Raw genomic sequence first — 115,343 nt, 5'->3', positions numbered from 1 at the left:
AAGCTCTGAAATTAGTATTGTCTGTAAAACCTATAATGTTTCCTTGTCCTATTTTTCCAATTTTAAAAGGAACTGATGTACTAATGCTATCTAAATTTTGTTTTGAAATATAACCACTTAATAATGGGTTTTTACTATACCGAATAGGGTTATTGTAGCTATTCTTATCTTCGTTTATGAATAGTGTAGAATTTCTAAATATCGCCAATTTATCATTTTTGTACCCAAAATTAATAGGATGGGAGCGATCTAATTCTGTTTCAAAAATTGCACCTCCTATAACTTGTGCACCTCTAAAATCTCTACGTTCTTCGTAGCTAATATTTTTTGCGATGAGTTTACTTTTCTTAAAGTTAATGGCCATTAACTTTTTAGAATTTAGCCATTTCAAAGTGTTTTTATAGGCTACTAAAGTCCCACCTTCTTTTATCCAAGATTGTAGTTTTCTGGTACTGTTTTCATCTAAACCAGAATTAGAATTTACCATTACAATTGTATTATAACGGCTTAAATCTGCACGATTAATGCTTTTAGTATCTAATTTTGTGGCTATAATATCATAACGTGTATCAAATAAATGCCATATTTCTCCAGCATCGTAAGATGTTATGCCGTCACCAACTAAAAGTGCAATTTTCGGTAATTCTAAAGAGCTAAAATTTCGACTTCCTAAATCGATACCTTCATTTAGGCCTGTAGAAACAATATCGATATTTATATGGCTTTCTTGTGCGGCTTCATTTAAGAAATTAAAGATTTCAGTACTGGTTAAATCTTGATTTTTTGCTGGAATCATAATCGTTCCGTAATCATAAGATTTGCCATTAGCTTTAAAACGTTTTAAGGCTACTTTGGCTCTTAAGCCTTTTTTTAAAATTGAATTTAAAAGCTTAGGCGAGTAATATTCGTGCCATTCAAATAAATAAGCGTATTCACTTTTAGACTTAACACCGCCGTTTATATGTACTAGATTGGTCACTTCATCTCCTGCATTGGCAGTTGTAGTTTCTGTATAGTCTAGATTGAAAGCTAAAGGAAATGTCCAAGCTGAAATATCATAAAACAAACTGTCTTGAAACGTGGTGCGTTTTTCAAACATGGCATTTATCAATCGTGTATTCTTTTGATTTTTTGGAACGACATAACTGTAACCCTTTTTATAATTTTTTCCATCTTTTGAAAAATCAGATTTTAAGTCGTGAAATCTAATATGATGACGTTTTAATATTTCAGCTAAATGATAGGTTTTTGCAGCATCTTTCTCGTCACCAAAAACAATGACGTTTTTGGCTTCTTTGGAGGCTTCTGCTCTGGCATTTTTGAAGAAGTTGTGTTGGTACTCTAAGATCTCTTTTCTCATACCATTTGCAGCGGCAAGGGTAGAAAAAGCAGCAGTATATTGATTTTTTATGGTAAAAGGAAAAGTTAATAAACCATTATCGCTTTCTTGGATATGTCCACGAGAACTCGCTTGTTCAAACAAAATTCCGATACCTCCATTGATATCTGGAAAGGTTGATCCCTTGCCGTAATAGAAGTCATCAAAACTTTCTTCAGAATAATATAAAGAGCCTATTTTATCTAAAGCTTTAGCGTGGTATGTTGCAATACCTTTTGTAAGATCTTGGTTTAATTGTGGTGTTAAAGGGTGGGTACGTGATGGAATGCCGGGTTGGAAGAAGAAACTAGAATTAGTACCCATTTCGTGATGATCCGTTAAAATGTTTGGCATCCAGTTGTGAAAGGTTTCTATACGCGCTCTCGATTCGGGAAGTTGTACAGGTAGCCAATCTCTATTCATATCAAACCAATAATGATTGGTACGAGATCCAGGCCAAACTTCGCTGTATTCTCTGTCGTTAGGGTCTGGATTTAGATTAATGTTTTTATTGGTATTTGCCCAATATGCAAAGCGTTGTAAACCATCAGGATTTAAAGATGGGTCAAGCAAAATGATTGTGTTTTTTAGTAAATCATCAATTTCTGTGCCTTCGGCAGCAGCTAAATAATAGGCAACCAATAATGCTGCGTTTGCGCCGCTTGGTTCATTACCATGAATTGAAAATCCCTGATACACAACAATTGGTCGGTTTTCTATATTTGCCGAATTGGATTCTGTTGCGTCAACATGGGCTGATTGAATAGCGTCTATGTTTTTGTGGTTTTCTAATGCTGTGATAGTCAATAGAAGTAGTGGTCTGCCTTCAAATGTTTTGCCTCTATCTTCAATTGTAATTCTATCAGAGGCCGTTGCTAAGGCTTTCATGTACTCAACGAGCTTATCGTGGGTAATGTGCCATTCCCCAACATTATGACCAATAACACTCTGTGGTGTCGGTATAGCCGGATTTAACTCTACATTCTGTGGTAAATAATAAGATAGTTCTGTTTGCGATTGTGAAAAAAGGGTAGTGGTTGCTAGAATTAGGAGTAGAAAGATACGTTGCATAGCAGGGAAGGTTGGTTAGAGTTTAAAAATAAAAAAAACCTTGACAATTATGTCAAGGTTTTTTTTATTTAACAGAAGCTGTTTTTAGATATCGTCGAAACTAATATCTGTGAAACTGTCTATGTTTTTTGTGTCTTCAGGTGTTTTTGCTTCTTGAGCTACAAAATCATCTTCGCGTTTAAAGTCTTTTTGGTGACGCTCGCTAATGACTTCCTGACCTTTTTCGTTAATGATATAATCTGTCATTTCAGATAAGATCTCTTTAAACTCCGTAAAATCTTCTTTATATAGGTAGATTTTATGTTTTTTATAATGAAAAGAACCATCGTCATTCGTGAATTTCTTACTCTCAGTAACCGTCAAATAATAATCACCAGCTTTTGTAGCTCTAACATCAAAGAAATAGGTTCTTCTTCCCGCACGTAACACTTTAGAATATATTTCTTCCTTATCCATCATTTCATAATCACTCATAACTCAATCTATTTTTTTAATTTCAATCCAAAAATCTAAAAAAAAACTTACCTAAACAACAAATAATTACATTTCTTTTTCAGAGAGTTGCTTGTTATATAATTCCTTGTAGTATCCATTTGTATTTATAAGGCTTTCGTGGTTTCCAGACTCTATCACTTTTCCTTCATCTAAAACAATAATACGGTCTGCATTCTTAGCTGAAGACACGCGATGGCTTACTATAATAGTCGTTTTATCCTTGGTGAGTTTTACAAGATTTTTAAGTATTTTCTCTTCGGTCTCCGTGTCTACCGCAGATAAGCAATCGTCAAATAACAAAATGTCGGGCTTTTTAATAATAGCTCTTGCAATAGAAACACGTTGTTTCTGCCCCCCAGATAAGGTAATGCCACGTTCACCTAAAACCGTATCATAACCTTTAGTAAAACCGACGATATTTTTATGAACTTTAGCATTTTGTGCAGCTTCAATGACATCCTCATCAGTGGCGTCTTCTTTTCCGAATTTAATGTTATTCTTTATCGTATCAGAAAACAAGAAGGCATCTTGCGGTACATAGCCAATGCTGTTTCTTAGGCTAAAAAGATTTAAATCAGAAATACGTGTATCATCAATTAAAATGGACCCTTTATCAATATCATATAGGCGACCAATAAGGTCTAAAATAGTAGATTTTCCTGAGCCTGTATTTCCAAGAATGGCTAAGGTTTCTCCTGATTTTAATGTGAAGCTTACATCTTTTAAAGCTTCGATATTAGTGTCCGGATACACAAACGATACATTTTTAAATTCTATGTCACCCTTAATTGGAGTTAATTCTTGTGCAGTGTTTTTAATATCGGGTTCGGTATCTAAAAATTCATTGATACGTTCTTGCGATGCTTCAGCTTGTTGAATTAAAGAGGTTACCCAACCAACAGTGGCTACAGGCCACGTTAATAAATTAACGTAAATAATAAATTCAGCAATAGTACCAATTTGTTCAATTTTTCCATCCATGTATTGCATTCCTCCGACATAAATAACAATAAGATTACTAATGCCTATTAATAAAATCATCATTGGAAAAAACAAGGCTTGGACTTTCGTTAGATTAATTTGTTTTTGACGGTTTTCTGCTGAAAGGTTTTCAAATTCTAGATTCGTTCTAGGCTCTATACCATACGATTTTATAACCGAAATGCCACTAAATGTTTCTTGCGAATAGGTAGAAAGTGTAGAAAGCGATTGCTGTACTATGGTACTTCGTTTATTAATTAATCGGCTTAACTTATATATCACAGCGGATAAAAAAGGTAAGGGTAATAAAGTGTATAATGTTAGCGTAGGTGACCTATCGATCATATAAATTATGGCAACAGCAAATAAAGTAATGGTGTTGATGGTATACATTATAGCGGGGCCAACATACATTCTTACTTTACCAACGTCTTCGCTGATACGATTCATTAAATCACCAGTTCGGTTAGACTTATAAAATTTTAAAGACAGCACTTGGTAATGCTGATAGATTTCATTTTTGAGGTCAAATTCTACATAACGCGACACATTTATAATGGTCTGACGCATTAAAAAAGTGAAAATTCCTGCTATAATAGCTGCCCCAATAAGATAGAAAACGTTAATCATTAACTCATGTCTAAAAATTTCTTCAGAAATTTTTCCATCTAATCGATCAGAAACAATATTAATTGATGCGCCAACTAACCGCGGTGTAAAAAGGGCAAAGATCTTGGCAACGATGGTAATAAGAATGCCTATAATTATGCGATACCTGTACTTGTAAAAATATTTATTAAGATGTTTTAGTGCCTTCATTCTATGACTTTAATGCTTCAAAAGTATTATGATAATCGCATTTAATAGTTAATGTTTTGCTAATCCTTTAATTATGATTTACTTTTGCATGCTGTTTTTAGAACATACTTAAACGCCCTTAAATTAACAAAAATGACTTCAGATATTATAACTGCAAAAGAATTAAAAAAAATGGATCCTGTTTTTGGACAACATTCTTTTGACGATCATGAGCAAATTGTATTTTGCAATGACAAAGATACTGGTTTAAAAGCTATAATTGGTATTCATAATACAGTTTTAGGCCCAGCATTAGGTGGTACTAGAATGTGGAACTACGCTAACGAGTGGGAAGCACTAAACGATGTATTGCGCTTATCTCGAGGCATGACATTTAAATCGGCGATTACTGGTTTAAATCTTGGTGGAGGTAAAGCCGTTATTATTGGCGATGCTAAAACACAAAAAACACCAGAATTGATGAAACGATTTGGTGAGTTTGTACATTCATTAAGTGGCCGTTATATTACAGCAGAAGATGTTGGAATGACTACAGAAGATATGGATACAGTGAGAGAAGTAACTCCTTATGTAACCGGAATTTCGGAAAGTAAGGGTGGAGCTGGTAATCCATCTCCTATCACTGCCTATGGTGTTTTTATGGGAATGAAAGCCGCTGCTAAGTTTAGATTTGGTTCAGATATCTTAGAAGATAAAAATGTATACGTACAAGGTATTGGTAATGTAGGTGAAGCGCTTGTTGAGCATTTGGTTAACGAAGGCGCCAATGTAACTATTGCAGATATCAGCCAAGAGCGATTAGAAGAAGTTCGCTCTAAATACGGAGTTACAATTTATGGAGGTAATGATATTTACAGTGAAGATATGGATATCTATGCGCCTTGTGCTTTAGGTGCGACGATAAATGATGATACTATTTATAAGTTGAAAGCTAAAGTAATTGCTGGAGCAGCAAATAATCAATTGGCAGAAGAGAAAAATCATGGGTTAATTTTGCAAGAACGCGGAATTGTGTATGCTCCAGATTTTTTAATCAATGCAGGTGGAATTATTAATGTATATGCAGAGTTAGAGAACTATGATAGACAAGAAATAATGCGTAAAACAGAGAATATTTATAATACTACGCTCGAAATTTTAGACAACGCTAAAGTGAATAATCTTACAACCCACAATGCCGCCTTAAATATTGCAAGAGAACGTATTGAAACTCGTAAGAGAGAAAACTTAAAATAGTCTCAATTATTTTCGGATATAAAAATTAAATAATAGTATTTTTGCAAGGTGAATCTTTAATAGGTTCACCTTTCTTAATAACCAATATAAAAGTGAGTTCTTACACATGCTAAACCGAAGACACATCAGAATTAAAGCTATGCAATCCATGTATGCTTTTAAAGGAACAGAAAGTGATGATTTAATAAAAGAACAGAAGTTTTTGTTATACAGTTTGGATAGTATGTATGATTTATACTTATCGCTTTTAGCACTGCTAACAGAACTGCATAAGAAGAGTAAGAATCATAACGATAAACTACAAGGCAAACTTTTAGGAACGGCAGCTGATAAAAATCCTGATTTAAAGTTTCAAGAAAATCAACTTTTACATCTTATTAGTAGTAATACTATGCTGCAAGACGCTATTGATAACAAAAAGTTGAATTTTTGGGATTTGGATTTTGAATACGTGGATATTCTTTTTAAAGCAATTTTAAAAAGTGACATTTATAAGAACTATACAGAAGATTCCGAACCCAGTTTTAAAAAGGATAAAAACTTTGTAATCGATGTTTTTACAGATATTATAGCACCAAACGAAAAACTTTACGATTTCTTTGAAGATAAGAAAATTACTTGGGTTGATGATTTGCCTGTGGTGAATACAGCCATGTTAAAAGTGTTGCGTAAGTTAAAACTGACGTCTCCTGAAACAGCCTTGTTGCCAAGTTTATACAAAGATGATGACGACAAAGAATTTGCAATTGAGTTATTTAAAAAGACCTTTTTAAATAGTTCTAAGTTTGCGGAAGAAATTAGTAAAAAAACAACCAATTGGGATTCTGAACGTTTAGCAAGTTTAGACGGTGTGTTGTTAAAAATGGCACTTTGCGAATTTCAAAAATTTCCTTCCATTCCTCATAAAGTTACTATTAACGAATATCTTGAAATTGCTAAAGAATATTCAACACCAAAGAGTAGTTTGTTTATTAATGGAATCTTAGATAAAATCGTTAAGGAATACCAAGCTGAAAATATGCATCCAAAGGCGGGAAGAGGTTTAATGTAAAAATCAACTGTTTTCTTTGATTTAAAATGGATTAAATTAGACATAAAACCATGTTTTAGGTCGTAAAATTAAGTTGAGTTGACATAATTTAGAAAGTGGTTTCTTACTAAAATATGTTAACAAGGACTTAAAAATTTTAATTCCTTAAAATAATCATTAACTTCGTAAACTGAAACAATTTTTAACAAAAAAATAGAATAATGAAAAAAGTAATTTTAGGACTTAGTGCATTATGCATGGTAGCATTCACATCTTGTAAGGATGACGCAGCAAGTAAAATTAAATCTGAAAATGTTGCTGTTGCTGCAGAAAGAGATGCTAATGCTGGTGATTTTGCTGTTTTAACTTTAGATAAAACAGAGCATGATTTTGGTACGATAGCTAACGGAACACCTGTTGAAACAATTTTTAAATACACAAACACTGGAAATTCTATGTTGGTTGTAAGTGATATTAAAAGTACTTGTGGATGTACTGTACCAACAAACTTTACTAGAGAAGTTCAGCCAGGTGAAACAGGTGAATTTACTGTAAAATTTAATGGTAAGGGTAATGGTAAAACAACAAAGTCTTTAACAATGGTGACTAATACTGAAAAAGGTCAACTACCAGTTAAGATTACTGCTTTCATCGAAAAAGATCCAAATGCACCTGCTGCTGCAACTAAATCATTAGCTCCAAAAGTTAATCCTTTAGCTACAGATAATGGAGCTGCTGCTGCTGCACCTAGAAAGTATTCTACGCAACCAGGTCACGAAGGACATAACCACGATTAATACTAATTATTACTGATATTTACTGAATGGACGCATTAGGATCATTTTTACCGTTTATCGCAATTTTTGCAGTGATGTATTTCTTTATGATTGCACCACAAATGAAACGTTCTAAACAAGAAAAAAAGTTTGCCAGCGAGTTATCACGAGGTACTCGTGTTATTACTAAAAGCGGTATGCACGGAAAAGTTGTAGAATTAAATGATAAAGATAACAGTTGTGTTATTGAAACATTAGCAGGAAAAATTAAATTTGACCGTTCTGCAATTTCTATGGAAATGAGTAATAAATTAAATGCTCCAGCTATTGTAAAATAAGCTGATTAGCATATAAAATATAAAAGACTGTTTATTTAAACAGTCTTTTTTTTTGTTTTAATTGTTACCAATAACTAATTACTAGCAATTCCGATATTTATCATGTAAGCCAATGTTGTGTTTAATCATAGGCTTTATTTTATCTAAACGCGCCTGTTTGGTGGCTGCTCTTTTAGCCTTAGCAATGTAATCACAATACTCACGTTGTTTCGATAGAGAGAGGGTTTTAAAATGAGTATTTAACCTAGCATCGAATTTTAAGGCTTCTTTTAATTCATTCGGAATGATTACAGTTTTTTTTATATGTTGTGGTTTTAATTCTCTCCCCAAACGCTGATTCTCTGTGGCCTCTTTTACGTAAGCTAATACTGCAGCTTCATTTATATCTGTTTTAGTTTCAAAACGCATTTGTCGCATCGCTTTGGTCTTTTCTCCTTGTGCATTGTATAGTAATTGATCCTCATCTTTTAAAAACACACCTTGATGAAACCAAATACAAAAATGTTGTTTAAAGGCTCCGATGCCTAAAACATTTTTACCATTAAGACAGTATGTTGGCATGCTCCATTTAATAGTCTCTTCTAATTCTGTGGAATTAATGATACGTCTCAAGACATTAAGTGCATCCGAAAATTGATGGTTAATCTCAATATATTCTTCTACTGAAATTGCTTTCTTCATTTTTGAGTAATTTAACTTCTAAAAAGACGTTTAATAAATCCTGTTTTACTTTTTTTTATACCCCAAATTAACTCTTTTGGATGGCGTTTTATGTCACTGTTAGGTCCGAACTTTCCCCATGCAAATCCTGTTTTATTTTTAGCATTTCTTAAATCTGCAATACACCAATCCTTACCTTCTAATTGTTTTAAAAACGGGTAGAAGGACGTATTAGCCTTCTCAAATTCGATTTTATCGCGTAACAGACTATTGTTTTTCCAAATATCATGGACTACATTATCAAGTATGTCATTGAGATAGTTCTGTGCTGGCGACGCATGAAATTCTAATAAACTACTTAAAAATCCATTTAAATTATCGGCATAGTGAACAAATACAGCAGGATCGTGGCAAGCGTAATATACATGACCTAGGGCGCCATCGTTCAACAAGTCTAAAACCCAATGGTTTCCGAATCCATCATGTCCCAAAGTTATAGAATTCGGGCACAATTCTGTAAATCCAAATTGGCCTATTGATGAGAAATCAATATCATCTAAACCATAATCTTCCCAACCACGTGTCTCCTTTAAAATTTCAATCAGTTCGTTGTCAATAGTATTATTAGGGAATAATGGCTTTAATTTTTCAATGGCTTCTGTTGTTAATCCTTCTTTAAAATCTAAAGTATAAGTTTCTCCATCCTCATCGGTAAAAGTTGATGACTTTAATTTTTTTATAATAGCTATAGTTTCCATGACGACGTTTTGCTTTTTAAATATCTATTATTATCTGCTGCGTAAAATCTTTTCCATTTTCCTTCCTTTTGCTAATTCATCAACCAATTTATCTAAATATCGCACTTCTTTAGTTAATTGAGTTTGGATGTCTTCAATTCGATAACCACAGATTACACCTTTAATGAGGTATGCATTTGAGTGTAGTTCTGCTTGCTGAAAGAAAGTTTTAAAAGTGACTTTGTCAGTAATGAGTTCTTTAAGTTTAGCGTCATTAAAGCCGGTTAGCCATGTAATGACTTGGTGTAACTTCGCTTTTGTTCTGCCTTTATCTTCTACTTTAGTTATATAATGTGGATAAACAGATGAGAAGGTCATTACAGCAATGCGCTCGTCATGTTTAGTGGTTGTTATACTCATAATATCGGATTTAATGAAGAAAAGAAAACAAGCCGTAAATGAAGTTAAATCGAATTACGAAGGAAAAAAGGCTTTCATTACTTATTTTTTTAATACGAGTTCAGCTTTATTAACTTTTAAGGTTGGATTATCAGAGGATTTCAATATCGCTTTGAAAGTATAATTGCCTGTTTCTTTAATTGTTATGTGCCTCATTTTTCCAGAAAAACTCCAAGACGTTTTATTCCCTATTGTTTTTCTAAGTTCCATAAGTGTTGGATTTGTTTTTAAAGCATCTAATTTTAGTCCTCCTATGTTTATAGAATCTTTCCAAATTTCAATGGTATACATAAGTGCAACATCATTTTCATATACGACATCTGTCTCTGTCCAAAATGAAATTTTATCACTTTTTTTAAGGCTAAGAGCGGCTTCTTGGAGGTGAAGTTCACTATTACTAGTCTTATTTATTTTAAGTCTAGCTACTTCTTCACCTAATAGTTGGTCACAACTGAATAATAGAGTACTAAAACAGATGAGTAATGTTATTTTTTTCATGAAGTAAGAAAGTATTAAACTAAAAAAGTTAGTAGTAAACTTAATAAAAAATTAAGTTAATACTACTAACTAATATATAAGATTAAAGTGGAGACTATTTTTTAGTAGCCGTTAATTCAGCAATTTTACAAATCACTTCAACAGCTTTTTGCATACTTTCTACAGGCACATATTCGTAACGCCCATGAAAATTATGACCACCTGCAAAAATATTAGGACAAGGTAAACCCATGTAAGAGAGTTGAGAACCATCTGTTCCCCCGCGTATCGCTTTAATTAATGGAGTGACACCTACAGCTTTCATCGCTTCCTCTGCAATATCTACAATATGCATAACGGGTTCTACTTTTTCTTTCATGTTGAAGTATTGATCTTTTATTTCGATCTTAAAAACTTCACTTTCGTATTTAGTGTTTAAATCAAAGACCACTTTTTCTAATAAAGCTTTTCGAGCTTCAAACTTATCTTTGTCATGATCTCTAATAATATACTCGAGCGTTGTTTCTTCAACATCTCCTTCTATATTATGTAAATGGAAAAACCCTTCGTAACCTTCTGTACATTCGGGTGTTTCTAATCGTGGTAAAACAGTAATAAACTCAGAAGCATAATACATTGAATTTACCATTTTACCTTTGGCATAACCAGGGTGCACAATTTTACCTTTTACTTTAATTTTCGCTCCTGCGGCATTAAAATTTTCGTATTCTAGTTCTCCAACTTGGCTACCATCCATAGTATAAGCCCAGTCTGCACCAAATTTCTCGACATCAAATTTATGAGCTCCTCTACCAATTTCTTCATCTGGGGTAAAACCAATTCGTATTTTACCATGTTTAATTTCAGGATGGTTAATTAGATATTCCATTGCCGTAACAATTTCTGTAATACCCGCTTTATCATCTGCACCTAAAAGTGTTGTACCATCGGTTGTTATTAAGGTTTGACCTTTGTAAAGTAATAAGTCATCAAAATAATCTGGAGACAAAATAATATTCTCTTCAGCATTAAGAACGATATCTTTTCCATCATAATCATTAATAATTTGAGGTTTCACATTTGCACCTGTAAAATCTGGTGAGGTATCAAAATGCGATACAAATCCTATAACAGGTACATGGTGATTAACATTACTTGGTAAGGTTGCCATGATGTATGCATTCTCGTCAATAGATACATCACTTAAGCCAATTGTTTTTAATTCTTCAACCAATTTGTTGGCCAAGTCCCATTGTTTTTTGGTGCTTGGAGTGGTTTCAGAATTGGGATCAGATTCTGTGTCTATTGTAACGTAACTTATAAAACGATCTATGATATGCTGCATAAAATTATTTGTATTTAAATATTAAAGTTTAAAAGTAATAACAGGAAGTTTAGAGTGGTTAACCACATCTTCAGAAATACTACCACCAAAGAAGTGACTTAGCCCTTTTCTACCATGAGTAATCATAGCGATCGCATCTGCTTGTTGTTTTTGTGCAAAATTTGAGACACCATCTTCTACGTTATGATCTGAAATACGCGCAATAGTAACATCACCTTCGTTTAATTTAGCACGTTTTAAAAATATTGAAATTTTCTCGTCAATTTCATTAGTGCTTAAAAATGCTAGATTTGGAGAGTTTATATGTAGTAAGGTCGTTTTTTTACCTAATTCTAATAAAAGTTCAAGCGCCTTTTTAACAGCAGGAACACTTTCTTCTGAAAAATCTGTAGCTAATACAATATGTTCATAATTAACGGATTTAGGTTTAGATTTTACAACTAATACAGGTGTATTACTGTAGCGTACTACTTTTTCGGTGTTAGAACCAGTAAAAACTCCATCGTGATCGCTGTGTCCCCTAGAGCCCATAACGACTAAGTCTGCTCTAACATCAGTGGCAACTTCGGCAACTTCTTTTAATACTTTGTGATATTTTACCATTGGAGTCACTTCAAGCCCATCGAGATAAGGTTGGTCTAAAAATGTTTCAAACTTTTTGTTAGCTACCATTAGCATAAATGCATTTTCCTCACCTCTTTCAGAGCTAGAAGCAGAGAAAATAGACTCAGACATTTCTAACATATGCATAACAATTAATTCTGAATTATGTTGTTTTGCTAACGCAGCACCAGTTTCTAATGCATATTCTGAATATTTTGAAAAGTCGACAGGAACAATAATTTTTTTCATGATAATTTGATTTTGATTAGTATTTCAAAGTTACATAAATTAGAAAGTATTAATTATGATAAATGATAGTTTTTGAAAAAATTAATACTTCCTTTTTAAGGAATAGATGCTTATTTTTGCAACGCAAAATCGTTCTCATGTACAAAGCTTTAGTTAGACCCATTTTATTTCTTTTCGATCCAGAAAAAGTGCATTATTTTACCTTTTCATTAATTCGGAATTTATCTAAAATACCAGGAGTTAAAAGTCTTTTTAAAACCATGTATGTTGTAGAAGACAAACAATTAGAGCGTGAATTGTTTGGTTTAAAATTTAAGAATCCTGTAGGTCTAGCCGCAGGTTTTGATAAAAATGCAGTTTTATATAATGAATTGGCCAATTTTGGATTCGGTTTTATTGAAATAGGAACTGTAACGCCTAAAGCACAAGAAGGAAATCCTAAAAAACGCTTATTCAGACTAAAAGATGATAAAGGTATTATTAACCGCATGGGTTTTAATAATGACGGTTTGCAAGCCGCTATTTCGCAATTAAAGAAAAATAAAGGGCAACTGATTGTCGGTGGAAATATTGGTAAAAACACTCAAACACTTCCCGAAAATTATACTACAGATTATCTCGATTGTTTTAATGCATTGCATCCTTATGTTGATTATTTTGTGCTTAACGTCAGTTGTCCAAATGTAGGAAGCCATGCTAAACTAAACGATAAAGATTATTTATTAGAACTGATTTCTACAGTACAAAAAGCTAATGCTATATTTAGTAAGCAGAAACCAATCTTACTAAAAATTGCACCAGATTTAAACGCTATGCAATTGGATGAAATTATAGAATTAATTGCAGAAACTAATCTCGATGGTGTTATTGCAAGTAATACGTCTATTGACAGAACAGGTTTAAAAGCGAGTGATGCACGACTTAATGAAATTGGAAATGGTGGTCTGAGCGGACAACCAATAAAGGATAAGTCGACTAAAGTCATTCAGTATTTAGCTGAGAAAAGTAACAAGTCTTTTCCTATTATAGGAGTCGGAGGTATTCATTCTGCAGAAGATGCTTTAGAAAAAATAGCAGTTGGTGCAGATTTGGTGCAGGTGTATACCGGTTTTATCTATGAAGGGCCTTCTCTGATAAAACGCATTAATAAATTGATATTGAGTAATCAATAATTTTGAATTTCGAAATTCTTACCGCATTTATAGGAGCCACAATGGCTTTGGCATTCGCTCCTGGACCAGATAATATTTATGTCTTGGTACAAAGTATTAGTAATGGTAAAACTTACGGAATGGCAACTGTTTGCGGTTTAATATCCGGTTGTATAATTCACACCACTTTATTAGCCTTTGGTGTTTCTGCTATCATAGCAGCAAACGAAAATCTATTTTTTGGAATTAAACTTTTAGGAGCAATTTACCTTTTATATCTCGCTTACAAAGTGTTTCAATCAGATGCTAGCCTTAATTTTAATGCTGAACATGTGCCGAAGAAAAGTCTAAAACAGCTCTTTGTTCAAGGTTTTTTTATGAATGTTCTTAACCCAAAAGTGACCATTTTCTTTTTAGCTTTTTTTCCAGGATTCTTATTTAGTGACACTATGAGTACGTTGTGGCAGTTTTATATTTTAGGTGCACTTTTTATGTTGGTGTCGTTGGTTGTTTTTTCTTCTATAGCTTTATTGGCTGGACAAATTAAAGCCTACACATTAAATCATAAAAACTCGGGCTTAGTTTTAAAATGGCTTCAGATTGTGGTTTTCATTGGGATTGCAGTTTTTATTTTGATTTAGAAGAATCATTTGTGCTAATTATTATCATCTTCAAATGTATCTTCGAGTTTAATTTCAATTTCAATTAATGTATATTTGAACCAATGAATAAAGCGGTTAAAATAATAGAATGTCCTAGAGATGCTATGCAAGGCATTAAGGATTTTATTCCTACTGAAAAGAAGGTGCAATACATTCAGTCGTTGCTTCGCGTCGGTTTTGATACTATTGATTTTGGTAGTTTTGTGTCTCCAAAAGCGATTCCGCAAATGGTAGATACGGCAGAAGTTTTAGCGCAACTAGATTTAAGTAAAACCAAAAGTAAATTACTTGCTATTATTGCCAATACTAGAGGCGCAAGTGAGGCCTCAGTTCATAAAGAAATAGATTATTTAGGATTTCCGTTTTCAATCTCTGAAAATTTTCAAATGCGGAATACGCATAAAACGATTGCGCAATCGGTGGTGACGCTTTCTGAAATTTTAGAAATTGCTGATAAGAATCATAAAGAAGTTGTTGTTTATATTTCAATGGGATTTGGAAATCCATATGGAGACCCATGGAATGTAGATATTGTAGGAGAGTGGACAGAACGCCTTTCTAAAATGGGTGTCAATATATTATCATTAAGTGATACCATTGGAAGTTCTGATCCTGAGAATATTTCTTACTTATTCTCAAATTTAATTCCAGCGTATTCAAATATTGAGTTTGGTGCACATTTGCACACTACACCAACCACGTGGTTCGAAAAGGTGGATGCAGCTTATAAAGCGGGTTGTCATAGGTTTGATGGAGCTATACAAGGCTTTGGTGGTTGTCCAATGGCAAAAGATGATCTTACAGGTAATATGCCAACTGAAAAAATGTTGTCTTATTTTACACAAAAAAAGGCTCATGACTTAAGTGCTATGAGCTTTGAGAGTGCTTATAATGAGGCGACTAAAATTTTTAGTACTTACCATTAACAAGAAAGTCCTAACAGATTATATTAGGACTTTTATTGAACTTAAAAAATGCAGATACTAGTTAAGAATTAATTTCTTAGAAACACTCTGATTTCCTGATGTTAATTGTAAAAGGTAAATTCCGCTTTCTAAAGTGGTTAAATCTATAGCCTTTTTGAAAATTTTAGAAGTGTAAGTTAAATTGGTTTCAAATACTTTTTGACCTAAGGAAGAAAAGATGGAAACCGTATATGCTGTATTACTTAGTTGGCTTTCATCATAAACTAAATTAACTATCTTTTCAGTTGTAGGATTTGGGTAAATGCGTAATTTATTATTAAAGGAAAAATCGTCAATACTCAAACTTTCTTGTTGGTTAGTATATACTTTTGTTATAGCATTACTGTGACTATCAAGGCCACTTAAAACAAAGTCTAGATCTCCATCATTATCATAATCTGACCAATCAGCAGCGCTAACGTATGTTCCATAAATTCCTATTTCAGCATTTGTATCTTCTGTGAAAATACCATTTGTATTTTTATAAAATTTAGCATAGGTAATGGTATTGGCATCTGCACCAGATAGAAAAATATCTAAATCACCATCATTATCATAATCAGCAAAATTTGAAGTTCCCCAATATAATTGTTTTAAAGAAACATTTGTAACTTCAGAAAAGTTTCCGCTGCCATCATTGTTATATAAGACTGTGTAAGGGGTGAAGGAAGCATTAAATCCAGATATTAAAATATCTATATCATTGTCATTATCATAATCGGCTGCACTAGTAGTAGAAAAATATACATCTGTTAATGGATCAGTTGTACTTTCTGTAAAATTGGCAGCACCATCATTTAAGTATAGCTTTGTTTCAGGTACATAACTGTTACTGAAACCTGTGAGTAATACATCCACATGTCCATCATTGTTAGCATCAAATGTTGAAATACTGCTATATGTACTTCCAAAAAAAGGTACTATGGCTTCTATAAAATTTCCATCTTCATTTTGTATAAATAGCTTAGCGATGTAACTATAATCTTCGGCAGATCCGGTAACAATAACATCAATTAAGCCATCATTATTTAAATCTTCCGTTTTAATTTTCCCATTAGTTGTACTAGGAATAGATAAATTTTGGCTAGTATATGATCCATTTCCATCACTTATGTATAATTTGCAAGATGCGTCATTATTAGAATCGTAACCATTAATTAAAAAATCTTGTATTCCATCGTTATTATAATCTAATTTTCCTATTGATGAAAAATAAGAAGGGGCAATAGGTAGTTGTAATAAACCTAAATTTTCGGTTTCAAAAGAGTACATTGCGGAATACGGACTGTAATTAGCGTCATATCCTGAAATCAATAATTGGTCGTTTCCGTTCAGGTTGTTATCAATCCACTTTACATCTCCATAGAGAATTCCTGTTAAACTTATCTCAGTATTCTCTGTGAATTGCTGAGAAGTGGTGTATTGGTTATTTAATAGGATGCAAATAGTTAAAAGTAATATTTTCTTCATAATATATTAATTTAATTCTTTATTTAGACTAAATAAAAATAACAAAATAAGCTTTAAAAAATCCATCTCCTTAGAGATGGACTTTAAAGTAAAAATTAAAAATTTCTAAATTTTTAGATTAGTTATCACTTTCTAATAACTCATACTGAAATTGAGGATATCCTCGTTCTCCCGTTTCACTTTCTACAGCTGTGAATCTAAGTTTGTAATAGTTGTTATCACTATCTTTTACTACGTAGTATGTATTTTCTTTAACTGAAGTTTCTCCAGTCATAAAATCAACACTTCTCCATCCACTGCCTACAACTGCGCGATCGTTATATATTAAATTATTTTCATTGATATCTGCTAAAGAAAAATCTGAATAAATTGGAGTAGTATCACCTTCAACGGTTATTTGATATAAGCCTACACCACCAAGGGTGTTATGTAGCGTATAATCAGAGTAGGTTAAGCCTGCAGCTAAAGTACCTTGTAAACCATAAAAAGAGAAGACTCCTCCAAAATCGATGTCCCATTCTGAAGATTCTGGTTCTGCACTAACAACTTGTTCATCAGTTAAACTCACAGTGGTAAGATTGTAACTGTTATCTTTTGTTACAGTGATTTCAGAATAGTCAACTGTGTTGTTTAGTTCGGCATATTGAATGGTGTAGCTATTTCCATTTGTTAATACTCTAACTTTCATAAAACCTCTAGAGTCTCCTGTGGTGTTTATAGTACCGTTATTTGCCGTAGGGATATCGTTACCTAAATTAACAATGAAAACATTGTTGTCGGTATCTGTAGTAGAGATATCTCCGAATGCAGTACCTGATAATCCCCCTTCTTTATTATCTGTAAAAGAAATACCTGCGTCTAAATCACCATATTGATAATAACCAACAGGCAATCCTTCTATTAATTCTGCAACAGTATTTACAGTAACAGTGGTTGGAGTAAAGGTTTGATCTAATGCGTTTAAAGTTAATGGGGCAGATAAAGCTGAACTTTCAGTGACTGTAGTGATGTCATTGATGCCAACTAACTCTGCAGCAGAGACTAATAATGCGCTATTGAGATAGACTCTATTCTCAGAACCATTATATACTGCGATTTCCCAAGAATCACGGCGAACGGGGGTTTGGTTACCAGTACTTAAATCGACGTAAACGCGGTTTGCTTGATTGAATCCACCTACTTCTAGGTCAATAATACCACCAGATGATGGAGGTGTAGTGATGGTTATAGTGTCATCGTCATTACTGCAACCTGTTAATACGCTAGCAGTTACAAATAGCATAAGTGTAAAAAATCTGTTTATCATAATTGATTGTGTTATAAATTTAAATTATAGGATATTTTTAAAAAATAGGATCGGCCATTACCGATTAATCTTGAGGATGTTGTAGCAGTAGAATGTGCTCCCGCAGAAGTTCCTGTATCTATGCTGACAACATCAAGTAAGTTTCTTACGCCTAATGTTGCGCTTATTTTGGGGGATATTTCCGTTCTTAGCGAAGCATTTAACCATGTAAAGGCATCAGTTTCTCCAATGTATAATTCACCGTTTGCATCTGTAAATACTCCTTGGGTTTTACCCGTGTATTTAAGTTGCGTAGAAAAGGTAGTTTTCCATTTTGCTATTTCATAAGCTAATGACGTTTGCAAATTTAAGCTCCACAAATAATCAGAATTAGTATCTAAATCCTCACTAATTGCGTTTGTAATACCTGTGTAAGTGGCACCAAGGCCGATATTCCAGTTTTTATAGATAAAACTATTGTCTAAAGTAAAACCTAGTCGTTTGCTATAGTCTATATTACCTTGAGTGAAAAGAATCCTTCCATCTTCATCTTCGGTCGTAATGCTAGTAATAGCATCTTTTAAATCAATATAGAAGAAGTTAAAGCTAGGGGTTAAATAGCCCTCTTCGGAAATTCTGTAATTGTCTTTCAGGTTTACAAATAAAGAAATACCATCTTCTGGTTGTAAATCTTGATTACCTCTAACATTGTGATTAGAATCTACAAAGTAGAAGAACAGTTCTTCAAAATTTGGTGCTCTGTATGCAGAGCCTATAACAGCTTTTAATTTTAACTTTTCTGTAAAGTCGTAGGTTGAGGATAAAGACCAAATCAGCTGATTCTTAAATTGTGTACTATGTGTAAATCTGGTGCCTGGATTTATAGATAATTTGTTTGATGGTTGAATTAGCGCAATACCAAATAATTCATAGTTAGTTATTGTATTTTCTATAACATCACTAGAATAATTTCCTGTAGCAACGGCATCAAAACCAGATTGATTGGTAAATTCATAGCCTAACTGAAGATCAAAAACATTAGATTTAGGTATAATATTGCTTACAAACGCTTTAGAATATAGCACGTCACTAGACTGACTTACGGCATCCGTTTCTATGGATTGTGTGCGCTGGTCTAAAATATTATAGACTAACTCTTGGTAGTTACGTTTTTGCGTTTGATATGAAAATGAGAAATTATATTTAGTAGCGCCTGTTAAAGGACCTGAAACATTTAAGTTACTTACCCATCTATTTGTTTCATAATTTTCGTCTAACGCAGTAGGGTTCAGTGCTCCGTTTTGAAACCTTCCATTAACGATTCTGTTATAGATATCGAGATTTTCATTAAAAAATTGAAGCTTATAAAAGACGTTGTGTTTACCTAAATCTAAGTTTAAATTTGTAGATACGGTTAATTGTTCTTTAGGATTCCATTCAGAACCTCGTAAACTATCATTTATAACCGTATTATTTTGAATGTTTACATAATTCTGACCTTTAAAATCATTAAAAAAACCTGCAAAATCATTTCTAGAAGCACCAAAAGCATAGGATAATTTGTCGTTAACCTGATTGGTAACTCTAAAATTTTGAATATGCCTACCTTTATCAAAAAGCTCAAATTCGTTGCCTACAGTTTCTTCTTGTAGAGATAGTTGAAGTGCCCAACCATTTTCTTTTAAGCCTCTTTTTGTGATGATATTGATTACACCAGCAACAGAGTTGTCACCATATAAAACCCCCATAGAACCTTCTACAATTTCTACACGTTCTACGTCATCTATATTTATTTGGCTAATATCAATATTGTTTCCAAGTCCATTATCACTTACTATAGGAATACCATCAACCAAAATCTTTACATATTGGCCGTCTAAACCAAACATACTCACAGTAGAACGGCCATTTGATGCATCTGGGCTAACTGTAATATTTAAGTTGTTAAATAAAACATCTGCTAAGTTATTACCAGCTACATTTTCGATGTCTGCTCTTTTAATTGTTCCTACCGTGAATAACTTTTTGCTTACAGACATTACATTACTTTCTCCAATCACAACAACTTTTTTTAGTTGTTCTATTTTGGTGCTATCAAGTGTAGTTTCTCTTTTTTGAGCAAATGACCACGAAAAGAAAAAAAGATAAAAATAAATTAGATTTTTATTTTTAATTAGACTCATTCTATATAAATTTGTGGCAAATATATAATCTTATTTTAATTCATTCTAAATAAGAATAAGTTTTTTTGAATTTTTTTTAAACACTAATTACAAACCGTATAAAAATGAAAAGAGTAGAAGTTTTAGCCATTATTTTAGCATTTACTATATATAATAGTAGTAATGCACAAAACAAAAAGGCACAAGATCAAGAAGCCATTAAAGAGATGTGCGGTTGTTTTGAAGTTACTTTTAATTTTACAGAGACGTTTAATTATAGCAATGATTCACTTTATAGACCTTCTGAAACTAAGGTGGATAAAGGTTTAGAATACGCTTTTGCTATTGAAGATGATGCTGATAAAATATCAATTCAACATTTATTACAAGTAGGTCGACCAGATAGTCCATATATAGTAAAGCATTGGAGACAAGATTGGTTGTTTCAAAACCAAGATTTCTATATGTATAATGGCGATAATAATTGGACATATGAAAAAAAATCTAAGGATGATGTAAAAGGGCAATGGACTCAGAAAGTATTTCAGGTCGATGACAGTCCACGTTACGAAGGTTCTGGAACTTGGGTTCATGTAGATGGAAAAGACTATTGGGAAAATACAACAACAGCTCCGTTACCAAGACGAGAGTACACTAAGCGTAGTGATTACAACATCACTTTAAGAGGTAACCGCCATGAAATTACTAACTTTGGCTGGGTACATGACCAAGACAATGAAAAAGTAGTACGTGTAGCAGGTTCTGAAGATGTAATTTTAGCTAAAGAAAAAGGCTATAACACCTATAAAAGAGTTGATGAAAGCAGATGTCAGGCTTCAATAGATTGGTGGAAAGTACAACACGATAAGTGGGCTTCAGTAAGAGCGAAGTGGGCTGATATTTATGGAAGAAACAAAGATTTAACTCTTGAAGAAAAAGTTGATAATAAAGTATTATTCAAATACTTATTAGATGATGAAATCACTGCAGAAAAAGAAATTAATAGTATTATTGAATCTTTTGTAAAATAAGATTAAAAACAAACATTTATATATGAAAACAATTAAGACCGTAGTAGTATTACTTCTTGTCATATTGGCATTGCCTGCTTTTGCCCAGAAGAAAAGTAAGAAGAACGAAAACATCTTTTTAAATCGTGATTATTGGGGAACAAAACCAAGTGTAGAAACGGTTAAAGCAAAGATAAAAGAAGGGAATAATCCATCAGAATCAAACGGAGCTAGTTTTGATGCTGTTGTTTTCGCAACGTTACAAGACACACCATTAGAAACTATTAAATTTCTTTTAGCTCAAAAAGGTAATGATGTAAATAAACTGACGCACGATGGTAGAACATACATTTTTTGGGCAGCATATCAAGGTAACGACGAATTAGTTAATTACCTTTTAAAAACAGGAGCTAAAACAGATATCACTGATGACAAAGGAAACTCTATCATTAATTTTGCAGCTTCAGCAGGGCAACAAAACACTAAAGTTTATGACCTTATTTTAGATAAAGGAGTAAACTTAAAAACGGACTTAACGCCAGATGGTGCAAATGCTTTACTATTAGCTGCACCAAGTGATAAGGATTTTAAACTTGTATCTTATTTTCAATCTAAAGGATTAAATATTAAAAGTGTTGATAAAAATGGAGACGGAATATTTAATTATACAACGAAAACCGGTCATTTAGAAGCTTTAAAATCTCTTGTTAAAAAAGGATTAATAGGTACAGATCAGGCTTTTATTTTTGCAGCTAATGGTGCAAGAAGATCATCTAATGGAATAGAGGTTTATGAGTATTTAGAAAGTATTGGTTTAAATCCAAATACAACCAATAAAGAAGGTATTACACCATTACATATCTTAGCGTCAAGAAGTAAGGATGTAAAAATAATTAAATATTTACTTGAAAAAGGATTAGATGTTAACCAAGAAGATCACAAAGGAAATACACCTTTTATGAATGCCGCTTCAGGTAATAATTTAGAAGTTGTAAAGGTATTGGCTTCAAGTTTAAAAGATATAAACGATACAAATAAAAAAGGGCAAACGGCTTTAAGTTTGGCTGTTACTGGCAACGATGTAGATGTTGTAACGTTCTTAATTGAGAATAAAGCGAAAACAACTTTATTAGATACAGACGGAAATAACTTAGCATACTATCTAATTGATTGTTACTCAGAAAGAAACAAAAAGCAATTTTACAGTAAAAAAGAGTTCTTGAATAAGAGTAAAGTAGATTTAACTGCTACTCAAAAAAATGGAAACACATGGTTTCATTTAGCTGCCGAAAAAAATAGTATGGAGTTATTAAAAATAGCTTTAGATATGAAACAAGATATCAATGCTAAAAACAATGAGGGAAATACAGCATTACACTTAGCGGCTCTAAAAGCTAAAGATGACAGTGTTTTAAAATTTCTATTAAAAAATGGTGCTAAGAAAGATGATGTAACAGATTTTGAAGAGTCTGCTTACGACTTAGCTAAAGAGAACGAGTTATTAGCTAAGAATAATGTCTCAGTTGAATTTTTAAAGTAATATAATTTTAAATATGAAAAATATAAAACTTGTAATTTTAGTATTTACTGTAGCTTTTGGCTTGGTATCTTTTAATACCTTATCTGAATCTTCAAAGTATAAATGTATGATTCAAATGACCAATTATACAGGTGAAGGCGCCTATATTGTCATTTCATTATTAAATCCTGAAGGTGAATATGTAGAAACCCTAAATGTTATTGGAGACGATGATGAATGGTATAATACCATTGAGTCTTGGTGGGATTTTTACGGTAAAAAGCGAAATGATATTGATGCGATTACTGGAGCAACGGTAAGTGGAGGTCAGCGTACTATAAATGTTATTGAAATAGATAACGATAAATTAGACAAAGGCTATAAACTTAGGTTTGAATCTGCAGTTGAAGACCAAGAGTATTACGAAAGTGATGTTGAAATAGAGTTAACTTCTGAAAGTGTGAAATCTAAAGTTGAAGGCAAAGGATTTATCCGTTATATACGTATGATGCCTCAATAAAAGCAATGCAAATGACCCTTTCTATTTGGAGATTTAGTCACCTTATGTTGGCTTTGGTGTCTTCTCTTTTTATTGTTTTAGCTTCCGTAACTGGTACTATTTTGGCTTTCGAGCCTATTTCTAATCAGTTGGAATCTTATCAAATTAATGAGGACACAACTTTAGCCACAACGATAGAAAGTTTAACTAATAGTTATGACGAAATTATTACCATCTCAACGGATGAAAATGATTTTGTCATAGCGTCGGTTATTACAAAGGAAGGTGATAGTGAAACCTTTTACATCAACCCAGAAACAGGGGAGAAGTTAGGTGAGCTTATTGAAAAATCACCACTTTTTAAGTTTACCACTAATTTACACCGTTCTTTATTTCTAAAATCTACAGGGCGTTTTATTGTAGGTTTGGTGTCCTTCTTTTTAATCTTAATGGCTATTACAGGTTTGGTATTAATAGCCAAAAGACAAGGAGGGATTCGTCGGTTTTTCTCTAAAATAGTTAACGAGAATTTTGAACAATATTATCATGTAGAATTAGGACGTTGGTTTCTAATTCCTGTGATCATTGTCGCATTTACAGGTGTCTATTTATCATTAGAAAAGTTTTCTCTTTTACCAGAATCAAATATTACGCATACTTATCCTGAAGATGTATCTGAGGATATTGATAAAATACCATTTTCAGATTTCGAAGTTTTTAAGTCTACACCAATTTCGGAGGTTAAAAATTTAGAATTTCCTTTTTCAGAAGATGTAGAAGATTACTTTTTTATCACATTAAAAGATAAAGAACTTTTAGTCAATCAGGTTTCTGGCGAAATTGTAAGCGAACAGCGGTATCCTTTGGTTCATATGTTATCGCAATGGAGTTTGTTTCTGCATACAGGCCAAGGCACTATTTTATGGTCTATTGTTTTAGCATTGGTTGGTGTTGTTTTGTTATTCTTTATTTATTCTGGTTTTGCTATGACTTTAAAACGTAGAAAGTCAGCAGTAAAAATTAAGAATAAATTTAAAAAAGAAGACGCAGAATATATTATTCTTGTAGGTTCAGAAACAGGAAGTACATTTCGTTTTGCAACCTTATTTTACAAAGCTTTATTAGCGGAAGGAAAGAAAGCTTATATCACCGAATTAAATCAGTATGCTACATATCATAAAGCTAAAGAGCTCATCATTTTTACAGCAACTTATGGCGAAGGAGATGCGCCAATAAATGCGACTAAATTTGAAAAGTTACTGAGAACAATTCAAAATTCTACGTTAGATTATTCTGTAGTAGGTTTTGGTTCTTTGTTATATCCTGAATATTGTAAATACGCAGAAGAAGTAGATGATTTGCTAAATGCACATCCAAATTTTAATCAAAAATTAGAATTAGTAAAAATCAATAATCAATCTTTTGAAGCCTTTAAAAATTGGGTTTTGCAATGGAATACCGTTTCTAATCAAAATCTAATTATCACACAGCCAACCGAGAAATTAAATTCAAAATATACACGAACGTTTAAAGTGGTAAAACGAACGGAGTTAAATATAGATGATACTTTCTTGTTGCAGTTAAGGCCATTAAAGAAGATTAAATTTCAGTCGGGTGATTTACTAGCATTTAAGCCTAATGAAGATGAAGCTGCCAGAGAATATTCAATTGCCAAAGTAGAAGGAGATATTCTTTTGAGTATTAAAAAACATGACAAAGGACTGTGTTCTACCTATTTCAGCACATTAAATACCTCTGATACTATTACAGCAACGATAAGTGAAAATAAAGAATTTCATTTACCAGCTAAAACAAAAGATGTCATTTTAATAGCCAACGGAACTGGTCTTGCACCATTTCTGGGGATGATTCACGACAATAAAAAACAGAAAAATATACACTTGTTTTGGGGAGGACGAACCAAGACATCTTTAGAGTTGTATGCTGGTTTATTAGAAGAAGCAAAAAAGCAAGATAAACTAAACCAATTGCAAACAGCATTTTCTCAAGAACAAGCAGAGAAAATTTACGTTCAAGATCTTTTAATTCAAAATAAAGAATTTATTGCAAAGCACTTTCAGCAAAATGGAGTAGTCATGATTTGTGGGGCTATAGCCATGCAGAGTCGTGTTTTAGAAGTCTTAAATAATATTACCACAGAACAACTCAACAAACCATTAAGTGCGTTTGAAAGTAACGGGCAAATTAAAATGGATTGTTATTAAAAAAGAGAACTTATGTGTCATAATATAAAAGTTTTATCAAAAGTTAGTAATGGTGAATTGTCTATATGTAAAGGCTGTAATATTTATCATTTAGAATTTAATAATATCTACTTTGAATTCACAGAAGAACAATACCATCGATTTAAAACTTATTTATTAGCCATAGAAGAAGATTATTGGGAAGAGATGTATGCTGATGCAAAAGTGAAACGAAAAATTCCTATTCCATCTATTCAAGAGAATTTGGTTTTAATGTTTAATAAGCAAGAAATACTAGAGCTTAAAGCACTTTTTTGTCATAGAGGTAGTGTTTATGAAAATGAAATAACCTTAATTGATATTGATTATACTTTTATTTTGAACTAATAAGGTGTCAATTTTCATGCTAACTACAAGAGAATTTGTGCTTAACAATAAAATAATATTCAAAACCTCATATAAGCGTACTTGGTTGATATTAAATCCTTACCTTTGTGCGCAATTATATCTTAATTGCCATGACAGCACACGAAAATAAAATTGTTGGAGAAGGTCTTACTTACGATGACGTACTCTTAGTTCCAGCATTCTCAGAAATACTTCCTAGAGAAGTTAGTATCAAAACAAAATTCACACGAAACATTACCATTAACATTCCTGTTATTTCAGCAGCAATGGATACGGTTACCGAAAGTAAAATGGCAATTGCCATGGCGCAAGAAGGTGGAATAGGCGTGTTACATAAAAACATGACTATTGCACAGCAAGCCGATAAGGTGAGACGTGTAAAACGTGCAGAAAGCGGAATGATTATCGATCCTGTAACATTACCAATGACGGCAACTGTTTTTGATGCGAAATCAAATATGGCTGAGCATAGTATTGGAGGAATTCCTATTGTAGATGAAGATGGAAAATTAAAAGGAATTGTTACTAATAGAGATTTACGTTTTGAACACGAAGGAACAAAACCAATTATTGAAGTAATGACCAAAGAAAATTTGGTAACTGCTGCTGTTGGTACGTCTTTAAAAGATGCAGAACAAATTCTACAACAAAACAAGATTGAAAAATTATTGATTGTTGATGATAATTTTAATCTAAAAGGACTTATTACTTTTAGAGATATTACTAAAGTAACTCAAAAACCAAATGCGAATAAAGATTCTTTTGGTAGATTAAGAGTTGCTGCTGCAATTGGTGTTACAGCAGATGCAGTAGAAAGAGCTTCGGCTTTAGTAGCTGCAGGCGTAGATGCTGTAATTATAGATACGGCTCACGGACACACTAAAGGTGTGGTTTCTGTATTGAAAGACATTAAAAAGAAGTTTCCTAAGCTCGATGTTATTGTTGGAAATATAGCAACAGGTGCTGCTGCTAAATATTTAGTAGAAGCTGGAGCAGATGCTGTAAAAGTAGGAATTGGTCCAGGTTCAATCTGTACAACAAGAGTTGTTGCAGGTGTTGGTTTTCCTCAGTTTTCAGCGGTTTTAGAAGTTGCTGCAGCGATAAAAGGTTCTGGAGTTCCTGTCATTGCAGATGGTGGTATTCGATATACGGGTGATATACCTAAAGCGATAGCTGCTGGTGCAGATACAGTAATGTTAGGATCTCTTTTAGCAGGAACAAAAGAAAGTCCGGGAGAAACTATTATATACGAAGGAAGAAAATTCAAATCTTACAGAGGGATGGGTTCTGTTGAAGCCATGAAGCAAGGTAGTAAGGATCGTTATTTTCAAGATGTAGAAGACGATATTAAAAAATTAGTACCGGAAGGAATTGTTGGTCGTGTGCCTTATAAAGGTGAATTGGTTGAAAGTATTCATCAATTTATTGGAGGCCTTAGAGCAGGAATGGGCTATTGTGGTGCTAAAGATATCGAGACGTTGAAAGAAACCGGACGTTTTGTAAAAATTACAAGTTCAGGGATTAATGAAAGTCACCCTCATGATGTAACGATTACGAATGAGTCGCCTAATTATTCAAGATAACCAAATTCCTACGAAGGCAGGAATCTTAATATAAAATTAAAAAACAGCACTTTGAAAAAGGTGCTGTTTTTTTATTACTAACGTTTATTTAAATGGAATTAAATTTAGTTTTGAACGTGTTTTTGATGGTAAGTCTCTATTAGTTTTAATGCCGATTTGTGTGCTCTCCCAGTAGCTTTTTCATAATCAGAGTTCACATCATTAGCACCATTTTTAATGCCTTCGTAAATTCCGGCGATGATAGTTCCTAGAAACTCACCAAGCTCAGCTATTCTATCGGCTTTATAAGCTTTTACAGAAACAGCATTATAGACTAATTTTGTGTCGTAAACCTGATTAATAAAGTCTGCAAGTTGCTTTTGCGTAATCGCTTCACCGACTAAATTATAGATGTTACCATTATGTTTTTCTTCTAATAACATTTTAGCATAGGCAAGTCCCAATTCTTCACGACTCGTATACGTACATTTTCCTTGATCTGCACAATTTCTTATCTCTCCGTCTTTTATATAGGTATCTAAATATTCTAAATCGGGTTCAATATATATGCCGTTTCTACCAATAACCCATTGTAAACCGGAATTACGGATGTCTTCTTCCGTCTGACGATTACTTTGCACCACAGGACTAAAAGCATTGTTTTCTTCAGCACCCACAATACTCGTATAGACTATTTTTTGAATGCCGTTTTGTTTGGCTGCTTCAATGACATTTCGGTGTTGTTGTATTCTTTTCTGTGGCTCATCCATGCCAGAAACTAACAATACAGTGTCTATTCCTTTTAAAGCGGCATTGAAACCTTCACGACTATTGTAATCTCCTTTTCTGACTTCTACACCCAAGTGTTCTGCTTTTTCTGTGGTTCTTGCTATGGCTATAACATTTTCTTTTTTAGTGGCTTTTAAAAGTGCTTTTACAATGGCAGATCCTAAATGTCCGCTTGCTGATGTTACTGCTATTTTCATAATTAATGGTTTATGCATGTTTCGATTTTAAAGCCTCTAACTCTTTTTCAAGTTGTTCTGCTTTTGTTTTAAACTTTTCAAGCGCTTTCTTCATTTGGCCAACTTTTTTTAAAGCCTCTTCATCTTGTACTGCTTGATAGGTGGTTTCTCCTTCTTTTTCTTTTATTTTAGAATAACTGCCACATGTAGGGCATTTTGCAATGTCGCTCATAATATTTATTTATTACAAAGTTCTGAAAAGTACTAAAGTGGCAAAAGGTAAATTATCTGTTAAAAATGGTAAATGTGAAACCTAAATCTAAAGTGTAGATTTAAATTCCTTAGGCGAGAGACCTGTATGTTTTTTGAAAAACTTGGTAAAATTAGTGACTTCATCGAATCCGTTTTCATAAGCGACTTCTTTAAGACTTATAGTGCTACTAAAGATTACACGCTTAATTTCTAAGATGACGTAGTTATCAATAAAATGCTTTGCTGAATTTAATGTGGTTACTCTAACTATGGTGTTGAGATGTTTTGTAGATATATTTAGTAGTTGAGCGTAATCTTTGACGTTCCGTGTTTTTATATAATGTTCTTCTACCAAATTCTTGAAATTGATAAAAACACTATGGTGTGTTTTATTGAACGTTTCATCTGAGACTTTATGAGCTTCACGCTCTAATTTTAATAAAAATAGCTCTAATATTTTAGCAATTATTTCCTTTTCGGCGTAAGTGTATTTGCTTTGAATTTCTTCAGTTATCCGTGCTAAAAAAAAGTCGGTTAAAGTGCTGTTTTCAACTAATGGATCAGAGATATGATAGTTGTATAAATGCGAAATAAATCCGACCGAAGATTTTGAGAAATATTTTAAAATAAAATCCTCTGTAAATACGACGAGATACCCATCGTATTGAAAATGATCTTGAAAAGCATGAACCTGACCTTTCGCAATTTTAAGTACAGAGCCTTTTTGGATGTTGTAAGTCTTTAAATCGATTTTATGTTCACCTTTGCCTTCTGTGACAATCAATAAGGCAAAAAAGGAAATTCGGTGCGGCTGATATGGATTGTGATTAGGATCTTTTTTAATTCTTGAGAATAATTCGTCTAATGAAATACATTCAATATCCGTAGCTCCTTCGCTACTTTTAAAAGCTACATTTGGGAAATGATTCAATGATGACTTGATTTATAAATTTTGAATAAAAATAACAATTAATATGTATTATGTTGAGATGTATGGAAAAGTCAATTTTTAATTAGTTTTATAAAAAAAAACAGCATCAAAATGATGCTGTTTTTTTATAACTGTTATTTTAAGGATCCTTAAGCCTTATTCGCTTTTACAGGACATCCTATAGCTTTTGTGAAATTAGGGCTTGGTTTTTTACCTTTTTCTAAAGCCTCAATAGCATCTTTAACGTAGTTTACTTTGACGTTTTCTGGTGATTTTGAATTGTCATCAATAGTACCAATGTACTGTACTTTACGCTCAGCATCCAATAAAAAGACATGTGGAGTTCTTACGGCACCATATTGTGGATATATTTTTTGCCCTTCATCAACTAAGTAAGGAAATGTAAATCCTTTGTCTTCTGAACGTTTTTGCATTGCTGCGTAACCTTCTTTTTCGTTTTCAGGACTGTTAGGGTTAATCGCAATTACAGGATATCCTTTTGGTGCATATTCATTGTTTAATGCAATTAAACGGTCTTCATATAACACTGAAAATGGACACTCATTACAGGTAAAGGTTACGATATAACCTTTTGCATTTTCAATACTAGCTAACGATACCATAGAACCATCAACATTTTTTAAATTAAAATCAGTCGCAACATCACCAATCGCGTAGCCACCAATTTCTTCTAATTTTTTAGTTTGTTCTGGTAGACCTCCCTTTGGTGGTCCTTTGCGGTCACCTCCATGTGGTGGTCCTTTTCTATCACCATCATGAGGAGGACGTTCACCTTTATGCTTTTGGTTTTCAGCGGTGGCATCTCCTGTTTTATTTTCTTCATTTTTACAAGATACAAGTACACTTGCAGATAAGCCGATGATGGCTATTAGGACACTGATTCTTTTCATGATTTTCTAATTAAGTTTTTTTATTTGGTTTTCTAAGTCTTCTAAATTTTCAAAAGAGCGTTCATAAAATAAACGTTTGTTTTTGTTAAACATAATTGTAAATGGGATTGCACCAGACCAGTTAGGATCTATTTTATCTATCCACGCGTTAGCATCCGCATCATCCAATAGTACAACTTTTTGGGTTATGTTTTTTTTCTTTAAGAAAGGTTTAAGTTTTGTCTCAATATCTTTTGGGAAATCTAAGCTTACCAAAATTACTTCTACATCTGGGTATTTTACGGCAAATTCTTCAATATACGGTAGCTCTTTAACACAAGGAGCACACCACATCGCCCAAAAATTAACGAGATAAGTTTTATCGGATTTTGTGTAAATTAGAGGTTCAAATTCATTAAAATCGTAAACAGGAATGTCTTGATTCACATTCTTCTTAGCCTCAGATGTAACGGTTTTTTCTGTGCTTGTATTATTGCAACTTGTTAAAGTAATAAGCGCAAAAATGATACACAGTGTTGATTTGAGTGGATTTATGTTTGTGTTCAAAATAATGGTTTGTATTAGCTTTGGTTAGACTAAAGGATGTACTAAAGGTTTAATTAGATTTTGTTTTTTCTAATTAGACCAAACCGCATAACCTTCGCGTCGCAATTCTAAGGTAATTTGTGCTTCTGCTTTTAATGCTTCGGCTCTAGTGAAAAATGGATCGATATGATTAAAGAGACTCGGACGTAAATAGGTGCCATATTTCTCAACAATATTTGAAGATATTTTATAACCCTTTTTGTTACGATGCCCTGTTTTGTGCTGAAGAAAACGTTCTTTTGGAGTTTTACTCGTCATACCAACATACAAACATTGCAAAACACCATTAAATTGTGGATTTGCATTTCTAAACTTCGCGTTTTCAGTAAACACACGTTTTGATAATTCTATGACGTAAATGGTATAAAGCGTTTTTGCCATGAAATAAATACGTATTCAGATCTACAGTGTACTTGCTATTAGTAAACTTTGTAATAATGCAATAATTCTGCAGTGTCATTTGGTAAATAAGCTTTTCAAACACAATGAAACCTTAGGCCTTCTATTAACCTTTTAGATACCATATGGTCCTCTATAGTTTTTACATTTTGGTCTCTGATATTTTTTAGCCATTGTTAGAGTATTAAACAACACTAAAATAAAAAAAGCATCCCTAATTTCACTAGAATTAATATGTAATCATAAGGTTTCTTTAGGTCTGTAGATGGTTAAAGGTGTAATGATGCTATATTTTAAAATCCTCCTTAGTTAAATTAGTATTGAACTGTATGTCTGACCAATTTACCATTATCCATGGATTTTCATCGACTTCTGCATTCCAATTAGAGCGTTTATATTTACGTTTTGTAGGCATTAATAAACCGTCGATTTTCTCGTATTCCAAAAGCATTAAACTTGGAGTCTCCATCTTTCCAAAGTCAGCAACAGTAAAAAGAAATTGATCAACTACGTTAGTGTCTTGGTTAATATACAATTGATAAATATCTGTAGGTTTATCATTATCTAAATCGAAACTCACCTTTACAACATCATAGTTTTTGTTATCTATGGTGGTTTCCTCTATAAATTCATAGTTAAGTCCTGGATCTAACATTTTTTGAAACATGGTAAACCAATAAAAATTAGTAGGTCTATTAAAAGCCACACGTTTTAAGTAAGCGTCGTCATTTAGGGTATCACCCTTATGTTTTAACCAATAACCTTTCCCATCATAACCTTGTTCTATTGTGCCTTTGAGATTGGCTAATGTTCTTTCATGTGTCGTATATGCTCCGTATGATAATTCACCATCAAAAATATATTTCTCAGTAGAGCTATCTGTTTTTCCATCTGGAGTTTGATAGGTGTAAGTATAAACAACATCTTTAAGTTCCTTAAGATTATTGTAGTTACCGACTTTCTCAACCATATTAAAAACTAATTCATGCCCTTTATTAATAAATTCTGGCGTAGCCTCTTCTTTTTTAGTCGTTTCAAGAGTGTTTGAGTTTAAAGGTTTATCATTTTTACAAGATGCTAAAAGGCCAATAAATAAGATGTGAATTGCAAATTTAAATTTCATGTTATAATTGTTTTATTGTATAAATTATTAGTGTAATAAATAGGATTTTAAGGCATCATAATTTCCAATCGGAATTGATACCTTTTCTTCATCCATTATGGCTGCTATTTGCGGAGGCAACTCTATACTTTTTCTTATAACGTCTTCGACAACATCTAAGAATTTTGTTGGATGCGCTGTTTCTAAAAACACCACATGCGCATCATGTTCTTTTAAGTACTCTTTTGCACCTAAATAACCAACAGCACCGTGTGGATCTGCAATATAATTAAAGTCGTTATACAATTCTAAAAGTGCAGCTTTAGTATCGTCATCAGTATAGCTATACGATGATAAATTAGCTTTTAGTGTATCAAAGTCATTATTATGTAATTCTTGAATTCTTATAAAATTACTCGGATTTCCAACATCCATGGCATTACTAATGGTTTGTACTGATGGTTTTGGATTATAGGTTTCAGAAATCATATAATTAACAACCGTATCATTAGCATTATTAGCAGCTATAAAATGTTTAATTGGTAAGCCTAGTTTTTGAGCCACCATACCAGCACATATATTACCAAAATTACCACTTGGAACTGAAAACGCAAGTTCTTTTCCTTTTGATTTGAGCTGTTTATACGTAAACATAAAATAGAAAAGTTGTGGTAACCAACGCGCAATGTTAATGGAGTTGGCTGACGTCAGTTGCATTTTACTCGTTAATTCAGTATCCATAAAGGCTTGTTTTACCATGTCTTGACAATCATCAAAAACACCATCAACCTCTAAGGCAGTAATATTCTTGCCAAGTGTTGTTAACTGTTTTTCTTGAATATCACTTACTTTACCACTCGGATAAAGAATGACCACATTGACACCTTTAACACCTAAAAAGCCATTAGCAACGGCACCACCTGTATCACCAGAAGTGGCAACCAAAACAGTAACATCTTTAGTGTTAGTTTTATTGAAATAACCTAAACAACGCGCCATAAAACGAGCGCCAACATCTTTAAATGCCATGGTTGGACCATGAAACAGTTCGAGAGTTGAAATATTTTCATTAATTTTAATTACTGGAAAATCGAAGTTTAACGTCTCTTCAATAATAGTTTTTAAAACATCCTCAGGAATTTCAGGAACAATGAACTGTTTTATCGCTTCGAATGCTATTTCTGTATTCGATTTATCTTCAATAGTTTCAAAAAATGAAGGCGCTAATGGAGTAATAGACTCAGGAAAATATAACCCTTTATCTGGTGCTAATCCTCTTACAACAGCATCTTCGAAGGTTGTGTTAGGAGCTTTTTTGTTTAGTGAATAGTAATTCATTTTGTTTTATTCTAAATTATTAAACGCTTCATTTAAGTAGACTTTTTAGAGAGAATTCTTTGTGAATCTTCGTGTCTTTTTTGTGAAGCTTCGTGTTATAACTTTTAGTATTAAGTCTTCGGAATAATTTTTAAACTACTCGAATTCCTTCAGTATTTATTTTAGAAACGTAAGTTTCAAATTGGATACCTGATGTTGCATATACGTTTCGTATAGCTTTTTCGACATTTTTAGCTGTAGCTTCACTTTTACTCAACATAAAAATTGAAGGTCCAGAGCCCGAAATCGCGCATCCCAAAGCACCTGCTTGTAATGCAGCATTTTTAACGGCATCAAAATGAGGGATTAATTGCTTACGATAAGGTTCAATCACCACATCGTGCAACGCATCTTTAATTAAATCGTAATCTGATGTATGTAAAGCATGTACTAAGCTACCCACATTTGCCCATTGTGCAATTGCATTACTCAAAGAAATCTCTTTAGGTAAAATGGCTCGAGACTCAGAGGTTTTAATTTCAATCTGTGGATGAATTAACGTCGCAAATAAATCGGGAGGAGTCGGTAGCTTTAATATTTGTAAAGGCGAGGCGCTTTTAACTAATGTAAATCCGCCAAAAATAGCAGGAGCTAAATTATCGGCATGTTCACATTTACTAGCTAAAGCTTCACCTTTCATAGCGTAATAAGTGAGTTTGGTTTTGTCTAATGGTCTGCCTAATAGTTCGTTCATGCCAAAAACACTTCCTGCAGCACTAGCAGAACTGCTTCCAATACCACTTCCTGGTTTAATGTTTTTATAAATTTCTATTTCAAATCCACAATCAGGTTGTAAAGCTTTATACATCGCTAAAGCTGAAACTCCTGCCACATTTTTTTCTGCTTCAAACGGTAAATCGTAGCCTTCAATTTTAGTGATTTTAATGCCTTTTTCGTCTGTTTTTCTAATTACCATTTCGTCACCAATGGTATCTAAACAAAAGCCTAAAACATCGAATCCACAGGCTACATTAGCTACCGTTGCAGGTGAAAATATTTTGATTTCGTTACTCATATCTAATTATTAGCAATTCTTATGATATCGGCAAATAGACCCGAGGCTGTAACATCAGCACCTGCACCTGCACCTTTAATAATTAAAGGTTGCTCAGGATAGCGTTGTGTGTAAAACATGACGATATTATCTTTTCCTTTAAGGTTATAAAACGGATGACCTTCAGGTATTTCTTGAAGTCCAACCTTGGCTTTACCGTCATTAAATTCTGCTACAAATTTTAGTTGGCAGTTATTGTCTTGTGCTGATTTAAACAGTCCTTGGTAGTAGGCTTCATCGTTAATTAAGGTTTTGAAAAAGTCATCAACACTATTAGAATTAGAAGCATTTTCAGTTAAGAAACTATCGGTTTCAAGTTGTGATAGTTCAATAGCATGTCCACTTTCACGCGCTAGAATTAAAATCTTACGAGCCACATCAATACCGCTAAGATCTATTCTAGGATCTGGTTCTGTATAGCCTTCTTCTTGTGCTTGTTTTACCACATCGTAAAATGTTGTTTCAGCATTAAAATTGTTAAAGATGAAATTAAGACTACCTGATAATACAGCTTGAATGGTGTTTATTTTATCTCCAGAAGTTATTAAATTAGTTAAGGTGTCTAATACAGGTAACCCTGCACCAACATTGGTTTCAAATAAAAATGATGCATTGTACTGTCGCGATAACGTTTTTAATTCATTGTAATATTCTATTTTACCTGAGCAAGCTATTTTATTACAAGCGACAACAGAAATACTCTGTTTTAGATACTCACTATAAATATTAGCAACCGCTTCATTAGCAGTAATATCTACAAATACAGAGTTTCTTAAATTTAAGTGCCTTGCATGCTCAAAAAAGCCATCTAAACTTGCTTTTTCACCCGTTTCGAGTTCTTGTTTCCAATTTTTTAAATTGATGCCTTCGTCGTTAACCACCATGGTTCTAGAATTAGATAAACCAGCAATTCTTAAGCTGATTTTAAAATTCTCTTTTAAATAGGCTTTTTGCTGTTTTATTTGCTCTATTAGCCGTTCTCCAACATTACCAACACCAGTAATAAAAAGGTTAATTTGTTTAGTTTTAATTTCAAAAAACTGCTCATGTAAACTGTTTAAGGCTTTCTTTACATCGTTTTTATGAATCACAGCTGAAATATTACGTTCAGAAGCTCCTTGTGCAATAGCTCTGATGTTTACGTTGTTTTTACCAAGGGTACTAAACATTTTTCCGCTTATACCCTGATGATTTTTCATTTTATCACCGATAACAGCAATGATAGATAAATTGGTTTCTAAAACAATAGGATCAATTTTTTGAAGTGCTATTTCATATTCAAAAACGGTATCTATAGCTATCTTGGCACGTTGCGCATCAAGATCTGATATTCCGAAACAAATGGTATGTTCTGAGGACGATTGGGTAATTAAAATAATATTAATTTTCTCTTGTGCTAATGTTTCAAACAAGCGTTTACTAAAACCAGGGACACCAACCATACCATTACCCTGTAAGGTAAGTAAAGCTACATTTTCAATATTGCTAATTCCTTTTACAGGCGAATTACCATTTGGAGTTATATTTTCAGTAATAGTTGTGCCAATAGCCTCTGGATCTAATGTATTTTTAATCACAATCGGAATCTTCTTTTTAAGGACAGGCATTACTGTTGGTGGATATAAAACTTTGGCACCGAAGTGTGATAACTCTACAGCTTCTTGGTACGACAATTCTACAATAGGTGAGGCTTGTTTTACTAATTTAGGATTCGTTGTAAACATACCACTAACGTCTGTCCAGATTTGCAATTCATCTGCATCCATAGCTGCGGCAATAATAGCAGCTGTATAATCGGAGCCACCACGACCTAAAGTCGTTATTTCACCATTGATAGAGTTTGAAACAAAACCAGGAAGTAAAACAATAGCACTAGCGTTTGAATTAAAAAAGGTCTGAATATTAGTATTTGTAATATCAAAATATACCGTAGCGTTATTAAAATTAGAATCCGTAACGATGAGTTCTTGAGAGTTCTTTAATGCTGCGTCTATTGCTCTAGATTTTAAGGTATGATAAATAATGGTCGATGATAGTTTTTCTCCAAAACTTAATAATTTATCCTTGGTTTTTGGAGATAATTCATTGATGAGATAAATACCATCTAATAGACTTTTTAAATCACTTAATTTTTCTGTAATTAAGTCGTGCAAATCATCTTGCTGTTTTTGTATTGATTTACTGTTATCAGGATTTGCAAATAAACCTTCAATTACAGCATTATGAATAGACCAAATGGTATCATATTTATGTTTGTAGTCTAGATTTTTGCTGCAAGCCAAGTTACCTGCTTCTAATAATTTATCGGTAATGCCACCAACGGCAGAAACAACAACAGCAATATTGGTTGTTTCAGATTGTTGATCTAAAATTGAAATGACTTTATTTATGTTTTCGGCTGAACCTACTGAGGTTCCACCAAATTTGAGAACTTTCATAATTTTATATAATTTAAGAGAATAAAATGTCTAAATAGACAAAAAGGGACGGAGAGCATATTATAAATTACCCCAAAGGGTAATAATCGTTGAAATAAAAAACATAAATACACACATAGAATGTGAATTGGAAATTATTGATATGTTATTTTTTTTCTTCATTACATCTCAAATGTATTATTTTTATGACAATAAAAAAACAATTCGTTTCTTTTTAAGGATTTGTTAAAAATAGGGCTTCTAATTATTAAAAATGAAACGAAACTCGCTGTTTGCAAACGCTTTTAAAATGGTACGAGTGCTTTTTATAAATAAATTTTCAAGCGAAAGGAAAATTAAATTCTGCATATGATATGCAACATCAATAAAACAACACTAATAATAACATGAAATTATTTTCGAAAGAACAAATTTACGAAGGAGATAAATTAACCACAGACCGCCAAAACATTTCTTCTACAGATTTAATGGAGCGCGCCGGAACACAAATATTTAATTGGATGCACATGCGAATGCAAGGAGCACAAGTACCAATTCATGTGTTTTGTGGTATTGGAAACAATGGAGGTGATGGTTTGGTATTGGCAAGGCATTTAATTACTCATGGTTATAACGTATTAACGTACATAGTGAATTGCAGTGACAAGCGCTCTAAGGATTTTTTAATTAATTATGACCGGATTAAATCCGTTTCTAAAAAATGGCCAACGATGTTGAGTTGCAAAGAAGACTTTACTGAAATTAAAATCGGTGTAGATGATATTATTGTTGACGCTATTTTTGGTATTGGACTAAACCGCGCACCAAATGCTTGGGTAAGTTCATTATTTCAAAAATTTAAAGCTTCTAAGGCATTTACTTTGTCTATTGATATGCCATCGGGATTATATGCAGATAAAGCTGTAGAAGATGTCAATGCTGTGGTTTTTGCGAACTACACATTAAGTTTTCAATCTCCTAAATTGGTGTTCTTTTTGCCTGAAACGGAACATTATATAGGACAATGGGAGGCTTTAGACATAGGAATAGATCGCGATTATTTAATGCAAACCGAAACCGAGGTTGAGTTGATTTCAAAACATGAAGTCCTGCCTATATATAAGCCTAGAAATAAATTTGCACATAAAGGTGATTTTGGACATGTCTTAATTTTAGGAGGAAGCTACGGCAAAATAGGTGCAGTTAATTTAGCAAGTAGAGCCGCTTTAAGTGCTGGTGCAGGTTTGGTAACAGCGTATATTCCTAAGTGCGGATATCATAGTTTACAAACAGCTATACCAGAAGTTATGGTAGTTACTGATGATTCTGAAACTCATATCTCAAATATTAATTTCGAATTAAAACCAAACATAATTGGTGTTGGAGTAGGACTTGGTACTTCTGAGGAAACGGCAAAAACACTTGAAGCATTTTTAAAGACAAATAAAACGCCGTTAGTTATTGATGCAGATGGATTGAATCTATTGTCCCAACATAAAACGCTTTTAAAATTATTACCTAAACAATCTATTTTAACCCCACACCCTAAGGAATTAGAACGCTTAGTAGGGAAGTGGTCTAATGATTTTGAAAAATTAGAAAAAGTTAAAGCATTTACTGAAGAATATGATATAATCGTTTTAATTAAAGGAGCGCATTCCATCACAGTAAATAAAAAGAAATTGTACATAAATACCACAGGGAATCCAGGTATGGCAACCGCGGGAAGTGGAGATGTCTTAACCGGAATCATTTCAGGTTTAGTTGCTCAAGGTTATACTATTTTGGACGCAACTATTTTTGGTGTGTATTTACATGGAAAATCTGCTGATATTTCCTTAGAAGATTATGGTTACCAAAGTTTAATAGCAAGTCATATTATTGAAACTATTGGTGAGGCTTACATCGATTTATTTAAGCAACCAGAACCACCACAACAGGAGGGACAAAAAGAAAAATAGAAATATAAAAAAGCCTGTCTAATTAATATTAAACAGGCTTTTAATACATGAATTAGAACTTAGATATTCAACTCATTAAATAAATCTATCAAAGCGGAACTAGACGGTCTTGGAGCGTCTGCATTTACAATATTTCCATTAGGATCTATCAATAAAAACCTTGGAATACCGTTAACCTTATAGTCTTGAATGAACTGCGATCTAAAACCATCATCTGCTATTAATTGCATGCCAGTCAATTCTTTATCATTAACCATTTTTTTCCAGCCTTTGTATGCTTCATCAGCATCACCTTTGTATCCACGACCTTCATCAACAGAAATACTTACAAATTCTATATTCTTTCCTTCGTACTGTTTTTCTACTTTTTTAAGAGCAGGTATTTCTATGATACAAGGCCCACACCAAGTTGCCCATAAATCGATATAAACATATTTACCCTTTAAATCTGAAAGAGATGTTTTTCCTCCAGCATAATTTTCATAATTATCAAAAGCAGGAGACGCCGATCCTTTAGGAAACGCATTGAGTGTTGCTTGTTTACTGCTCATAAATTTAGAAAGTTGTTGAACTGTCATGTCTATGTTTTTGTCCATAATAGCAACATGCGAAGAGTCTACATCCGTATATTTAACTTTTAAACCATCGTATGCAGATTTATAATCATTAATAGCTTCTTCAACTTTTTCCATATCACTAGAACCCACTAAATCTTCAGTAAAATACGTTTTAGATATTAAAAAAGATTGAACAGAAAAGTTATTTAAATCTGATGCATCTCCTGTAAACACCATAGAATCAATGAATGATTCATAATCTGTTTCAAAAGATGATGTGTTGTCATTTTCTAGATAAATTTGTCCATATTGTTTTCCATGTTGAAAGTTGTAATCACCAGCGACAACTTTTAAAGTATCTTTAAATGTCCCATCTTCATTAAGGGTAATAATTTTTTCGAAATCTCGTCCTTTGAAAACTTTAAGTGTTTTACTTTCATCAGGGTTTGTTATCTTTCCGGAAAGGGTAACATAATCTTTTGGTTCTCCTTTACATGCAAATATCGTTGCAGCTATACATAGTAATAATAATCGTTTCATAACTCGGTTTTTTGTTCAGAAGCAAAAATAAACATTAATAAATTAATTCTTCATCCTAATGAATTATTAACAAACTCTTGTAGAATCCAATAATATTCCCAAATTTTGAGAACTCAAAAATCACTCCTAATGGATAACTATCATATCATTTCTTCTGACGCTTTAGATATTGTAACGATTTACAATATTTTTTATGAAAATAAAAAGTTAAAACTATCAGAAGCCTCGGCTAATAATATACAGAAATGTAAGACCTATTTAGACGAAAAATTGGCTAACGAAAAAAAACCAATGTATGGTATTAATACTGGATTTGGGTCTTTGTATAATGTAAAAATTTCAGATGCCGATTTAAGTCAATTACAAGAAAATTTAGTAATGTCTCATGCCTGTGGAACAGGTGATAGGGTTCCTGAATCTATAGTAAAGGTGATGTTGCTTTTAAAGATACAATCCCTTAGTTATGGACATAGTGGAGTGCAGTTAGCTACTGTAAATAGACTTATAGAATTTTTTAATAACGATATATTTCCATTTGTTTTTACCCAAGGTTCTTTAGGTGCTTCAGGTGATTTAGCTCCACTCGCACATTTGGCTTTACCTTTATTAGGGAAAGGAAAAGTTGTTCATAACGCAAAGGAGTACGATGCTGCAACTATTTTAGAAGAATTTAATTGGGAGCCTATTACTCTTGAAGCTAAGGAGGGCTTAGCATTATTAAATGGCACGCAGTTTATGAGTGCTTACGGTGTTTACTTACTGCTGATGTCTCATAAAACATCGTATTTAGCAGATATTATAGCTAGTATTTCGCTAGATGCTTTTGATGGTCGCTTAGATCCTTTTCATGATTTAGTGCATGCGGTAAGACCACATCCTGGACAACGAAAAGTAGCAAGACGTTTTAATGAGTTTCTAAAAGGGAGTGAATTAATCACAAGAGAAAAGGAGCACGTCCAAGATCCGTATTCATTTCGTTGTATTCCTCAAGTACATGGAGCAACAAAAGATACCTTAGATTTTGTAGAGAAGGTGATTTTAACTGAAATTAACTCAGTAACAGATAATCCTAATATTTTTCACGAAGAAGATTTAATTATTTCAGGTGGAAATTTTCACGGTCAACCTTTAGCCTTAGCATTAGATTATTTAAAGATTGCAATGGCAGAGATAGGAAATATTTCAGAACGTCGTGTCTTTCAACTCGTATCGGGCTTAAGGGGGTTACCAGCCTTTTTAGTAGATAACCCAGGACTTAATTCAGGGTTTATGATTCCGCAATATACAGCAGCTAGTATTGTAAGTGCTAATAAACAAATGGCAACTCCGGCGAGTGTAGATAGTATTGTATCTAGTAATGGCCAAGAAGATCATGTAAGTATGGGGGCTAATGCAGCCACACAAGCCTATACTTTAGTTAAAAATGTAGAACGTGTCATTGCAATTGAATTGATGAACGCCTCCCAAGCCTTAGAATTTAGAAGACCTTTAAAAACATCGCCTTTATTAGAATCATTCTTAGAGCAATACAGAAAAGTAGTGCCGTTTATAAAAGCAGATGAAGTATTACATGACTCAATTGAAGCTTCAATTCAATTTTTAAAAGATGTAGATATTGAGATTGAAGAATTATTTTTGAACCATTACGATTTAAAATAAATTAAAATGTGAGTAAGAGATATAACTAAGAGGTGTTATTAATTTGTTTTAGTGACCTTTAACGCCCAAGTTATAGCCTCTTCTATGTCTGAGAAAATCATGAGTGGCTTTTTGAAAAACATTTTTTCTATTTGGGCATTTAACTTTGCCTGATAATTATGAGATACTACTGCAAAGCCTATTAAATTTTCGATTTTTTCAGTCTTATAATAAATCTGTGGATCCACAGAATAAGAATGGATTCTGTGTGTAATATAAATGAAATTTTTGTTCCGGAAATATGTTTCACTGATATCAACTAAAACATCATTATAATTGGGTGAGATCGTTACGCCTTCTTTCATCACGGCCAATACGTAATTATCGTAAATAGATAACTCTCCAAAGTTAAAAGATAGTTTTTTGATCATATTTTTTTAACAGAAAACAACTTCTGATAAGATAAAAAAAAACTCCTTCACAAAGAAGGAGTTTAGAATATAATTTGTGACTAAATTTATGATTCAGTCGTTTTACTAGGTGATTTTATGCTAATACTTAATTCATCGGTTTTGCTATCTAAATCCATTGTTATAATATCACCTTCATGAATTTTAGAATTGATAATCTCTTCTGCAAGTGCATCTTCAACATATTTCTGAATAGCTCTATTAAGAGGTCTTGCACCATATTGTTTATCAAAGCCTTTTTCTGCAATATAACCTTTAGCCTTATCAGAAAGTTCCAGTTCATAACCTAGATCTTTAATTCTATCTATAAGCTTAGCCATTTCGATATCAATAATTTTACCAATATCCTCTTTCTCTAAAGCGTTAAATACAATAACGTCATCAATTCTATTTAAAAACTCAGGAGCAAATGCTTTCTTCAATGCATTTTCTATGACTGCTTTTGCATGGTCTGATTCTTGAGCAACTGCAGCTGCAGTGCCGAAACCAACTCCACTTCCAAAATCTTTTAATTTTCGGGCTCCAATATTAGATGTCATAATTATGATTGTGTTTCTAAAATCAATTTTACGACCTAAACTATCTGTTAGATACCCGTCATCTAAAACTTGCAATAGCATATTGAAAACGTCTGGATGTGCTTTTTCAATCTCATCTAAAAGTACTACCGCATATGGCTTACGTCTTATTTTTTCTGTTAACTGTCCACCTTCTTCGTAGCCTACGTATCCTGGAGGTGCACCAACTAAACGAGAAATAGCAAATTTCTCCATGTACTCACTCATGTCAATTCTAACAAGTGCATCGTCACTATCAAATAACTCGCGCGCTAGCACTTTTGCTAATTGTGTTTTACCAACACCAGTCTGCCCTAAAAAGATAAATGAACCAATTGGTTTATTTGGATCTTTTAATCCCGCTCTATTTCTCTGAATGGCTTTAACGACTTTAGAAACCGCTTGGTCTTGACCAATAACCTTTCCTTTTATTAATTCAGGTAATTTAGAGAGTTTATTGATTTCAGTTTGCGCAATTTTATTTACCGGAATACCTGTCATCATAGAAACGACATCAGCAACATTCTCTTCTGTAACAATTTCGCGATGCTGTTTAGTTTCTTCTTCCCATTTTTCTTGAGCAGTAGCTAATTCTTTTTCTAATCGTTTTTCATCATCTCTAAGTTTTGCAGCTTCTTCATATTTCTGTTTTTTAACGACGCTATTCTTAGTTTCCTTAACTTCTTCAAGTTTCTTTTCTAGTTCAAGAATCTGTTTTGGGACATCAATATTGGTGATATGAACACGAGAACCAGCCTCATCTAAAGCATCAATGGCTTTATCTGGCAAAAAGCGCTCCGTCATATAGCGGCTTGTTAATTTTACACAAGCTTCAATGGCTTCATCCGTATAATTAACATTGTGATGTTCTTCGTACTTACCTTTAATGTTGTTTAGAATTTCAATAGTTTCCTCAACAGAAGTTGGTTCAACAATGACTTTCTGAAAGCGACGTTCTAAAGCTCCATCTTTTTCAATGTATTGTCTATATTCATCTAATGTGGTTGCACCGATACATTGTATTTCTCCTCTTGCTAAAGCAGGTTTAAACATGTTAGAAGCATCTAAACTTCCAGTGGCTCCACCAGCACCAACGATAGTATGAATTTCATCTATAAATAGAATAATATCATCGTTTTTTTCAAGCTCGTTCATAACGGCTTTCATACGTTCTTCAAACTGACCTCTATATTTTGTGCCTGCAACTAAACTTGCCAAATCTAAAGTTACGACGCGCTTATTAAATAGGGTACGAGACACTTTGCGCTTTACAATTCGTAAAGCTAGGCCTTCGGCTATGGCAGATTTACCAACGCCAGGTTCACCTATTAATAGAGGGTTGTTTTTCTTTCTTCGACTTAAAATTTGAGATACACGTTGTATTTCTTTCTCTCTACCTACAACAGGATCTAATTTATCCTCTTCTGCAAGTACAGTTAAGTCTCTTCCAAAATTATCTAAAACAGGTGTTTTAGATTTTTTATTCGTTTTATTAGATTGTCCACTAAATGGATTCTGTTTTGTTTCTTCCTCTTCATTCATGTCATCATCAGAAAACGATTCTGCTTTGGGAGTGTCTAAATAATCATCTTCGCTAGTTATCATAGATTTAAATTCTTCTTTAACGTTATCATAATCTACTTTTAGCTTATTTAAAAGCTTTGTTGTAGGGTCATTTTCATTTCTTAAAATACACAATAGTAAATGTGCTGTATTTATAGAGGTACTTTGAAACAATTTAGCTTCTAAAAATGTTGTTTTTAAAGCGCGCTCTGCTTGCCTAGTGAGGTGTAGGTTCTTTTTTTCGTTAGATGTCGTTACGATATTAGGGTTGGCCGGACTCAATATCTCTACTTTACGTCTTAGGTGGTTTAAATCCACATCTAAGGCGCTTAAAATATCTATCGCTTTACCATTGCCATCTCTTAAAAGACCTAGCATTAAATGTTCGGTTCCAATAAAGTCATGACCTAAACGTAATGCCTCTTCTTTGCTGTAGGCAATAACATCTTTAACTCTTGGGGAAAAATTATCATCCATATTAAATTCCTTTCTGCTTTAAAAATAATAAAAACATATTGACTATAGGTCAAAAACTATACCTAAACCAAATGAATTTTAAAATGAGTCCTAAATAACTTGAATTAAATTGTACTTGAATGTATAATCATAATCTTAGAGTGTTTTTCTAAGAGTCTGTTTATTAATGAAATATGAGTGCAATAGTAACGAATTATCGGTGTCGCTTTAATACTTATTTGATGTTTATCAAATGTTAGAAACGAAGAGAGTAAAAAAGCATTTTAAATCAAAGGAAAATAAGAGATACTTATTAACGAAAAAGATATCACATATTGTTAATAAAAATTCCCAAAAACATGTTTAATTTTGGCTATAAACAGTAGTATTTTGGTTATATTAGCACGTTATTGAAATTCACAAAAAACTAATTAATTTTATATATGGCAGAAGGAGAAAAACTCATTCCAATTAACATTGAAGATGAAATGAAATCGGCTTACATTGATTATTCAATGTCGGTCATTGTGTCACGTGCGTTACCAGATGTAAGAGATGGTTTAAAACCAGTTCATAGACGTGTGCTTTATGGCATGCATGAGTTAGGTATTAGAGCAAATAGTGCACATAAAAAATCAGCAAGAATAGTTGGTGAAGTTTTAGGTAAGTATCACCCACATGGAGATACCTCGGTTTATGATGCGATGGTACGTATGGCTCAGGAATGGAGTTTGCGTTATATGTTAGTTGATGGGCAAGGTAACTTTGGTTCTGTTGATGGTGATAGTCCTGCAGCAATGCGTTATACAGAGGCTAGAATGCGTAAGATATCTGAAGATATGTTAGCAGATATCGATAAAGAAACTGTAGATCATAAATTAAACTTTGATGATACTTTAGAAGAACCAACGGTTCTTCCTACACGTATCCCTGGACTTTTAGTAAATGGTGCATCTGGTATTGCCGTTGGTATGGCTACCAATATGCCACCACATAACTTAACTGAAGTAGTAGATGGTACTATAGCTTATATCGAAAACAATGATATTGAAATTGATGAGTTAATGCAACACATTAAAGCACCAGATTTTCCAACAGGTGGAACAATTTATGGTTATGATGGTGTTAAAGAAGCTTTCCATACAGGTCGCGGACGTATTGTAATGCGAGGAAAAGCTATAATCGAAGAAGTACAAGGTAGAGAATGTATTATTGTATCTGAGATTCCTTACCAAGTTAACAAGGCAGACATGATTAAAAAGACTGCTGATTTAGTTAATGAAAAGAAAATGGAGGGTATTGCTTCTATCCGTGATGAATCGGATAGAAATGGTATGCGTATCGTTTATGTTTTAAAGCGCGATGCAATTCCAAATATCGTTCTGAATAAATTATATAAGTATTCAGCATTACAGACCTCTTTTAGTGTCAATAATATAGCACTAGTTAAGGGGCGTCCGCAATTATTGAATTTAAAAGAATTAATTCATTATTTCGTAGAGCACAGACATGAAGTTGTTGTTAGACGTACCACTTATGAATTGCGTAAAGCAGAAGAGCGTGCACATATCTTAGAAGGTTTAATTATAGCTTCAGATAATATTGATGAAGTCATTAAAATTATTCGTGCATCATCTAATGCAGAAGAAGCGCGTAATAGTTTAATTGAACGCTTTAAATTATCTGAAATACAAGCCAAAGCTATTGTAGAAATGCGTTTGCGTCAGTTAACAGGCTTAGAACAAGATAAATTACGTTCTGAGTATGATGACATCATGAAAACAATTATTGACCTTAAAGATATCTTAGACAGAAAAGAACGTCGTATGGATATTATTAAAGGAGAGCTAGAAGTTGTAAGAGATAAATATGGTGATGAGCGTCGTTCTATTATAGAGTATGCAGGTGGCGACTTGAGTATCGAAGACATGATACCAGATGCACAAGTGGTAATTACGATTTCTCATGCAGGTTATATTAAGCGTACATCGCTTACAGAATATAAAACTCAGCATAGAGGCGGGGTTGGACAAAAAGCATCAACAACTCGTAATGAAGATTTCTTAGAGCATCTATTTGTAGGTACAAACCACCAATATATGTTATTCTTTACACAGAAAGGAAAATGTTTCTGGATGCGTGTTTATGAAATTCCAGAAGGATCAAAAACATCTAAAGGTAGAGCAATTCAGAATTTAATAAATATTGAGCAAGATGATAAAGTGATGGCTTTTATCTGTACTCAGGATTTAAAAGATGAAGCCTATATTAATAGCCACTATGTCATTATGGCAACTAAACAAGGTCAGGTTAAGAAAACTTCTTTAGAACAATATTCTAGACCAAGATCTAATGGTATTAATGCGATAACGATTAAGGAAGATGATGTTTTATTAGAAGCAAAATTAACTACAGGTGAGAGCCAAGTGATGTTAGCCTTAAAATCTGGTAAAGCTATTCGTTTTGAAGAAGCGAAAACAAGACCAATGGGTAGAAATGCTTCTGGAGTTCGTGGTATTCGTCTTCAAGATGAAAAGACAGATGAAGTAATAGGTATGATTGCTGTAGACGATATGGAAAGCAATATTCTTGTTGTTTCTGAAAATGGTTACGGAAAACGTTCTAGTTTAGAGGATTATAGAATTACTAACAGAGGAGGGAAAGGTGTGAAAACCATTTCTATTACTGAAAAAACAGGTAATTTAGTTTCTATAAAGAACGTAACCGATGAAGATGATTTAATGATTATCAATAAATCTGGAATTGCTATTAGAATGGCTGTAGCTGATTTACGAGTAATGGGTAGAGCAACGCAAGGTGTAAAACTGATTAACCTAAAAGGAAATGATTCTATTGCTGCCGTAGCTAAAGTGATGAAAGACGAAGAGGAAGATATCTTAATTGATGTAGATGCTGAGGTCTTGGATAACGAAGACGCTATTGACGATGGCACGGCTATTGATAATAATGACACAGAAAGCGAATAATTAATAAATAACAAAACGATTTAATACAAGATGAAAAAATTACTGACATTAGTGCTAGGTTTAGCAATTACGTCATTGTCTTTTGCACAAAAAAATGAGATAAAGGCGATAGAGAAAGCACTTAAAAATTCAAACTTTGCTGATGCTAAATCAGCAACTGCTTCAGCGGAAGCTTTAATAGGCAGCATGGATGACAAGTCTAAAGCTAAATTTTATTTGTTAAAGGCCAAAGCATTGTATGCAAATGGGAATGGTACTGATGACAATATCGATGAAGCGATAACAAGTTTAGGTAACTTGAAAGATTTAGAGTCTAAAATGGGAAAATTAAAATACACCCAAGAAGCTAATGAAATGACTACAGGGATGGTTAATACTTTTTTAACTAAAGCAAATAATGCCTTTACGAATAAACAGTACAAGGCTGCAGCTAAGGGTTTTGAAAAAGTTTATAGAATGTCCCCTAAAGATACCTTGTATCTTTATTATGCAGCTTCTTCTGCTGTAACGGAGCCAGATTATAAAACAGCTTTAGATTACTACGTTCAACTTAAAAATTTAGGATATAGTGGTGAGCAAATGAATTATTATGCTACTAACGTTGAAACAGGTGAGGAAGAAAACTTTGCTAATAAATCAGCAAGAAGTTTTTCTATAAAAGCGAAATTACACAAGGATCCAAGAGATGAAAAAAGTCCATCAAAAACGGCTGAAATTGTAAAGAATATTGCTTTAATATATGTTTCTCAAGGTGACAATGAAAAAGCACTAGGAGCTATGGCAGATGCTAGAAGTGAAAATCCTGAAGATATTGGATTATTATTATCTGAAGCTAATGTTTATCTCAAAATGGGAAATAAAGAGAAGTTCAGATCTTTAATGGAAGAAGCTACTGAAAAGGATCCTACGAACGCAGAATTACAATACAATTTAGGTGTGTTAGCAGCAGAAGGCGGTAATTCAGAGGCGGCTATAAAGTATTACGAAAAAGCTCTAGCTATTAATCCAAACTATGTTGATGCTTACAATAATTTAGCAGTAGTAATTTTAAATGGAGAGGCTGAAATAGTTGAGGAAATGAACAACTTAGGAACAAGTAAAGCTGATAACAAGAAGTATGATGAATTAAAAGAAAAGCGTACTCAAGTATATCAACAGGCTATTCCTTATTTAGAAAAAGCATTAGAATTGAAAGGTACTAATCTCGATGCGGCTAAAACGTTAATGAACATTTACAGTGCACTTGGTGAAACTGATAAATTTAAAGCGATGCGAACTAAAGTTGAGGAAATTGAAGCTTCAGCAAACGGTAATTAATAGTTACAGTAAAACATAAAAAAAGCGACTGAAAAGTCGCTTTTTTTTATACAATTTTTTTAATAACCCTTAGCTTATGGGTATGTGTTTTTTTATCAATATTATAGATACCACTATGATCTAAACGATCAATTCTAACCTTGCCATGGGCATGTATAATGTAATTGTCTTCCATTATAATACCAACATGCGTAATGTTACCTTCTGCGTTATCAAAAAAGGCTAAATCACCTGGCTCACTTTCTTCAATAAAACTTAGAGCTTCACCTTGTGTTGCTTGTTCAGATGCATCTCTAAAAAGTTTGTAACCATTGAGCTTATATACCATTTGAGTAAAACCAGAACAATCAATTCCAAAAGGCGTTTTTCCACCCCATAAGTAAGGAGCATTTAAGAATAGAAAAGAGGATTTTATAATGTTCTCTTTAGCGCTTTTTGACGTTAACGCACTTCCATCAAAATTGTGATTAAATAAAAGTAAACCGTTTAAATCAGATCCAACAGGAATAGGGTATAAATTATTAGAGGCATCTGTAACAAACTCAATTAAATCTTTGGATAAATAAATATCAGACTTATCTAAATCTATATAAGTAGATTCTTCAATTTCTATATATTGTTTATTATCTATCCAACCTTCGTATTTATCAAAGGCAAATCGAATACGACTCCATTGCTTACGCTGTTCTAGAACTTTAAAGTAATCACCATATAACGCCTGCGTTACCATTTCACTGGTATCGGTAGGTTCTAATCGTATTGGTACAATTCCAAGATTGCAAATGCCGTATTGCATAGGGTTTAGTTAAGCGCGTTCTATTACCATTGCAGATGCACCACCACCACCATTACAAATAGCAGCTGCACCTAATTTAGCATTGTTTTGGTGTAATACGTTGATTAACGTAACTAATATTCTAGCACCAGAGCATCCTAAGGGATGACCTAAAGAAACAGCACCACCATTAACATTTACGTTTTTATCATTTAATCCTAAGATTTTCATATTTGCTAAACCAACAATAGAAAACGCTTCGTTAAATTCAAAGAAATCAATAGCATCCAATTCTACATTTGCTTTTGCAAGTGCCTTTGGCAATGCTTTTGCAGGAGACGTTGTAAACCACTCTGGTTCTTGTGCAGCATCAGCATACCCTTTTATAATAGCAATAGGTTTTAAACCTAATTCTTCTGCTTTTTCTCTACTCATTAAAATTAATGCCGCAGCACCATCGTTAATCGTAGATGCATTTGCAGCAGTAACCGTTCCGTCTTTTGTAAATGCAGGGCGTAATGCAGGAATTTTATCCATTCTTACATTTGAGTATTCTTCATCTTTAGCGACTATAACAGGTTCTCCTCTTCGCTGTGGAACTTCAATAGAAATCACTTCATCATTAAATTTTCCATTCTCCCAAGCCGCTTTTGAGCGATTATAAGATTGAACAGCATAAGCATCCTGATCTTCTCTAGAGAATTCATATTCCGTAGCGCAGGCATCTGCGCAAACTCCCATAGCGTTATTGTCATACGCATCCACCAAACCATCTTTTTGCATGCCATCTTCTAATGTGGCAGGTCCGAATTTAGTGGCACTTCTCGCATGGTAATAATGAGGAATTAAACTCATGTTTTCCATACCTCCAGCGACAACAATATGAGCATCACCTAATTGTATGGCTTGTGCAGCTTGCATTACAGCTTTCATACCAGAAGCACAAACTTTATTGATGGTAGTACAAGGAACCGTATTTGGTAGGCCAGCATAAATAGCTGCTTGTCTCGCAGGAGCTTGCCCTGTACCAGCTTGAACAACATTACCCATAATGACTTCATCGACCATTTCAGGTTTCAAGTTTATTTTATCTAAAGCTCCTTTAATGGCAGCAGCTCCTAATCGTGGTGCTGGTACTGTAGATAGGCCACCTAAAAAACTTCCAATAGGTGTTCTTACTGCTGAAACGATAACGACGTCCTTATTCATTGTTATTATATTTGATGTTAATTGATGCGAAATTAAACATTTTTTGAGAGATTTGAGAATGTATTAATGATATTAGCCTTCTAAAATTCTAATATTTATTACATTTGATTGTATATGAATGTATTCTTCAATAAGTGGTATAAAAATCACGCTTTAGTCTATAAGATTTTGTTGTTCATTGTAACAACATTGTTTATAGTATATCTGTTTCCTAAAACAGGAAAGTTTAGATATTCATTTGAAAAAGGGAAGCCTTGGCAATCTGAAAATTTATACGCCCCATTTAATTTTGCTATTAAAAAGTCAAAAGCAGAAATTGATGCCGAGAAAAATGAAATTAAAGACAGAAGTCTTGTTTATTTTGAAATAAATAGAGAGGTTAAAGACGAGGTACTTTCTGATTATTTAGCAAGATTTAATCAGGTGTTTAAAGACTCTAGTAATTTTATTAGTGAAAATTCAGGCTTGTATAAAAAAGGAAGAACCATAATAAATAATCTTTACACTGTTGGAGTATTAGATTTAGATTACAGTTATGCAGATGATAGACCCGTAAAACTTGCAACAGCCAATAAAGTTGAAAAAGAAATTCAATATGGTAGCTTATTTGAGTTGAGTGATTTACGTACTCGAGTGGAGTCTGATATGGGTAATTCAACAGCTATCGATGTTAAAAAACGTATGATATCTGTTTTTTTCGATGTGATAAAACCTAATACTAAATTAAATAAAACGTTAACCGAAAAAGCCTTAGAAGAGGAGTTGTCTAGAATATCCCTGACAAGAGGTCGTGTAGAGAAAGATCAGCTTATTATTTCAAAAGGACAGGTGATTGAAGAAGCGCAATATGATATATTAAGTTCGCTTAAATCTGAATATGAATCTCAAGTATGGAATTCAACCAATTACAATTGGGTTCTTATCGCTTATACATTGTTAGTAGCTTTAGCGCTTCTAATGTTACTGTTGTTTCTTAGCAAGTACAGAAAAGAGGTTTTTTTAAACAATACTAAAGTTACATTTATATTTTTCAATATCGCGTTAATGATATTTTTAAGTACGTTAGTAATTAATTTTAACTCGCAATATATTTATGTCGTACCTCTGTGTATTCTACCATTGGTTTTAAAGGCTTTTTTCGATGCGCGATTGGGTTTGTTTACGCACGTACTAACAGTATTGCTTTTGGGTTTTGTTGTGCCCAATAGTTATGAGTATATGTTTCTTCAAATTATTGCAGGTATGGTTACTATATTAACCGTTTCAGAATTATACAAACGGGCTAATCTTTTTATATCTGTAGGACAAATAACGTTTATATATATCATAGCATACTTCGCTTTTTTTGTAATTCACGAAGGGCAACTAACAGGTTTAAAGTTTGAGATTTTCGGAATGTTTATCCTATCTGGTTTAGCAACACTATTTGTCCAACCTTTGATATATATATATGAAAAAATATTTGGATTAGTCTCTGATGTGTCTTTATTAGAGCTATCCGATACAAATACCAAACTCCTAAAAGAACTATCTAACAGGGCACCCGGAACATTTCATCATTCTTTAAACGTTGCCAACTTAGCAGAAGCATCAGCAAACGAGATAGGTGCAAATGCTATGTTAGTTAGAGTAGGAGCCTTGTATCATGATATTGGTAAGATGAATAACCCAACGTATTTTACAGAAAACCAGAGTACAGGTATTAATCCTCATGATGAATTATCGAGTAAAGAAAGCGCGAAAATTATTATAGATCATGTTTTAAATGGAATTGAAACCGCTAAAAAATATAATCTTCCAGATCGTGTTATAGATTTTATTAGAACGCATCATGGCACAAGTTTGGTCTACTATTTCTATATGAAAGAAAAGGCAACAAATGAAAATGTTGACATCAGAGATTTTACTTATCCTGGACCAACTCCATTTAGCAAAGAAACAGCTATCCTTATGATGTGCGATAGTGTAGAAGCAGCTTCTAAAAGTTTAAAAGAACCTACAAGTACTAAGATTAATGATTTTGTTGAAAACATCATTAACAAGCAAATGGAGAATGGTCAATTTTTAAATGCGGATATTACCTTTAAAGAAATACAAGCGCTTAAAAAAGTACTAAAATTTAAGTTGGCTAACATTTACCATTTGAGGATTGAGTATCCTGAGTAAAATAAAATTCAGCGCATTTATAATATTTGGTATCTAATTTAAAAGGGACTTATCTGAAACCTTAATATAAATGCTATTTGTCTGAAATTAAGTTTTTAGAAAACATCAGTACGTGTTGTCTTCTAGGCTATATACTCCTTTATTTTAAAACCTTTATATTCAATTGTGTACTTTTAAATAAGATTTCAATGGTTGTAAACTAAAATTAATAATGTTACAATATCCCTGAATACGGTTAGAAAAGTATGTGTTTAAATGTTCAATTTTGTAAGGAATAAAAACTTACAATTATGGATTTTAAAACAATGTTACAGTTACCTGTATTAGATACTAATGAGGTTTTAGCAATAGTACAAGAAATAGCAGATATAGAAAGAAAAGAAGAAAGACCGCGCATGCCTAAGGTTGCAATCTCTACACATTCTGATACTGCTTCTGGATTTTTTGTCAACTATAATGCAGAAAAAAAAGTAGTTTTATTATGTGATATTTATGATCGCGATGCACAATTTCAATATATAGAAGTACGCTCTATTTCATCGATTTCTTTGAGCAACATAAATAAGCATGCCTATCTTTTATCGGATGGAAACATTCCTTTTACGCCAGATGCTGATGATATACCAACAGTACTTCAGCTTAAAAAAGATATTAAAAACTTGGAATTAGAAATTAAAGAGGCTTTAGAGAAAGAAATTTCTATAGTTTATATGTACGACGGGACTCCCGAAGATTTGGATAAGTTTTATGCTTCAAAAGTTGTACCGTTATTAAAAGAAACACTTTCTAAAATAGCAACAGATCACTTAGCAAAAGCTGCGTTTACAGAGGCCATTTCCACTATTAATTTCTGTTTGGGGAGCGAGAATAACTTAATAAGAGATAAAGAGGTTATTACTGTCACAATAGATTCTTCTAAAGGTTTAAAGAGTTTTATTAAAGCGAAACAGTTACAAGATCAAATCGAAAAATTTTTATAACACTAAAACAAATTAATATGCAAGACTCTAACGTAGTTAGCCGAATAGAATTATTAATAAGAAAAGATAGCAATACAGAAAAAGCTTTTGTCTTAAGTCATTGTGACTATAGTTTTAATAATGATTATTATACTGAAGAAAAAAAACCGATAGACGTCAATTTTTCAGGAACAACAAAAATGGTTAATGATCCTTTATTTATGGAATGGATTTCTAACCAACCTGGCGAATGGTCTGGTAGCGCTAAGGTTTATCATAGAGATCAAGAAACCGCTTCTGTAGCTATAGAGTTTGATAAGGCGACTGTTGTCAGTTTTAGTCAGTCTTTTTCTGAATATAATGCGCATAGCGATGCTTACTTTAGCATGGTTATGAAAGGTGTAACGTTTAATACTGTGAAATTAAACTAGTAAAAATTTCCTCTATAAATAAATACAAGAAAAGCCTTTAAGAAATTAACTTAAAGGCTTTTCTGCATTCTACGATGAGTCATTTATTATCTCATAAAAAAAGGAGAAAACCAATCTTAGCTTCTCCTTGTTTTCTGATCATAGCTTTAAAACTATAAATTATTTTCTAAATATTCACGGATTGTTAAATCTATAAAATAACCACTGTGGTGACCACCCCAACATGCTGTTAAAGAAAACACACCATCCTCTAATTTTAATTCTTTTTTAGCTTCAGCACCTTCATTTGGGATGCAGTATACTTCAATAGAAGTCACACTTTCTGCCATGGCCTCTTTACCCATATCGTCCTTACAAACCAATTTGATACCATCAGTAAGACGTTGTAAACATACACTTGGCACAAATTTTATAAAATCTAATTCAAAGGTGTCCCAATTAATATGTATTGGCAATTCTTTACCCACGATTTCATTAATTTCTTGTTGGTAATCAGCTAAATATTGATCTTCTATAGATTTTGCTGCTCTTTTTTCTTGTAATCCCATAATCGTTATTTTAATTTAATTAATACTTCAAAGGTATTGGAAGTAATAGGTTGAAAAACACCCTGAATAAGGGAATAAAAAAACTCACTGAATTCCGTGAGTGCTTTGCTAATAGATAGCTCTACATTTAAGTTTCAAACTTAAAAACAATGAAAATTACAATTATATCTATTATTTGTCTTCTAATATTAGTACTCATTTTAGCGGGATGCTCCAAATATATTGGAATTCCTAAAAAAAAAGCAGCACTTAATTTGGAAGCATATTTACAAAACAAATACAAAGGAAAATTGGCTTATAGTGACTTAAGTCTATTTTTTAATGCCGCAACTATGGATCCTAATATGTATGGGATGCTAATTTATGATAAGGACATTCCGGAAATAGAATTTTATACGCATCTTAATCTTAAAAATATATTAGAAAACGACACTTTACCCATGTATCCTATTGCAGACGGGATGACTGTGGATGATTTATATAAACGTGCCCTAACACGTTATGAAACCAGACAAGCGGTAATTGCCGATTTTAAAGAAGAAATCCCTGAAATAATGTTTTCTACAGAAATTATTGATTTAAATTTTAAACGAGATATAGAACCAAATGAGCTCGAAGCTATCGTAGCACGTTTTATAGATAGGTTAAGTCAATCTATAGAAGAGTTAGAATCGGCCTATCAATTTAGTTTACGAATTAGAACAACTAGTCATCCTGAAGGTTATATGATTATTCCGTTAGAAGTTGTAGACAGTAAATGGCATGCTAAACCAATGTTATTGTCCGAAAAAACAGTTGGTTTTGAAACTTTAAAAACAATGATTCTAAAAAACATACAGGCTAAATTAGAAACACCATATCCTTATTATAAAACAACTGAACATATTAAAATATATATGGATAAATCGACTTTGTCTAGAGGGGCTTGGGTACAGTATTTAGAAGATAAACGGATTGTAAATAATGGAAAAGGTAAATGGAGAAATCCACAAACAGGACTTTATGTTGTGTATTTTGATTTAGATACTAAATTTATTTATCGTGGCGAGTTATTAACCGATGAGAATGATACCATGTCTTACCGTGAAGAATTAAGACAAATCATGGATACCGTTGAGGCGGAGGGGGTTAGGACGAAATAAAGACACTCTATAACACGTTTTTAAGTGTAGGAGACTTCAGCTTAAGTTTAGTACAAAAGCAGATGTTTCTATTCATCAAAGAGGCCAGATTCTATAGCATATTTTACCGCACCTGTAGTAGTTTTAGAACCCGTTTTTAAGAGAATATTTTTACGATGGGTTTCTACAGTATTAACCGAAATAAATAATTTCTCTGAAATTTCCTTTGACGTCAATTCATCTCCCAAAAGATTTAAAACTTCTTTTTCACGTGGGGATAGTTCTATGTTTTTATATTTTTTACGCTCAAAAACACTTTCCATATAACGTTGTTTAATGATTTCAGAAAAATATTGTTCATTATCCAAAACAGTTCTTACTGCCGTTTGTAACTCCTCTTTGCTTGTAAATTTAGGAATAAAACCATCGGCTCCTTTTTGGATCACTTTATGTACCGTTCTATGGTTGTCTAGCATGCTCAACATAATAATTTTCACACTACTATGTTTTTTCTTAAGTTCCGTAAGTAGCTCAATACCGTCCATTTTTGGCATACTGATATCGCTAATAATTAAATCAATTTCAAATTGATTCAACAATCTAAGTACTTGCTTACCTTCGGTTGCTAAATGCACGTCACCTATTTCTTGCATATCGCTTAAAATGGTGTTTATACCTTCAAGAAACATTAGGTGATCGTCTGCTATTATTATATTTGCTTTCTTCAAAATGTATTAATTTATAGGAATGTCTATAGTTATAGAAGTGCCATGTCCTGAATTGCTATCAATATCTAAAGTACCTTTTACCTTTTGTAATCGTTCCTTAATATTTCGGAGTCCTATGCCTTGTTTTTTGCTTTTTTGAAACCCTTTTCCATTATCATTAACCACAATATTTAAATGATCTTTATGCTTGGTGAGTTGCACATCTACATGCGAGGCCTCTGCGTGTTTTAATATATTGTTAATTAGTTCTTGAACAATGCGATAAACATCTGCCAAAAGTTCGTCTGGTAACAAATCAATGTCTTCTCGCGGAAAGAAAAAAGTTTGTATTTTAATATTAGATTTTTTAATAATCTGATCAATAAAATCACTTAAGAAACTCGTAAAACCTATTTTCGAAAAGGATAGAGGATGTAATTGATGCGATAGGCTACGTAAATCCATACAGGCATTACTTATAGCCGTTGCAATACGTTTCGATTTCACGTCTTCTTCATGTTGTTCTGTATAGTGCTCAAAGGCAATTTTTATACTTGCTAAATCACTTCCAATCCCATCATGAATTTCGCGAGCTAAGCGCGATCGTTCTTCTTCTTGTCCTTCTTGGTAACGTTCTATAACAGATAATTTATGATCATTTATCATTTTGTTAATCTGCTGTTTGGCATTTTCTTCCTGTTGTAAACTCAATTCTTTTTGCACTCGTAAACGCTGAATGTAGAAAAGCCTTAATACTATTAAGGTAAATAATACTAATGTAAATCCGGCAATGAGCACATTTCTAATTAGTTTTTGTCGTTTTACAGTAAGTTCTACTTTTTGCAACTCGGCTTCATTTAATTTTTGCTCTTTTTCTAACAGTTGAATCTTGGCTTCTTTTAACTCTGTTTCATAGCGCTCTTGAATTTTTACCACATATTTCTCTTTATCTAAGGAATTCTGATCAGCTACACTTGCAACCCCCTTTTGATAAAATTCTAATGCTTTTTTGTAATTATTTTCTTTTTGATAGAGTTGCGCTAGGTTTTTATAAATGTCAGATTTATATTGAAATAAGGATTGTTTCTCTCCAATGGCTAAGGCACGTTGAAAATAATTTATAGCCGATTTAGTATTCCCTAATTTGCTTTCGCATAGGCCCAAATCGTTTAATACAATAGCAATGTCAGAGTGAAATTTGAGTTCTTCTAATAACACCAATGTTTTCTCTAAAGCAATTATGGCTTCTCTGCATTTACCTTCTACCACTAACATTTGTGATAGATTTATATTTATATAGGCAACAACAGCTTTGTTACCTTCTTTTATTCTGTACTCTAAAACAGTTTGGTAATGTTCTCGAGCCTGATCAAATTTACCTTCTTCTTTGAGGATATTCGCAAAGTTGAATAGGGTAGTGAGTACACCGTCATCATCACCAATAGATCGGTACAAATCTGCAGCACGATCTAAATTTTCTGCAGATTTTTTATAGTCCTTTTGAAGTAGATATAATGTGGCAATGTTTTGATAAGCGTTAGCTTCTTGTGTTTGGCTATTTGTTAATCGTGCATACCGTAAGCACTCCATAAAATTATCGATGGCTTTCGGATATTCACCTAAACTTTTATAGGCAGATGCCAATATATTATAACAAGCGGCTAAGCCTTTTTCAGTGTTTGAGTCTTTAAGTAGCGCAATGGCTTTATAGGTGTAATTTATAGTGCTTTTATAATCGCCCGTTATATTACCTAAATTGCCTAAGGCATAGAGCGCTCTAGCTTCTTGAAGATTTAAATTTAAACGTCTGCTTTCTTTAAGCCATTGCACCGCAGCTTCCTCTGCTATTTGTGGTTTTGTATGTAAATACTCAGCATAAACACTAGACAGAGAATCTAATCTAGTACTATCTAGGTTTTGAGCCCAGGATGACGGAGTTACCCCTAAAACAAGACTAATGGTGACAATAACATGTGTAGTAAATAACTTCATTAAATAATGTAAACTTAATACCTTTAGGTGAAATAAGTTGCTTTAATGGTAGATTTGACATTTTTTAACAATTCAAATTCCTCTTTCTTAAAATCGTCATCACGTTGAGAAAGTTCTTCTAATATATTATGAAGTAAAAAGTCATCCGATCCAAAATGGTTTTTTACATGCGTTAATTGATCATACAAGGCCTGAACTGAGGGTTGGTCTTTACTTAAAAACATAGCGCTGTATTTGGTAAATCCGTCTACATCTTCTAATTGTTGAGCGAGTAATTTATGACTTCTCAACATCATATTATATTCATCTTTCGGGAAATCAAAAAAGGTGTAATCCGGATAACTTTGTATGGAATGCTGAAGTGTTTCTAAGGCTTTTTTCGGCTCATTTTCTTCATTGTAAAAATTATAAAGCTTAAAAAATGTTTTGTAATCACTCGCTTCTGGGGCTTGTTCTTTTGCGGTTTTGTAAGCCGATAGCGCTTCTGCATTATTAAAACTATCTTCTGCACAACTCCCTACCATTTTTAGATAAAAGGCTTTGTTATTTGCCATATGTGCAGCTTGACTAAGATTGCCGATTGCAGCATCAAAATTCTTTAAAATCCAGTGGATTAAACCATTGTTTCTAAAGTCTACAAAAGTTGTTGGCATTTTAACCAAATCCGCTTCAGAGGCTGGTGCTAAATCTTCAGGTTTGGGTAAATAATCATAATAACAAACCCACTTAAAAACAGGATATAATTCTGGTGATAATTGGCCTTGTTCGTGATTATAAATGGCATATTTATGGCATTCTTTATAATCCTCCATTTCTAAAAGAGCTTCCACACATAAGTTCATAGTGCTGCAGTAATCTGAATCACCAATCTTGTAATAATTGATTTCAGATTGCATATCCTCAAAAAATGCGGTGTAGTTTTGGTTATTCATATGGACGATCATCCTTAAATTATACAACCAAGGCGCGTAAGAATGTGGTGGTAAAGGAAAATCTTCAAGGGCTTCATTTATAACAACTAACGCTTCATCAAAACGGGCTAATTTTACCAAAGCACGTGCTTTAAAAAATAAGGTTTTAAGCGTTGCAGGCTGTCTTCTATGAAATTGTACAACAATATCTAAAATCCCTTGCCAGCTTTCTATGCGTCCATTCACTTCTAGTAAATAAAATAGATACTCACTCATTCGAAGCCCGTTTCTAAAGGCTTCGTGATACGCAGCTCCGGTTTCGTTGTAATTTTGAACAAAGAAAAAAGACCGCGCTTTTAAAACGAGTAGATTTGGGTTTTTAGGATTTAGCGCTAAACCACGTTGTACACATTGGTTTAATACATTTATATTTTTGGTATGATAGTAAGCCGAATCCCCATAACGTAGGTAATAATGCTGAGCCATTTGCCAGCCAGAGTTTGCAAAATCTTGCATATAGATTTTAAACTCCTTAAAATTACTAAAGTCTTCTTCAGGAAACTGTGGTTCTCCTGGATCTTTTATAATTTGAGACACCGTATCGTTCCGCATAAAAGATTGGAAGTAATCTACCAACAGCATTCGGGTTCTATCGGTAATCTCTAAATGTTTCCATTCAGAATTCCACAAGGCTTTGTTATCTATAGATTTGTTTTCCCACATTGCCACGTGCATATTGGCTAGGGTTTGGCTAGGTAAATCTAAACGCTCATCAAGTTGTAAGCCTTTTAAAACGGATTTATTATGCGTTGCGAAAGCTAAATCTAACAATTCATAACAATCTGCCTCTTCATCAGAATCACAAATGTGTTCTAATTGCGCAGCTTGGATATCCCAAAGTAAAAAACGAGCTTCTGTTAAAGCAGGATAGCACTCTAAAAGGTACTTTAAAACCAAAATGGCGTCTTGATAGCGTCCTTCATTTTGCAATTTAAAAGCATAATGCAATTGTATGGTATCGTTATACGGATAACGTACTAAAGCATCCTCGTAGACACTTTGTTCACATTCTTCGTAAAAGCTACAGACGTATTCAAAATCTGATGCTTGTACTTGTCCGTAATCTATTAAACCTTGTAAATACGACTTTAAGACCGGCATATTCATTTCTTCATATACTCCAAGATACAACATATAAATGCGGTAATATCTAGCAAAATCTTCGGGTTCACTCAGTAAAGTTACATATTCTTGAATATCACCAATTACCGACTGTAATGTCTGGTACTGATTATTTTTATAATGCGCTTCTGCTTGTTCTATGTAGGTGATGATGTCGTTTGATGATATAATCATTTGTTCCAGTTTTTAAACCAATCGGCGTGTTCTATATGTAAGCGTTGATAATGGTCCCATAAGGTGGTCATATTAGGAAATGTACTAACGTCTTGTTCCGTAGCTCCTAAAACATATTCATCTCCTATACACACATTTCTATGAAATTCTCCCCAACTTGAAAATGTAGATTTTACGGTGGCATTGACTTCTTCTAAACGTAATATCATTTCTTCGGTAGTGATAAACCCTAACACTAGGCCTAGTCGCATTTGAAAAATATACATTGCTATTTCATACCCTATTAGTTTTTGGTTTTTTAAACTAAAACGGTGTTTCCACACCATTTTATAGGTGTTTTGGGTTTGAGGATTATTTAAAGCTTGGTATTTGGCTTCAAAAGTTTTTGTGGTGTCGGTTCTAAACTCAGCTGCTAGTTTTTCAAAAGCTTGAGAGACCATTAATCCACTTTCGTAGTGTTGTAAACTATTGCGTAAATGTAAACCTGATTTTATACCTAAAATGGTTAATAATCTTTCGGCTTGCTTCACGTGCATTTTATCTTCTAAATTAAAGCCAGACCAACTGCTTAAGTTGGCTTGTTTATGGTTTTTCTTTAAAATCAAGGCCGATAAATTTAACTGGTCTTGAATTTGGGGTGTGATATCTTGTGTCATTATTTTAAGCATTTAATTGGTCTACAACTTGCAACAATGCGGTTGTTAGTTGGTCTGAATAGGCTCCAGATTTTGAAATCGCTTTTAATCCCATAGCGTAAGAGGTGGCTAAATTGCTGTCTTTTATCAAGTGTACAAATATGTTTTTGCTAAGGTTACCGTAAGTTTCTAACGGGGTTCCTAATGCTAAATCGGCATCTAATAAAGTCATATATAACGTTTGACCGAATCGCATTTCTAAACCAGATTCATCATTACTTAACCAAGTTTTTAAATCTTCTATATGCGTATTGAAAAATTCTAAAAGTTGGGTTTCACAACCTGCAGTTTTATAAGTTTCTAAATTGGTGAGTAGCGCTTCAACGTAATACTGATTCATTTCAATAGCATTGATATCAATTTTTGAAGTAGGAACAGTATTTACGAATTCCTCTGTAGATTCTGATTCTTGAGCTTCTTTAGATTCTTGTTCTGTTGCAACTTCAGATTCAGCAGCTTCAGTTTCTAAAACAAACTGACTATAACTTTCAATTTGGTCATATAAATCATCATTACTACTGAAATGAGAATCATCGCTATTACTGTATTCGTATAAATGTGTGATGGTGTTCAGGTGAAGTTTTTCGTTTTTTAATTTACCTAAGAAATCAGTTAAAAAGACTTCTATATCCGCAGAAATAGTTTTAAAAATAGGATTAGTTGCTTCTTTACTTTTACAACGTTTATGAAAACTAAGAATACGGTTTACTAAGCGGTGTATAAAGAAACCGACATCTTCGTTTTGAAGGTTAAAGTATTGTGCCAAACGTACACCTTGTGTCGTTAAGACTTCTGGAACCCAAACCGCTTCTTTTGTTAAACTGTAATAATAATCGCCCAAATAATTAAACCAAGCTTGAATAATATTTAGGGTTAGCGGACGGTTTTCGTTGATATAATGCTTGCGCGCAAATTGGTTACAAACATCAGTCGCGTTGGCATCTAAATCTTTAAGCGCCCAAATTTCGTTAACACGTGTAAAGTTTCCTGCTTCTACACATAAAAACCCTAAGGCTTCTGCAATAAGCGGAATATTTTTTGCTCTAACAATAGCGTTGGCATCCCGAGACGAATGAGCTAAGGTTAATAAAAAGCGTTGTAATTTTTCTTGCTCCTCTGCAGGAAATAATTCTAATAATGCTTCACCAGCATCGCAAAGGGCTCTAATTAAAAACTGATTTAAAGGATTTTTTAGACCTTCCTTTTTTAAAGAGTCTAACCAAAGCATAACATCTGAATGCGATTGTGCTATGGTACGAATTACAAACGCTCCTGTAACCTGAAAATCTTCACCTTTCAATCGCATTGTGGGTAATAAACCGAAACTGTCATCTTCTAAAAACAATTTAGAAAAAAGAGTATTAAAGGTTTCCGAATGTTTTTTAAAATCTGTTTGCGGATGCGCTATTTGAAACCAAAACGGAATGCATTCTAAAGGTAAATTGTTGGCGATATTTTCGCTTAAAATTTTAATTCCGTAGTCTTTAAAGGCTTCCGAATTTAAATTGGCACCACTATCGGCAATTAACCAGTCTAAAAAATTAATATATCCTGTATCTTGTTGTTGCTTCGGAAGGCTTGTATCTCGCGTATTGAATAATAACACATCTCCAGAATTCCATTTTTTATTCGCTAAAGTTTGCATTAATGGGTAGTTGCCTTCGGCAGTTGTTAAGTGTAACAGTGCGTCACTTTGAGCATCTCCCCAAATTAAACGTTCTTTTAAAGCTTCAATTGCAGTCAAAGCAATGTTTGGGTTGGCTTCGTAAAAAGCGGCCAAATCGCTACTGAACCAAGGTGTCATAATATCGTAAGCCGTTTTCTCATACATAGGACCAACCGGTAATAATTGATGGAATTTATGAATAAACAGTTCCCAATTATCTTCAAAAAAGCAATTAACAAAGTTGGAATCTATAGTGAAAGAAAACGTATCTATAGTCTCGTCGTCTTGTTTTACGGCATAAGTTCCAGATAGCAAATCGTGTTTTAAGCAATTCTTAATGACATACTCAGAACTCAACACATCACGAATGTCAAAAATACGTTGAATTAAAAACTGAGTGATAGGAAGTGCCACTTCCGATGGACTTTCAACTAAAATCTTTATAACTTGAAAGAGTTGCTGTTCTGTTGTTTCAGAAAAGGCTTCCGACTGAAAATAAGCCAGATTAAAAGTCAAAAATTCGACTAATTTGTTTGTGCTTTTTTCATCTGGAAAATAGCCTTCTTTCAATAAAGGCAACCAAGCGGTTACAAAAGAAATACCTTCTGTGGTGACAGCATAACGTTTAGGATGAAAGTAAATTTGTTGCGCGACTTGGGTTGTAAAATCAGCAGTAATTCCACTGAAATCACTGTTATTTTGTATGTTTTTATAGACATCCGTATCTGTGGCTTCCAATACTTCTAAAACTTGATGTATGGCTTTTGTTTCTGAAGCTTCTAAAGTATCAAGCTTTAGATTTGGGATAATATGTGTTTTAAAAATGGCAGACATATGCTGAGTGGTATTCTAAATTTATAGGTTTATACGAATGTTATTGAGCGATATAAAACCATTCGTTGTCTTCAATTTCGCTTTCAGGTCCTCTTAAGCTTTCAAAAAAGGTAACGAGGTCGTCGGCTTCGATATAGCCTATTTCTTGGTCGGCACCAAAACGAATAATTTGTCCGGGGTTTCCTTTGGTATTCGGCGCAAAATCAAAGGCTATAAAATTCCCGTTTTCTAAATCGAAAAACGGTATCCAATACGGTGTGGTGTACATTAATAAGGCTTTCCCTTGGTTGGTAGAGTAGGTATCTAATAACTCTTCTTGCGTCCAATCATCATAAATATCTTTCCACTGTTTCCATTCGTTATAAATCGCTTCTGCTCCCATAATAGCACAACGGTCTATACCGTTATGAAGGCTCAAATAATCTTTAATAAGTTGAGGAAACGGATAGCCTGCTTCTTTTTCAAATGTTTCATAAATAACTTCGTTATTTGTTGGCGGATGAAGACTTAATCTTTTTTCTGAAATTAAACCGATTAAAGATGTGACCAAGGCTTTCATTTCTATTTCCGCATCCAGTTGGATATACGGCGTTATAAAATCTGATTTTTCTTTTACTAATTGTTCCGCTATAAATGCATTCGGAATAAAGTAATTTATAAAAGCACCTGTATGTTCTAAAAACGTAATATCTTTTAAGTTTGAAGTGGGTTGCGAATTATAGCCATTATCACTAAAATTATAGACTGTAGCGCTTTTGTGCTGTTCATCATGAATAACGGTAAACCAAGCTTCAAATGCTGTAGTATTTTCTATTTCAACAGTAAAAACAGTTTTATCTTCTAAATACGCAACTGCATAGAAATTATGAATGGTTTCATGATCTGGTGTAATAAAAATGAGGCTTAATAATTTCTTTCCAGACGCTTTTTCTACAGCTTCTAAAAGTGTATCTCTAAACGTAAAACTGTTACTATAATGATACGGGTCTTCAAGGACAGGAAAGGTATCTATTTGAATGGTTTCAAAATTAAAATCTGTCCATTGTAAATCTTTAAAATTATCTGAATATGCTGTATAATTGTTCATTTTACGCGTGTAAATTTAGAATGCTAAGGTACTTTGGAACATCGTAGTTTTTATCACTGAAACTAGTGATTTTGTAAAAAGCGCGAATGACTTAATCGTTAATCTTGATTTTCAACCTGCTTTCTAATAAGGGAAATTGCTTAGGTTCAATCTGACTAACAAGGCATCTGATTTTCTTTTCTTTTCCGTTTGAATTCTCATACGTGATCACGATGACTTTTTTTTCAACTGTAAAAGATTTAAGCGCACTATAAGGCACATTTTGTTTACTTACAACATTCGGTTGAAACACAAAATGAGTCTCAAAAAGGTTAAAAACTTTAAGCTTTTTATTAAAGATATAAAGACCGAGAAATACGATGGCACATCCGAAAGGAATCACTGCAACTATTGATGTTTCTTGCAGGGATAGTAAGCTTAACCCTACCATAAATAATGCAAAAACCAAAGGTTTGTTTTTAGCTTTGGAACTTAATTTAATTCCAGAGTCGTGGTCTATCTTACTCATAATAAACTTTAGTGATTTTTTTCTTCTATTATCATTTAAGATTGAGTTGAGTCTCTTAAAACCTTATTCTGAAAGCTTCTGAATACATTCTCGTTTTGGTCCATAACTTCCATACACCGTGTTGAATGTTCTATCTAATTTTTTAAGTAAATTACTATAATAAAAAATAGGTAATTGGTCCAAACAGGTTATTACAAGATGTTTGTTGCTTTGTAAATCTTGATGATGAATGGCGTCACAACTTAAAGCATAATTTAGCAATTCAGCATCTAAAGCTTGCGTTCTAAACACGCCTTGAAACTCGTTAGTCACATTCGCTTCATTTTCATTATACTGAAGAGCTACAGGTTCGGTTTTTGCCATCGGGCCGTTGCCGTGTCGGGTTTGATAACAACGGGTGACATAAAAAACATCAATATCTGAAATCGTTTTTAAATGTGTTTTTATTAACTGAATCGCATTTTTAGACGTGGTATAACTCCAGGTGGTATGCGGATGAATACCGTGTTGGGTATCGAGTAAAATCCCCTGACTGCCTTCAAAAATAAAATGCTCGAAATTAGCTGCTAAATCAGTTAAAGAGGCAACGCTGTAAAATTTCCGAATGGCCGAACAGCTGGCTATAAAATAGTCTTCGTTATAGTCTTTTAGTTCGTTTTTATAATAATCTTGTATTTCTGTTGGCTGACTTTTTAAACAAGTTTCGTAGTAGTTTTTAATACTTTTTAGACGTTGTTTTACCACCCATTCAAACTGTAAATCGTTGGCGTAAAAGAAAATTTCAGCTTTATTTCGGGCAATGGTCGTTCCGAAACCCAAACCGCAAGAGCCGTGATGCTGTTGCTTTTCTAAAGCCCGATTATAAGCAATGTCGTAAATGGTAGTTATCATCGCTAAAGGATGACAATATAATTTAGGCTTATATTTTTTTAAAAACTCACCCTCACTTAAAATGGCCGGCGGAAATAAAGTCGTGTGCTCGGAATAATAAGTAGGCACGCCCAAAAACGTTCCTGAACCAAAATTACTAAAGGTATGGGTTAGTGCTTCCGTACTAACCGTATGCCCTATTTGATGGCCTCCAGAAAACCGTACTACCAAACTTTGCTCAGGATGTTGCGATGCCAGAAAATCGGTGGTTAACCCTTTTCCGGCATCACCAAACCCTAAATCTATAACTAAACTACATTTTGTCATTTAAAGCATATTTTCTACATCTATAGAAGTACTTCCTGTAGATGTATTGCTTGAAGTGCTAGGTTTATGGTTTTGAATGACCACCTCTGCAATACGTTTAGCAACTGTTTTATAATCTGCAATTTCAAGGAAATTATCTCCTAATAGGGACTTCCAATTTCCTTTACGACTTTCTTGTTTAGACCATTCGTTATGCTCTAAATGCATATGAAATACGTTGTATTTTTCTTGCGCTTCTTCAATAATAGCTTCCGTAGTAATAGTTGCAGCTTCAGCTGCACTGGTATAACGTTTTATAATTTCTGCAGGAATGGTAGGAAACACAGGTTCATCACCAATAGTGAATAAAAAGCCTTTTTGTTGTCTTTTTTCCCAACAATCAATTGCTGTATGTCTCGCAGCAAATAAATGTGCCAAGTTATACCCTTCTTGATTGTTTCCGCCACCACCTCCTTCAAGGTAAACGCGAGTTAACCAACGGTCTAATAATTCAGCAGACGATTCAAATTGCCCTACCTGTAAAGGTGCTCTGTCATATATAAAATCACCAATACCTAAAAATAATACTTGCGGATCTTCTATTCCAGCTTCCATTAAGGAGCTAATTAAATCCGGTAACGCTTCTTTAACAATATGTTCAGGAACAAAACCCATACTACCGGTTACGTCCAAAGCGACAATTAAAGATACGGTTTCTGGATGTTCTTCAGAATCTCTAGATTCTCTAATAATCACCTCAGACGGATCCATTTCTGGATCTATTTCTCTAGATGTAAATATTTCTTCTCTAGACTTATTGCTGTAGCCTTTAGATCGACGTAATTTTGCATACGCATCGTGACTAAATCTTCCTCCTCCCATAATTACAGTTCGTTTATTGTACCACCAAATAAGTGTGTGTAACGCTTTTTGGCTAATTCTAATTTAATTTCTAAGTTTCTAATCTTTACAGACATATCTAAATCTTTAGCCACATACTCTTTGGCGTCAAAATCAGATGCCAATACCAAACTATTCGCGTCAGTAGGACTCATATCTAACATATTGTCTTGTTCGCGTTTTAAGCGTTTTAACGCCAAGGCTAAATCTTCCGTTTCACGTTTGTACATCAATTGTGCATCTTCTGCAATAGCGTGAGCGCGGTCGTCTCTTATTTTATCGTTGTTGCGTTTTAAAGATTCTAAAAACGCAGCAGTTTTGGTATTATCTTCCATAAAAAAGGTTTTTTACAAAGTTAATGGGCGAGGGCTTGGTTTTTATCCCTGATAACAGTGATATTAATTTGTTACCAATGCTCACAAAGAAAAAATCACGGAATACAGGCATTACTTATTTATGTAAGCGACTTACTTTTGAAACTCTAAAACCAAGTTTATGATTGTATTACATTTATCGTCTAAAGGATTTCAAATTAATTCAGAAACCATCGAATTTCCAGCATCTTTAACACAGTTAAAAGCATGTCTGAATGACAATCACAGAATTATAGAAGGAAAAAATACGACAGTTTTTACTTGGGACGATTTAGGAATATTAGCCTATTCTAAAAACGGAGAGGTGGCAGAGTCAATAACGGTCGCTTTAGAATTGGAAGCTTATGAATTTAGTCCGAAGCAGACTTTTGACGGTATATTTTATTTTAACAATCAGGATATTGTAGGTTATTATATGTCGCATAAACAACAGCACGTTAAATTATTTAAAGGAGATCGTAGTGGTGCTTTAGTGATAAGTGAAATTAGCGCTTGGTTTTCTGTAAGTAGTGAAAATATTAACGCTATTGAAATTAGTGAATACACGCCTTATGTACGTGGATCAGGGGTTCCTAAAGATAAATACAGTATCCAACCTTTAGAAGAAGAAGTACTTACGTTTGTAGATTTCGGATTTAAATTATCGGTGATTGAAGAGTTGATGTATACGAAAGGCCTAATGGATCCCATATTTGATTTGTATGAATTTGCAGATTGGTATCAAGGTCGTGAGATTGATATTGATGATGAAGGTTATGAAACTATTGCTGAAGTCACCCAATATTTTAAAGACCTACCCATACCAAAACGCTTGGCTTCCGAAATCACCGATTTTTACCAAGATGGCGGAAACGATATTTATATGAATTTATCGCCATTTTCGGGTGGTGCTGTCGACTATTGGGATATTGAAACAGCTCTTGATGCCAAGCAATTTCCGAATTTAAAAAAAGTAACCCTGTGTTATGCCACGGAGGCTGCATATAATGAATTTGAAGAAATGGGCATTGAAACGGAATGGTTATAAACAATTAAAAGAAAATGGAGCACGCTATTTCAGTATGTTGTTTTTTTTTTTATTTAAAGGATGTATAACATAAATGGATATACTATTTGTGATTTTCACTAGTTTCAGGGATAAAACCATGAAAGCTAGACTCTAATTTTGTAGTGTAAAAATAAAACAACGATATCATGGGATTAACTATTTCAACAGGCATTTTAACAGATTTTAAAGACAACGAGCCAGAAGGTTACGAAGCTTATAAAGTGATTTTTGATAATATAAATATAATATTGAAAGCAAATAATGTAGAACCTTACCAAGAACCAGATGCAATGGAAACAGAGCCTTTGCAATTTGGTGGTTTTCCTTATCGTTTTCTGCATCATTTAAGACGTTTTTTAGCACACGCTTGGGAGAATGAAGATAATGAAAATTGGGTGCCAACACCTTTTTCTCCTGAAGAAGAGCCAGAAGGTGATGCTATTTTAGAAGATCATTACTCTTATATGTCTAGTCATCTATTAACACATTCAGATGCCGAAGGCTTTTATATTCCTGTAGAATTACCAGAAGTGCTTTTTGATACCGATGAGAACCCTGTTCCTGGTGCTATGATTGGCTCGTCTTTTAGTCTTTTAAAAGAGTTAAAAGGTTTGACACCGCATTTAGGTATCGGATTAGACGAAAATAACAGCATTACTAATGTCGATGAATTGAACACAATTATTAAAAATGAAAGTGATTTTTGGATAGAAATATTAGTTTGTGTTACGCTTATAGATGCTGCAAAATTTAGTATTAATAACCATACCGCTATTCTTTTCAACTAAAATAGAGTCCTTTTTTAAGTTTCAAATTCTTTCCAATACAAACCTTTAAATAACACTTATGAAATTAACAGATAAGAATATAGAAAGCATTAAACAAGAATGGAATGCATTGGGAAGTACCTATGCTACTGATGTTAATACTATGGTGAAATTTGGGGATACTTACGGTTGGGAAAACTGGAAAGGGGAGGAGCCAAAAGATGAGAGAAATCATTTGTCCGATGCTGTATATCAACTTTTAAAAGCAGCCAATACAAACCAAACTGTTGACCAATTTAGAAATGATTTTCCGCCTGCACACACGCCATTCATCAAGTTTATGCAAGATCACGGGCAAAGTATTGAACAATTACACTTTATTGATGCACAGAAAATAGTATTTGTTGTGGGTACTGCTTATCAAAAACGACAAGCCTATGTACTATCAGAGGATATAACGCTTCAGTTAGATGAATCTATTACAGCTATAGGTAAATCTAAACAGCATAATGTTTTCGCTATAGCGTCAAAAAATACTATTGTAACGACACAAGGTTGGGAGGGAGATATTATTGCAACTTTTAATTTGGATAAGACAAAGAATCTAGGGATTACAGAGATGATTCCTTTTAACGATGGTTTAAAAGTTCTATTAGTGTCCTCGGATGGTATTTTTATTATCTCTAACGATGCTGAAAATATGATTCACCCTTTGCCAGATCTAGAAGATGACGAATGGGAATCTTACATGGATATGGAAAATGCCACCCTGTCTAACGATAATAAGTATATCGTTGTTGGCGATCAGTGTTGCGATCATAGAATTTTAGATAGTAACGGTAATGAGATTGGTGAAGTTGGTCCACAATCTTCTTATCCAGATTTCTGTTTGTTTTCTAAAGACGATACACAGTTAATTACCAATTCGTGTCATTTTTATAATGGAGTAACCATTGGGGTGGATACTTCAAATGCAAAAGATATTAATATAATGGCTTATGAAGAAAGTGACGATTATACAACCATAGATGATGGCATGCGTGTGTATAGTGGTGTAGCAACTTCAAAATATTATATTTTAGGAGATGCATTTGGGTATATAAAAGCGATTGACAAGCAAGGCGATTGCATTTGGAAGTACTTTTTAGGATCTACAATTACAGGTATGACTATCTCTGAAGACGAAAATACTTTGTGGGTGGGTTCTGCTTCAGGCATGCTTCATAAACTACAATTAGATAAAGGTTTTAGAGATAGCCATACTATAGGAACCGGTGATCATTATGAAGATTTTCGCCTGATTTTCTGGAAAGATGAACCTATAATGAAATGGTAAAACAGCAATTCTTAAACTCTTTAATTTATTTAAAGTAGAGTTGAAATGATCTAATTAAAAATCATTTCACTCTGTATAATATTTAGTAATAAAAGCACGCCTGTAAAAGCGTGTTTTTTTGTTGTTTTCTGCGGTGAAAACAAAACAACCTGAATTCAGTATGGGTCAATCTCACTAGTTTCAGGGATAAAATAGAGTGGTGTAAGTTCTAATTTTGAAGTGTTAAAAAAACACATTCAATATGAAAAATACTTTATTTTATTTAGCGCTAATCCTAGTTCTATGTTCTTCTTGTAGCAAAAAAACGTATTCAACATTGTATAATGATAATCTCGTTTTAGAACAAAATGACACGAGGTATTATTTACCGAAAGACCTATTAAAATTTGAAATTATATATACCCTAAATGAGCCAAGATATCAAAAAGGGGACATTGACCGAGTTTTAAAAATGCAGCCTACCAAAATTACGATTGAAGATCCAATTGTAATGAGAAGACTTTCAGTGCCCGATACGTCTAAAATGTTTGTAATTACAGGAAAACAATTATCTGAGTCATTTTTTGTTAGTATGGAGGGATGTCAGGAAAACCCGGAATTAGAAAAAACAACAAGTACATCTATTAATAAAAAGGATAGTAATGTGCATGATTATTCGTCATTTACAACCTCTCGTATGGAAACAAAAATGTATGATGCAGTAATCGAATTAAAGAATAATATGCCTGAAATAGTATCAAAAAAAGAAGCAGAACGTTCCTTAAATACAATATCATTTTATAAAAGTCAGTTTAAAATCTTGAATGAAGATTTTCAACCTTATGTAAAACAGTACAAGGTAAAATATACAGTTATTATCGATCCATTGCAATTATATAATAAGGATGGAAATTGGTCAAGTATTGAAGGAGATGATGTATATCATTCTATTTTTCCAGAACATATTTTTGAAGGGAAAGGTGATCTAAATGATATTGTAACAGTAAAAGTAACCCAACCTAAAGCGGATTTATTAGACGAATTAGTAAGCGAAGAACCTATAGAAGGTATTATTTATAGAAATACGTCCCCATTGAAGATAGAAATAGCTCTAAATGATAATACACTATCAAATGATACCCTAGCACTAACGCAATTAGAAACATTTAAAACCATTTCTGTTAAGGATTTTGAAGCAACAAGTTTAGAATCTGTACTTTTATTTAGGCCAAAGGCATTTATAAATATAGCGGATACTATTCCTGACTTTTTAGAAGATGTAGAACTTTTGGACTTTGATTCAGATAAAATTAGTGAAGTGTCGCAAATAGCGATTAAAAATAAATATAAAGAAAAATTAAAAAGTATCGACTCGCTTATCGAAAGTCTTAAAGCGCACAAAGCAACCTTGTAAAGCATCTCAAATTATAATATCACTGAAAACCGTTACTCAAAAACCTAAGCAAAGCTTCATTTTTGTAATATATCAATAATAAAAAATAACTTTATGGACAAAGCTAAATTTGAAGAGATAGTTAAAATTGAAAAATACGATTTATATAAAAAAGAAGCGTATTTAAGATCTGTAATGTTACCCTCTATTAAAATAGTAGGAGAAAATCGCAGTAAAGAAAATGTAGGTTTAAGTAAACAAGGAGGCTATCCAGAAGTACCTGAAGATTTTGAATGGCCTAAACACGAGTTTGGTGATTATCGTTTTGCATTACAAATTAATTTAAGTGAAATTAAATTTGAAACGCCACTACCAAAAACAGGAATGTTAAGCTTTTTTATTGCTAATGATGATGATAAAAATGTTTTTTTTGGAGCAAAAGATTATGCAAAAGTCTATCATTTTGAAGAAGGTACACCCTTAAAAACCTATGTAAATCCCAATTTAGATTACTTCTATGTAGATCATTGTATACGCATTGACTTACTCGAAAATGTAGATATACCTTACAGAGAAGAGTTATACAAAGATAAAGGATTAAATAAAAGGCAACTAGATTACGTTTGTAGCAAAGTACCAGATATGGTAAGCAAAAAAACGTTCAGCTATTTATTTGGATACCCATATTTCAACACCTTAGCTTATGATCCTCGTAAAACGGATGAATGGACGTCTTTACTTACTTTGCGATGGAATAATGTTTTTTCTTGGGACTGGGATATGGATGAGTTTCTAATGTTTTTTATTGAAAAAGATAAACTTGCCAAAGGAGATTTCTCTAACATTAGAACCGATTTAGGTTAATAATGCAGCGGTAATTTTTAATAACATGCACTAATGAAAATAACCAAAGATACGCTCAAAAAAGATCCACGAAGCGAAGATTGTTATAGAACAACAATTTTATTTGGGCAAAATACAATTGATATCAGCCTAAATATAGAAGACCTTAGTTTAGATGACATGATTGCTTTAGGAAATTTATTTTTAGAAGATTTTGAAGATAAAAAGAACAAAGCAACAGATGAAATCGTAAGTGCGTTTTACGAAAATTACAATGAAAACTGGGCCGATGAAGACAATGGATATCCAGAGTTAAGCAAGCCAGAATTCAGACAAAAATTAACCATAACAGCTATTCATTTTTACGCCAAAGATTTGATAGATGTCATTTATAATGAAGATGGAATGTTCGGGAATCATTATTTAATCGCGCAATCTTACGATGGTGAAAATTTTGACGATAGCACCATGTTTGGTTAAAAAAAACACGAAAAATGACTGTAGAAGACCTAAAAAATAAAATATCTAAACCGGTTACTAAATTTAACACAGGTGGCTTTAGACCCAAAAATACTATTGAAGAAAGTTGGATCGGTAAAGTCTTTGCTTATCATGAAGATGAAGACATTCCGTTAGATAAAAACGGAGATCAAATGTTTCCGTTGGCGCAATTTTACCTTCCTAATTTACCTTACGTTCATCCAAGTCTTAAGGATACCAAACTCATCACTGTTTTTGTTTCTGCAGAATGGCCAGAATGTTTTGAAGATATGGGAGACCATTGGGTAATAAGAGAATATAACAACTTAGAAAATATTCAAATTAAAAATATAGAAAATTCAGACTCGTTTATAAATGCTTTTCCGTTACACGCAGAATTAGACGAAAATGATTTCCCATTATGGGATGGTGGCGGTTTATCTCTAGAAGATGAAGCAGAAATTTTAAAACTAGAAGACGAAGGTGTTATCGACGATTATTTTGATATCACAGATGAAATTACAGCACATATTTACGACCACAAAATAGGTGGTTATCCTTCTTTTTGTCAATCTGGAATAGGCGATGCTGATGGTTTTGGAAAAGGCTTTCAGTTTGTGTTTCAAATTTCATCAGATGAAAAAGCAAATTTTAACGTGGTAGATAATGGTAGTTTAATGTTTGCTAAAAATAACGACACCAAACAGTGGAGTTTGTATTACGATTTTTATTAATTGAAAATTTCAAAATGGAAAACATAAAAATAGAACAAGCCTACCAAAATACATTTTCAGGTTTAACCATGTATTATAGAGATTGTGAGCTTTCAGAGGATTTGGTTACGCGCTATAAAGTAGACCAAATTATACAAGAACGTGGTTTTACAGATGTTTCTAACCAGGCAGAAGGTTTAGCTAAAAATGTACGCTTTGCTATTGCCTCTAATTCGGCTTCAAACTTAGGTGGTATAAATCCTGAAGTAGCAAAATATGGTTTTCATTTAATTGCTTCTGGAGCCTATTTTAAAGTTCTAGATATTTATAAAATTGGGCATAAAACACAGATTATGCTAATGCATTTTAATGAAGCCTATTTAGAAATTTTCAACAGTACTAAATCTAACATAGAAGACAAAATAGTACTTGTGGGTAGAAAAAGTTTAGATACCAAAATAGTAATGCAACCTCATTCTATTTTAAATAATGAAGAATGGACAGCACGCACACAAAACCCCATCGGAATGTCTGAAACAGGTACATTCTTTCTTTAAACAATAATAATAATAAAACTTAAAATAATAAAACAATGAGTCAAGACAACAATATCGTTTTTGCTAAACAAAACGAAAAAATGAAAGCGGCTTACCTTAAAGCACAAGACACGTTTAACTATTTCTGGAGAGAAATATATTGGGAAGGAAAACGTGTGGTTCCTGCGCATAATTTGTCGTTGGTAAAAATTCCTTTTCAACAAATGGCTGAAGGTGAAGATCAACCTACTGTAGAACATATGTGGATTAGCGAAATCGCTTTTGATGGAGAACATATTACAGGTGTTTTAATGAATTCACCTAACCTATTAACTAATGTTGCCGAAGGCGATACCGTAACTAGAAAGGTCTCTGAAATATCAGATTGGATGCTAGCAATAGACCATAAAACGTATGGAGGTTATACCATTCAAGTCTTACGTTCAGATATGACGGAAGAAGCAAGAAAGCAACACGATGAGGCTTGGGGATTAGATTTTGGAGACCCTAACCATATTCTAGTGGCTTATCAGCAAGAAGACAATGAAGAAAACCTTATTGAACACCCAATGAGTAAAGTAATGGAACAACCTGCTAGAGATTATTTTGAAGCTAATCTAGACGTAGTAAAGGCTGTAGATGAAAACGGGGTTACTAGATTACACACAGAAACTATTGCAGGAAACAAAACAGCAGTAGATATTTTATTGGAATTAGGCGCGGATAAAACGGCTAAAACCAATACAGATAAAACCGCTTTAGACTTTGCTACGGCTTTAAATTGGTCACACCTTATACCTGTTTTAAAATAATGTAACGCATCATTTTTGAAATGAAAACCACATTTACATCCATTTTTATAGGAATTTTATCCATACTTGCACTTTCTTGGTTGTTTATTAACCATCAGGAAGATGTAAGCATGGATTTAATTTTTGATAAAAAAATTATAGATGGAGACCTTGTTTTTCGCTCTGTAAATACTGGAACTTTAGACGCAACACATTATAATGAATTTGGAATTATTGAAAAATCTTTAGGAAAACTATATGTTTGGGATAACCAAAATACAATGAAAAGAAGTTTTCAAGACTGGGTGAAAGAAGGAAACGGTGGGCATATTAAAGTTTATAGTATAAAATCTTCAAACTTTAATATCAGTACCTTAGAACTTCAAAACGGAACTTATAGCCATGTTATGAATTCTGAAGCCTTAGAGTTCGTAACTGAGAGTAAGTGAAAAATTTAAAAAATCTAAAATGGATACGATAGCAAATAAATACATAGCAACACTCAAATGCGCTTATTATAATGCAAAAGGAAAAGACATTTGGGATCATTTTGAGAGCGTAAAACACGGTGCTGCATCCGAGCATTTAGATCAGGTAAAACTCATCTTTCCTGAGGTTCCTGAAGCATTATTGCATTTACTAACGTTTGTAGATGGCACGTATTGGAGAACGTATGGTGATGACGATATTATTTTGTTCTTTTTAGGTTCAGACATGGCTGAATATCCGTATTATTTATTGTCTTCAGAACAAATTATTGAAAATGAAAATGTAGCAGCAAGCTATTATTCAGATTATATAGAAAGAGCTTATGAAGGTGTCGATATTGATGAAAAAATCACCAATAAATCAGAAAATCTAAAGTGGCTTCATTTTTCAGATTGTATGAATAATGGCGGAACGTCTCAGTTGTTTATCGATTTTAGTCCTTCTGAAAAAGGAACAAAAGGGCAAGTTGTGCGGTTTCTTCACGATCCAGATGAATTTAAAGTAATAGCAGATAGTTTTGAAGACTATTTACAAATGATGATGGATAAGAAAATGGATTTTATTAATGAAGATGATTTAGAATAAAATGGACAAAACAACATATAAAAATAAATTTACAGAAGAAGATGCTGTGGGTTGGATAGCTATAGACAACGCTTTAGAAAATATTTACGGAGACACCGAGCCAAAACATTACGGCCCTTTATGTGGTATTCATTTTAGTGTAGGCGGTACAGATCCTATAGATGGTGCCAGTATTTACGATTCTAATCATCAGGAAGCACACAAACATTTGGTGAGTTATGGGATGTCTGAATTATATTATGATGAAGATAAGACAGAAGAAGAGTTTAGCAAATGGGGTTTTGAGTTTACTTTCAGATTAAAACCTTTTAAAGAGGATAAAGGCGAGCCAATTTGGGCGATTCAAGTTATGAATAATTTGGCGCGCTATGTTTTTAGCAGTGGTAAATGGTTTGAAGAGAATCATTTTATACCTGCAAATGGCCCAATTAGACGCAATACAGAAACTAAAATTGTAGGTTTTGTTTTTGCTGTTGACCCCGAATTAGGAAAGATTGAAACCCCGCATGGTGAAGTTGCATTTTTACAACTTGTAGGTATTACAGAAGATGAGGTAGAACGTTTAAAAGCAAACCCTACAACAACTGCAGTAGAAGAATTAATTAAGGAATTAAAAGAAACAAATCCATTATTAATAACAGATTTAGAACGCAAATAGTTTAAAGTGTTTATTATGAATTTAGAAAACGCCATCACACAAATTAAAAACTTCCAAGTTAGTGACGCTATGGAAGATTATGATATTAGTGAATTCTTTGATGCTATTGGCTTCCAATTAGAAGCTATAAATCGTTTTACAGATTCACAAATACAACAACTCATTCAAACACTTTTTAATTTTTTAAAACGTCAAGATCCAGAATTAGATGAAGATTTTTCTTTCATTCATTTTATAGAAGCTCTAGATCAACCCGATTACAAAATTTATAATGCTGAATTGCTGAAATTCAATACAGAAAACGGTACGATTACTTCGACACTTTTATTGAACCGGTTTATTAATGGTTTAAAAGAAGAAGAACGTATAGAACACATCGATTTATTAAAATCGATTGCAGATAATGCGAATTATACCGATTTAGTGAGAGCTGAAGCATTAAGTTATTACGAACATCAAATGGAAAAATAATGTACATAGAAAACGTACTCTCAAAAACTAAAAATATTTTACTTAATTTAAGTACTTCAGAGACTAAATCAGAAGCATTAGATTACTTGTTAGCCAACTTTAACGGATGTGTAGTAACACGTTTTTCTGATATTGAAAACACAGAAAAATCAATCCGAATTTTTGCTCTGGGAGATATAACTTTGTTAGACGTTAAATCTGAAGACGTTTTCATTATCAAAGAATTTTCTTCTCATTACGAAAACCATTCTACGTCAAATTTTAAGATGATTAGTGAAGGACAAGTCCCAATAAATGTACACAATGCAGGTGTGTTTTATCGTCAGTTTTTTGAAGACGAGAATTACTTTTCTAAAATAGAGACAGAGCATCAATTTCAACATTTAACAGAATCGACCAAACAATCTGTAGCTTTAAGAAAAGGCATTTATTTAAGTGAAATCACCAAAGAAAAATCGACTAAAAATGAAGAGCAACTTCATTTTAAATTATTACGATGTTCTACCAACTTAACAGGGCCAACAGATAATTTTAGAGCCACAGATACGTATATAGTCAACAAAATTAATGAAGCGGTAAAATTTGATTTTGAAAAAGAAACCGAATTAAACCACGTATTAGCTCAGATTTACGAAAATAAAAAGAAAGATAAAGACCATTCTAAAGATGTAAAAGCGAAGATAAAAGCACATTCCGACAAAACGAAAGATATGCCAACAGAAGGTTTAATTGCCTTCTGTACGTTTTATGATACAACTAATTTTGATAAATTGAGTCCTTCTAAAACGAATAAGTTTGATAGAGTTTATGGTAAATCTAGCGGATTAAGTCGCTTACTTTTCAAACTTAAATCGTCTGTAAACGATGCTACTTTAGTTAAAGAATTTTCGATGACTTTATATCCGAATTCTGTCTTTTTAATTCCGTTGTCTACCAACAGATTATACACGCACGAGATAAGACCATCGGTTTTAGATATCGATTTAATTCCGATTAGAATGGGGTATGTTATACGCTGTTCTAATCTAGAGGCTGTTTATACAAACGGTCAAACCTATATTAAAAATGAAGACGAGCGGATTAAGTTAGAACCAATGGTTACCGAAAATCTAGAAGATTTAAGAACGTCTTATTACGAAGAAAACAAGACCGTAAAACGTGTAGATTATGGTAAAGTTCACTTTAGTATGAATACAGGAGATTATAAAAAACCAATCTATTAATCTGAAAGCATTATTGTATGAATACGTATCCGTTTTATAAAACGACACTTCCTTTAAAAACCAATTGTTTCGAATGTTTATCTAAAGAAATCAGTTTTGAAGCCTTAGGCAAAGGACGCGTTGGAAATACTATAATAAAGTGCTTAGATAAAGGTATTCCTGTAGTAAGAACCACAACGAAGTTTAGTATTCCTGCTCATTATTTTACTGTAAATCATCTTGATATTTTAAATCATATTAATAACACATTAGAAGCCGAAAATCAACCAAAAACAGCTTTTAACTGTGGACTTATTGAAATATATGACGAGAATTATACCAAAATGGGCTATCATTCCGATCAAAATTTAGATCTAGAACCGAACTCTTATATTGGTTTGTTTTCATGTTATAAACATCCTGAAACGCTTACGGATGCAACAACTCGTATTCTCAGAATTAAAGATAAATCTACCGAAGAAGAATTTGATATCGCATTAACACACAATTCTTTTGTTTTATTTTCTGTGGAAATGAATGCTAAATATTCACATAAAATAATTTTAGAAAACCCAAACCGCGAAGCACTAAAATTAGCCGATAACAAATGGTTAGGCATCACTTTTAGAACCTCTAAAACCTTTATTGAATTTAAAAATAACAAGCCTTATTTTGAAGAAGGTGCAGTAATGGAACTCGCAAATGAAACGCAAGAAAAAGAATTTTACAAATTGCGGGGTCAAGAAAATAGAAGTCTAGATTTTACATATCCAGAGATAAAATATACGCTTAGCAAAGCTGATTTAATAAAGCCTATTAGCTAATAACAAAACTAAAAATGAACTTATGATACTCGCTTTTGACACTTATTATTACGACGGAAAAGCCAAAACCATTGCGGTAAGTTTTAACGATTGGGAAGACGACGAACCAACAAAAATTTATACTGATATTATTGAAGGTGTAGCACCATACGAACCAGGATCTTTTTACAAACGCGAATTACCGTGTATTTTAAGTCTTCTTAAACAAGTAAATCTAGAAGAAGTCGACTTAATCATTGTAGATGGTTATGTGATTTTAGAAGAAAAACACTTGGGCTTAGGTGGTTATTTGTACCAAGCTTTAGAAGGAAAAATTCCGGTTGTAGGTATTGCAAAATCTGAGTTTGTATCTAAAACTTCTGTATTTAAAGAAGTGTTTCGTGGCGAAAGTAAAAAACCATTGTATGTGACCTCTATTGGTACAGATAGAGATGAGGTTTGTAACGCCATAGAACGTATGCACGGTAAATACCGAATGCCGACGCTATTACAAATTGTAGATACAAAGACCAAAGAAAATACTAAGAACTAATATTAAAAAAAAATATAATTATGAGTACAGATTTTATTATAGAAAGCATTGATCTTGCTAAGAACCTGTTTAGAAAAAATTATAGAGATTTTATTACAGAAAAACAGATAACGGTTACTGTAGAAGATGAAGATTTTAAACTATTTAGTTTTGAGAAGATGATTTCCTTAACAAACATTGATGGTATGGAAGTGAGCGAAGCTCGTGCCTTAAGAGCTTATGCCACTACATTAAATGATGTGATGGGACCGACAAGTTATGATCAAAAAGGGAAAAAATGGAATATGGCAATGTTATCTGCGAGCATCACTATTGGTAAAAATTCAGAAGGAGATTTGTTGTTTGTCGACAGACATGATGGTAAAACACTTTATATTTTTCGTCACGATGACGGAGGTTTATTTAAAACCAAAATGACGTTATACAAACTTATTAAAGCCTATTCCGAATAATTTACTTTTTTATTTGATATATAGTCTTGAACAATTTATTCCTTGTTTTGATGACTGAAGTTTCCTAAAAAAATTATAAAATCAGTCTGAAAAATTATAAAGTAACGTTAAGAGTGCAGTTTTAATTGGTGGCAAATAATTTAACCTATAAGTTTGAGTAAATCTTAAATTCAATAATTATGTTCAAATCATCTAAAATTAAAAGTTTATTTCTAGCTGTGTTTGTTTGCGGGTCCATGAGTCTTATGGCCCAAGAACAAGACATATCAGATAAAGAATTAGGTCAATTTGCTGATGCTTATACAGAAGTGCAAGTACAAAATCAGAAGTCTCAAGAAAAAATGATAGCCATCATAAAGGATGAAGGGTTAGAGGTAGAGCGTTTCAATGAAATACAACAGGCAGAAATGGATCCAAATCAAGAATCGGATGCTACAGAAGCTGAAAAGGAAAAGCATGAAAATGTGATTGTAAAGTTTGAGGAATTGCAGCCAGAAATTGAAAAAAAGGCAATAGCTAGTATAGAATCTGCAGGGATCACTTTACAAGATTATGAGAAAATAGGTGCAAAAATTCAGGCGGATCAAAGTCTTCAACAAAGACTACAAGCCATTATAGTAAAGCGTCAAAGTGATAAGTCTTAAAGATTATTAGCTTTTCTACTTAAGCATAAATGCCAGGTTTCTTTATATAACAAGAGCCCTGGCATTTATGTTTTAGGTAAGATTTAGATTGAAAATTCATGAATGTTTCAATTCCTACTAAAGCACCTGAACGCACATCTCCTTTATTCGATTCCATTTATCCAAAATTTTCGATTTATAAACAACGAAGATATTTGTTATCTACTATTTTTAATCCTCAAATTATTCGGTGTATCTTAAAAACAAATGCTTTTTATTTTTAATGATGTCTGCTAATTTTTCAAATTCTGATTCGGTGGTGTTATACAACTTTGCCAAGTCGGTTACCAATGCTTTTAATTCATTGTCTTTTAAGGGGTCATTTTTAATAAACCCTAAAAAGGAAGCGCCTATTCCAAAAAGTTCAAGATTATATGTTTCAAATAAGTGTTTAGATAGCGCGTAATTCTCAAAAGGACTGAAGTCGGCATCAAAATATCCATTCGGAAACCCAGTAAGTCCTTCGTATGGTTGTTCTACAGGAAGAATCTTCATGACAACCTGTTGGTCTAAAAATGCTAAAGGAGATTCATTAATGTTTTCTAAATCTAAAACATCGTCTTCAGAATTGCTTATGTCTTTTTTACAAACGGTTTCAAAATCAATTCCTTTTGTTTGTTTTAAAAAGTTTTCTCTGATAATGAAATATTCAGATGGTGTAGACAAATGCCCCAAATGCTCGTTATCTTCATCATAGCACGCTTTATCAAGTCCAGATAAATCATAACCTTCTGTATCCAGCAGAGAATTGTAATCACAAGCGTGCCCACTAGTATATTCGGCTTGACCTAAATCATCAAGCGTTAAGATTATGGTCTTGTCAGGATGATTTTGTTTATAGGTTTGATAAACCTCCATAAGTTCCTCGTACGATTTTATATTTTCGATTAAGAAACTGTCAAATAACCTTTCTTGGTAAGGCTCCCGAGTTCTAATTAATTTTTCTATTTTCATAAGTTTTTGTTTTGGGCTATCGGTATTTAGGAGATCTAAAAATGTAATGAGCTATTAAGCCGACATACGGTTAATAGCTTCCATACGTTTTAAAATAATAGGCACAAACAAAGCGAATTTGGCATTAAATTCCTCTTGGGTTTTAGACGTGTTTAGGTTGGCGCCCATAGTCGTCCAAGTATTGAATAAAGCATCTTCGTTGGAAGCTTCATCAGTATCAATATTTAAGGCTTTAATCAATTTGAAGTTTTCATCTTCACTATAAAAACCAGAGGTTTTTACAATTTCAAAAACGAGTTCAAAAATACTTCGGGTATCTAAAAGTTCACTGATTTTTATTTCGGCTTTTTTTTGGGTACTTATAGACTCAAAAATGTCTACCATTAAATTTTGTACTCTGGCGTTAATACTGAAGTCTAGATTTTTCAATTGTTGTGTGTTTAAGTTGTAAAATAATTACCGATGCGTGCACACCGGTAACTATGTCTTTATTTTATTCTGAAAATTATAGAGGAATATGTCCTACAATGTCACAGTTTGTTACTGAATACACAAGGTCTGCGATACGTTCGTTAGGATTTTCATCATCATTCCAATTGTACTTATGTAGGTAAGCAAACTTATCTTTAGTCTCTTTATCTGCGTGTTGTGAAATAATCATTAGTTCACCATATTTGGATGTAGACACAAATAAATCTTCTGAATCTAGCATAGCGTGAGCTTTTGTCATTTCTACTTTGCTAAAGACGCGTTCGCTAGCAAAATACGTATCAATAGAAATAAGTGCCTTATTGTCTAACGCTTCGGTATATTCTAAAGTAGATTCTAGATCGTCTAAGTTTTGATACGCGTCATTAAGTAGTGTTGTTCCATCATAAATTTCTAAATCGGCCATCGTTAAGTACACAAAACCATCTGGTGTGTCTATACCATATACAGCAACAATTTTAGAAGGATCCTCTTCATTATCACCTTTTATTGCTGTGGTTTGTAGAATTTCACCATCTAGGCCTTCCCAAGTTCCAGCTTTTACAATAGGATAAACTTTATATTCTCCTTGGCTTGCTTTTTCTACGATGGTTTTAATCTCTGCTAAATTTTCTTTTCTATTAAGTGTATTAATTTTCATGTTATTTGTTTTATTATTTATGACAAAATTATCGAAGCCCGTAAAGAATTTTATCACTGTATTCAGCCATTTGCAAATTTTATGAATTATCTGTAATACTTACTTAAATAGCTTAAGGCATAAAAAAATAAAGACATTCTTTAACGTTAGAATGCCTTTATTGGTTTTAACTAGTTTAAAAATACGGTTAGTTATGAGGTTTTGTTGATTGTATTACAATGGGATATGCCCTACAATATCACCACCTTTTATAATAAAAAGAGCGTTAGTAATAGGTGCATTACCAAAGCTATCATCATTCCAAGTATGATTGTGTAGGTATGCAAATTTATTTATGGTTTCTTCATCTGCTTGTCTTGAGATGACCATCATGCAGGTGCGTCTAGGGATAGACACTAATAACTCTTCCGCTTCTAACATGGTGTGGGCTTTCTGCATGTGTGTTTTAGAAAGAATGCGTTCACTAGAAAAGTCATTTCCACTAGAAGCTAAGGCTTTATTGTTCAACGCTCCAACAAATTCGAAATCGGTGTTATAGTTTTCTAAATTAGTGAACGCTTCTTGAGTAATTTGCTTGGCATCCATAGTTTCGAGATGCTGTTTGGTTAAAAACACAAAGTTGTCTGGCGTATCCATACCGTAACCAATAACGACTTCAGCGCCGTCTTCGGAAGGAATTAAAGTAGAACTTAAAGCTCCAGCTTTTAGTCCAACCCAGTCTCCAGGTTTTAAAATAGGATAGATTTTTTGATCGCCATTTTCTGTTTGTTCTACTATTTTTGCTATTTCTTCAGGTGTTTTTTCTGGCCCGTAAATGGTATTACTCATAATTTTATATGTTTTTATTTATTTCAAAATTAGAGATACATCTCAGTTTTTTAATCACGGTATTCAGCTATTTTGAAATACAATAGTTTGTCTAAACAGTGATTTTTTACTTTTTCATTAAAAAAGAAAAGGTGATCTTATTGATAAGAACACCTTTGTTATTTGTGATGATTAGCCTGTTTTAAACTGAAGTTCTTTACGGACAGTCTAGTGATGATATTAAAAACAGACCGTCTTGATTTTTAATAATTGCGATATTACGTGTTATACCTATGCCTTTAAATATGTATTTGTTGTGTTTCTTTTCAATAAATTCAGGCATGAGTATAAAATTTCCTTTTGAAGTGACATCAATTTTAGGATTATGAACAGGCAATTGATGATAGACTTCATCTAATGTCATATGTTTATATAGGTAGGTATTCTCAAAACAATCATCAAAATCTGTATAGGTATGAATTTGATGGTCATAGGTTATTATCTCTTCTTTAATTTCAAATGACTTGTCGTTACATGTTTCAATTCTCTTATCTGTAGTTTTATGTATCATTTTTCCTTTAAAATCAGGAATAACGATACCATTGTAAATAGACTCTAATTGAGGTCTAAATATTGTTAAGTCTGAACTATGAATAAATCCAGAACAGACTTGATTTTTTACTTTAATAAAATCCCCCTGAAGTTGAAAGCCTTCACCAATGTGTATGGATTGTTTTGTTTCAATAATGTGCTCTGCAACAATTTTTTCTCCAACTGCAATGCGTTTTATCAGTTTTGAATTTAATGAAGGTTTTTCATAGAGTGGAGCTCCAAAAACATTGATGACAAAGAACGAATTCTTGTCACTTATTTCTTTTGAGTAATTACGCGTTGTCGTTTTAAGACCTGCACTTTTCATTGTTTTATTGTTTCAATGTTTTGAATTGAAGCCCTTGATATCATTATCTATTATGAATAAAAGATGTTGCCAAATTTACAACATAACGTTTAGATTTATAGATATACGATTCCTTCTCTATTACCACTTTTTATGTATAAAAGTATATTAGCGATATGCGCATTATGGTTAGTTTTATCGTTCCAATTGTGTCTATGTACGTATAAAAACATATCTAACAGCTCTTTGTCCGAATCTTTAGGAATAATAAGGATATTACCACGTCTAGGTATAGATACAAATAATTCTTCTGACTCTAAAAAATCATGAGCCATACGCATCTGTGTATAACTAAGAGCTCTTTCATTAGAAAATCGAGTTCCATTTGAACTCAACACTTTATTATCAAATTCTTTTTCAAAATTAAATCCTTGTTCAAGCTCGTCTAAGTTGTCGCTAGCTTCTTGATATAAGTTTCTGTTTCCAAAAAAATCTTTATGTTTCTTTGATAGATATACCAAACCATTTGGCGTTTCTACGGCATAAGATTTAACAACTAAAGGAATTTTATCATCATCATTATCTTCAAGAACTTCTACATTATAGAGTGCTCCATTTTTAACACCTGGCCAACTTGCTGGTTGTAGTACAGGATAAAGTTTATATTCTCCATCTACAGCTTTTTGTACATCTTGGTCTATTTCTGCTAAATATTGTTTTTTTTCTTGATCTGTCATAAGTATAGTGATGTGTAATTAATTTAATACAAATGTATAAGCGTATGTGATAGGTTTCATCACTGTATTCTGTGATATAAAAACTCGTAGAACTAAACCTGATTAATAAGACGATCTTCTTTGTTTACAAAAAAACATACATCACTATTTTTGCAACTCTTAAATGTAATGATTCACTTAAAGAAGTATGCAAATGTTATTTTAGGGTGTAAAAAAAGGTAAGCTTTAGCATAAGAACACCTTTTTGTAATAGAAAACTAGGGTAGTGTATACTAAAAATTAATATTCTAAATACAGCACATGATTGGGATTAGAATGTGTTTCAGAAATTTGAAAATCGTAAGATCCAGCAATCTCAAAGCCCATTTTTGAATAAAAATTTATCGCCTTTTGGTTTTTTGTCCAAACGACTAACCAAATTCCGTTTTGGTGCTGTTTTTTAGATAGAGCAATATTAAAATTGAGCAATTTTACACCCAATTTTTTGCCTTGAAAGGCTTCTAAAAGATAGATGCGGTCTAATTTGGTAATATTTTTATCGCTTATATTAATATTAGGACATTGCAATTCTATTTTTGAAAACCCAGCTATAGTTTCATTATAATAGATGAGATGATAATCTATCTGTTTATTTTCAAATTCTTTACGAATGGCTTCGGTATTGTAAGTTCTTAAAATGAAGTTATTTATATCCTCTTTAGAAGCGCTATGCCCATGAGATTCTGAAAAGGTCTGTTGTGCTAGTTTTGCAATTAATTCAGAGTGCTCCGCATTTGCTTTTATAATGTCAACCATTTAAATACTTTTACTTTTTAATTGGAACTTGTTTTTTTGCGAAATTATAGTATTTATAAATACTGAAACTCTAAATTTTAGTTAAGAATTAATGTTTGAAGTTGAATAATTTTAGCGTCCACAAATTGAAATGTGCCATGTCCGGAAACTTGTTTTGAAAACATGGTATTATCATCTCCAAACGACAGACCGACTTCCACATCAAATTCAAAATTGGCATTATGGAATGTAAAAGTCTTTTTATTGACGTTTACAGAAACATTTTTGGCTTTTAATGTTACGTTCCAAAGACTAGAGGCATAATTTCCAAAATTGGTATTGGCTAATAATCTAGACCAAACAGAATGGTAATTCGTGATTTGTTTTGCTAAGTCGTGTTGAAGGGATTCCATAAATACAATTTACCAATAGGTGCCGACTAAAAATGTAAGCCTGATAAAGGCAATCACACTTTCTGAAGTCAGTTCTATCGGTGCTTTTAAATCGGTAATTTCATCATGGTCTACAAAAACAACAAATAATCCGTCTTTAAAAGCTAACAACACATTGTCTATGGCTTGCTGATGCTTTGCTAACTCGGTATTGGTAATATCTCCAAAATCGACTTTACCTGTTTGAACTTTGTCTTGAATTTCGGCTGGACTTAAAAACCCGATAATATTTACTTCGGTGCGTTTTTTATTATAAGCGTCCACTTGATTTTTAACACAACCAATTAATAAATCTTCTAGATTTTTAGGGTTTTCCTCTAGTGTAAAAGGGACTTCTTTTACTTTTTTCTTCCCGAGTCTTTTTAGTTGTAATGTCAGTTCCATGGTTTACGGATTTTGCGTTAGGGATTGCCGTGGAAAGCCCACAGTGCGTAAGCACGAGGACTTGCAACAGAAAGCCCGACCTCGCCTAAGCGAGGTAACGCCCTAATATTATTTTTAACTATTAATTTGTGCCAAAATGGTTGGATCTTGGATTTTATTATCTTCTGACAGTAGTTTCATTTTAGAAATAATTTCTGCCGATTTTGGGTCTTCGTCTACGAAAGGCAAGAACATACGTCCGCGATGCTGACTGTGCACCGGAATGATGGATAAGGAGAGTCCGTTTTTGCTCACCTGACCACTTCCTAAATGAATGCTATATTCGCCTAAAGTTCCTTTTATAAAGATATGACGCTCCTTAACCGTGATGTTTTTAAGCTTGAATAATTGAGCAGAAGCTTCGGCTAAGGCACCGCGCATTTCCATCGTACTATGGCTGGCTTCTGGATCTACACCACCAACGTGTGCTACGCTAACCACCAAGTCTATATCGCGCATAATTTCGCTAAAAATTACTGGCGGAATCTCTGTAAGTGGAATGTTTTTATAGCTGTCTATAGAATGAAATTGAATCACTTCTAAGGTTGGCGCCTCTACATCTGACGGTGAAAACCAATCTGCCATCGCATATATCGTAGCAATAAAACCTTGTTTGTGATATACTTTTTGCAAGCCGTCTTCCATACTCACCGTCCAACCTCGACCACGTAATAAAGCAACTGTTTTTTTAGGCTGAATTTGATGCCCTTGGTAACGCTCAGATCTGTTGCTATGCTCGCGCTCGTCATTCGTGATTAAATACAACTCTCTAAAAATTTGTTTAAAGGGTTGTGTAATGCGCTCTGCAAACACATATTTTTGATACAAGTCCCAAGCAACCGATTGGTATAAATGAGAAGCGTGTGCAATAAGTAACCCATCGTCTTCTGCCAATGCTTGTACTTTACCATCGGTATCTACCAAGGCGCCATTATTGTAAAATCCTAAAATTTCTTTTTCTGGCACGTATAATACTAAGTTTTGCAACATGGCTTTTACAATAGGGTGTTGCATTAACTCGTGAATTTCTTTAGCCGGAAATTCATCTTCATTAACCATTGCATTTTCAAGCGATAGACGCGTTCTACTATATTGTTTAGATAGGTAGTTTTTACTTTCTTTTAAAGCTACCACTTGCTTGTCTTTACGTAGTTTTGCTGGTATATTTTTTAAAATTTTACCGGCTTTGGTCACTTTAATCGTGGTTTTGCCTAAGTCTGTAATACCAAGTTCTATAACCGTGTCGTCTATGGTGACTACCGCATTTTCCATAATGGCTTGTGTGGCTTTGGCTTCCATTGCCCAACTAAAACGTACACGGTCTTTATAACCGGCATTACGAGATAAGTTATCTAATGCAATCTCTACAGCGGTAGCTTCACTTTCCTGACGTTGTGCACCAAATTGTTTGCTTTCTTTTAAAAAGGTTTGCAATATATTGTAACGTTTTAATAAATCTTTTTCTGGTACGGTTTTACTTAACGGAATTAAGCCTAAAGCACGCACATAATCTTTATCGCGTTTGTCTTTAATCTTCTTAAGCGTTTCGGTGATTTTTACTTCACCAAGCATTACGCTAGAATAAAGTTTTACTTGTCTATGTCCGTTTCCATCGGTAATATATTTGGCGGCATCGTGAAGTAGTCTCCAATTGGTTTTTCCTAAATTTTTATACACTTTATTAAACCAATCAATATCTATGGCACCAAGTGCAAAATCGTTTTTAGGAATGTTAGAATAACGCGCGATAATGGTTTCTTTTTCGCTATTCATATATTCTGAAGCGTGTGCTTGAAACCACCAAACGGCATTTTCTAGATTTTCAATTTTTAAATATTCCCCTACAACATTGGCCCATTGCGTGGAGTAACACGCTAACTCAATTAAGCGTTTTTTACTTACTTTAGAAGCATCGGCTAGTTTGGCAAAATCGGCATAAGATTCTGTATCTTTAAAGGCGGTTCGTTTAAGAATAGTACTGAATTTTGATTTTTTACTATCGCCATAATAACTATAACCACGCTCAAACGTATCTTTTCCTAAACGTTCTAAGATGCGAAAGACATAATCTACACCTTCTACACGGTGAATGCTACTAATATACCCAGAAGCTGGTGTTGCTAAATCACCACGCTCTAATTCCGTTTCTAAAAGGTTAGTTTTTAAAGGTAGAAAAACGTGTTTAGGGATGCTATTACGTTCTAATCCTTTTTTAAAATTCATTCTGTAATTGAAACCACCATCCATAATGCTCATTATAGAATGATTGTTCAGCGATTGGAATAATAAATCGTCATCATTTATTAAACCTTCTCTGTATAATTTTAGAGTAACTTCTACTTCTGGAAACTTTAAGCTTTTCTTGTTTATATTTTCTTCTGTAAGCACTTTAATGGTAGTGGCCTCACTAGGATGTTCCATATTTTGAGCCGATAAATACATTTGAATTGCCCAATATTTATACAGTTGCTCTTTGGTGAGTTGCTCTAGATTATTTGAACCAAAATTAGGTGTATTTGCTTGTACTATGGTTGTCCAATTATAAGTTACGGTACTGTAATAGCTACTTTTCTCTTGAAATTGGGTGAGTTTGAATTTTTCAGGAAAATTAGCAATCATATCTTCATACAGCTTAAACTTAAAATCACCCACCATTTTATCATCTGCGAAAGCTCTAAACAAACGCTTTAAAATTTTGTTGTAGGTTTTAGATTTTGAATAATAACTTTGTGCTTCTCCTAAGTTTAAACCAGACAAATCTGGGTAATATTGCTGTAAATAAGGCTGAAGAATCGTGTAGGCTCCAAAAGGCGCTTCTCTATTATTGATATAGCGAATAACCGAATACATTTCAAAATCGTTAAGCTTGCTTTTCTCGTACCAAGTAATCCAAATGTCGGCTAGTGGTAAGTTATGCAGTTGCTCTAAAGCTGTGGCATCTTCACCTAACTCTTTCATATCGTGAACCCCTTTATTAAGATACGTGGTGTGCATTTCACCATCATAGGCTAACATCTGGTATTCGTGATTGCGATGTTCTGTAACCAAATTAATTAACTGATTGACTTGAGTCACAATTTTCTTTACATCAATAAAATCTTTGAATTTGAACCCAGAAGCTTCTGAAGTGGTGATTCCTAGTTTATCAAAAATATTGGTCTTTGTTTTAAAATGCGATTGTGGGATGTAAAGTGGTGATAAATTATCATAATCTACAGCACCAAATCCGTTACTGTAATTATATTCTTCGGTGTTGTCAGAAAATTTATCGAGATAAACTTGCTCGTTTTTAGTGATTTTAGGTCGCTGTTTATAAAGCGCTATTTGCGCTTCTGTAAAATTAGACTGTCTGTTGTTATCGTGTAAAATTGTTAAAATTTCTAAAGCGGCTATACGTTGTTCAATGTTTTTAGCCTGAATTAAATTAGTGGTGCTATTGCGTAAAGTATCTACAGGTAAGTTTATTAATAACTGTATTAACGAAGTCCGTAACATTTTACTTTTTCGCCTTAATAAATCTTCAATAATCTCTAACTCGGTATCATACAAGTGCATTTTAAAGAACAGGCTTAATCCCGTAGCCATTACCAGTTCGTTCCTGTTGTAAATGGCACGTCTTGCTAAAGCTCTTTTCCAAGAATTCTTATCGTATTTTAATTCTACTTTGTGCTTTATTTGTTCTTTGTTGTAGTATAACGAATAGCTATAGTTTTTAGGGAATACCTTTCTAAAATAAGCCTCTCTAAATTCTGAAGGAAAGTCTTCAAAATCAGGTGCCATTAATTCTAATTGTGTTTCTGTAGCACTATTCATTATAAAATTGAAGAAATAATCTGACCCTGGGATAAAACTCCACCACGAGAATATTTTACTTTCGTAAACCTTTCCTTTTTCTGAAGCATTTTTAGCGACAGTAAGTAGTTTTTCAAAGGTGGTATCATCTAAAGATGTTTCTGGTAAGTTTACCGCCATCCAATGGTCTAAGGCGTAATCTTTTCCAATATGTTCTATAAAATAAGGTACTAGCGCATCGTTTGTTTTATCGGTTTGACTCATAAAATACAGCGCGAGTATCTTTTTATTTCGGTCTTCGTTCTCAAATACAATGTCTAATGCTTTTCTATTGGCGGTATCTACATCTAAAATACCAATGGCCCAAAGCCCTACTAGCACTTCTATATTATCTTTGCTTTTTAAATAGGTATCCACCTCTTTTAAATCGAAAATTAAAGATTGTGCAAGCGTTAATATGCGATTAATAAGCGCTTTTTTTGGCGTCTCCCAGTTTAAATCAAACCAGGTACAAACCGCTCTAGTCACACTACTAAAACGTGCTAAGTCATTATCTATAATAACCTTTAACATATACTTAAACGCACCAAGGCTGCAGCTATCTAAAGCTTCTATTATGGTTTGGCGTAAACCTTCTTGACGTTGTGCGGCGAGTAGCAATTTGGCAACCATTTCCCAATGTTTCTCCTCTTCAGAATACAACAACGCTTTGATAATATCTGAACTCACGCCACCAATCTCATCTTCTCCTTGAATAATATCGTCTAGCAAGGCATCAAACGCACTTTCTGCATTGTGTAAAACGATGGCTAGAAAAAGGTCTTGGTTCCCAGAAAAATACGTGTTGTATTGAAAATGTTCTACTAAAGATAAGCCACCAAATCCCATTCTGCTGGAATTCAGAAATGCTCTAAAACTTACTATTTTTTTGTGCAATACATCTTCTCCAACTCGCGATCTAAAGGCTTGCCTGTTATAAGAATCTTGATACGGTAAGGTGTTTATAAAATCCCACATTGCTGCTAAGTATGGCGCTTGAATAACACCATATAATTGCATCCCTAAACGCATCCCTTCTGGTGTAGTCCAAGGATTTATATTGAAAGGATCTTCGAAGGCCTCAATAAAATCATACTGATTATAATAGACGCGTTTGTCTTTTTCTATACTAGCCAGCACTTTTGCTAAAACACGGTAGGGCTCAGAATACGCACGAAATTCAAACCGGTCTACCGCTGGTTTTTTGTATTGCTCCAAGTGTTTTCTAGCATCTTCTATAGGGATCATATCTCTTAAATGTTTTTAACTATGGTCATTAACAATAATTTGTCCTTTTCTAAACAAACTGAATTACTGATGGCAAGGTAAAAGAAATCCGTTTGTTTAAACTCACGGTATTTAGTGATTTTTATAAGGGACTTTTTTTAACGTTTTAAATATCACAGAATACAGTGACAAATAACACCGTGTTTTAAAATAGGTTTGTAACATAAAATTAAACTGCCCTTATGATACTTGCTAAACACGAATTTGGTTTCAACTTTTATGAAGACGAAGCATCTTTTGAAAAAATTAAAGAATGTAAAAATTATCCTGAAAATTTTTATTATGAGATTTTTGTGCTTGCTAAATCTACTAAAAACAAGCAGATTAGAACCGAATGTGCCAATATCATAAAAAAACAGGCACCAGAAGCTTTACAACTCGCCTTTAAGAGTCGAAAAAAAATAACGACAATACAAGATTCTCAATCTTTTAACAAGAAACTGATTGCTATATTAGAGTACGGCGTACTTTCAGAAGATTTAGACCTTTGTAAACTATACACACTTGTTTGTAAGCGTTTAACGCTTTCGCTTGAATATAGAAGTAAAGAAGTTATTGAACTTTTCATAGAAACACCACGTCTTTTAAGTCAGTTTAATGGTATTAAAGAATTAACAATTAGCACCTCTAGACAGAAAGAAGGTTTTAGTAACGTTGTAAACAAAATAACGCAACTTACTTCATTAGAGAAACTTGAGCTTGACATTGATTATAAATACATACCAGAAGAACTAGAACGATTAGTTAACTTAAAAGAGTTTATACTAGCAGCACCTAATTTGGTATGGGTTCCCGTAGGAATAACAAAACTAAAAACACTTAAAAAGTTGGAGTTTAGAGGAAGTTTTCCTTTTGGTAATGACGAGCCTAACCCTAACATAGTTAACTTTACTTGGCTTAAAGAACTAACAAGTTTAAAGCATTTAAAAATAGGTTCTTTTGCGGTACAAGACCTCTCTGATGTTGAGCTTCCGGCAAGATTAAAAAAATTAGAGCTTTTTAGGTTAGAAAATCTAACCGCTTTACCCGAAACAGTTGGTCACTTACCAAAACTAAAAACATTAAGGCTAAGTGGTATGAGGGAGCTAGAACACTTTCCTGCATCTGTTAGTGAATTTAAAACCTTAGAGGTTTTAGAAGTTATTCATTTATCTAAATTAAAAAAAGTTCCTGCTGCTTTTATTTTTGGAGCAAATATTAAACGTTTACTAGGTTTGTATACAGAGTTTATGCCTTATGGAGTAACCCCTGTAACTAAGCTAAAAAGAATCGTTTTTACCAATCCAGAGCTTCTTAGTTTTGTATTAGATAATGCCTTGTCTTTTACTAATTTAAAAGAGATAGAAATTACTTGTGATGCACCACAAAGAAGAAGTGCGCATACGCTTTCTGCATTTAAAAAACTTAAAAACCTTAAGTATAAGTTAGCACATCATTTAGAATGGGTTTTAGAGGGTATTCACGAATGTAAAAAGCTAGAAGACGTTTTTATTTATGGTATATATAATGGAGCTGATGCTGAAATAACGAACGCTGATGTTGCTAATTTTCCTCAGTCATTTTCTAGAATAGAACATTTGCAAACCTTAAAAGTGCACAGTGCAAAAGCACTTGTTTTAAATACAGATTATTTACCTATAAAGACAGACAGTCTTACCATTACAGATATAAAAGTCATTGAGCCGGGTATTGAAAATTTTGAGGTAAATCATATAAAAGTAACAGATACACCTATTACCGCATTACAAAAGTTTTATTCAGTAATACGTGCTAAAAAAATAAAGTTAGACGATGTAAATAGTGTTAAAAATGAGACTTTAGATTTTGATACTTTTAAAGCCCCTGAAAGCTTTAAAGATTTTATATTTAATAGTAATGTAAAAGGCTTAGATAAGGCATTAAAAGCACTTTGTAATTTACAAACACTAACCATTGATTTTAATAAAGATAATGCCGAACAAAACAATGGTTTAACCGCTTATACGCATCATAATTTAAAGAACTTGACTATTAAAAATTTTAATGGTAACACTAATGTTATTAAATTATTATTAGAGCATACGCCTCATCTAGAGTTTTTAGAAATTTACGATTGTGTAGGCCTTGTAGATCTTCCTAAGGTTACTTTAAATAAACTAAAAACGCTAAAATTATTTTATAGCGATGATATACAGTCTATAGAAAACTTAACAGTGCCCAACATAGAACTTTTTAAAGTTTTATCGTGTGACAATTTTGGTTACAATGCTATGGTTACGGCATCGCATTGGAAAACGCTTAAATTTCTTTGGTTAGAAGGCATTAGTCAAGATCTTGAAACCTACCCAGAGACCATTTCGGACTTAAATTTAGATACCTTTTTTATTGATGGATTTTTAACTAAAAGACAAATCCCAAAATGGATAGGCAGAATGAAATCCTTACGAGTTTTAGGTATAGAAAACTTTAAGTATTCCCCATTACCTGAAGAATTAGCCGAATTAACCCAATTAAAAATAATGAGCATTAGAAGCTGTGATTTTACAGAACAAGTATCTGATAAATTTAAGAATCTGAATTTAGAGGATTTAATTTACAGGTATTCAAAATTTAATGGAAACAATATGAAATCCTCTAAATTTTACGCATTAGCTAAAAATAAAATCTTAAAAGAGGATTTTGATAACAGATATGAAAAATATAATCTGTACTGTTAAAGAAATTTATACCCTAAAAATTAACGATTACTATGACAAAACCAACAGAAATCCCTGAATTCACCTATTATAAAATGGATGAATATTATGAAGAGATTAAAAAGTCTAAAAACTTTCCAGAAGATTTTTATTATGAAATTTTTACGATTGCAAAAGCAACAACAGATAAAAAAAATAGAGCAGAGTGTGCTAACATTATAAAAAAACAAGCCCCAGAAGCTTTGCAACTAGCCTTTAAAAGCCGAAAAAAAATTACACAAAAAGGAAGAAACGCAGCTAGAATGATTTCCTTTTTAGAATACGGGTTGCTATCTAAAGACTTAGACCTTCTTAAATTATATGATCTAATGACGAGAAAGAATAGAAACCTGGGATTTTTTAGGTTTTCGGTAGATTTTTTAGATCGCTTGTTAGAACATCCACATATATTAAGACGATTTAATGGCGTAAAAAGTTTAGAAATCCATTTAAAAGGACAAGGCAATAAATATGATAGTATTCTTAATGAGATATCAAAATTAACGTCGTTAGAAGAAATAGATCTCGAGGGAGAGTTTGAGCAACTACCAGAGGATTTTGGTAATTTATCAAAATTAAAAGAATTAAAGCTTGTTGCGCCTTGTTTAAAAAGGTTTCCAAGTACAATGTCTCAGTTAACATCCTTAAAAAAAATACGTATAGAAGGTGATTATTGGATTGGAAAAATTATTCCTAATATGAATCTAACCGATTTTAATTGGCTTACAAAACTTACTAAATTAAAAGTGTTCAAACTACGTTATGTAGGCGTGCAAGACCTATCTCAAGTCGTGTTTCCTGCATCCTTAAAACGTATAGAATTGTTTTACTTAAATGAATTAACAACATTACCTAAAGATGTTAGTCATTTAAAGCAACTAAAAAAGTTTCAGATTTTATCTAAAAGCATAGATAACTTACCAAGTGGTTTTGAAGATTTACCAAAATTAGAGCTTTTTGAACTTAACGCCCCTAAGATAGATTCCATATCATCTACCTTATTTTTTGGCGATGCGTCTAGATGTTTTGAAGAAAGGCCTAGACCTGAATTAATAACAAAAATTACATATAGCGAAACTAATATTTCACCAATGACGGAAATTAGTCTGCGAGAATCTATAGAAATAGATTCGCCTAAACTACTTAATTTCGTGTTAGATAATGCATTATTTTTCCCTAATTTAAAGACGATAACAGTAGATTGTGAACCACCAGAAATTCCACACAAAACATCGTTAGCAGCATTTAAAAATTTAACAACGCTTCATTACAAACTAGAGCATAAATTAGATTGGCTTTTTGAAGGGATTGAGCAATGTATAAGACTTAAAAATATTGAATTATACAGATTTCAAGAGTGGCATACTAAAGATATAAAATTAGCTGTTAGAATTTTCCCTTCAGTATTTTCAAAAATTGAACAGTTAGATAACCTGACGATTAAAAATGCGAGTGCTTTAGTTGTAAACACTGACCATTTACCGAAGCATATTACCAATTTAACTATTTCTGAAATTAAAGGAGTAGAAGCAGGAATAGTACCGTTTGATGTTTTTAGTCTGGAAATCAAAGCCACACCAATACTTAATTTACAAGAGTTTTATGCGGTGATTAGTGCTGCTAAATTTAATCTTGGGCATAGAAATGATGATGTCAATAATGTGTTAGATTTTGAAAACTTTAGACATCCAAAAAAAATTGAATCGTATCATTTTACTAGTGATGTGAGTCAGTTAGATAGCTTACTTAAAAACTTCATAAATTTAAAGGAACTTACCATTACATTTAAGAAGGCCAATTCAGAGCATAATAATGGATTAACGGCCTTTAAACACACCAATTTAAAAGTGTTAAGACTTGATGATTATAACGGAACGACCGAAGCCTTAGAGCGTTTATTAACACACACACCAAACCTTGAATTCATAGGGATATTTGAAGCCAAAGGCTTTGATGCTTTTCCTGCTGTAAATTTGCCTCAGCTTAAAAAGTTAAGAATGCAGAGTGTCGCGCTTAAAACCATAGACAATCTAAACGTTGATACTATTGAAGCGGTAAAACTGATACATTGTAATCATATTACAGATGAAAGTATTGAAGCAATATCGCATTGGAGTTCTTTAAAACACCTTTGGTTAGAAGGCTTAGATGAAAATGGAGGTATATATCCTGAATCGATTTCTGAGTTAAACTTAGAAACACTTTTTATCAGAGCACATCATAAAGAAGAAAAAATCCCTACTTGGATTGCTAACATGAAAAATCTACGTGTGTTAGGAATAAACAATTTTAAACAAGTTGTTTTACCGGTAGAATTAGCAGCATTAAAACAGTTGGAAGTATTAAGTATTAGTGGTTGTGATTTTTCGGAAAAAGTATCCGAAGACTTTAGAAATCTTAATCTAAAGAAATTAGTGTACTGGACGTCTAAATTTAACGGTAGTAATATGAAATCTGAACTCTATGAGCCATTGGAGAATAAGTTAGTGTCCCAACGAAATTTTGATGATGAAGATAGTGAAGCGCCTTTTAGGGTGTAATGACATACAATTTATTGCAAAAAAACGCTTCATATTTCTATGAAGCGTTTTGAGCGAGAGACCAGGTTCGAACTGGCGACATTCAGCTTGGAAGGCTGACGCTCTACCAACTGAGCTACTCTCGCATTTTGTAATTAAATTACTTTAATTAATGGTATTTCAATATTTAAAATCGTTATGTCTACTTTACATTGATGACACAATCTGATCAATTTTGTGTTATAAAAAGAAACGTTGTATTAAAATTATTAGTGGGGAGAGCAGGATTCGAACCTGCGAAGACGTAGTCAGCAGATTTACAGTCTGCCCTCGTTGGCCGCTTGAGTATCTCCCCAAAACTTTAATTCAATATTTCAAACAAAAAAGACTTCACAATTCAGGATGTCTTTAGAGCGAGAGACCGGGTTCGAACCGGCGACATTCAGCTTGGAAGGCTGACGCTCTACCAACTGAGCTACTCTCGCATTTTTGGTAAGCGAGCGCAAATATATAACTATTTTTTAAAATTGCTTTGATTTCTGAACATTCTCAAAAAATTTCTGACTTTGGTTAAATCTTTCAATGGAAAGGCACAATTCAGAGGTATCAAAAATATAGAATTTTTATCTTAATGCTGTGTGTAATAAAGCACTTTGGGGATAGTAAATGCGTAAGAAAAACTAATCATGTCTTGCTAGGGTGTTCTTAGTTTCCATCAAATACTAATGTAATTATTACTAAAGACATTACTTTTTTAATAATTTGTTATTTAGAATCAAATAATCAAGAAGCCCTTTTAGGTTTAATAAGGTAATTATATACTCATATCATTAAGGCAATCTTACAAATGGTTGAGCTATTCTTTAGACAATTGATCTAAAAATATTTTGATGGACACATCTGTGGGGATGTTAAGTTTCTTTTTTAATCGGCTTCGGGCTACTTTTACCGTGTCTGGTGTTACATTTAAGATTGTGGCAGTTTCCTTTATAGACAAATTCATTTTAGTTAATAAGCAATAGCGAATTTGTGTATCCGATAGATTAGGATATTTGTTTAATAATTTAGCCGACATGGTTGGGTATTCTGATTCTATTCTTTTTGTAATAATCGATACGTCGGAAGCAGATTTTATAAGATCATTTACTTTTTGTTTGGCAGCTTCTAACTTTGGTATTACGGGTTTTTTTATTTCGTTTAGTTCGTTCTTAATTAATGTTAATGTTTCTATTCGTTGCGAAAATGCTATAGCAGAAGCTTCAAGTTCGTTTTCGCGAAGTATAATTTTTTCTTCGAGCAATTTTTTCTCATTACTCTTTAAAACTTCTATAATTTTTTCTCCTTTTTTATATTTTCTAAATAAAAGAATACTACCTAATATTAAAATGATACTTACAAGTATGGTGCTAATACTTAAATAATATAGTTTTTGCTTTTTGTTCTCTATTTCTAACAACTCAATATCAAAACTTATTTGTTGGCTTTTTTGCTTCTCTTTAAGAAGTTTTATATTAGAATCAATATAATTAGAAAGGGCTTTTTTTTCATTAGATCTTAAACTATCTACCAGTGCATCCTTCTTTTGATATGTCTCAATAGCTTTTAAATATTGCTTATTTTCAGTATAATATTCAGCTAGTCTATCGTAGGTGTCTTTCTTATATTCAGATCCATGTGCTAGTTGAATGGCTTCTTTTCTGTAAGCAATTGCTTTATCAAGATTTCCCGCAGCATGATAGAATGTACTTAAGTAAGCGGTATTATTAAAAATAAGTTGCTGTTCTTTATTTTCTAAGCAATATTTTCTCACAACGAGGGCAGAATCAATAGCCTTTTGGAAATCACCTAAGTTAAAATAATCATTTGCTAATTGGTTTTTAGTCCACCAAATTTCTGAAACCTCATTAGTTTTTATGGCTAAGTTTAATAATTCTTTGTGCAAAGGATAACTTTTTTCAGGCATTTCCTTCTGAACATAATTTGCTGAAATATTTTTTAATAATATTTTTTTTGTAAAAGATCCTACATTAACAGTATCTTTTAATAGTGGAGTAAGTACCTCAAGTGCTTTGTCGTATTGAAATTTATGGTAGTAGATTTCGGCAATTGAAACGTTGTAAGCGATAAACAACCTAGTGTCACCTTCTGAAATTAATGGATAAATCTTAAAATAGCTTTCTAAGCCTTGCTCAGGCAATCCAAATCCATTAGCCAATATCTGCCCTTTATTTAAGTAATACTGAGGAAGTTTTAAAGCCTTTATTAGTAAGGTATCAGCTTTGATACTTTTGGTTATAACTTTTGTTTCAAACAGATCCGCATAATGTAAAACACTATCAATATTTGCTTTTGAACTTACACCATAATACCACATTAATGATTTATAAGCGGAAAGTATGCCTTGGTCGTATGAGAGTTTTTTTGATTGTCTTAAAAGTTTGTTGTGAACCAAATAAGCTTCTTCAGAGGCTTGCCCGTAAAATTGATTGTGCAAACTATCTAAATCACTAATTTTAATTAAAGGTTCATTATTTTGAGCATAGCATATATTACCTAGAAGGAGGGTGAAAAAGAATATACTCAATTTTTTTAAGGCATTTAAAAACATAATTGCTTTATAATTTTGTTAATTTGAGATACTAATTCTTCTCAAAAATGGGTTGTAATTTTTCTTTTATTATATAAGAGATTCTTTAAAGCCTTTAATATTAATGAAAGTTTATAATATAATTAAGGCTTTTAAATTTATTCGTAATTTTTTATGATAATCATGATTTTGAAGTGGTTTTTTTGTTAAAAACAATACGTCATTAGACGTCATCTTACATTTTTATATTTTTATTATTAGGGTATTTTAAATGTTAATTTTTTTTGATTAGAAATAGTGTTTTCTAATGATTTATACTTTGGTTATTGCTATTTTCTTTGAAATAAATTCATCTAAAGTTTAATAGTTTTAGTTAATTCTCATTTATTTGGTAATATTGCGGTGTTTTTTGTTGTAATCAATTTATTTTATTAATTAATTGTTTATGAGATGTTTGAGGTGTGTGGTGCCTTTTAATTTTAACATGATTACCTTTTGATAACCCCTAAAATTTAAGAATAAGGAAGATAATGTTCAACTTTAGCTTCATAAGTTTTAAAAAAAGCTGGACTCTTTTATATAGAGCTATTTTTTTATTTCTAAAAAACACTAACTTTTAATAACTAACTTTATGAAAAAAATTACTTTACTATTTCTTGTAATGATTGCTTTTTGTTGGCGATCTAATGCGCAATTCACAGAGAGCTTTGAAACAGAAATACCTGCATCATGGACTGTTTTGGATCTTGCGAGTACAACATCGTGGGTGTGGGAAGATTCACCAGAAAATGGCGCACAGGATGGTTCTTCCGTTGCAAAGATTGGATCTGGATTTCCTGATGCTAATGATGATTACTTAATTACCCCTCAAATTTCAGTAACTTCTGATTTAAATGATAGATTAACATTTTATGTAAAATCGAGAAGTGGTTTGTTTTTAGATCCTTATGAGGTGGTATTGTCTACAACCACAGCTACTGCAGCTGGCTTTACTGTAATTCTACAACCAGAGAGCGAAGCTTCTGACGAATGGACTAAGGTTACTTTAGACCTGACCTCTTATAATGGGCAATCAGTTTATGTTGCTATTAAATCAACGTCAACTGATAATTGGGAATTGTATGTAGATAATTTTGTGAATGACACATTTCCTGCTTGTATGGAGCCTACAGAATTAACAGTAGATAATATTAGTACTACAACGGCAGATTTAGCTTGGACAGAAAATGGTACTGCTTCAGCTTGGAATATAGAAATTGTAAATGTTACTGCTGGTGGATCTGTAACTGGTGTTTCAACTTTTACTGGAGTTACTAACCCTTATACAGCAACAAGTTTAGCGTCTGGTAACCAATATGAATTTTATGTGCAAGCCGATTGTGGTGTAGTTGATGGTTCTTCTATTTGGGTAGGTCCAATGTCATTTACGACGTCTTGTGATACTTTTATAGCACCTTACACACAAAATTTTGAGAATGCAGGTGATATTCCTGCTTGTTGGACAATGTCTAGTGATTCAGGAGAGGAAGATTGGTTTTTTAGAGATTCTGGTCCAAGTCATGTTGGAGATGGTGGAGACCTCTCAGGCAGTACATTATCAGATGGCTATTACGCTGTTTGTGATGCGTCGAGTGATCATGGTCTTCGATATTTAATGAGTCCTTTTGTAGATGTTAGTGCATTAGCGACACCTGAACTACGTTTTTATGAAATTAGTAATGCTGAAGATTCTGAAAATGCACAATTAGATGTAGAAATTTGGGATGGAGCTACATGGAATCTTATGGCTACATTTGACACAAATACAGACGGTTGGGAGTTAAAAATAATAGATATAAGTACGTTAACATATACAGGACCAGCACAAGCTCGCTTTACTTTTTCTGAACCTAATGGTGGTAGTGATGATGATATCGCTATTGACGATGTAATTTTTGATAACCCTATACCTTGTATCTTTCCTGAAGATTTATCTGTTGCAAATGTTACTGCTACAACAGCAGATTTAGCATGGATAGAAACTGGTAGTGCTACAGCTTGGAATATTGAAATTGTAAATCTAACGGCAGGAGAAACTGCAACCGGTGTAGCAACACTAACAGGAGTTACTAACCCATATACCGTTACGAATTTATTGCCAGATACATTTTATGAAATTTATGTACAGTCAAACTGTGGTGCTACGGATGGAAATTCACTTTGGATAGAACGAGTATCATTCCAAACAGATTGTAATGCGCTTACGGCACCATATACAGAAGGTTTTGATAATGGTGGTGCTATACCAGATTGTTGGAGAATGTATAGTGATTCGGGAGAAGAAGAATGGTTTTTTCAAGAGTCAGGATTAGGTCATGTTGGTGATCGTGGTACATTATCAGGAAGTACTGTAACAGGAGGTTTCTATGCTGCAGCTGATGCTTCTAGTGATCACGGCCCTAGATATTTATTAACTCCTTTTGTCGATGTTAGTACATTAACAACTCCAGCATTAAGTTTTTATGAAATAAGTAATTCTGAAGATTCAGAAAACGCACAACTAGATGTAGAAGTTTGGGATGGTGCTGCTTGGAATCTTATGGCAACTTATAATACAAATACAGTAGGTTGGGAATTGAAGACTTTAGATATTAGTGGTTTAACGTTTACCGGACCAGCACAAGCTCGTTTTACGTTTTCTGAAGTTATTGCCCCTGGTGATGTTGACGATGATATTGCTATTGATGACGTTACTTTTGATGAGGCGCCTGCTTGTATGGCTCCTACAGATCTATCTGTATCCAATATTACATTGACTACAGCTGACGTAGCTTGGACAGCTAATGGTGTTGGTACCACTTGGAATATTGAAGTGGTTAATATAACTGCAGGTGAAACAGTTACAGGATTAGCTACTGTCTTTGGGGTTACAAATCCTTATACGCTTACAGGTTTACAAGATGATAACCATTATGAAGTTTATGTGCAGGCCGATTGTGTTGCAGAAGGCGTTTCTACATGGACAGGACCATTTGTATTTGCAACTGAAATTGTTCCTCCAGCTTGTGGTGGTATTTTTGTTGATGGTGGAGGTAGTCATGGTAATTATTCAGAATCTGAATTTTCGTCTTCTACTATTCTTCCAAATTCAGATGGAGACGCCGTAACTATTACATTTACGTATGTTGATATAGAGGTAGATACTTTTGGTTCTGGCGAACAAGATGGTTGTTTTGATTACTTAACTATTTATAATGGACCAGATAATACATATCCTGTTTTAGCACAAACATTGTGTGGACAAGATAGTAGTAATGGAGATAATACAATCGTAGCTGATAGCGAACTTCATGTTGGTGATTCTTTTACCTCTACAGATGCATCAGGAGCATTAACGATTGAGTTTAGATCTGATCCTTTTACGAGTTTGACAGGTTGGGAGGCAACAGTTTCATGTGGTGTCTTAAGTGTTGATGATGTAATTAACGAAGCTGCATTTACATACTACCCTAATCCTGTTAATAACACGTTAACATTAAATGCTCAAAAAAGTATTGAAAATATAGTGGTATATAATATGTTAGGTCAACAAGTATTGAGAACAACTCCTAATAATATTACTAATGAGTTAGATATGTCTGGCTTAAGTATAGGTACTTACTTTGTTAAGGTTACTATTGAAAGTGTAACGCAAACGATACGAGTTATCAAACAATAAATTTATTATAGAACACAGAAGCCACTTAATTTTACTTTGTGGCTTTTGTTGTTTTGATTGATTTTGGATTTAACAGGTGTCTGTTTAAAAATTGACTAATTTTTTTTACCGAATTAAATAAAAATTGAAAATGAATAAGAATATCTTCAAACTGACCTTTTTAGCTTTCTGTTTGCTTGGGAGTTCAACAGCTTTATGTCAAACAATACCCTCACCAGTTGGGGTGTCTTGTCCTTCTAATAACTCTACTTACGTATTTACAGAAGAATTTGATGATTCTGACGGATGGGTAGGGGATATTACAACCAATAATATTGGGGGTTATTGGGAAGTTCCCGGTAATTCAGATAGTAGCGGAACCGGACCAAGTTCAGCATTTAGCGGTTCTAATTATATGAATTTTGAGGCTTCAGGTAATGTTAACCAGGCCTCAGCATCAATTATTAGTCCTGTAATTGATCTTACTACAGCTACAGATGGGGCTGAATTGTCTTTTTATATGCATGCTTATGGTGATAATATGGGGGAATTGGAAGTCGGTATTTCTACTTCAATTTCGGGGCCCTTTACAAATGTATTTACATGGACTGGTCAATTACAGACTTCTAATTCTGAAGCTTGGGTTCCTGTAGGTGTTAATTTGGATGCTTATCTTGGGCAGTCTATATATTTAGAATTTAAGAATACTCGAGCTACTTTTAGTGGTAGAGCAGATATGTCAATAGATTTAGTACGTGTAGAAACATGTGGAACATTTTGTATTTCGCCAACACCTTCTCTTAACTATGTGAATTCTAATGCTTCAAGTGCTTCTGCTAGTTTTTATTGGGTAGCTAATGATAGTGAAACGTCTTGGGAGTATGTTGTACAACCTTCAGGGTCTGGTATTCCAACCTCGGGTATAGCGTCTACAGTTACAAACATTATTGTAAATGATTTATCTTTTGGAACGGAGTATGAAGTATATGTAAGAGCAAATTGTACAAACGGTAATAGTATTTGGGCAGGTCCTTTAACTTTTACAACTCCAATACAAACGGATTTTATAGTAGATTGTAATGCAGGTCCTTTAGTTGAGTCTCTGTGTTATGGTGATGACGGTGTAGCTAATCCTGAAGTATTTACGTTTACGAGTACAGATGGCACTCCTTTAACGTTAACTTTTCAGTCAGGTTTTGTTCAAGATGGATGGGATCCATTGGTGGTTATTGATACTGATGGCTCTTCTATAGTTGCTTATGAGGATTATTTTTTCGGTGACGAAGGAGATCTAACTGGTGTAACCTTTACGTCTACAGGAAATAGAATCTCCTTTTATGTTGCTTCAGATGATTTTGTACCATCAAGTTGTGCTAATGGGTTTGACCCTATGAGAGGAGGTATTACTTATACCGTTAATTGTGCTACATGTACAAATTCAGAATCAACCTTTACAATTGTAGATGATTGTGATAATGGTGATCAGTTTTTATTAGATGTTAATGTTACATCTTTAGGTTCTGCTGCATCTTTAACCTTGTCTAACAATATAGATACAAATACAACAACTATAGATGCTATTGGAACTTATCAAATAGGTCCATTTCCATTTTTTACAAATGTAATCTATACTTTAAATAATGACCAAGATGTTAACTGTGTGTACAATAGTTTGCCAATAGTAGTTAGATCTTGTCTTCCTGAAAATGATGAGTGTATAAATGCAGAAATTGCAGTAGTAAATACAGGTGATGACTGTACGCTATTAAATTATGGGACTATATTATCTGCAACGCCATCTAATGAATCTGGAACATCCTGTGAAGGAGATCCTGATGACGATGTGTGGTTTCAGTTTACCGCTATAAATGATATTCAAATAATAGAGTTTATAAATATTGTTGAAAACGAAATATCTTCAGGTCTTAATCATGCCGTTTACGAAGGTGCTTGTGGAAGTCTAAACGAATTGTATTGTTCAGATTCAAACTCTAGTGTCACACCGCAATTAATTATTGGTGACACTTACTATATTAGAGTATTCTCGGAAGGTTCTGAAGATGAAAACGTAACTTTTGATTTATGTATTAGAAAAGGTTTTAATAGTATAGAAGTAAGCGATAATGTGTATACCGTAGACGAATTGGTACGCGATATCTTATTTAATAGTCCATGTGCTCAGGTATCTAATATTACTTATTCTACAGGTGTCAGCTTTAATGATGGTCAGCCTAATGGTATTGGTTATTTCTCCATGGATGGCGAAGGGTTTCCTTTTGAACAAGGAATATTGCTAAGTACAGGTCATGTTGTGGAAGCAGGAGGACCAAATAATGAATTAATAAATTCGGGTGGAACATCGTGGCCTGGAGATTCTGATTTAGATAATTATTTAGGGGTGTCATCTCTAAATGCAACTATAATTGAATTTGATTTTGTGCCATTATCAAACACTATAAGTTTCGACTTTATGATGGCTTCAGAAGAATACACAGGAGCAATAGGCGGAACAGATGAGTGTACGTATTCAGATGCTTTTGCTTTTCTCTTAACTGATTCTGAGGATAACGTAACTAATTTAGCTGTTATTCCGGGGACTTCAATACCAATTTTAACAACAAATATTCACCCAGAAAATGAATCTTGTCCAGCGATTAACGAGGAGTATTTTGGAGAATACATTACTGAAAACTTGCCACCAATGAATTTCAATGGTAGAACTGTTGTTTTTACAGCTCAATCAGCCGTGACTATTGGAGAGACCTATCATATTAAATTGGTCGTTGCAGATGATTCAGATCCACAATACGATACTGGTATCTTTCTTAAGTCTGGTAGTTTTGATATTGGGGAATTAGATTTAGGTGATGATATTACCATAAACGCGGGTACAGCTTCGTGCTTAAATGAGCCAATTATTTTAGATACCGACTTACCGGATCTCGAGCATTTTTGGTTTAAAGATGGGTTACTTGTTACTGATGCTTCAGGGTCTGTTATAACAGCTTCTGAGCCAGGTGTATATACAGCACAAGTCATATTTTCTAGTGATTGTATTCTTAGTGATGAAATTGTCGTTGAGTTTTTATCAGTCCCAGTTGCTAATCCAGCCATTGATTTATTAGAATGCTCTACAACCAATCAAGCGCTATTTAACCTCACAGAGAATGATAGTTATATTTTAGGATCTCAAAATGCTTCAGATTACACTATTACATATCATATTTCAGAACAAGATGCTATAGATAATCTAAGTCCATTGCCTTCTGTTTATAGTAATGTTTCAAATCCTCAAGTAGTTTATGCGAGAATAGAAGATAATAATTCAGGATGTTATTCTACAACCTCATTTTCTCTAACAACTACAACTCCTTCGCATACAGCGTTGAGCGTGGATTTCATAGAATGCGATTTTGATAATGATGGTTTGGCAAGTTTTAATTTAGAGAATCATGGTTCAGAAATTCTTAACGGTCAAGAAGCGTCCCAATTTAATGTGTCTTATTACACATCAGAAGCAGAGGCTATATCCGCGACCAATGCACTAGCAAATTCTTATGACAGTGCTGGCGAAACTCTATTTGTTAGAGTCGAGTCTGTCGATTTCTCAGATTGTTATGTAACTAATAGCTTTGATTTAATAATTGGAAATCAACCTATAACCAATTTTTCTTCTGATGTAGATTATGAAGTTTGTTCTAATGCTTCATCTCCAATATATATTGAAGCAATTCCTGAAAATTATTCTTTATCTGAAGTGTCTATAAGCTGGTATCGAGATGGTGGAGTCATTGATGACGAAAATGGTCTGACTTTACCTGTTTTAGAAGCTGGATTATATGAGGTTGAAGTTATGTTTAATGATACAGGATGTATAGGTATTGATGAATTTACCATAATAGAGTTAGAGACTTGTGTATTCCCAGAAGGTATTTCACCTAATAACGATGGTAAGAATGATGCCTTTGATCTTAGTGCTTTCAATGTTACTAAATTAGAAATTTTTAACAGGTACGGAACTCAAGTGTACTCTAAAAACAACTATACCAACGAGTGGAAAGGTCAGACAGACGATGGTGAAGAGTTGCCAATTGGAACTTATTTCTACACCGTTATTTATGAAGGCGGAGCAAAGTCAAAAAGTTCTTGGGTATATATTAACAGATAATTAAATAACAGAATCAACTACTAATTATAATGAAAAAACTCACTATTATAGCGGTCTTGCTTTTAGCATTTAAAATGTACGGACAACAAGACCCTCAGTACACGCAGTACATGTATAATATGAATATAGTCAATCCTGCTTATGCAGGATCAAAAGAAAATCTTTCTTTTGGACTATTGTACAGAACTCAATGGACAAAAATTGATGGAGGCCCAGAAACAGGAACGTTTTTTGGGCACTCCCCAATTGGTAATAATTTAGGTTTAGGTGTTTCTGTTATTGCAGATAATATCGGACCTGTAAAGGAAACAAATGCATATGTGGATCTTTCTTATACTTTAAATTTAGGAGGAGAACACAAACTAGCATTTGGTGTTAAAGCTGGTGCAACGTTTCATGATATTGGATTAACAGATATAGAAGTTATCGATCCTACTGATGATTTTTTCTCTCAAGGTATTAATTCAACAACACCTAATTTTGGGGCAGGGTTCTTTTACTACACTGATAAATATTATGTATCGTTATCTGCACCAAACTTATTATCATCGGTTCATTTAGATAATAATGGGACTAAAATTGGGTCAGAAACACAACACTATTTTTTAACTGGTGGTTATGTCTTTGATCTTTCACCTAATACAGAACTTAAACCTTCTGTAATGCTGAAGTCTGCATTTGATGCACCAACATCTTTTGATGTAAACCTTAATGCTAGGTTCTTTAAGAAGTTTGAAATAGGAGCCTCTTATAGGTTAGACGATTCGTTTTCGGGTTTAATAAACTTTGCAGTTACACCTGCTGTTAGAATTGGTTATGCTTACGACGCTATAACTTCTGACATAAAAAAATATGCACCTGCATCGCATGAAGTCATGTTATTATTTGATCTTAATTTTCCGAAACGCGTTTCTCGTTCACCAAGATACTTTTAATCAGTTAAGCTAAAACAATTATGAAAAACTTTAATACACTATTACTTATTACGTTAATGAGTGGCTTTTGCTTAACTGCTCAAAACAACGATACAAAAAAAGCAGATAAACATTTTGACCGATACGAGTTTGTAAAGGCTGTAGATGATTATAATAAACTTGTTGAAAAAGGAAAAGGAGACAGCTATGTTTATGGACAATTGGCAGAAAGCTACTATAATATTTTTAATACTGTTGAAGCAGAACGTTGGTACGCTAAAGCTTTAGAGACTTCAAACGACCCAGAAATGGTTTTTAAATACTCACAAATGCTAAAGGCAAATGGTAAGTATGAAGCATCTGGTAATCAAATGGATAAGTTTGCAACCATGCGTCCTGCTGATAATAGAGCAACAGCATATAGAGCCAATCCGGATTACCTGCCTAAAATATTAGATCAAGGTAAAAAGTTCAACCTTCAAAATGCAGATTACAATTCTGAACAATCTGACTTTGGAGGTATCATGAATAATGGTAATTTATACATTACATCTGGTCGTAATGACAGTAGAAAAAATTACGGATGGAACGATCAACCATTTTTAGATATTTACACCGTTGCTAAAAATTCAGATGGATCTTCTCAAGAAGCAGTGCTAGCGAACAATAAAATTAATACAAAATACCACGAAGGATTAGTTTCTTTTTCTCCTGATGGTGAGACAATGTATTTCTCTCGAGAAAGTTATTTTGAAAAAGACTATCAAAAGGATTCTCTTAGCAGTGCAAAATTTAGTCAACTTTATTTATTTAAAGCAACTAAATTAGGTGACGATTGGGATACTGTAGAAAGTTTAGCTATTAACAGCGAAAATTATTCTGTTAAAAACCCTTCAGTTAGTGCAGACGGTAAAACCATTTATTTTGCATCTAATATGCCTGGTGGATATGGAAACTTTGATATTTATAAAGCATCAATTAGTACAGACGGTACTTTAGGTGAGCCTGTTAACATGGGGCAAAAAGTAAATACAGAAGCACAAGAAATGTTTCCATACATTAGCAGTAATAATACGCTGTATTTTTCATCTACTGGTCATTTAGGCTTAGGAGGTTTAGATGTCTTTTACACTAAAGAAATAGATGGTAAAATATCTACAATTCGTAATGCAGGAATTCCGATAAATAGTAATGCTGATGATTTTGCTTTTGTAATTGATGAAGAAAATGATCAAGGATTAGTGTCTTCTAATAGAGCAGGAGGAAAAGGAAGTGATGATATCTATGAGTTTAAAAAACTAGAGCCTCTTTGTGATGTATTAGTAATTGCAACCATTTTAGATGATAAGACACGTGAACCTATCGCAGGTGCAACAGTAGCATTATTTGATGCCGAGGGAAACAAGGTTCTTTCTAAAATAACGAATGCAGAAGGTTTAGCTGAATTTATGATTGAATGTGAGCAAGACACCGAATTAGAAGTTGTAATGGATGGCTTTGATAGCAAGAAAGTACAAGTAAAAGGTTCTAATGAAGAAGAAAACAATGTTCAAATTAATTTAGATCCTATCGAAAAATTAATTTTAGCCGAAACTATAGATTTGGCACCAATTTATTTCGATTTTGATAAGTCTAATATTACAACACAAGCGGCATTTGAATTAGATAAGCTAGTTCAGATAATGAACAAATATCCTGAAATGAAAATTAATGCAATATCGCACACCGATTCTAGAGGTCCGGAATCATATAATACATTACTTTCTAATCGTAGAGCCAAAACTACAGTGCAGTATGTAATATCTAAAGGTATTAGTGAAGCTCGTATTTCTGGAGAAGGTAAAGGTGAAACTGAGCCTAAAGTAGATTGTTCTGCGCGTTGTACTAAAGCACAGCACGCTGAAAATAGACGTTCTGAATTTATTATTGTAGATAGTTTACAGCAATAATTAAAGCGATAAGTTTTGAAAGAAAAATTAGAACATCATCATTGTTTAAAATTCGAATTAATTGAATTCTGTAAGAAAAATGAATTATGTACGCAGGGAAATAAAATTCAATTGAAGGAACGTATTGAAGCTTTTTTCTATAAAAGAGAAAAAAATGAGAGGTCTAATGCTTTATTAAAAAACAAGCGCAGAACTATAAAAAAAATCTAAATAGGTCGAAAGGCATTAAGCTTTTAACTTATTTTAATTCTAGGGTGCTCAAGCTTTTTAAGCTTGAGCACCTTTAAATGATTAGCTTACAATCTGTCACATTATGTATGTAATACTATAACAATAACTAATGTAACAAATAGAGGGAGTGCATTTATTCCAATTATATTAATAAGAGACTTTACTATTTCTTTTAAAAACAATTTAGAGTGAAAAAAATTATATACATAGTCATATTTTTAGTTATTAAAGTAGGATTCTCGCAAGATCTTTTAATGCAAGATGGCACCTTTAATCGCTGTGCTCCAGATTTCTTTTATGATTCAGGAGGAGAATTAGAGTCTTATTCAGATAATGAAAGTTATATCACTACCATATGTCCTGAAAATAGTGGTGATCGTCTTAACGTTAATTTCGTCGAATTTTTAACACAACTTAATGTAGATTTTTTAACCATTTATGATGGTGATGATGTATCAGCTGATATTATTGGTGTATATACGGGGGTTTCTTCGCCAGGTTTTGTCTCGGCATCACAAAGTAATATTTCGGGTTGTTTAACTTTTGCATTTTCAAGTAATGAAACTGGAAATATAAATGGTTGGAAGGCTGAAATATCATGTATTACACCTTGTCAGGATATTACACCGTCAATTAATAATACAACACCTGCACCAAATGAATCTGGTGTAATTGGTATATTACCAGGGGAAACGGTTAATTTTTCAGGAAGCGCAATGTTTTCTTTGGATGGCTCAGGTGCCACTTATGATTGGGATTTTGGAGATGGAAATACAGGTACAGGAACAGAAGTTTCTAATACATTTTCAACTGATGGTACTTTTATAGTAACATTAACAGTTACAGATAATAATCCATTAGGATGTTCTGAAGTTACTACAATTCCTGTTTTTGTAATGGGGCCTAATGTAATTATAGATCAAAATATATTTACCCCTGAAGAATTAATTACTGAAGTGCTGATTAATAGTCCTTGTGCGTCTGTGTCTGACGTAACTTGGTCTACAGGATCAAGTATTACTAGCTCACAGCCTAACGGTATTGGCTACTTTTTTGGAGATGGATTAAATTTTCCTTTTAGTGATGGGATTCTTTTAAGTTCAGGAGAGGCTAGTGATGCAAGAGGGCCAAATAATCTTAGTTTAGGTAATGGCTCTAATATTTGGGGGGGAGACGATGAATTAGATGCTGCTTTGGGTGTAAATTCTCATAATGCTACATTTATCCAATTTAATTTTATTCCTTTAGCAGATACTATAAGTTTTGAGTTTTTAATGGCTTCTGAAGAGTATGATATGGGGGGGTTTGAATGTCAATATTCTGATGCTTTTGCTTTTCTATTAACAGATTCCGATGGTAATGTTTCTAATTTAGCAGTGATTCCAGAGACAAACTTACCTGTATTAGTGACTAATGTCCACCCTGATAATGGTGAAGATTGTGGTGGGGCTAATGAGGAATATTTTGGGGAATATATACCATACAACCAACCACCAATAGCATTTGATGGTAGAACCGCAGTATTTACAGCACAATCTACTGTTATTCCTGGCGAAAATTATACTATAAAATTAGTAATTGCCGATGATAGAGATAATCAATATGATTCAGGTGTATTTCTTAAAGCAGGAAGCTTTGATTTAGGAGGTGATTTAGGTGATGATATTACTATTGAAGCTGGTAATGCTCAATGTGGTGGTGGAGAGATTGTATTAGATACAGCAGCACCTTTCGCTGATCATATTTGGTACTACGCTGCAGATCCTTCAGTACCAAATAATAGAATAGAGATTGAAGGTGAAACAAGTTCAATGCTTACGGTTGTTGAAACGGGTATATACTCGGTAGATGTAGCATTTGAGGAAGTATGTCAATTTTCAGATTCTATTTTAGTTGAGTTTATAGGAAGTCCAGTAATAAATCTTGCTCCAGATTTGGTAATATGTAGTAGTACTGGGGAAGAAGAATTTAATTTATCTGAAAATAATGATAATGTACTAGGTGATCAAAGTTCTGCGGAATATTCCGTTACCTATCATTTCACTGAAGTCGATGCAATTGATAATTCAAATCCGTTACCAAATCTTTATACTAATGTGTCTAACCCGCAAACTCTATGGGTTCGTTTAGCAGACGTTTCTCAAGTGTGTTCAGTAGTCACATCATTCCAATTATTAGCGGCATCAGCTCCAATAATTAATTCAGTATCAAATTTGGAAGCCTGTGATGACGATTCTAATAATGGATTAGAGAGTTTTGAATTGAGTGATCAGAGCGCTACAATTTTAGGGTCACAACCCGCCTCAAATTTTACAGTATCCTACCATTTAACACCCGAAGAAGCAGAATCAGGTAATAACGCTTTACCATTAACATATACAAATACTATTAACTTGCAACCTATCTATGTTAGGGTAACAAGTATAAGTGATTCTAGTTGTTACAATGCCTCAGCCACTGCATTATTTAATTTAGTTGTTAACACAAAAGCTTTAGCTACAGCGCC

At 33.2% G+C, this 115,343-nt stretch carries 95 protein-coding genes, 3 tRNA genes and 1 pseudogene (1 of these 99 running past the window's edge); 47 read left to right on the top strand and 52 right to left on the bottom strand.

The annotated features are described in order from the left end of the window. From HM986_RS12900 to HM986_RS12890, 3 genes are all read right to left on the bottom strand, one after another. A protein-coding gene (locus HM986_RS12900) for a M14 metallopeptidase family protein (RefSeq protein ID WP_179335506.1) crosses the window boundary here: on the bottom strand, positions 1–2,449 show its 5' portion. The gene continues 59 nt to the left of window position 1, outside the view; the window shows 2,449 of its 2,508 coding nt (coding positions 1–2,449); the start codon lies at positions 2,447–2,449; the stop codon falls past the left edge of the window. A gap of 84 nt (positions 2,450–2,533) precedes the next feature. Continuing rightward, complete coding sequence (locus HM986_RS12895; RefSeq protein ID WP_179335505.1) at positions 2,534–2,923, bottom strand: PUR family DNA/RNA-binding protein; 390 nt, start codon at positions 2,921–2,923, stop codon at positions 2,534–2,536. 66 nt (positions 2,924–2,989) lie between these two features. Next, on the bottom strand, positions 2,990–4,744 hold the full coding sequence (locus HM986_RS12890) for an ABC transporter ATP-binding protein (RefSeq protein WP_179335504.1): 1,755 nt from the start codon (positions 4,742–4,744) through the stop codon (positions 2,990–2,992). A gap of 132 nt (positions 4,745–4,876) precedes the next feature. Here HM986_RS12890 and HM986_RS12885 point away from each other — a divergent pair, with 132 nt between their 5' ends. The 4 genes from HM986_RS12885 (at position 4,877) to yajC (ending at position 8,124) form a co-directional block, all read left to right on the top strand. Then, positions 4,877–5,980 carry a Glu/Leu/Phe/Val family dehydrogenase gene (locus HM986_RS12885; RefSeq protein ID WP_179335503.1) on the top strand — a complete coding sequence of 368 codons (1,104 nt, stop codon included), beginning with the start codon at positions 4,877–4,879 and terminating at the stop codon, positions 5,978–5,980. Positions 5,981–6,086: 106 nt separating this feature from the next. Further along, complete coding sequence (gene nusB / locus HM986_RS12880) at positions 6,087–7,031, top strand: transcription antitermination factor NusB (protein WP_246288506.1); 945 nt, start codon at positions 6,087–6,089, stop codon at positions 7,029–7,031. 200 nt (positions 7,032–7,231) lie between these two features. Continuing rightward, positions 7,232–7,807, top strand: coding sequence for a DUF1573 domain-containing protein (locus HM986_RS12875; RefSeq protein WP_179335502.1), 576 nt, complete (start codon positions 7,232–7,234; stop codon positions 7,805–7,807). Between the two features lie 26 nt (positions 7,808–7,833). Continuing rightward, a complete protein-coding gene (yajC, locus tag HM986_RS12870; protein WP_179335501.1) occupies positions 7,834–8,124 on the top strand; it encodes a preprotein translocase subunit YajC in 291 nt (96 codons plus the stop codon). An 81-nt stretch (positions 8,125–8,205) separates the two neighbouring features. Here yajC and HM986_RS12865 read toward each other — a convergent pair whose 3' ends face one another. The 6 genes from HM986_RS12865 to HM986_RS12840 all read right to left on the bottom strand — a co-directional run bounded on the left by HM986_RS12865 (position 8,206) and on the right by HM986_RS12840 (position 12,654). After that, positions 8,206–8,805: a YdeI/OmpD-associated family protein gene (locus HM986_RS12865; RefSeq protein ID WP_179335500.1), complete on the bottom strand. Its 600-nt coding sequence runs from the start codon at positions 8,803–8,805 to the stop codon at positions 8,206–8,208. Between the two features lie 11 nt (positions 8,806–8,816). Continuing rightward, positions 8,817–9,542 carry an SMI1/KNR4 family protein gene (locus HM986_RS12860; protein ID WP_179335499.1) on the bottom strand — a complete coding sequence of 242 codons (726 nt, stop codon included), beginning with the start codon at positions 9,540–9,542 and terminating at the stop codon, positions 8,817–8,819. 30 nt (positions 9,543–9,572) lie between these two features. Further along, a complete protein-coding gene (locus HM986_RS12855) occupies positions 9,573–9,941 on the bottom strand; it encodes a DUF2200 domain-containing protein (protein ID WP_179335498.1) in 369 nt (122 codons plus the stop codon). Between the two features lie 81 nt (positions 9,942–10,022). Continuing rightward, entirely contained in the window at positions 10,023–10,478 is a 456-nt protein-coding gene (locus HM986_RS12850; protein ID WP_179335497.1) for a hypothetical protein, read from the bottom strand. A 94-nt stretch (positions 10,479–10,572) separates the two neighbouring features. Continuing rightward, positions 10,573–11,802 (bottom strand): peptidase T, encoded by a 1,230-nt coding sequence (pepT, locus tag HM986_RS12845; protein ID WP_179335496.1) that lies wholly within the window; start codon positions 11,800–11,802, stop codon positions 10,573–10,575. Positions 11,803–11,823: 21 nt separating this feature from the next. After that, on the bottom strand, positions 11,824–12,654 hold the full coding sequence (locus HM986_RS12840; protein WP_179335495.1) for a universal stress protein: 831 nt from the start codon (positions 12,652–12,654) through the stop codon (positions 11,824–11,826). 137 nt (positions 12,655–12,791) lie between these two features. Between HM986_RS12840 and HM986_RS12835 the strand changes: the two genes are divergently transcribed. The 3 genes from HM986_RS12835 to HM986_RS12825 all read left to right on the top strand — a co-directional run bounded on the left by HM986_RS12835 (position 12,792) and on the right by HM986_RS12825 (position 15,393). Beyond that, the gene (locus HM986_RS12835) at positions 12,792–13,826 is read left to right on the top strand and encodes a quinone-dependent dihydroorotate dehydrogenase (protein WP_179335494.1); all 1,035 of its coding nucleotides are present in this window, start codon (positions 12,792–12,794) and stop codon (positions 13,824–13,826) included. 2 nt (positions 13,827–13,828) lie between these two features. Further along, a complete protein-coding gene (locus HM986_RS12830; RefSeq protein WP_246288505.1) occupies positions 13,829–14,446 on the top strand; it encodes a LysE family translocator in 618 nt (205 codons plus the stop codon). 83 nt (positions 14,447–14,529) lie between these two features. Further along, positions 14,530–15,393 carry a hydroxymethylglutaryl-CoA lyase gene (locus HM986_RS12825; RefSeq protein ID WP_179335493.1) on the top strand — a complete coding sequence of 288 codons (864 nt, stop codon included), beginning with the start codon at positions 14,530–14,532 and terminating at the stop codon, positions 15,391–15,393. A 57-nt stretch (positions 15,394–15,450) separates the two neighbouring features. Here HM986_RS12825 and HM986_RS12820 read toward each other — a convergent pair whose 3' ends face one another. The 3 genes from HM986_RS12820 to HM986_RS12810 all read right to left on the bottom strand — a co-directional run bounded on the left by HM986_RS12820 (position 15,451) and on the right by HM986_RS12810 (position 20,370). Further along, positions 15,451–16,902, bottom strand: a complete 1,452-nt coding sequence (locus HM986_RS12820; protein WP_179335492.1) for a T9SS type A sorting domain-containing protein — start codon at positions 16,900–16,902, stop codon at positions 15,451–15,453. Between the two features lie 118 nt (positions 16,903–17,020). Further along, complete coding sequence (locus HM986_RS12815; protein WP_179335491.1) at positions 17,021–18,208, bottom strand: HmuY family protein; 1,188 nt, start codon at positions 18,206–18,208, stop codon at positions 17,021–17,023. Between the two features lie 11 nt (positions 18,209–18,219). Beyond that, positions 18,220–20,370, bottom strand: a complete 2,151-nt coding sequence (locus tag HM986_RS12810; protein ID WP_179335490.1) for a TonB-dependent receptor plug domain-containing protein — start codon at positions 20,368–20,370, stop codon at positions 18,220–18,222. A gap of 104 nt (positions 20,371–20,474) precedes the next feature. Here HM986_RS12810 and HM986_RS12805 point away from each other — a divergent pair, with 104 nt between their 5' ends. From HM986_RS12805 to guaB, 6 genes are all read left to right on the top strand, one after another. Then, entirely contained in the window at positions 20,475–21,380 is a 906-nt protein-coding gene (locus HM986_RS12805; protein ID WP_179335489.1) for a DUF6607 family protein, read from the top strand. Between the two features lie 22 nt (positions 21,381–21,402). Further along, complete coding sequence (locus HM986_RS12800) at positions 21,403–22,899, top strand: ankyrin repeat domain-containing protein (protein WP_179335488.1); 1,497 nt, start codon at positions 21,403–21,405, stop codon at positions 22,897–22,899. Positions 22,900–22,912: 13 nt separating this feature from the next. Next, entirely contained in the window at positions 22,913–23,398 is a 486-nt protein-coding gene (locus tag HM986_RS12795; protein ID WP_179335487.1) for a DUF2271 domain-containing protein, read from the top strand. Positions 23,399–23,409: 11 nt separating this feature from the next. Continuing rightward, positions 23,410–25,602 (top strand): PepSY domain-containing protein, encoded by a 2,193-nt coding sequence (locus HM986_RS12790; RefSeq protein ID WP_179335486.1) that lies wholly within the window; start codon positions 23,410–23,412, stop codon positions 25,600–25,602. 12 nt (positions 25,603–25,614) lie between these two features. Continuing rightward, positions 25,615–25,968 (top strand): DUF6686 family protein, encoded by a 354-nt coding sequence (locus tag HM986_RS12785; RefSeq protein ID WP_178985601.1) that lies wholly within the window; start codon positions 25,615–25,617, stop codon positions 25,966–25,968. Positions 25,969–26,099: 131 nt separating this feature from the next. Continuing rightward, the gene (gene guaB / locus HM986_RS12780; RefSeq protein WP_179335595.1) at positions 26,100–27,572 is read left to right on the top strand and encodes an IMP dehydrogenase; all 1,473 of its coding nucleotides are present in this window, start codon (positions 26,100–26,102) and stop codon (positions 27,570–27,572) included. A 104-nt stretch (positions 27,573–27,676) separates the two neighbouring features. On the opposite strand, the gene HM986_RS12775 is transcribed toward guaB, so the two are convergent. The 10 genes from HM986_RS12775 to thrA form a co-directional block, all read right to left on the bottom strand. Beyond that, complete coding sequence (locus HM986_RS12775; protein WP_179335485.1) at positions 27,677–28,537, bottom strand: SDR family oxidoreductase; 861 nt, start codon at positions 28,535–28,537, stop codon at positions 27,677–27,679. A 10-nt stretch (positions 28,538–28,547) separates the two neighbouring features. Continuing rightward, positions 28,548–28,748 (bottom strand): hypothetical protein, encoded by a 201-nt coding sequence (locus HM986_RS12770; RefSeq protein WP_179335484.1) that lies wholly within the window; start codon positions 28,746–28,748, stop codon positions 28,548–28,550. An 87-nt stretch (positions 28,749–28,835) separates the two neighbouring features. Further along, positions 28,836–29,699: an AraC family transcriptional regulator gene (locus tag HM986_RS12765; protein ID WP_179335483.1), complete on the bottom strand. Its 864-nt coding sequence runs from the start codon at positions 29,697–29,699 to the stop codon at positions 28,836–28,838. A 149-nt stretch (positions 29,700–29,848) separates the two neighbouring features. Beyond that, positions 29,849–30,610: a thioredoxin family protein gene (locus tag HM986_RS12760; RefSeq protein WP_179335482.1), complete on the bottom strand. Its 762-nt coding sequence runs from the start codon at positions 30,608–30,610 to the stop codon at positions 29,849–29,851. A gap of 6 nt (positions 30,611–30,616) precedes the next feature. Continuing rightward, on the bottom strand, positions 30,617–31,156 hold the full coding sequence (locus HM986_RS12755) for a TlpA family protein disulfide reductase (protein WP_246288504.1): 540 nt from the start codon (positions 31,154–31,156) through the stop codon (positions 30,617–30,619). A 69-nt stretch (positions 31,157–31,225) separates the two neighbouring features. Next, entirely contained in the window at positions 31,226–31,576 is a 351-nt protein-coding gene (locus HM986_RS12750) for a ribose-5-phosphate isomerase (RefSeq protein ID WP_179335481.1), read from the bottom strand. A gap of 304 nt (positions 31,577–31,880) precedes the next feature. Beyond that, entirely contained in the window at positions 31,881–32,717 is an 837-nt protein-coding gene (locus HM986_RS12745) for a DUF6503 family protein (protein ID WP_179335480.1), read from the bottom strand. A 27-nt stretch (positions 32,718–32,744) separates the two neighbouring features. Beyond that, positions 32,745–34,034 (bottom strand): threonine synthase, encoded by a 1,290-nt coding sequence (gene thrC, locus HM986_RS12740; protein ID WP_179335479.1) that lies wholly within the window; start codon positions 34,032–34,034, stop codon positions 32,745–32,747. Between the two features lie 130 nt (positions 34,035–34,164). Further along, complete coding sequence (locus HM986_RS12735) at positions 34,165–35,088, bottom strand: homoserine kinase (RefSeq protein ID WP_179335478.1); 924 nt, start codon at positions 35,086–35,088, stop codon at positions 34,165–34,167. 2 nt (positions 35,089–35,090) lie between these two features. Continuing rightward, positions 35,091–37,565, bottom strand: coding sequence for a bifunctional aspartate kinase/homoserine dehydrogenase I (gene thrA, locus HM986_RS12730; RefSeq protein ID WP_179335477.1), 2,475 nt, complete (start codon positions 37,563–37,565; stop codon positions 35,091–35,093). Positions 37,566–37,951: 386 nt separating this feature from the next. Here thrA and HM986_RS12725 point away from each other — a divergent pair, with 386 nt between their 5' ends. Beyond that, positions 37,952–39,505: an NAD(P)H-hydrate dehydratase gene (locus tag HM986_RS12725; protein ID WP_179335476.1), complete on the top strand. Its 1,554-nt coding sequence runs from the start codon at positions 37,952–37,954 to the stop codon at positions 39,503–39,505. 59 nt (positions 39,506–39,564) lie between these two features. Here the strand turns inward: HM986_RS12725 and HM986_RS12720 are convergent, their stop codons facing one another. Further along, complete coding sequence (locus HM986_RS12720) at positions 39,565–40,602, bottom strand: TlpA family protein disulfide reductase (protein ID WP_179335475.1); 1,038 nt, start codon at positions 40,600–40,602, stop codon at positions 39,565–39,567. Positions 40,603–40,731: 129 nt separating this feature from the next. Here HM986_RS12720 and hutH point away from each other — a divergent pair, with 129 nt between their 5' ends. After that, positions 40,732–42,261, top strand: a complete 1,530-nt coding sequence (gene hutH, locus HM986_RS12715; protein WP_179335474.1) for a histidine ammonia-lyase — start codon at positions 40,732–40,734, stop codon at positions 42,259–42,261. Positions 42,262–42,299: 38 nt separating this feature from the next. Here hutH and HM986_RS12710 read toward each other — a convergent pair whose 3' ends face one another. After that, a complete protein-coding gene (locus HM986_RS12710) occupies positions 42,300–42,671 on the bottom strand; it encodes a hypothetical protein (RefSeq protein WP_179335473.1) in 372 nt (123 codons plus the stop codon). A gap of 86 nt (positions 42,672–42,757) precedes the next feature. Next, on the bottom strand, positions 42,758–45,307 hold the full coding sequence (locus tag HM986_RS12705) for an ATP-dependent Clp protease ATP-binding subunit (protein ID WP_179335472.1): 2,550 nt from the start codon (positions 45,305–45,307) through the stop codon (positions 42,758–42,760). A 422-nt stretch (positions 45,308–45,729) separates the two neighbouring features. On the opposite strand from HM986_RS12705, the gene gyrA reads away from it, so the two are divergent. Continuing rightward, positions 45,730–48,273 (top strand): DNA gyrase subunit A, encoded by a 2,544-nt coding sequence (gene gyrA, locus HM986_RS12700; protein ID WP_179335471.1) that lies wholly within the window; start codon positions 45,730–45,732, stop codon positions 48,271–48,273. 30 nt (positions 48,274–48,303) lie between these two features. Beyond that, on the top strand, positions 48,304–49,590 hold the full coding sequence (locus HM986_RS12695) for a tetratricopeptide repeat protein (RefSeq protein ID WP_179335470.1): 1,287 nt from the start codon (positions 48,304–48,306) through the stop codon (positions 49,588–49,590). Positions 49,591–49,636: 46 nt separating this feature from the next. On the opposite strand, the gene HM986_RS12690 is transcribed toward HM986_RS12695, so the two are convergent. Beyond that, on the bottom strand, positions 49,637–50,386 hold the full coding sequence (locus HM986_RS12690) for a C40 family peptidase (protein WP_179335469.1): 750 nt from the start codon (positions 50,384–50,386) through the stop codon (positions 49,637–49,639). Positions 50,387–50,395: 9 nt separating this feature from the next. After that, a complete protein-coding gene (locus HM986_RS12685; RefSeq protein ID WP_179335468.1) occupies positions 50,396–51,574 on the bottom strand; it encodes an acetyl-CoA C-acyltransferase in 1,179 nt (392 codons plus the stop codon). A 114-nt stretch (positions 51,575–51,688) separates the two neighbouring features. Between HM986_RS12685 and HM986_RS12680 the strand changes: the two genes are divergently transcribed. The 3 genes from HM986_RS12680 (at position 51,689) to tssD (ending at position 55,130) form a co-directional block, all read left to right on the top strand. Continuing rightward, positions 51,689–53,740 (top strand): HD family phosphohydrolase, encoded by a 2,052-nt coding sequence (locus tag HM986_RS12680; protein ID WP_179335467.1) that lies wholly within the window; start codon positions 51,689–51,691, stop codon positions 53,738–53,740. Between the two features lie 290 nt (positions 53,741–54,030). Next, on the top strand, positions 54,031–54,720 hold the full coding sequence (locus HM986_RS12675) for a hypothetical protein (protein WP_179335466.1): 690 nt from the start codon (positions 54,031–54,033) through the stop codon (positions 54,718–54,720). 17 nt (positions 54,721–54,737) lie between these two features. Beyond that, complete coding sequence (gene tssD, locus HM986_RS12670) at positions 54,738–55,130, top strand: type VI secretion system tube protein TssD (RefSeq protein ID WP_179335465.1); 393 nt, start codon at positions 54,738–54,740, stop codon at positions 55,128–55,130. 152 nt (positions 55,131–55,282) lie between these two features. Here the strand turns inward: tssD and HM986_RS12665 are convergent, their stop codons facing one another. Further along, positions 55,283–55,678: a hypothetical protein gene (locus tag HM986_RS12665; RefSeq protein WP_020894857.1), complete on the bottom strand. Its 396-nt coding sequence runs from the start codon at positions 55,676–55,678 to the stop codon at positions 55,283–55,285. 149 nt (positions 55,679–55,827) lie between these two features. Here HM986_RS12665 and HM986_RS12660 point away from each other — a divergent pair, with 149 nt between their 5' ends. Then, a complete protein-coding gene (locus HM986_RS12660) occupies positions 55,828–56,820 on the top strand; it encodes a hypothetical protein (protein WP_179335464.1) in 993 nt (330 codons plus the stop codon). A gap of 68 nt (positions 56,821–56,888) precedes the next feature. Here HM986_RS12660 and HM986_RS12655 read toward each other — a convergent pair whose 3' ends face one another. The 10 genes from HM986_RS12655 to HM986_RS12610 form a co-directional block, all read right to left on the bottom strand. Further along, complete coding sequence (locus HM986_RS12655) at positions 56,889–57,527, bottom strand: response regulator transcription factor (protein ID WP_179335463.1); 639 nt, start codon at positions 57,525–57,527, stop codon at positions 56,889–56,891. 6 nt (positions 57,528–57,533) lie between these two features. Beyond that, positions 57,534–59,498 carry a tetratricopeptide repeat-containing sensor histidine kinase gene (locus tag HM986_RS12650; RefSeq protein WP_179335462.1) on the bottom strand — a complete coding sequence of 655 codons (1,965 nt, stop codon included), beginning with the start codon at positions 59,496–59,498 and terminating at the stop codon, positions 57,534–57,536. 23 nt (positions 59,499–59,521) lie between these two features. Beyond that, positions 59,522–61,765: a tetratricopeptide repeat protein gene (locus HM986_RS12645; protein ID WP_179335461.1), complete on the bottom strand. Its 2,244-nt coding sequence runs from the start codon at positions 61,763–61,765 to the stop codon at positions 59,522–59,524. Further along, a complete protein-coding gene (locus HM986_RS12640) occupies positions 61,762–62,421 on the bottom strand; it encodes a DUF1266 domain-containing protein (RefSeq protein ID WP_179335460.1) in 660 nt (219 codons plus the stop codon). The genes HM986_RS12645 and HM986_RS12640 overlap by 4 nt, the downstream gene beginning before the upstream one ends. Positions 62,422–62,425: 4 nt before the next feature. Further along, positions 62,426–64,960, bottom strand: coding sequence for a hypothetical protein (locus HM986_RS12635; protein ID WP_179335459.1), 2,535 nt, complete (start codon positions 64,958–64,960; stop codon positions 62,426–62,428). 40 nt (positions 64,961–65,000) lie between these two features. Continuing rightward, positions 65,001–66,047: an SMI1/KNR4 family protein gene (locus HM986_RS12630; RefSeq protein ID WP_179335458.1), complete on the bottom strand. Its 1,047-nt coding sequence runs from the start codon at positions 66,045–66,047 to the stop codon at positions 65,001–65,003. 91 nt (positions 66,048–66,138) lie between these two features. Beyond that, complete coding sequence (locus HM986_RS12625; RefSeq protein ID WP_179335456.1) at positions 66,139–66,555, bottom strand: hypothetical protein; 417 nt, start codon at positions 66,553–66,555, stop codon at positions 66,139–66,141. A gap of 63 nt (positions 66,556–66,618) precedes the next feature. Then, positions 66,619–67,752, bottom strand: a complete 1,134-nt coding sequence (locus HM986_RS12620) for an adenylosuccinate synthetase (RefSeq protein WP_179335454.1) — start codon at positions 67,750–67,752, stop codon at positions 66,619–66,621. Then, on the bottom strand, positions 67,753–68,613 hold the full coding sequence (locus tag HM986_RS12615; RefSeq protein ID WP_179335452.1) for a hypothetical protein: 861 nt from the start codon (positions 68,611–68,613) through the stop codon (positions 67,753–67,755). A gap of 2 nt (positions 68,614–68,615) precedes the next feature. Further along, positions 68,616–68,966: a hypothetical protein gene (locus HM986_RS12610; RefSeq protein ID WP_115811767.1), complete on the bottom strand. Its 351-nt coding sequence runs from the start codon at positions 68,964–68,966 to the stop codon at positions 68,616–68,618. Between the two features lie 160 nt (positions 68,967–69,126). Between HM986_RS12610 and HM986_RS12605 the strand changes: the two genes are divergently transcribed. From HM986_RS12605 to HM986_RS12520, 18 genes and pseudogenes are all read left to right on the top strand, one after another. Continuing rightward, positions 69,127–70,032, top strand: a complete 906-nt coding sequence (locus HM986_RS12605) for a DUF6892 domain-containing protein (RefSeq protein ID WP_179335450.1) — start codon at positions 69,127–69,129, stop codon at positions 70,030–70,032. Positions 70,033–70,199: 167 nt separating this feature from the next. Beyond that, positions 70,200–70,841: a hypothetical protein gene (locus HM986_RS12600; protein WP_179335448.1), complete on the top strand. Its 642-nt coding sequence runs from the start codon at positions 70,200–70,202 to the stop codon at positions 70,839–70,841. Positions 70,842–70,899: 58 nt separating this feature from the next. Then, a complete protein-coding gene (locus HM986_RS12595; protein ID WP_179335447.1) occupies positions 70,900–72,156 on the top strand; it encodes a hypothetical protein in 1,257 nt (418 codons plus the stop codon). A gap of 241 nt (positions 72,157–72,397) precedes the next feature. Continuing rightward, a complete protein-coding gene (locus HM986_RS12590) occupies positions 72,398–73,549 on the top strand; it encodes a hypothetical protein (RefSeq protein ID WP_179335445.1) in 1,152 nt (383 codons plus the stop codon). 93 nt (positions 73,550–73,642) lie between these two features. Further along, positions 73,643–74,392, top strand: a complete 750-nt coding sequence (locus HM986_RS12585) for a DUF1963 domain-containing protein (RefSeq protein WP_179335444.1) — start codon at positions 73,643–73,645, stop codon at positions 74,390–74,392. 33 nt (positions 74,393–74,425) lie between these two features. Beyond that, complete coding sequence (locus HM986_RS12580) at positions 74,426–74,851, top strand: DUF2262 domain-containing protein (RefSeq protein ID WP_179335442.1); 426 nt, start codon at positions 74,426–74,428, stop codon at positions 74,849–74,851. A gap of 14 nt (positions 74,852–74,865) precedes the next feature. Continuing rightward, complete coding sequence (locus tag HM986_RS12575; RefSeq protein WP_179335441.1) at positions 74,866–75,585, top strand: DUF1963 domain-containing protein; 720 nt, start codon at positions 74,866–74,868, stop codon at positions 75,583–75,585. Between the two features lie 14 nt (positions 75,586–75,599). After that, the gene (locus HM986_RS12570; RefSeq protein ID WP_179335440.1) at positions 75,600–76,121 is read left to right on the top strand and encodes a hypothetical protein; all 522 of its coding nucleotides are present in this window, start codon (positions 75,600–75,602) and stop codon (positions 76,119–76,121) included. A gap of 35 nt (positions 76,122–76,156) precedes the next feature. Then, the gene (locus tag HM986_RS12565; RefSeq protein ID WP_179335439.1) at positions 76,157–76,912 is read left to right on the top strand and encodes a DUF2314 domain-containing protein; all 756 of its coding nucleotides are present in this window, start codon (positions 76,157–76,159) and stop codon (positions 76,910–76,912) included. Positions 76,913–76,932: 20 nt separating this feature from the next. Continuing rightward, entirely contained in the window at positions 76,933–77,340 is a 408-nt protein-coding gene (locus HM986_RS12560) for a C40 family peptidase (RefSeq protein WP_179335438.1), read from the top strand. Positions 77,341–77,359: 19 nt separating this feature from the next. Next, on the top strand, positions 77,360–77,965 hold the full coding sequence (locus HM986_RS12555; protein WP_179317830.1) for an SMI1/KNR4 family protein: 606 nt from the start codon (positions 77,360–77,362) through the stop codon (positions 77,963–77,965). A 1-nt stretch (position 77,966) separates the two neighbouring features. Then, entirely contained in the window at positions 77,967–78,623 is a 657-nt protein-coding gene (locus tag HM986_RS12550; RefSeq protein ID WP_179317831.1) for a suppressor of fused domain protein, read from the top strand. Positions 78,624–78,638: 15 nt separating this feature from the next. Further along, positions 78,639–79,094 (top strand): hypothetical protein, encoded by a 456-nt coding sequence (locus tag HM986_RS12545; protein ID WP_179335437.1) that lies wholly within the window; start codon positions 78,639–78,641, stop codon positions 79,092–79,094. Beyond that, positions 79,094–80,317, top strand: coding sequence for a hypothetical protein (locus HM986_RS12540; protein ID WP_179335436.1), 1,224 nt, complete (start codon positions 79,094–79,096; stop codon positions 80,315–80,317). The genes HM986_RS12545 and HM986_RS12540 overlap by 1 nt, the downstream gene beginning before the upstream one ends. Before the next feature lie 17 nt (positions 80,318–80,334). Then, positions 80,335–81,120, top strand: coding sequence for an alpha-ketoglutarate-dependent dioxygenase AlkB (locus HM986_RS12535; RefSeq protein ID WP_179335435.1), 786 nt, complete (start codon positions 80,335–80,337; stop codon positions 81,118–81,120). 19 nt (positions 81,121–81,139) lie between these two features. Then, a pseudogene (locus HM986_RS12530) lies at positions 81,140–81,652 on the top strand (endonuclease V); the annotation flags it as partial. 20 nt (positions 81,653–81,672) lie between these two features. Continuing rightward, positions 81,673–82,104 (top strand): hypothetical protein, encoded by a 432-nt coding sequence (locus tag HM986_RS12525; RefSeq protein ID WP_020894878.1) that lies wholly within the window; start codon positions 81,673–81,675, stop codon positions 82,102–82,104. A gap of 179 nt (positions 82,105–82,283) precedes the next feature. Continuing rightward, the gene (locus HM986_RS12520; protein WP_020894879.1) at positions 82,284–82,748 is read left to right on the top strand and encodes a DUF4168 domain-containing protein; all 465 of its coding nucleotides are present in this window, start codon (positions 82,284–82,286) and stop codon (positions 82,746–82,748) included. A gap of 222 nt (positions 82,749–82,970) precedes the next feature. Here HM986_RS12520 and HM986_RS12510 read toward each other — a convergent pair whose 3' ends face one another. The 10 genes from HM986_RS12510 to HM986_RS12465 form a co-directional block, all read right to left on the bottom strand. Continuing rightward, positions 82,971–83,741 (bottom strand): hypothetical protein, encoded by a 771-nt coding sequence (locus tag HM986_RS12510; protein ID WP_179335434.1) that lies wholly within the window; start codon positions 83,739–83,741, stop codon positions 82,971–82,973. Positions 83,742–83,795: 54 nt separating this feature from the next. Further along, positions 83,796–84,170, bottom strand: a complete 375-nt coding sequence (locus tag HM986_RS12505; RefSeq protein ID WP_246288503.1) for a hypothetical protein — start codon at positions 84,168–84,170, stop codon at positions 83,796–83,798. Between the two features lie 76 nt (positions 84,171–84,246). Then, the gene (locus HM986_RS12500) at positions 84,247–84,870 is read right to left on the bottom strand and encodes a hypothetical protein (RefSeq protein ID WP_179335433.1); all 624 of its coding nucleotides are present in this window, start codon (positions 84,868–84,870) and stop codon (positions 84,247–84,249) included. 213 nt (positions 84,871–85,083) lie between these two features. Continuing rightward, positions 85,084–85,698: a DUF1444 family protein gene (locus HM986_RS12495; protein WP_179335432.1), complete on the bottom strand. Its 615-nt coding sequence runs from the start codon at positions 85,696–85,698 to the stop codon at positions 85,084–85,086. 196 nt (positions 85,699–85,894) lie between these two features. Further along, entirely contained in the window at positions 85,895–86,596 is a 702-nt protein-coding gene (locus HM986_RS12490) for a hypothetical protein (RefSeq protein WP_179335431.1), read from the bottom strand. A gap of 95 nt (positions 86,597–86,691) precedes the next feature. Beyond that, positions 86,692–87,312, bottom strand: a complete 621-nt coding sequence (locus tag HM986_RS12485; RefSeq protein WP_179335430.1) for a hypothetical protein — start codon at positions 87,310–87,312, stop codon at positions 86,692–86,694. Between the two features lie 279 nt (positions 87,313–87,591). Further along, a complete protein-coding gene (locus tag HM986_RS12480; RefSeq protein ID WP_179335428.1) occupies positions 87,592–88,107 on the bottom strand; it encodes a GNAT family N-acetyltransferase in 516 nt (171 codons plus the stop codon). A gap of 77 nt (positions 88,108–88,184) precedes the next feature. After that, the gene (locus tag HM986_RS12475) at positions 88,185–88,499 is read right to left on the bottom strand and encodes a hypothetical protein (protein ID WP_179335427.1); all 315 of its coding nucleotides are present in this window, start codon (positions 88,497–88,499) and stop codon (positions 88,185–88,187) included. Between the two features lie 9 nt (positions 88,500–88,508). Then, positions 88,509–88,922, bottom strand: coding sequence for a hypothetical protein (locus HM986_RS12470; RefSeq protein ID WP_179335426.1), 414 nt, complete (start codon positions 88,920–88,922; stop codon positions 88,509–88,511). Between the two features lie 114 nt (positions 88,923–89,036). Further along, complete coding sequence (locus tag HM986_RS12465) at positions 89,037–94,040, bottom strand: DUF4132 domain-containing protein (protein ID WP_179335425.1); 5,004 nt, start codon at positions 94,038–94,040, stop codon at positions 89,037–89,039. A 221-nt stretch (positions 94,041–94,261) separates the two neighbouring features. Here HM986_RS12465 and HM986_RS12460 point away from each other — a divergent pair, with 221 nt between their 5' ends. Together HM986_RS12460 and HM986_RS12455 are read left to right on the top strand one after the other, a co-directional pair. After that, positions 94,262–96,775 (top strand): leucine-rich repeat domain-containing protein, encoded by a 2,514-nt coding sequence (locus tag HM986_RS12460; protein ID WP_179335424.1) that lies wholly within the window; start codon positions 94,262–94,264, stop codon positions 96,773–96,775. Between the two features lie 32 nt (positions 96,776–96,807). After that, the gene (locus HM986_RS12455) at positions 96,808–99,333 is read left to right on the top strand and encodes a leucine-rich repeat domain-containing protein (RefSeq protein WP_179335423.1); all 2,526 of its coding nucleotides are present in this window, start codon (positions 96,808–96,810) and stop codon (positions 99,331–99,333) included. Positions 99,334–99,385: 52 nt separating this feature from the next. Here the strand turns inward: HM986_RS12455 and HM986_RS12450 are convergent. The 4 genes from HM986_RS12450 to HM986_RS12435 all read right to left on the bottom strand — a co-directional run bounded on the left by HM986_RS12450 (position 99,386) and on the right by HM986_RS12435 (position 101,896). Further along, positions 99,386–99,458, bottom strand: a tRNA-Gly gene (locus tag HM986_RS12450). Between the two features lie 127 nt (positions 99,459–99,585). Then, positions 99,586–99,667 (bottom strand) — tRNA-Tyr (locus tag HM986_RS12445). Between the two features lie 57 nt (positions 99,668–99,724). Next, positions 99,725–99,797: transfer RNA gene (locus HM986_RS12440), tRNA-Gly, on the bottom strand. 371 nt (positions 99,798–100,168) lie between these two features. Further along, positions 100,169–101,896 (bottom strand): tetratricopeptide repeat protein, encoded by a 1,728-nt coding sequence (locus tag HM986_RS12435; protein ID WP_179335422.1) that lies wholly within the window; start codon positions 101,894–101,896, stop codon positions 100,169–100,171. A gap of 634 nt (positions 101,897–102,530) precedes the next feature. On the opposite strand from HM986_RS12435, the gene HM986_RS12430 reads away from it, so the two are divergent. From HM986_RS12430 to HM986_RS12410, 6 genes are all read left to right on the top strand, one after another. After that, positions 102,531–105,596, top strand: a complete 3,066-nt coding sequence (locus tag HM986_RS12430) for a T9SS-dependent choice-of-anchor J family protein (RefSeq protein WP_179335421.1) — start codon at positions 102,531–102,533, stop codon at positions 105,594–105,596. A gap of 130 nt (positions 105,597–105,726) precedes the next feature. Next, positions 105,727–109,743: a choice-of-anchor L domain-containing protein gene (locus HM986_RS12425; protein WP_179335420.1), complete on the top strand. Its 4,017-nt coding sequence runs from the start codon at positions 105,727–105,729 to the stop codon at positions 109,741–109,743. Positions 109,744–109,772: 29 nt separating this feature from the next. Then, complete coding sequence (locus HM986_RS12420; RefSeq protein WP_179335419.1) at positions 109,773–110,678, top strand: PorP/SprF family type IX secretion system membrane protein; 906 nt, start codon at positions 109,773–109,775, stop codon at positions 110,676–110,678. A 20-nt stretch (positions 110,679–110,698) separates the two neighbouring features. Next, positions 110,699–112,606: an OmpA family protein gene (locus HM986_RS12415; RefSeq protein ID WP_179335418.1), complete on the top strand. Its 1,908-nt coding sequence runs from the start codon at positions 110,699–110,701 to the stop codon at positions 112,604–112,606. 15 nt (positions 112,607–112,621) lie between these two features. Then, positions 112,622–112,816 (top strand): hypothetical protein, encoded by a 195-nt coding sequence (locus HM986_RS17890; protein WP_394354226.1) that lies wholly within the window; start codon positions 112,622–112,624, stop codon positions 112,814–112,816. A 209-nt stretch (positions 112,817–113,025) separates the two neighbouring features. Next, the coding region (locus HM986_RS12410) for a choice-of-anchor L domain-containing protein (protein WP_317167360.1) at positions 113,026–115,343 on the top strand (2,318 nt) is incomplete at its 3' end.

Origin of the sequence: Winogradskyella costae (genome assembly GCF_013403865.1) — a bacterium.
GTDB classification, from domain to species: domain Bacteria; phylum Bacteroidota; class Bacteroidia; order Flavobacteriales; family Flavobacteriaceae; genus Winogradskyella; species Winogradskyella costae.
This window is presented reverse-complemented; position numbering and strand designations above follow the sequence as displayed.

Bases quoted from the DNA above. Each gene is read 5' to 3' on its own strand.
- HM986_RS12595 (WP_179335447.1), top strand. From the start codon at position 70,900: ATGAAATTAACAGATAAGAATATAGAAAGCATTAAACAAGAATGGAAT.
- HM986_RS12485 (WP_179335430.1), bottom strand. From the start codon at position 87,312: ATGACAGATCAAGAAAAAAAACAATATTTAGCAGAAATAGACCAAGAT.
- hutH (WP_179335474.1), top strand. From the start codon at position 40,732: ATGGATAACTATCATATCATTTCTTCTGACGCTTTAGATATTGTAACG.
- nusB (WP_246288506.1), top strand. From the start codon at position 6,087: ATGCTAAACCGAAGACACATCAGAATTAAAGCTATGCAATCCATGTAT.
- HM986_RS12810 (WP_179335490.1), bottom strand. From the start codon at position 20,370: ATGAGTCTAATTAAAAATAAAAATCTAATTTATTTTTATCTTTTTTTC.
- HM986_RS12665 (WP_020894857.1), bottom strand. From the start codon at position 55,678: ATGGGATTACAAGAAAAAAGAGCAGCAAAATCTATAGAAGATCAATAT.
- HM986_RS12420 (WP_179335419.1), top strand. From the start codon at position 109,773: ATGAAAAAACTCACTATTATAGCGGTCTTGCTTTTAGCATTTAAAATG.
- HM986_RS12430 (WP_179335421.1), top strand. From the start codon at position 102,531: ATGAAAAAAATTACTTTACTATTTCTTGTAATGATTGCTTTTTGTTGG.
- HM986_RS12800 (WP_179335488.1), top strand. From the start codon at position 21,403: ATGAAAACAATTAAGACCGTAGTAGTATTACTTCTTGTCATATTGGCA.
- HM986_RS12490 (WP_179335431.1), bottom strand. From the start codon at position 86,596: ATGAAAAGTGCAGGTCTTAAAACGACAACGCGTAATTACTCAAAAGAA.
- HM986_RS12475 (WP_179335427.1), bottom strand. From the start codon at position 88,499: ATGGAATCCCTTCAACACGACTTAGCAAAACAAATCACGAATTACCAT.
- HM986_RS12615 (WP_179335452.1), bottom strand. From the start codon at position 68,613: ATGGGAGGAGGAAGATTTAGTCACGATGCGTATGCAAAATTACGTCGA.
- gyrA (WP_179335471.1), top strand. From the start codon at position 45,730: ATGGCAGAAGGAGAAAAACTCATTCCAATTAACATTGAAGATGAAATG.
- HM986_RS12650 (WP_179335462.1), bottom strand. From the start codon at position 59,498: ATGAAGTTATTTACTACACATGTTATTGTCACCATTAGTCTTGTTTTA.
- HM986_RS12675 (WP_179335466.1), top strand. From the start codon at position 54,031: ATGGATTTTAAAACAATGTTACAGTTACCTGTATTAGATACTAATGAG.
- HM986_RS12535 (WP_179335435.1), top strand. From the start codon at position 80,335: ATGAATACGTATCCGTTTTATAAAACGACACTTCCTTTAAAAACCAAT.
- HM986_RS12890 (WP_179335504.1), bottom strand. From the start codon at position 4,744: ATGAAGGCACTAAAACATCTTAATAAATATTTTTACAAGTACAGGTAT.
- HM986_RS12570 (WP_179335440.1), top strand. From the start codon at position 75,600: ATGGAAAACATAAAAATAGAACAAGCCTACCAAAATACATTTTCAGGT.
- HM986_RS12745 (WP_179335480.1), bottom strand. From the start codon at position 32,717: ATGAAATTTAAATTTGCAATTCACATCTTATTTATTGGCCTTTTAGCA.
- HM986_RS12850 (WP_179335497.1), bottom strand. From the start codon at position 10,478: ATGAAAAAAATAACATTACTCATCTGTTTTAGTACTCTATTATTCAGT.
- HM986_RS12560 (WP_179335438.1), top strand. From the start codon at position 76,933: ATGAAAACCACATTTACATCCATTTTTATAGGAATTTTATCCATACTT.
- HM986_RS12610 (WP_115811767.1), bottom strand. From the start codon at position 68,966: ATGGAAGATAATACCAAAACTGCTGCGTTTTTAGAATCTTTAAAACGC.
- HM986_RS12565 (WP_179335439.1), top strand. From the start codon at position 76,157: ATGAGTCAAGACAACAATATCGTTTTTGCTAAACAAAACGAAAAAATG.
- HM986_RS12540 (WP_179335436.1), top strand. From the start codon at position 79,094: ATGTACATAGAAAACGTACTCTCAAAAACTAAAAATATTTTACTTAAT.
- HM986_RS12725 (WP_179335476.1), top strand. From the start codon at position 37,952: ATGAAATTATTTTCGAAAGAACAAATTTACGAAGGAGATAAATTAACC.
- HM986_RS12720 (WP_179335475.1), bottom strand. From the start codon at position 40,602: ATGAAACGATTATTATTACTATGTATAGCTGCAACGATATTTGCATGT.
- HM986_RS12480 (WP_179335428.1), bottom strand. From the start codon at position 88,107: ATGGTTGACATTATAAAAGCAAATGCGGAGCACTCTGAATTAATTGCA.
- HM986_RS12805 (WP_179335489.1), top strand. From the start codon at position 20,475: ATGAAAAGAGTAGAAGTTTTAGCCATTATTTTAGCATTTACTATATAT.
- HM986_RS12840 (WP_179335495.1), bottom strand. From the start codon at position 12,654: ATGAAAAAAATTATTGTTCCTGTCGACTTTTCAAAATATTCAGAATAT.
- HM986_RS12790 (WP_179335486.1), top strand. From the start codon at position 23,410: ATGACCCTTTCTATTTGGAGATTTAGTCACCTTATGTTGGCTTTGGTG.
- HM986_RS12635 (WP_179335459.1), bottom strand. From the start codon at position 64,960: ATGTCTGCCATTTTTAAAACACATATTATCCCAAATCTAAAGCTTGAT.
- HM986_RS12685 (WP_179335468.1), bottom strand. From the start codon at position 51,574: ATGAATAAGGACGTCGTTATCGTTTCAGCAGTAAGAACACCTATTGGA.
- HM986_RS12630 (WP_179335458.1), bottom strand. From the start codon at position 66,047: ATGAACAATTATACAGCATATTCAGATAATTTTAAAGATTTACAATGG.
- HM986_RS12695 (WP_179335470.1), top strand. From the start codon at position 48,304: ATGAAAAAATTACTGACATTAGTGCTAGGTTTAGCAATTACGTCATTG.
- HM986_RS12865 (WP_179335500.1), bottom strand. From the start codon at position 8,805: ATGAAGAAAGCAATTTCAGTAGAAGAATATATTGAGATTAACCATCAA.
- HM986_RS12640 (WP_179335460.1), bottom strand. From the start codon at position 62,421: ATGACACAAGATATCACACCCCAAATTCAAGACCAGTTAAATTTATCG.
- HM986_RS12500 (WP_179335433.1), bottom strand. From the start codon at position 84,870: ATGAAAATTAATACACTTAATAGAAAAGAAAATTTAGCAGAGATTAAA.
- HM986_RS12775 (WP_179335485.1), bottom strand. From the start codon at position 28,537: ATGAAAATAGCAGTAACATCAGCAAGCGGACATTTAGGATCTGCCATT.
- HM986_RS12710 (WP_179335473.1), bottom strand. From the start codon at position 42,671: ATGATCAAAAAACTATCTTTTAACTTTGGAGAGTTATCTATTTACGAT.
- HM986_RS12645 (WP_179335461.1), bottom strand. From the start codon at position 61,765: ATGATTATATCATCAAACGACATCATCACCTACATAGAACAAGCAGAA.
- HM986_RS12580 (WP_179335442.1), top strand. From the start codon at position 74,426: ATGAAAATAACCAAAGATACGCTCAAAAAAGATCCACGAAGCGAAGAT.
- pepT (WP_179335496.1), bottom strand. From the start codon at position 11,802: ATGCAGCATATCATAGATCGTTTTATAAGTTACGTTACAATAGACACA.
- HM986_RS12525 (WP_020894878.1), top strand. From the start codon at position 81,673: ATGAGTACAGATTTTATTATAGAAAGCATTGATCTTGCTAAGAACCTG.
- HM986_RS12575 (WP_179335441.1), top strand. From the start codon at position 74,866: ATGACTGTAGAAGACCTAAAAAATAAAATATCTAAACCGGTTACTAAA.
- HM986_RS12760 (WP_179335482.1), bottom strand. From the start codon at position 30,610: ATGAAAAGAATCAGTGTCCTAATAGCCATCATCGGCTTATCTGCAAGT.
- HM986_RS12605 (WP_179335450.1), top strand. From the start codon at position 69,127: ATGATTGTATTACATTTATCGTCTAAAGGATTTCAAATTAATTCAGAA.
- HM986_RS12705 (WP_179335472.1), bottom strand. From the start codon at position 45,307: ATGGATGATAATTTTTCCCCAAGAGTTAAAGATGTTATTGCCTACAGC.
- HM986_RS12895 (WP_179335505.1), bottom strand. From the start codon at position 2,923: ATGAGTGATTATGAAATGATGGATAAGGAAGAAATATATTCTAAAGTG.
- HM986_RS12415 (WP_179335418.1), top strand. From the start codon at position 110,699: ATGAAAAACTTTAATACACTATTACTTATTACGTTAATGAGTGGCTTT.
- thrC (WP_179335479.1), bottom strand. From the start codon at position 34,034: ATGAATTACTATTCACTAAACAAAAAAGCTCCTAACACAACCTTCGAA.
- HM986_RS12785 (WP_178985601.1), top strand. From the start codon at position 25,615: ATGTGTCATAATATAAAAGTTTTATCAAAAGTTAGTAATGGTGAATTG.
- HM986_RS12815 (WP_179335491.1), bottom strand. From the start codon at position 18,208: ATGATAAACAGATTTTTTACACTTATGCTATTTGTAACTGCTAGCGTA.
- HM986_RS12625 (WP_179335456.1), bottom strand. From the start codon at position 66,555: ATGAGTAAGATAGACCACGACTCTGGAATTAAATTAAGTTCCAAAGCT.
- HM986_RS12545 (WP_179335437.1), top strand. From the start codon at position 78,639: ATGAATTTAGAAAACGCCATCACACAAATTAAAAACTTCCAAGTTAGT.
- HM986_RS12770 (WP_179335484.1), bottom strand. From the start codon at position 28,748: ATGAGCGACATTGCAAAATGCCCTACATGTGGCAGTTATTCTAAAATA.
- HM986_RS12520 (WP_020894879.1), top strand. From the start codon at position 82,284: ATGTTCAAATCATCTAAAATTAAAAGTTTATTTCTAGCTGTGTTTGTT.
- HM986_RS12585 (WP_179335444.1), top strand. From the start codon at position 73,643: ATGGACAAAGCTAAATTTGAAGAGATAGTTAAAATTGAAAAATACGAT.
- HM986_RS12820 (WP_179335492.1), bottom strand. From the start codon at position 16,902: ATGAAGAAAATATTACTTTTAACTATTTGCATCCTATTAAATAACCAA.
- HM986_RS12600 (WP_179335448.1), top strand. From the start codon at position 70,200: ATGGGATTAACTATTTCAACAGGCATTTTAACAGATTTTAAAGACAAC.
- thrA (WP_179335477.1), bottom strand. From the start codon at position 37,565: ATGAAAGTTCTCAAATTTGGTGGAACCTCAGTAGGTTCAGCCGAAAAC.
- HM986_RS12855 (WP_179335498.1), bottom strand. From the start codon at position 9,941: ATGAGTATAACAACCACTAAACATGACGAGCGCATTGCTGTAATGACC.
- HM986_RS12425 (WP_179335420.1), top strand. From the start codon at position 105,727: ATGAATAAGAATATCTTCAAACTGACCTTTTTAGCTTTCTGTTTGCTT.
- HM986_RS12465 (WP_179335425.1), bottom strand. From the start codon at position 94,040: ATGATCCCTATAGAAGATGCTAGAAAACACTTGGAGCAATACAAAAAA.
- HM986_RS12680 (WP_179335467.1), top strand. From the start codon at position 51,689: ATGAATGTATTCTTCAATAAGTGGTATAAAAATCACGCTTTAGTCTAT.
- HM986_RS12495 (WP_179335432.1), bottom strand. From the start codon at position 85,698: ATGAGTAATACCATTTACGGGCCAGAAAAAACACCTGAAGAAATAGCA.
- HM986_RS12510 (WP_179335434.1), bottom strand. From the start codon at position 83,741: ATGAAAATAGAAAAATTAATTAGAACTCGGGAGCCTTACCAAGAAAGG.
- HM986_RS12690 (WP_179335469.1), bottom strand. From the start codon at position 50,386: ATGCAATACGGCATTTGCAATCTTGGAATTGTACCAATACGATTAGAA.
- HM986_RS12455 (WP_179335423.1), top strand. From the start codon at position 96,808: ATGACAAAACCAACAGAAATCCCTGAATTCACCTATTATAAAATGGAT.
- HM986_RS12735 (WP_179335478.1), bottom strand. From the start codon at position 35,088: ATGAGTAACGAAATCAAAATATTTTCACCTGCAACGGTAGCTAATGTA.
- HM986_RS12750 (WP_179335481.1), bottom strand. From the start codon at position 31,576: ATGGCAAAAACGCTTTATACCATTTACGTCATAGAATTATCAAAACGT.
- HM986_RS12660 (WP_179335464.1), top strand. From the start codon at position 55,828: ATGAAAATTACAATTATATCTATTATTTGTCTTCTAATATTAGTACTC.
- HM986_RS12550 (WP_179317831.1), top strand. From the start codon at position 77,967: ATGGACAAAACAACATATAAAAATAAATTTACAGAAGAAGATGCTGTG.
- guaB (WP_179335595.1), top strand. From the start codon at position 26,100: ATGACAGCACACGAAAATAAAATTGTTGGAGAAGGTCTTACTTACGAT.
- HM986_RS12885 (WP_179335503.1), top strand. From the start codon at position 4,877: ATGACTTCAGATATTATAACTGCAAAAGAATTAAAAAAAATGGATCCT.
- HM986_RS12835 (WP_179335494.1), top strand. From the start codon at position 12,792: ATGTACAAAGCTTTAGTTAGACCCATTTTATTTCTTTTCGATCCAGAA.
- HM986_RS12470 (WP_179335426.1), bottom strand. From the start codon at position 88,922: ATGGAACTGACATTACAACTAAAAAGACTCGGGAAGAAAAAAGTAAAA.
- tssD (WP_179335465.1), top strand. From the start codon at position 54,738: ATGCAAGACTCTAACGTAGTTAGCCGAATAGAATTATTAATAAGAAAA.
- HM986_RS12590 (WP_179335445.1), top strand. From the start codon at position 72,398: ATGAAAAATACTTTATTTTATTTAGCGCTAATCCTAGTTCTATGTTCT.
- HM986_RS12860 (WP_179335499.1), bottom strand. From the start codon at position 9,542: ATGGAAACTATAGCTATTATAAAAAAATTAAAGTCATCAACTTTTACC.
- HM986_RS12460 (WP_179335424.1), top strand. From the start codon at position 94,262: ATGATACTTGCTAAACACGAATTTGGTTTCAACTTTTATGAAGACGAA.
- yajC (WP_179335501.1), top strand. From the start codon at position 7,834: ATGGACGCATTAGGATCATTTTTACCGTTTATCGCAATTTTTGCAGTG.
- HM986_RS12875 (WP_179335502.1), top strand. From the start codon at position 7,232: ATGAAAAAAGTAATTTTAGGACTTAGTGCATTATGCATGGTAGCATTC.
- HM986_RS12555 (WP_179317830.1), top strand. From the start codon at position 77,360: ATGGATACGATAGCAAATAAATACATAGCAACACTCAAATGCGCTTAT.
- HM986_RS12825 (WP_179335493.1), top strand. From the start codon at position 14,530: ATGAATAAAGCGGTTAAAATAATAGAATGTCCTAGAGATGCTATGCAA.
- HM986_RS12620 (WP_179335454.1), bottom strand. From the start codon at position 67,752: ATGACAAAATGTAGTTTAGTTATAGATTTAGGGTTTGGTGATGCCGGA.
- HM986_RS12795 (WP_179335487.1), top strand. From the start codon at position 22,913: ATGAAAAATATAAAACTTGTAATTTTAGTATTTACTGTAGCTTTTGGC.